This is a genomic window from Micromonospora sp. CA-246542, assembly GCF_050942905.1.
In the GTDB taxonomy this organism is placed as follows: Bacteria; Actinomycetota; Actinomycetes; order Mycobacteriales; family Micromonosporaceae; genus Micromonospora.
Genome location: NZ_CP192040.1, coordinates 3590410 through 3703475 on the forward strand (window position 1 = coordinate 3590410; position 113066 = coordinate 3703475).

102 protein-coding genes, 5 pseudogenes and 1 riboswitch (2 of these 108 only partly in view) are annotated in these 113066 nt (G+C 72.9%); of the genes and pseudogenes, 51 read left to right on the forward strand and 56 right to left on the reverse strand.

Annotated features, from left to right (window positions below; genetic code table 11):
• From ACQP0N_RS16880 to ACQP0N_RS16915, 8 genes are all read left to right on the forward strand, one after another.
• On the forward strand, positions 1 to 1197 hold the 3' portion of the coding sequence (locus ACQP0N_RS16880; RefSeq protein ID WP_433111316.1) for a tetratricopeptide repeat protein. It extends 3 nt beyond the left edge of the window; the window shows 1197 of its 1200 coding nt (coding positions 4–1200); the start codon falls outside the window, past its left edge; the stop codon is at positions 1195 to 1197.
• Between the two features lie 115 nt (positions 1198 to 1312).
• Positions 1313 to 1993, forward strand: a complete 681-nt coding sequence (locus tag ACQP0N_RS16885) for a hypothetical protein (RefSeq protein WP_433111319.1) — start codon at positions 1313 to 1315, stop codon at positions 1991 to 1993.
• 140 nt (positions 1994 to 2133) lie between these two features.
• Positions 2134 to 2628: a sigma-70 family RNA polymerase sigma factor gene (locus ACQP0N_RS16890; protein ID WP_433111322.1), complete on the forward strand. Its 495-nt coding sequence runs from the start codon at positions 2134 to 2136 to the stop codon at positions 2626 to 2628.
• Positions 2625 to 3320 (forward strand): hypothetical protein, encoded by a 696-nt coding sequence (locus ACQP0N_RS16895; protein WP_433111325.1) that lies wholly within the window; start codon positions 2625 to 2627, stop codon positions 3318 to 3320. The genes ACQP0N_RS16890 and ACQP0N_RS16895 overlap by 4 nt, the downstream gene beginning before the upstream one ends.
• Positions 3321 to 3589: 269 nt before the next feature.
• On the forward strand, positions 3590 to 3919 hold the full coding sequence (locus ACQP0N_RS16900; RefSeq protein ID WP_433111328.1) for an endonuclease VII domain-containing protein: 330 nt from the start codon (positions 3590 to 3592) through the stop codon (positions 3917 to 3919).
• 251 nt (positions 3920 to 4170) lie between these two features.
• On the forward strand, positions 4171 to 4485 hold the full coding sequence (locus ACQP0N_RS16905; RefSeq protein ID WP_433111331.1) for an NAD(P)H-binding protein: 315 nt from the start codon (positions 4171 to 4173) through the stop codon (positions 4483 to 4485).
• 92 nt (positions 4486 to 4577) lie between these two features.
• Positions 4578 to 5291: a helix-turn-helix domain-containing protein gene (locus tag ACQP0N_RS16910; RefSeq protein WP_433111334.1), complete on the forward strand. Its 714-nt coding sequence runs from the start codon at positions 4578 to 4580 to the stop codon at positions 5289 to 5291.
• 57 nt (positions 5292 to 5348) lie between these two features.
• Positions 5349 to 6008 (forward strand): dihydrofolate reductase family protein, encoded by a 660-nt coding sequence (locus ACQP0N_RS16915; RefSeq protein WP_433111337.1) that lies wholly within the window; start codon positions 5349 to 5351, stop codon positions 6006 to 6008.
• 59 nt (positions 6009 to 6067) lie between these two features.
• Here the strand turns inward: ACQP0N_RS16915 and ACQP0N_RS16920 are convergent, their stop codons facing one another.
• The 6 genes from ACQP0N_RS16920 to ACQP0N_RS16945 all read right to left on the reverse strand — a co-directional run bounded on the left by ACQP0N_RS16920 (position 6068) and on the right by ACQP0N_RS16945 (position 12774).
• Complete coding sequence (locus ACQP0N_RS16920) at positions 6068 to 9265, reverse strand: tetratricopeptide repeat protein (RefSeq protein WP_433111340.1); 3198 nt, start codon at positions 9263 to 9265, stop codon at positions 6068 to 6070.
• A gap of 10 nt (positions 9266 to 9275) precedes the next feature.
• A complete protein-coding gene (locus ACQP0N_RS16925; protein ID WP_433111343.1) occupies positions 9276 to 9713 on the reverse strand; it encodes a hypothetical protein in 438 nt (145 codons plus the stop codon).
• Between the two features lie 205 nt (positions 9714 to 9918).
• Entirely contained in the window at positions 9919 to 10515 is a 597-nt protein-coding gene (locus ACQP0N_RS16930; RefSeq protein WP_433111346.1) for a maleylpyruvate isomerase family mycothiol-dependent enzyme, read from the reverse strand.
• The gene (locus ACQP0N_RS16935) at positions 10512 to 10952 is read right to left on the reverse strand and encodes an SRPBCC family protein (protein WP_433111349.1); all 441 of its coding nucleotides are present in this window, start codon (positions 10950 to 10952) and stop codon (positions 10512 to 10514) included. The genes ACQP0N_RS16930 and ACQP0N_RS16935 overlap by 4 nt, the downstream gene beginning before the upstream one ends.
• 5 nt (positions 10953 to 10957) lie before the next feature.
• Entirely contained in the window at positions 10958 to 11296 is a 339-nt protein-coding gene (locus ACQP0N_RS16940) for an ArsR/SmtB family transcription factor (protein ID WP_433111352.1), read from the reverse strand.
• 53 nt (positions 11297 to 11349) lie between these two features.
• A complete protein-coding gene (locus ACQP0N_RS16945; protein ID WP_433121667.1) occupies positions 11350 to 12774 on the reverse strand; it encodes an FAD-dependent monooxygenase in 1425 nt (474 codons plus the stop codon).
• A gap of 293 nt (positions 12775 to 13067) precedes the next feature.
• Here ACQP0N_RS16945 and ACQP0N_RS16950 point away from each other — a divergent pair, with 293 nt between their 5' ends.
• Positions 13068 to 13547 carry a hypothetical protein gene (locus ACQP0N_RS16950; RefSeq protein WP_433111355.1) on the forward strand — a complete coding sequence of 160 codons (480 nt, stop codon included), beginning with the start codon at positions 13068 to 13070 and terminating at the stop codon, positions 13545 to 13547.
• A gap of 11 nt (positions 13548 to 13558) precedes the next feature.
• On the opposite strand, the gene ACQP0N_RS16955 is transcribed toward ACQP0N_RS16950, so the two are convergent.
• Complete coding sequence (locus ACQP0N_RS16955; protein ID WP_433111358.1) at positions 13559 to 14545, reverse strand: helix-turn-helix domain-containing protein; 987 nt, start codon at positions 14543 to 14545, stop codon at positions 13559 to 13561.
• 64 nt (positions 14546 to 14609) lie between these two features.
• Here ACQP0N_RS16955 and ACQP0N_RS16960 point away from each other — a divergent pair, with 64 nt between their 5' ends.
• A complete protein-coding gene (locus ACQP0N_RS16960) occupies positions 14610 to 15176 on the forward strand; it encodes a maleylpyruvate isomerase N-terminal domain-containing protein (protein WP_433111361.1) in 567 nt (188 codons plus the stop codon).
• Positions 15177 to 15389: 213 nt separating this feature from the next.
• Here ACQP0N_RS16960 and ACQP0N_RS16965 read toward each other — a convergent pair whose 3' ends face one another.
• Together ACQP0N_RS16965 and ACQP0N_RS16970 are read right to left on the reverse strand one after the other, a co-directional pair.
• A complete protein-coding gene (locus ACQP0N_RS16965) occupies positions 15390 to 16673 on the reverse strand; it encodes an MFS transporter (protein ID WP_433111364.1) in 1284 nt (427 codons plus the stop codon).
• Between the two features lie 121 nt (positions 16674 to 16794).
• Complete coding sequence (locus tag ACQP0N_RS16970) at positions 16795 to 17280, reverse strand: DUF1992 domain-containing protein (RefSeq protein WP_433111367.1); 486 nt, start codon at positions 17278 to 17280, stop codon at positions 16795 to 16797.
• Between the two features lie 186 nt (positions 17281 to 17466).
• On the opposite strand from ACQP0N_RS16970, the gene ACQP0N_RS16975 reads away from it, so the two are divergent.
• Positions 17467 to 18117: a LysE family translocator gene (locus ACQP0N_RS16975; protein ID WP_433121669.1), complete on the forward strand. Its 651-nt coding sequence runs from the start codon at positions 17467 to 17469 to the stop codon at positions 18115 to 18117.
• Positions 18118 to 18125: 8 nt separating this feature from the next.
• On the opposite strand, the gene ACQP0N_RS16980 is transcribed toward ACQP0N_RS16975, so the two are convergent.
• Genes ACQP0N_RS16980 through ACQP0N_RS16990 form a run of 3 tightly spaced genes read right to left on the reverse strand, consistent with a single transcriptional unit; the run spans position 18126 to position 20945 of the window.
• The gene (locus tag ACQP0N_RS16980) at positions 18126 to 18944 is read right to left on the reverse strand and encodes an SDR family NAD(P)-dependent oxidoreductase (RefSeq protein WP_433111370.1); all 819 of its coding nucleotides are present in this window, start codon (positions 18942 to 18944) and stop codon (positions 18126 to 18128) included.
• Entirely contained in the window at positions 18941 to 20242 is a 1302-nt protein-coding gene (locus tag ACQP0N_RS16985) for a flavin-containing monooxygenase (protein WP_433111373.1), read from the reverse strand. The genes ACQP0N_RS16980 and ACQP0N_RS16985 overlap by 4 nt, the downstream gene beginning before the upstream one ends.
• A gap of 58 nt (positions 20243 to 20300) precedes the next feature.
• On the reverse strand, positions 20301 to 20945 hold the full coding sequence (locus ACQP0N_RS16990) for a TetR/AcrR family transcriptional regulator (protein ID WP_355051118.1): 645 nt from the start codon (positions 20943 to 20945) through the stop codon (positions 20301 to 20303).
• A gap of 57 nt (positions 20946 to 21002) precedes the next feature.
• Between ACQP0N_RS16990 and ACQP0N_RS16995 the strand changes: the two genes are divergently transcribed.
• The 3 genes from ACQP0N_RS16995 (at position 21003) to ACQP0N_RS17005 (ending at position 24125) form a co-directional block, all read left to right on the forward strand.
• A complete protein-coding gene (locus ACQP0N_RS16995; RefSeq protein WP_433111377.1) occupies positions 21003 to 22352 on the forward strand; it encodes an MFS transporter in 1350 nt (449 codons plus the stop codon).
• A 25-nt stretch (positions 22353 to 22377) separates the two neighbouring features.
• Positions 22378 to 23565: a hypothetical protein gene (locus ACQP0N_RS17000; RefSeq protein ID WP_433121671.1), complete on the forward strand. Its 1188-nt coding sequence runs from the start codon at positions 22378 to 22380 to the stop codon at positions 23563 to 23565.
• Between the two features lie 218 nt (positions 23566 to 23783).
• Positions 23784 to 24125, forward strand: a complete 342-nt coding sequence (locus ACQP0N_RS17005) for an RNA polymerase-binding protein RbpA (protein WP_046564157.1) — start codon at positions 23784 to 23786, stop codon at positions 24123 to 24125.
• A gap of 61 nt (positions 24126 to 24186) precedes the next feature.
• Here ACQP0N_RS17005 and ACQP0N_RS17010 read toward each other — a convergent pair whose 3' ends face one another.
• The 9 genes from ACQP0N_RS17010 to ACQP0N_RS17050 all read right to left on the reverse strand — a co-directional run bounded on the left by ACQP0N_RS17010 (position 24187) and on the right by ACQP0N_RS17050 (position 34462).
• Positions 24187 to 24711 carry an FxsA family protein gene (locus ACQP0N_RS17010; RefSeq protein WP_355051121.1) on the reverse strand — a complete coding sequence of 175 codons (525 nt, stop codon included), beginning with the start codon at positions 24709 to 24711 and terminating at the stop codon, positions 24187 to 24189.
• A gap of 62 nt (positions 24712 to 24773) precedes the next feature.
• Positions 24774 to 25583: a polyprenol monophosphomannose synthase gene (locus ACQP0N_RS17015; RefSeq protein ID WP_357118545.1), complete on the reverse strand. Its 810-nt coding sequence runs from the start codon at positions 25581 to 25583 to the stop codon at positions 24774 to 24776.
• A 34-nt stretch (positions 25584 to 25617) separates the two neighbouring features.
• Positions 25618 to 27237 carry an apolipoprotein N-acyltransferase gene (lnt, locus tag ACQP0N_RS17020; RefSeq protein WP_433111382.1) on the reverse strand — a complete coding sequence of 540 codons (1620 nt, stop codon included), beginning with the start codon at positions 27235 to 27237 and terminating at the stop codon, positions 25618 to 25620.
• 558 nt (positions 27238 to 27795) lie between these two features.
• Positions 27796 to 29127: a glutamate mutase L gene (locus ACQP0N_RS17025; protein ID WP_433111385.1), complete on the reverse strand. Its 1332-nt coding sequence runs from the start codon at positions 29125 to 29127 to the stop codon at positions 27796 to 27798.
• Complete coding sequence (locus ACQP0N_RS17030; protein WP_433111388.1) at positions 29124 to 29519, reverse strand: hotdog domain-containing protein; 396 nt, start codon at positions 29517 to 29519, stop codon at positions 29124 to 29126. The genes ACQP0N_RS17025 and ACQP0N_RS17030 overlap by 4 nt, the downstream gene beginning before the upstream one ends.
• The gene (locus ACQP0N_RS17035) at positions 29516 to 30217 is read right to left on the reverse strand and encodes an OAM dimerization domain-containing protein (protein ID WP_433121673.1); all 702 of its coding nucleotides are present in this window, start codon (positions 30215 to 30217) and stop codon (positions 29516 to 29518) included. The genes ACQP0N_RS17030 and ACQP0N_RS17035 overlap by 4 nt, the downstream gene beginning before the upstream one ends.
• Before the next feature lie 40 nt (positions 30218 to 30257).
• Complete coding sequence (locus ACQP0N_RS17040; protein ID WP_433111391.1) at positions 30258 to 31820, reverse strand: lysine 5,6-aminomutase subunit alpha; 1563 nt, start codon at positions 31818 to 31820, stop codon at positions 30258 to 30260.
• Positions 31821 to 31842: 22 nt separating this feature from the next.
• Positions 31843 to 33408, reverse strand: coding sequence for an amidohydrolase (locus ACQP0N_RS17045; RefSeq protein ID WP_433111394.1), 1566 nt, complete (start codon positions 33406 to 33408; stop codon positions 31843 to 31845).
• Positions 33409 to 33412: 4 nt separating this feature from the next.
• Positions 33413 to 34462: a zinc-binding alcohol dehydrogenase gene (locus ACQP0N_RS17050; RefSeq protein ID WP_433121675.1), complete on the reverse strand. Its 1050-nt coding sequence runs from the start codon at positions 34460 to 34462 to the stop codon at positions 33413 to 33415.
• A gap of 153 nt (positions 34463 to 34615) precedes the next feature.
• On the opposite strand from ACQP0N_RS17050, the gene ACQP0N_RS17055 reads away from it, so the two are divergent.
• Positions 34616 to 36007 carry a KamA family radical SAM protein gene (locus ACQP0N_RS17055; RefSeq protein ID WP_433111397.1) on the forward strand — a complete coding sequence of 464 codons (1392 nt, stop codon included), beginning with the start codon at positions 34616 to 34618 and terminating at the stop codon, positions 36005 to 36007.
• Between the two features lie 65 nt (positions 36008 to 36072).
• Here ACQP0N_RS17055 and ACQP0N_RS17060 read toward each other — a convergent pair whose 3' ends face one another.
• Complete coding sequence (locus tag ACQP0N_RS17060; protein WP_433111400.1) at positions 36073 to 36621, reverse strand: TetR/AcrR family transcriptional regulator; 549 nt, start codon at positions 36619 to 36621, stop codon at positions 36073 to 36075.
• Positions 36622 to 36739: 118 nt separating this feature from the next.
• On the opposite strand from ACQP0N_RS17060, the gene ACQP0N_RS17065 reads away from it, so the two are divergent.
• On the forward strand, positions 36740 to 37684 hold the full coding sequence (locus tag ACQP0N_RS17065; protein ID WP_433111403.1) for an NADP-dependent oxidoreductase: 945 nt from the start codon (positions 36740 to 36742) through the stop codon (positions 37682 to 37684).
• A 29-nt stretch (positions 37685 to 37713) separates the two neighbouring features.
• On the opposite strand, the gene ACQP0N_RS17070 is transcribed toward ACQP0N_RS17065, so the two are convergent.
• From ACQP0N_RS17070 to ACQP0N_RS17080, 3 genes are all read right to left on the reverse strand, one after another.
• A complete protein-coding gene (locus ACQP0N_RS17070) occupies positions 37714 to 38394 on the reverse strand; it encodes a polysaccharide deacetylase family protein (protein ID WP_433111406.1) in 681 nt (226 codons plus the stop codon).
• Positions 38395 to 38815: 421 nt separating this feature from the next.
• A complete protein-coding gene (locus tag ACQP0N_RS17075) occupies positions 38816 to 39157 on the reverse strand; it encodes a YnfA family protein (RefSeq protein ID WP_433111409.1) in 342 nt (113 codons plus the stop codon).
• A gap of 74 nt (positions 39158 to 39231) precedes the next feature.
• Positions 39232 to 39426, reverse strand: a complete 195-nt coding sequence (locus ACQP0N_RS17080; RefSeq protein ID WP_355051130.1) for a CsbD family protein — start codon at positions 39424 to 39426, stop codon at positions 39232 to 39234.
• Between the two features lie 156 nt (positions 39427 to 39582).
• Between ACQP0N_RS17080 and ACQP0N_RS17085 the strand changes: the two genes are divergently transcribed.
• Positions 39583 to 40194 carry a histidine phosphatase family protein gene (locus ACQP0N_RS17085; RefSeq protein WP_433111412.1) on the forward strand — a complete coding sequence of 204 codons (612 nt, stop codon included), beginning with the start codon at positions 39583 to 39585 and terminating at the stop codon, positions 40192 to 40194.
• Here ACQP0N_RS17085 and ACQP0N_RS17090 read toward each other — a convergent pair.
• From ACQP0N_RS17090 to ACQP0N_RS17100, 3 genes are all read right to left on the reverse strand, one after another.
• Entirely contained in the window at positions 40124 to 40630 is a 507-nt protein-coding gene (locus ACQP0N_RS17090; RefSeq protein WP_355051132.1) for an Lrp/AsnC family transcriptional regulator, read from the reverse strand. The genes ACQP0N_RS17085 and ACQP0N_RS17090 overlap by 71 nt on opposite strands.
• Positions 40631 to 40698: 68 nt before the next feature.
• Entirely contained in the window at positions 40699 to 41841 is a 1143-nt protein-coding gene (locus tag ACQP0N_RS17095; RefSeq protein WP_433111415.1) for an acyl-CoA dehydrogenase family protein, read from the reverse strand.
• Positions 41838 to 42947, reverse strand: coding sequence for a M24 family metallopeptidase (locus tag ACQP0N_RS17100; RefSeq protein ID WP_433111418.1), 1110 nt, complete (start codon positions 42945 to 42947; stop codon positions 41838 to 41840). Before ACQP0N_RS17100 ends, ACQP0N_RS17095 begins: the two co-directional genes overlap by 4 nt.
• A 202-nt stretch (positions 42948 to 43149) precedes the next feature.
• On the opposite strand from ACQP0N_RS17100, the gene ACQP0N_RS17105 reads away from it, so the two are divergent.
• The gene (locus tag ACQP0N_RS17105; protein ID WP_433111421.1) at positions 43150 to 44520 is read left to right on the forward strand and encodes a glycosyl hydrolase family 18 protein; all 1371 of its coding nucleotides are present in this window, start codon (positions 43150 to 43152) and stop codon (positions 44518 to 44520) included.
• Positions 44521 to 44558: 38 nt separating this feature from the next.
• Here ACQP0N_RS17105 and ACQP0N_RS17110 read toward each other — a convergent pair whose 3' ends face one another.
• The gene (locus ACQP0N_RS17110; protein WP_433111424.1) at positions 44559 to 45446 is read right to left on the reverse strand and encodes a winged helix-turn-helix transcriptional regulator; all 888 of its coding nucleotides are present in this window, start codon (positions 45444 to 45446) and stop codon (positions 44559 to 44561) included.
• A 97-nt stretch (positions 45447 to 45543) separates the two neighbouring features.
• Between ACQP0N_RS17110 and ACQP0N_RS17115 the strand changes: the two genes are divergently transcribed.
• The 4 genes from ACQP0N_RS17115 (at position 45544) to ACQP0N_RS17130 (ending at position 48929) form a co-directional block, all read left to right on the forward strand.
• A complete protein-coding gene (locus tag ACQP0N_RS17115; protein WP_433121677.1) occupies positions 45544 to 46806 on the forward strand; it encodes an MFS transporter in 1263 nt (420 codons plus the stop codon).
• An 85-nt stretch (positions 46807 to 46891) separates the two neighbouring features.
• Positions 46892 to 47119 carry a hypothetical protein gene (locus ACQP0N_RS17120; protein WP_433111427.1) on the forward strand — a complete coding sequence of 76 codons (228 nt, stop codon included), beginning with the start codon at positions 46892 to 46894 and terminating at the stop codon, positions 47117 to 47119.
• 59 nt (positions 47120 to 47178) lie between these two features.
• The gene (locus tag ACQP0N_RS17125) at positions 47179 to 48108 is read left to right on the forward strand and encodes a 5'-3' exonuclease (RefSeq protein ID WP_433111430.1); all 930 of its coding nucleotides are present in this window, start codon (positions 47179 to 47181) and stop codon (positions 48106 to 48108) included.
• A gap of 86 nt (positions 48109 to 48194) precedes the next feature.
• Entirely contained in the window at positions 48195 to 48929 is a 735-nt protein-coding gene (locus ACQP0N_RS17130; protein ID WP_433111433.1) for a DUF1963 domain-containing protein, read from the forward strand.
• Positions 48930 to 48995: 66 nt separating this feature from the next.
• Here ACQP0N_RS17130 and ACQP0N_RS17135 read toward each other — a convergent pair whose 3' ends face one another.
• Complete coding sequence (locus ACQP0N_RS17135) at positions 48996 to 49712, reverse strand: isocitrate lyase/PEP mutase family protein (RefSeq protein WP_433111436.1); 717 nt, start codon at positions 49710 to 49712, stop codon at positions 48996 to 48998.
• Between the two features lie 192 nt (positions 49713 to 49904).
• Between ACQP0N_RS17135 and ACQP0N_RS17140 the strand changes: the two genes are divergently transcribed.
• The 3 genes from ACQP0N_RS17140 to ACQP0N_RS17150 are packed head-to-tail and all read left to right on the forward strand — an operon-like array spanning position 49905 to position 51155.
• On the forward strand, positions 49905 to 50363 hold the full coding sequence (locus ACQP0N_RS17140; RefSeq protein ID WP_433111439.1) for an SRPBCC domain-containing protein: 459 nt from the start codon (positions 49905 to 49907) through the stop codon (positions 50361 to 50363).
• Positions 50360 to 50710, forward strand: coding sequence for an ArsR/SmtB family transcription factor (locus ACQP0N_RS17145; RefSeq protein WP_433111442.1), 351 nt, complete (start codon positions 50360 to 50362; stop codon positions 50708 to 50710). The genes ACQP0N_RS17140 and ACQP0N_RS17145 overlap by 4 nt, the downstream gene beginning before the upstream one ends.
• 1 nt (position 50711) lies before the next feature.
• Positions 50712 to 51155 carry an SRPBCC family protein gene (locus ACQP0N_RS17150; RefSeq protein ID WP_433111445.1) on the forward strand — a complete coding sequence of 148 codons (444 nt, stop codon included), beginning with the start codon at positions 50712 to 50714 and terminating at the stop codon, positions 51153 to 51155.
• 8 nt (positions 51156 to 51163) lie between these two features.
• On the opposite strand, the gene ACQP0N_RS17155 is transcribed toward ACQP0N_RS17150, so the two are convergent.
• The 3 genes from ACQP0N_RS17155 to ACQP0N_RS17165 all read right to left on the reverse strand — a co-directional run bounded on the left by ACQP0N_RS17155 (position 51164) and on the right by ACQP0N_RS17165 (position 53173).
• The gene (locus ACQP0N_RS17155) at positions 51164 to 51466 is read right to left on the reverse strand and encodes a GNAT family N-acetyltransferase (RefSeq protein WP_433111448.1); all 303 of its coding nucleotides are present in this window, start codon (positions 51464 to 51466) and stop codon (positions 51164 to 51166) included.
• A gap of 84 nt (positions 51467 to 51550) precedes the next feature.
• Entirely contained in the window at positions 51551 to 51820 is a 270-nt protein-coding gene (locus tag ACQP0N_RS17160; RefSeq protein ID WP_355051144.1) for a GlsB/YeaQ/YmgE family stress response membrane protein, read from the reverse strand.
• Between the two features lie 180 nt (positions 51821 to 52000).
• Complete coding sequence (locus ACQP0N_RS17165) at positions 52001 to 53173, reverse strand: lactonase family protein (protein ID WP_433111452.1); 1173 nt, start codon at positions 53171 to 53173, stop codon at positions 52001 to 52003.
• Between the two features lie 236 nt (positions 53174 to 53409).
• Here ACQP0N_RS17165 and ACQP0N_RS17170 point away from each other — a divergent pair, with 236 nt between their 5' ends.
• The 13 genes from ACQP0N_RS17170 (at position 53410) to ACQP0N_RS17230 (ending at position 68573) form a co-directional block, all read left to right on the forward strand.
• Positions 53410 to 54129 carry a DUF1223 domain-containing protein gene (locus ACQP0N_RS17170; RefSeq protein WP_433111455.1) on the forward strand — a complete coding sequence of 240 codons (720 nt, stop codon included), beginning with the start codon at positions 53410 to 53412 and terminating at the stop codon, positions 54127 to 54129.
• 63 nt (positions 54130 to 54192) lie between these two features.
• On the forward strand, positions 54193 to 54567 hold the full coding sequence (locus tag ACQP0N_RS17175; RefSeq protein WP_433111458.1) for an MmcQ/YjbR family DNA-binding protein: 375 nt from the start codon (positions 54193 to 54195) through the stop codon (positions 54565 to 54567).
• Positions 54568 to 54739: 172 nt separating this feature from the next.
• Positions 54740 to 57637, forward strand: coding sequence for a glycosyl hydrolase (locus ACQP0N_RS17180; RefSeq protein WP_433111461.1), 2898 nt, complete (start codon positions 54740 to 54742; stop codon positions 57635 to 57637).
• A gap of 338 nt (positions 57638 to 57975) precedes the next feature.
• Entirely contained in the window at positions 57976 to 59268 is a 1293-nt protein-coding gene (locus tag ACQP0N_RS17185; RefSeq protein WP_433111464.1) for a cytochrome P450, read from the forward strand.
• A gap of 251 nt (positions 59269 to 59519) precedes the next feature.
• On the forward strand, positions 59520 to 59999 hold the full coding sequence (locus ACQP0N_RS17190) for a helix-turn-helix transcriptional regulator (protein WP_433111467.1): 480 nt from the start codon (positions 59520 to 59522) through the stop codon (positions 59997 to 59999).
• A 179-nt stretch (positions 60000 to 60178) separates the two neighbouring features.
• Positions 60179 to 62635: a nitrate- and nitrite sensing domain-containing protein gene (locus tag ACQP0N_RS17195; protein ID WP_433111470.1), complete on the forward strand. Its 2457-nt coding sequence runs from the start codon at positions 60179 to 60181 to the stop codon at positions 62633 to 62635.
• A gap of 16 nt (positions 62636 to 62651) precedes the next feature.
• Entirely contained in the window at positions 62652 to 63056 is a 405-nt protein-coding gene (locus ACQP0N_RS17200) for a roadblock/LC7 domain-containing protein (protein WP_355051152.1), read from the forward strand.
• 41 nt (positions 63057 to 63097) lie between these two features.
• Positions 63098 to 64291 carry an ABC transporter substrate-binding protein gene (locus ACQP0N_RS17205; protein WP_433111473.1) on the forward strand — a complete coding sequence of 398 codons (1194 nt, stop codon included), beginning with the start codon at positions 63098 to 63100 and terminating at the stop codon, positions 64289 to 64291.
• Positions 64288 to 65184 (forward strand): branched-chain amino acid ABC transporter permease, encoded by an 897-nt coding sequence (locus ACQP0N_RS17210; protein ID WP_433111476.1) that lies wholly within the window; start codon positions 64288 to 64290, stop codon positions 65182 to 65184. The genes ACQP0N_RS17205 and ACQP0N_RS17210 overlap by 4 nt, the downstream gene beginning before the upstream one ends.
• On the forward strand, positions 65181 to 66191 hold the full coding sequence (locus ACQP0N_RS17215) for a branched-chain amino acid ABC transporter permease (RefSeq protein WP_433111479.1): 1011 nt from the start codon (positions 65181 to 65183) through the stop codon (positions 66189 to 66191). The genes ACQP0N_RS17210 and ACQP0N_RS17215 overlap by 4 nt, the downstream gene beginning before the upstream one ends.
• Entirely contained in the window at positions 66188 to 66931 is a 744-nt protein-coding gene (locus tag ACQP0N_RS17220) for an ABC transporter ATP-binding protein (protein WP_433111481.1), read from the forward strand. The genes ACQP0N_RS17215 and ACQP0N_RS17220 overlap by 4 nt, the downstream gene beginning before the upstream one ends.
• The gene (locus ACQP0N_RS17225; RefSeq protein WP_433111484.1) at positions 66931 to 67701 is read left to right on the forward strand and encodes an ABC transporter ATP-binding protein; all 771 of its coding nucleotides are present in this window, start codon (positions 66931 to 66933) and stop codon (positions 67699 to 67701) included. Before ACQP0N_RS17220 ends, ACQP0N_RS17225 begins: the two co-directional genes overlap by 1 nt.
• Before the next feature lie 53 nt (positions 67702 to 67754).
• Positions 67755 to 68573, forward strand: a complete 819-nt coding sequence (locus ACQP0N_RS17230; RefSeq protein WP_433111487.1) for a class I SAM-dependent methyltransferase — start codon at positions 67755 to 67757, stop codon at positions 68571 to 68573.
• Between the two features lie 162 nt (positions 68574 to 68735).
• Here the strand turns inward: ACQP0N_RS17230 and ACQP0N_RS17235 are convergent, their stop codons facing one another.
• Positions 68736 to 69101 (reverse strand): hypothetical protein, encoded by a 366-nt coding sequence (locus ACQP0N_RS17235; protein ID WP_433111490.1) that lies wholly within the window; start codon positions 69099 to 69101, stop codon positions 68736 to 68738.
• A gap of 408 nt (positions 69102 to 69509) precedes the next feature.
• Between ACQP0N_RS17235 and ACQP0N_RS17240 the strand changes: the two genes are divergently transcribed.
• Positions 69510 to 70469: a TIGR03557 family F420-dependent LLM class oxidoreductase gene (locus tag ACQP0N_RS17240; protein ID WP_433111493.1), complete on the forward strand. Its 960-nt coding sequence runs from the start codon at positions 69510 to 69512 to the stop codon at positions 70467 to 70469.
• Positions 70470 to 70552: 83 nt separating this feature from the next.
• Here the strand turns inward: ACQP0N_RS17240 and ACQP0N_RS17245 are convergent, their stop codons facing one another.
• The 5 genes from ACQP0N_RS17245 to ACQP0N_RS17265 form a co-directional block, all read right to left on the reverse strand.
• Complete coding sequence (locus ACQP0N_RS17245) at positions 70553 to 72067, reverse strand: hypothetical protein (RefSeq protein WP_433111496.1); 1515 nt, start codon at positions 72065 to 72067, stop codon at positions 70553 to 70555.
• A gap of 171 nt (positions 72068 to 72238) precedes the next feature.
• Positions 72239 to 74335 carry an amino acid transporter gene (locus ACQP0N_RS17250; protein ID WP_433111499.1) on the reverse strand — a complete coding sequence of 699 codons (2097 nt, stop codon included), beginning with the start codon at positions 74333 to 74335 and terminating at the stop codon, positions 72239 to 72241.
• An 87-nt stretch (positions 74336 to 74422) separates the two neighbouring features.
• On the reverse strand, positions 74423 to 74824 hold the full coding sequence (locus tag ACQP0N_RS17255) for a hypothetical protein (protein WP_433111502.1): 402 nt from the start codon (positions 74822 to 74824) through the stop codon (positions 74423 to 74425).
• 362 nt (positions 74825 to 75186) lie between these two features.
• Positions 75187 to 75957 (reverse strand): DUF5995 family protein, encoded by a 771-nt coding sequence (locus ACQP0N_RS17260; RefSeq protein ID WP_355051163.1) that lies wholly within the window; start codon positions 75955 to 75957, stop codon positions 75187 to 75189.
• A 136-nt stretch (positions 75958 to 76093) separates the two neighbouring features.
• Positions 76094 to 78994, reverse strand: coding sequence for a helix-turn-helix transcriptional regulator (locus tag ACQP0N_RS17265; RefSeq protein WP_355051164.1), 2901 nt, complete (start codon positions 78992 to 78994; stop codon positions 76094 to 76096).
• A gap of 193 nt (positions 78995 to 79187) precedes the next feature.
• Between ACQP0N_RS17265 and ACQP0N_RS17270 the strand changes: the two genes are divergently transcribed.
• The 4 genes and pseudogenes from ACQP0N_RS17270 (at position 79188) to ACQP0N_RS17285 (ending at position 85363) form a co-directional block, all read left to right on the forward strand.
• Positions 79188 to 81248 carry an AAA family ATPase gene (locus ACQP0N_RS17270; protein WP_433111506.1) on the forward strand — a complete coding sequence of 687 codons (2061 nt, stop codon included), beginning with the start codon at positions 79188 to 79190 and terminating at the stop codon, positions 81246 to 81248.
• Positions 81249 to 81306: 58 nt separating this feature from the next.
• Positions 81307 to 81888: pseudogene (locus ACQP0N_RS17275) on the forward strand (AfsR/SARP family transcriptional regulator); the annotation flags it as partial.
• Between the two features lie 98 nt (positions 81889 to 81986).
• Positions 81987 to 84587 (forward strand): ATP-binding protein, encoded by a 2601-nt coding sequence (locus ACQP0N_RS17280; protein ID WP_433111509.1) that lies wholly within the window; start codon positions 81987 to 81989, stop codon positions 84585 to 84587.
• 83 nt (positions 84588 to 84670) lie between these two features.
• Complete coding sequence (locus ACQP0N_RS17285) at positions 84671 to 85363, forward strand: hemerythrin domain-containing protein (protein ID WP_433111512.1); 693 nt, start codon at positions 84671 to 84673, stop codon at positions 85361 to 85363.
• A 330-nt stretch (positions 85364 to 85693) separates the two neighbouring features.
• Here the strand turns inward: ACQP0N_RS17285 and ACQP0N_RS17290 are convergent, their stop codons facing one another.
• The 4 genes from ACQP0N_RS17290 to ACQP0N_RS17305 all read right to left on the reverse strand — a co-directional run bounded on the left by ACQP0N_RS17290 (position 85694) and on the right by ACQP0N_RS17305 (position 89303).
• On the reverse strand, positions 85694 to 86083 hold the full coding sequence (locus ACQP0N_RS17290; protein WP_433111515.1) for a dienelactone hydrolase family protein: 390 nt from the start codon (positions 86081 to 86083) through the stop codon (positions 85694 to 85696).
• Positions 86084 to 86314: 231 nt separating this feature from the next.
• Positions 86315 to 87424: a nucleotide disphospho-sugar-binding domain-containing protein gene (locus tag ACQP0N_RS17295; protein WP_433111517.1), complete on the reverse strand. Its 1110-nt coding sequence runs from the start codon at positions 87422 to 87424 to the stop codon at positions 86315 to 86317.
• A 54-nt stretch (positions 87425 to 87478) separates the two neighbouring features.
• A complete protein-coding gene (gene paaK / locus ACQP0N_RS17300; protein WP_433111520.1) occupies positions 87479 to 88786 on the reverse strand; it encodes a phenylacetate--CoA ligase PaaK in 1308 nt (435 codons plus the stop codon).
• Between the two features lie 67 nt (positions 88787 to 88853).
• Positions 88854 to 89303 (reverse strand): MarR family winged helix-turn-helix transcriptional regulator, encoded by a 450-nt coding sequence (locus ACQP0N_RS17305; protein WP_355051171.1) that lies wholly within the window; start codon positions 89301 to 89303, stop codon positions 88854 to 88856.
• 136 nt (positions 89304 to 89439) lie between these two features.
• On the opposite strand from ACQP0N_RS17305, the gene ACQP0N_RS17310 reads away from it, so the two are divergent.
• From ACQP0N_RS17310 to ACQP0N_RS17340, 7 genes are all read left to right on the forward strand, one after another.
• Positions 89440 to 90663: an MFS transporter gene (locus ACQP0N_RS17310; protein WP_433111524.1), complete on the forward strand. Its 1224-nt coding sequence runs from the start codon at positions 89440 to 89442 to the stop codon at positions 90661 to 90663.
• 140 nt (positions 90664 to 90803) lie between these two features.
• Positions 90804 to 91562, forward strand: a complete 759-nt coding sequence (locus tag ACQP0N_RS17315; RefSeq protein WP_433111527.1) for a class I SAM-dependent methyltransferase — start codon at positions 90804 to 90806, stop codon at positions 91560 to 91562.
• Between the two features lie 62 nt (positions 91563 to 91624).
• Positions 91625 to 92101 carry a fluoride efflux transporter FluC gene (locus tag ACQP0N_RS17320; RefSeq protein ID WP_433111530.1) on the forward strand — a complete coding sequence of 159 codons (477 nt, stop codon included), beginning with the start codon at positions 91625 to 91627 and terminating at the stop codon, positions 92099 to 92101.
• The gene (gene crcB / locus ACQP0N_RS17325; RefSeq protein WP_433111533.1) at positions 92098 to 92460 is read left to right on the forward strand and encodes a fluoride efflux transporter CrcB; all 363 of its coding nucleotides are present in this window, start codon (positions 92098 to 92100) and stop codon (positions 92458 to 92460) included. Before ACQP0N_RS17320 ends, crcB begins: the two co-directional genes overlap by 4 nt.
• A 134-nt stretch (positions 92461 to 92594) precedes the next feature.
• Positions 92595 to 93119 (forward strand): PadR family transcriptional regulator, encoded by a 525-nt coding sequence (locus tag ACQP0N_RS17330; RefSeq protein WP_433111536.1) that lies wholly within the window; start codon positions 92595 to 92597, stop codon positions 93117 to 93119.
• A complete protein-coding gene (locus ACQP0N_RS17335; protein WP_433111539.1) occupies positions 93116 to 93796 on the forward strand; it encodes an ABC transporter ATP-binding protein in 681 nt (226 codons plus the stop codon). Before ACQP0N_RS17330 ends, ACQP0N_RS17335 begins: the two co-directional genes overlap by 4 nt.
• Positions 93793 to 95949 carry an FtsX-like permease family protein gene (locus tag ACQP0N_RS17340; RefSeq protein WP_433111542.1) on the forward strand — a complete coding sequence of 719 codons (2157 nt, stop codon included), beginning with the start codon at positions 93793 to 93795 and terminating at the stop codon, positions 95947 to 95949. The genes ACQP0N_RS17335 and ACQP0N_RS17340 overlap by 4 nt, the downstream gene beginning before the upstream one ends.
• A gap of 9 nt (positions 95950 to 95958) precedes the next feature.
• On the opposite strand, the pseudogene ACQP0N_RS17345 reads toward ACQP0N_RS17340, so the two are convergent.
• The 13 genes and pseudogenes from ACQP0N_RS17345 to ACQP0N_RS17405 form a co-directional block, all read right to left on the reverse strand.
• Positions 95959 to 96936 (reverse strand): annotated as a pseudogene (locus ACQP0N_RS17345) (sirohydrochlorin chelatase); the annotation flags it as partial.
• Positions 96933 to 97529 carry a precorrin-8X methylmutase gene (locus ACQP0N_RS17350; RefSeq protein ID WP_433111545.1) on the reverse strand — a complete coding sequence of 199 codons (597 nt, stop codon included), beginning with the start codon at positions 97527 to 97529 and terminating at the stop codon, positions 96933 to 96935. The pseudogene ACQP0N_RS17345 and the gene ACQP0N_RS17350, both read right to left, overlap by 4 nt.
• Positions 97526 to 97717: a DUF362 domain-containing protein gene (locus tag ACQP0N_RS17355; RefSeq protein WP_433111548.1), complete on the reverse strand. Its 192-nt coding sequence runs from the start codon at positions 97715 to 97717 to the stop codon at positions 97526 to 97528. Before ACQP0N_RS17355 ends, ACQP0N_RS17350 begins: the two co-directional genes overlap by 4 nt.
• On the reverse strand, positions 97705 to 99429 hold the full coding sequence (gene cobJ, locus ACQP0N_RS17360; RefSeq protein WP_433111551.1) for a precorrin-3B C(17)-methyltransferase: 1725 nt from the start codon (positions 99427 to 99429) through the stop codon (positions 97705 to 97707). The genes ACQP0N_RS17355 and cobJ overlap by 13 nt, the downstream gene beginning before the upstream one ends.
• A pseudogene (gene cbiE / locus ACQP0N_RS17365) lies at positions 99426 to 100756 on the reverse strand (precorrin-6y C5,15-methyltransferase (decarboxylating) subunit CbiE). Before cbiE ends, cobJ begins: the two are co-directional and overlap by 4 nt.
• A gap of 26 nt (positions 100757 to 100782) precedes the next feature.
• On the reverse strand, positions 100783 to 101934 hold the full coding sequence (locus ACQP0N_RS17370) for a cobalt-precorrin-5B (C(1))-methyltransferase (protein WP_433111554.1): 1152 nt from the start codon (positions 101932 to 101934) through the stop codon (positions 100783 to 100785).
• Entirely contained in the window at positions 101931 to 102755 is an 825-nt protein-coding gene (gene cobM, locus ACQP0N_RS17375) for a precorrin-4 C(11)-methyltransferase (protein ID WP_433111557.1), read from the reverse strand. The genes ACQP0N_RS17370 and cobM overlap by 4 nt, the downstream gene beginning before the upstream one ends.
• Positions 102752 to 103525: a precorrin-2 C(20)-methyltransferase gene (gene cobI / locus ACQP0N_RS17380; RefSeq protein ID WP_433111560.1), complete on the reverse strand. Its 774-nt coding sequence runs from the start codon at positions 103523 to 103525 to the stop codon at positions 102752 to 102754. The genes cobM and cobI overlap by 4 nt, the downstream gene beginning before the upstream one ends.
• Positions 103522 to 104879: pseudogene (locus ACQP0N_RS17385) on the reverse strand (cobyrinate a,c-diamide synthase). Before ACQP0N_RS17385 ends, cobI begins: the two are co-directional and overlap by 4 nt.
• The gene (gene cobO / locus ACQP0N_RS17390; protein WP_396798282.1) at positions 104879 to 105490 is read right to left on the reverse strand and encodes a cob(I)yrinic acid a,c-diamide adenosyltransferase; all 612 of its coding nucleotides are present in this window, start codon (positions 105488 to 105490) and stop codon (positions 104879 to 104881) included. The pseudogene ACQP0N_RS17385 and the gene cobO overlap by 1 nt, the downstream one beginning before the upstream one ends.
• Positions 105491 to 105598: 108 nt before the next feature.
• Positions 105599 to 107884, reverse strand: a pseudogene (locus ACQP0N_RS17395) (VWA domain-containing protein); the annotation flags it as partial.
• A 117-nt stretch (positions 107885 to 108001) separates the two neighbouring features.
• Positions 108002 to 111670, reverse strand: a complete 3669-nt coding sequence (cobN, locus tag ACQP0N_RS17400; protein WP_433111563.1) for a cobaltochelatase subunit CobN — start codon at positions 111668 to 111670, stop codon at positions 108002 to 108004.
• A gap of 294 nt (positions 111671 to 111964) precedes the next feature.
• A riboswitch (cobalamin riboswitch) is annotated at positions 111965 to 112141 on the reverse strand.
• A gap of 86 nt (positions 112142 to 112227) precedes the next feature.
• Positions 112228 to 112350 carry a hypothetical protein gene (locus ACQP0N_RS17405; RefSeq protein WP_357118330.1) on the reverse strand — a complete coding sequence of 41 codons (123 nt, stop codon included), beginning with the start codon at positions 112348 to 112350 and terminating at the stop codon, positions 112228 to 112230.
• 306 nt (positions 112351 to 112656) lie between these two features.
• On the opposite strand from ACQP0N_RS17405, the gene ACQP0N_RS17410 reads away from it, so the two are divergent.
• Positions 112657 to 113066: the 5' end (the start) of a DUF5919 domain-containing protein gene (locus tag ACQP0N_RS17410; RefSeq protein ID WP_433111568.1), read on the forward strand. 481 nt of this gene lie beyond the right edge of the window; only the first 410 of its 891 coding nucleotides appear in the window; its start codon is at positions 112657 to 112659; its stop codon lies off the right edge, out of view.

The following is a 113066-nucleotide window of genomic DNA, read 5'->3' on the forward strand; positions in this document are numbered from 1 at the left end:
TTCCGGCTGCTCGGTCTGACTCCCGGCCCCGAGGTCGGCCTGGGGGCCGCGGCGAGCCTCAACGGTCTCTCCCCGCGGCAGACCCGGCCGCTGCTGCACGACCTGCACGAGGCGCACCTGGTCCACCAGCAGACGTCGACGCGGTACCGCCTGCACGATCTGGTCCGCCTGTACGCGGCGGAGCAGGTCGGGCGCGACGCCCCGGATCACCGGCAGGCCGCCCTCGTCCGCATGCTCGACCACTACCTGCACACCGCCCACGCGGCAGCGTGCCTGCTCGACCCGGCCCGCGAGCCGATCACGCTGCCGCCCGCACAGCCCCAACTCACCCTCGATCCGGTAGCCGACCAGGCGCAGGCGCTGGCCTGGTTCCACACCGAACACGCCGTGCTGCTCGGCATCCTGCGGCAGTCCGCGCGCGACGGGCTCGACGCGTACACCTGGCAGTTGGCCTGGACGATGGAGAGTTACCTCGACGAGCAGGGACACTGGCGCGACTGGACCGCGACGCAGCTCGCGGCGCTGCGGGCCGCGAGCCGGCTCGGTGAGCGGCGCTGGCAGGCGTGCTCGCACCGCAGCCTGGGGGTGGCCCACACCCAGCTCGGCGAACTCGACGAGGCCCACCGGCACTACCAGGGGGCGCTCGCGTTGTTCGAGGCCCTGGGCGACCCGGTCAGCCAGGCGCACACCCACCGTGGGCTCGGCTGGGCCTTCAACCAGCAGGACCGCTGGTCCGACGCGCTGCGCCACAACGAGCTGGCCCTTGAGCTCTACCGGCAGGCCGGGCACCGGGCCGGGGAGGCGATGGCCGTCAACAATGTCGGCTGGCTGCACACCCAGCTCAGCGACCACGGCGCGGCCGTGGCGTACTGCGAGCGGGCGGTGGAGCTCAACCAGGAGATCGGCGACCAGCACGCCGAGGCCGGCGCCTGGGACAGCCTCGGTTACGCGTACCACCACCTGGGCCGGCACGCCGAGGCCAACACCTGCTACCAGCGGGCCCTCAAGCTGGTCCGCAACTTCCGGGACCGGTACAACGAGGCGGAGATCCTGACGCATCTGGGGCAGAGCCACTCCGCCGCCGGCGAGGCGGAGCAGGCGCGCGAGTTCCTGCGGCAGGCGGCGACGATCCTTCGCGAACTCGACCATCCGAACGCCGAGACGGTGGCCGACGCGTTACGCGACCTCGACGACTGACCGCCTCCACCACCGTCGTCGAAGAGGAGAGTCAAGACTCCCTCAAGGGCCGCGCAAGCCGGCCCGTCGACGCTTTCTGACGTCCACCTTCGTCAGTCAGAAAGCAGGAGAACCGATGAGACGGATCCGTATGGCGCTGGTCACGGCGGTCGCCCTCGCGGCGTCGACCCTCAGCGTGGCCAGCCCCGCGTACGCCGCGGGCGACACCCAGCTCGGCATCGACGTCGGCAACATCGCGTGGGAGCAGTACACGTCCACCAACGCCGACGTCCAGGCACGGCTGTCCGAGACATCGACCGAGGACTGCAACTTCTACACCGGCTTCTGGGCCGACCCGGCCAACGACCGCTATGACGGCACCGCCTCCACCTACGGCAAGTGCGGCAAGACCACCAACGGCTACATGTACCGCGACGGCACCAAGGCCTGGGGACCGGTGGCGTGGCGCAAGCGGCAATGGTGCGCGGACTTCGCGAAGTTCGCGTTCTACTGGGGCGGCGCGAAGTACAGCGGTCTCACCGCGGCGGCCGGTAGCTTCCGGACGTACGGCATCAACAACGGCACCTGGCACGGGCGCGGCAGCGGCTACGTCCCGCGCAAGGGTGACGCGGCGGTCTACGACTGGGACGGCAACGGCACCTACGATCACGTCGCCATCGTCACGTCGTACTACGACACCAGCACGGACGGCAACCACTACGTGGTCGGCGGCAACCAGTCGGACGGCGTGACCCACCCGCAGTACAGCAACTGGGCCTCGTCCATCGTCGGGTACGCCTCACCGGCCGCGAGGTAGACCGGGCAACGACACCGGCTCCGGGCCTGCGGGTCCGGAGCCGGTGTCGAACGCCGACCAGCGCTCGACCGGGGGCAGCCGTGCAGCGCCCGGCGGCGGCCGATGCGTCTTCCTAGTGGGAAGCACTGACGGGAGCGGGCGTGTCGTTCGAGGATTTCGTGGCGGGGTACGGCCGGTCGCTGGTGCGCCTGGCGTTCGTCCTGAGCGGCGACCGGCAGGTGGCGGAGGATCTCGCGCAGACCGTGCTGGCCGACGTGTACCGGCACTGGAAGCGGGTGCGCGCGGCGACGGACCCGGAGGCCTACGTACGCCGCATGCTGGTGAACGCGCATCTGAGTTGGCGTCGCCGGCGCTGGACGACGGAGCGGCCCACCGACCTGCGCCAGGAGACCGGTGCCACGGTGGCCGACCCGGCCGACGCGGTCGCCGCCCGGGACCAGATGCGGGTGCTGTTGAGCCGGCTCGCCCCGCGCGCCCGCACCGTGCTTGTCCTGCGCTACTACGCCGACCTGGACGACGCGGCGGTCGCCGCGGCCATGGGGGTCAGCGAGAGCTCCGTGCGCGCCACCGCCTCACGTGCCCTGGCGAGCCTGCGCGGGTCAGCGGCCATCGACGCACAGAGGGAGACCCGATGAACCAGTCGACCGAGCGGGAGTTGCGCGACCTCTTCGCCGCCGACGCCGCCGACGCCCCCGACGAACTGGCCGTGGTCGCCGGGGCGGTGCGCAGGGTCCACCGCAGGCGCCGGACCCTGACGGTGGCGGCGGCCACGACCACGGTGATCATCGCGGCGGCTGTGTACGGCGTCCACCGGCCGACCGCGACGCCGCAGGCACAGCCGCCGGTCACTCCCTCGTCCGTACCGGTCACTCCGACGCCTGCGGCCGACCTGCCGGCCGGGGTCAAGCCCGGCGATCCGCTCGCCTTCGGCGCGGCGCAGTGCGTCAAGGCGTACGCACCGCAGACGCTCGCCGAGCAGGCCTTCGCCTTCGACGGCACCGTGACGGGCATCGGGCCGGCCCGAACCGAACGCGACGCGCATCCTCCCCTGGACCTGCGATCGGTGACGTTCCAGGTGCACACCTGGTTCAGGGGCGGATCCGCGGGCACCGCCGTGGTGGACATGTCGCCGCCCGCCGCCGCGACCGGGACGGGCGACGCCACGTCCGAGGGTGGCCCTGCCTATCGGGTCGGCACCCGGTTGCTCGTGTCCGGCATGCCCCGCTGGGGCGGCGCGGCGCTCGCCGACCCGATCGCGTGGGGCTGTGGCTTCACCCGGTACTACAGCCCTTCGACGGCGGCCGAGTGGGCCACCGCGACGAAGTGAACGGCCCTTCGTCCACGCCGACCTTGAACTGCGTACGCCGCTCGAAGGCTCAGCCCGACGCGATTTGGGGCCGGGGCCGCCCTCAAGAATCGGTATTCTCGGGAGTCGTGGACGAGTCCAGGAAGTGCGGGCGGTGCGGACAACCTCGGCCGCCGGAGTCCTTCCTCAGTGCAACCGGTCGTCCCTTGCTCTCCTGCCAGCCATGCCGCGAATACACCCGCCGCATCAATCAGGCCAGTAGAGACGCCCGCCCAGGCTCCAACCGCGCGATGAATCTCTGGAGCAAGTACCGGATCACCGAGGCTTACTACGACGACCTCAGGTCACGGCAAGGGTACCGCTGCGCCATCTGCGGAGTGCATGAGGATGAGATTCCAGCCACTCCGGTGGGTCGGCCCCGCAAGGACGGCATGCCTTCGGCGCAGGCCTTCCGCTTAGTGGTAGATCACTGTCACAGCACCAACGCCATTCGTGGCCTTCTGTGCAACGGGTGCAACTCGGCGCTTGGGCACTTCCGGGACAACGTGGAGGCGTTGCGCCGCGCTATGGACTATCTGCGGTCCGAGCCGCTAACCGTGCCGCCTCGAACTGTCTGCTGAGCCCCACCTACGTTCGGGCTGGCGATGATCCGCACCGCCAACGAAACCCCTCAGTGCTGCGGAATAGGCGCAGTACAACAGTCTAAAACCTTACGCACAGGAACTGTCATTATGGTGCGCGCGCGTTATGTCCCGTTTGTGGGCATGGATTAAAGGATTGTTATTACCGGTAATCCGTTAATTGGTGCGACCCGGTCCCCCGAGGGTTGCGAACGGTTGCGGGCGTGTCGGCGCGGTCAGATGCTGCCCCTGTGGCGCACGACTGGGCCCGGCTCAACCCACTGGTCAAGGCGTTCATCAAGCTGTCGAACATCAAGGCAGGCTTCGAGGACCACACCGGCGTCGACCAGGTCATCCGTGCCTCGTCCGGCATCGACTGGACCCTGGTCCGCGCCGTGACCCTGACCGACGAGCCCACCGGTGGCACCGTGCGGGCGGCCGAGGCCGGCACCGAAAAGCCCGGCGCACGGATCAACCGCGCCGACCTCGCCCGGTTCCTCGTCCAGACGATCGAGGGCGACGCGTGGACCCGCAAAGCGCCCCTGGTCTGGAGCACCCCCGACTGACCCGTCCCGACCAACCTCTCGATCCCTGGTCGCGCGTCCGCCAGCACACGCCCTAGGCTCAGGAGCCGGTATCGGGACAGCTCGGAGGCGTCATGGCGTTGCGGTTCGAGCATCGTCCGACCGACGCGGACGCGGACATCGTCGACCGCGTGTGGCGCACCACCAGCGACGCCGAGGAGACGATGACGTCCGTGGCGCGTACGTGCTGCCACCTGATCGTCACGCGTTCGGCCGGGCGGCTCCTGGTCTCGCTACGCGGGCCGGAGACCAGGGCGACCACGGCACCGGTCCCGCCGGACGCCGAGTTCCTCGGGATCCGGTTGACGCTCGGCGCTCTCTTCCGGCCGCATCCCGCGACCTCGATCGTCGACAGCCACGTGTCCTTCCCGGTGACACGCTCGGGCCGGGTGGTCATCGGCGGCGAGGACTGGGAGACGCCGACGTACGAGAACGTCGAACAGTTCGTACGACGACTGCGCGACGCGGGGCTGCTGGTGCCCTCACGCCTGACGGGCACCGAGGCCGACCGTCACGGGTCCACGCGAACCCACCAGCGGCACCACCGTGCCGTCACCGGTCTGTCGCCGACCGCCGTGACGCAGATCGACCGCGCGAACGCCGCGGCCACCATGCTGCGCGACGGCCTCGACTGGCGCACCGTCGTCGGCGCGCTCGGCTACTTCGACCAGGCCCACCTGGCACACGCGCTGCGGCGCTTCGTCGGACACACCGCGCGAGGGCTGGGCGCCGGTGACGACCCGACGATGTCGTTCCTGTACAAGACCGATCCGCGACCCGGCAGCTAACCTCCGTCGGCCGGCCGCCGGAGGGCGGCGGCCCGACCCACCCAACGGAGGATAACCGTGCTGCTCAGCGTCAACGTCTTCGTGAGCCTCGACGGCGTCATGCAGGGACCGGGCGCCCCGGACGAGGACCGCTCGGACGGCTTCGACCGGGGCGGCTGGCTCGTCCCGCACATGTCCGCGCACACCAATGAGGTCGTCGAGGGCTGGTTCCGGGCGGCCGACGCGTTCCTGTTCGGCCGCACGAGCTACGGCCTGCTCGGCGGCTACTGGCCGAAGGTCACCGCACCCGACGACCTGATCGCCGCCAAGCTCAACACCCTGCCCAAGTACGTCGTCAGCGAGACCCTGACCGACGAGGAGGCCGACTGGAGCCCGACGACGGTGCTGCGCACCGACGTCGTCGACGCGGTCCGCCGGCTCAAGGAACGACCGGGCGGGGAACTCCAGGTGCACGGCAGTTGGCGGCTCGTGCAGACGCTGCACGAGGCCGGACTCGTCGACCTCTACCGGCTGCTGCAGTACCCGGTCGTCGTCGGCGGCGGGAAGCGCCTGTTCCCGGACGGGTCGACGCCCGCGACGTTCGCGGCGTCCGAGGACGGCATCCGCGTGTTGCCCGGCGGCGTCGTGTCGCTGACCCTGACGCCGGCGACCCTCGGCGTCCTCTCGACGGGCGCCTACACGGTTGACGAGGGGCGCTCGGTGCCGGTGCTCGGCTGACGCCGACGAGTGGCGCAGGTCGTGGGGCCCTGACCGTCCCGGAAGGCGAACAGGGGTGCTCAATCCGTGGTTCTGATCGAAATCCTGTCGAGCTGCTGCCGAAGACCGTTCGCTTCGTCCCTGCGGCCGACTCCTTCCAGCACATCGGCCAGAGTCCGGTACGCGGAGAGTGCTTGGCCTGCGAACTTCTGCGGCATACGTTTGGCCAACGATCCGTAGAGCTGAGTCGCCTCGGTGATCGCCTTCAAGGCTTCGGGCAGGTTCTGCTTCGCGTCTGCGCACACCGTGGCGTATGTCCACAACGACATGGCGAGGTCGGGTAGGTGGGCGTCCCGGTTCGTCTCGGCCAGTTGCCGCCGGACGGCCACGATTTCCTCGGCCGGGGCGATGGCCCGTTCGCGGCGGCCCAGCGCGAACAGGATGCTGCCGACGCTGGTCAACGAGGTGGCGAGGTCGGGTAGATAGGCGTCCGGATTTACCTCGGCCAGCCGCCGGTGAATGACGGCGGCGGCCTCAGCAGCAGCCAGCGCCTGCTCATGGCGGCCCACTCGGGACAGGCAGGTGCCGAGGTTGGTCAACGACGCCGCGAGGCGGGGTCGGTAGGCGTCCGGGTTCGTCTCGGCCAGCCGCCGTCCGATGGCCACGGCTTCCTCGGCCGGGGCCAGGGCCGGCTCAGGGCGGCCCAGCGCGGACAGGTAGGCCGCGACGTTGGTCAACGAGTCGGCGAGGTGGGGAAGGTGGACGTCCGGGTTCGTACCGGCCAGCCGCCGCCGGATGGCCACGGCTTCCTCGGCCGGGGCCAGGGCCTGGCCAGGGCGGCCCAGCTCGAACAGGTAGGCGCCGAGGTTGTTCAACGAGTCAGCGAGGTGAGGAAGGTGGACGTCCGGGTTCGTCTCGGCCAGCCGCCGCCGGATGGCCACGGCTTCCTCGGCCGGGGCCAGGGCCGGCTCAGGGCGGCCCAGCGCGGACAGGCGGAGGCCGAGGTTGTTCAGCGACAGGGCGAGGTCGGGTAGGTAGGAGTCCGGATTCGCCTCGGCCAGTACCCGGTACGTGCCGGCAGCCGACTGAGTCGCCTCCAGCGCCTGCTCACGGCGGCCCAGCGCGGACAGGCAGGCGCCGAGGTTGTTCAACGACAGGGCGAAGTCGGACACGTAGAAGCCGAGTTTCGCCTCGGCCAGCCGCCCCAGGATGGCCACGGCTTCCTTGGCTGGGGTCAGGGCCTGCCCGGGGCGACCCAGCTCGGACAGGCAGGCGCCGAGGTTGTTCAACGAGTTGGCGAGGTCGGATAGGTAGGCGTCCGGGTTCGCCTCGGCCAGCCGCCGCCAGGTGGCCACGGCCTCCTCGGCCACGGCCAGAGCCTCCGCCAGGCGGCCCAGCCGGGCTAGGACGGCAGCGACAGTGTTCAGCGACGTGGCAAGAAAGGGTAGGTAGTCGCCCGGGTCTGCCGCGGCCAGCCGACGGAATACGGCGGCAGCCTCCTGGACCGGAGCCACGGCCTGCTCGCCGCGACCCAGCTCGGACAGACGGAGGCCGAAGTCGCTCAACGAGGTGGCGAGGTTTTCTTGGTAGGCGTCCGGGTCTGCCTCGGTCAGCCGCCGCCAGGTGGCCACGGCCTCCTCGGCCACGGCCAGAGCCTCCTCCTGGCGGCCGACACGGGCAAGGCGGAAGACCTGTTTGGACTGCAGAACAGCTTGTTCGGCGGGATCGGTGGTGTGGGCGAGGCGGTGTGCGGTCAGCACGCTCGTGACGGCGGCCGCGGCGATGTCATAGTTTATGTGCCTGTCGATCGGTAGCAGAGGTTCGATGCTCTCCAGCACCTCGATGCTCACGGATCGGCTGGTAGCGAGAGCGGTCAACGCGGTGCCGCCCGCTCTGATCGCGAGATCGGGATAGGTGCGTAATAGCGGGTAGAGGAGAGTGCTGCCCACGTGGGGCCAGCGGTCAGCGGCCGCGGCGAGGAATGTGACCGATCGGGAGAGCACCGAGCTTGTCGAGTCGTCCTGGGAGCGGGCGGTCAGGAGAGCGGTTGCGGTGCGGGGTGCCCAGTTCTGCGCGGGGTAGTCGGTGTCGTGTCCCGGCAGGGTGAGTGCGAGGAAGTCCTCGGTGAGCCGGTCCGGGTAGAGGGGTTCCAGGACGGTTGGCTGGTTGGGTTCGGCAGGTGGATAGCAGACCGTGTGGTCGCGGAGGATCTGTTCGACATCTGGCCCGACACCGAGGTGTTCGAGAAGCTCGGCGCCGGCGGTGCGGTCGAGTGCGCCGGTGAGGGCAGCGGTGAAAACGGCGTGGTTCATCACGTCGCCGGGGGTCCGATAGCCGCTTCCGGTTCCCGTGACGCCGTCGTGGTAGAGCCGTCGCCAGTGCAGTTGTTCCCGATTGAGGAGGTACCGGGTCAGGGCGTCCATGCCTTCGGGAGGCCGCTCGCCGCTGACAGCGGCGTCGACGGCGACCAGGGCGGCCATGTGTACGGCGAGGGTGAGCCCGAACTCGGGACTGTCGAGCTGGACCGAGGGCAGGATCGTGGTAGGGCGGCGATACTGGTAGATGGCGGCGAACCGATCGCGGGCCGCGGTGAACATGGTGGGTCGGGCGTGATCGGTGGGCAGGTCGGGGAGCCGCTGGGCGCTCGTGTGGCCCCGATAGTTGTCGAGGATGGCGCTGATCGCCGGCCACGTGTCCAGGCTGCGGCCGATCATGAGAACTCGGGTGGGGACGCCGTCCTGGTGAAGGAGGGCGTTCTTGAGCAGCCAGGTGAGGTTGCTCAACAGCCACCGGTCGGCGTAGTCAACCACGAGAAGCAACCCGGCGGTCCCGGTCAGGGCGAGGTCGTGGCTGCCGGGCTCGGGCCGGTCGGCGTCGGGGCCGTGGAACGCGGCAACCACTTTCCAGCCGGCGGTGAGCGACTCGGCCGCGAGTTGGGCGGCGAGACGGGTCTTGCCCTGCCCGCCGGGCCCGTGCAGCCAGCGCACGCTCATCCGCGGCGGCCCGCTGTCGCGCCACTGCCGCAGGTCGGCGAGTTCTTGATCGCGGCCGGTGAACGGCACCACGGCGCGTCGGGCGTTGAGCATGCGGCTGGGCATCTGCCGCAGCCAGTCCACGTCGGCGTCCGGTTCGGGTTGCCAGTTGGCCAGCAGGTAGAGCGGTTCGCCGTTGGCGAAGACATGGATGTCGGCGTTGATCACGCCGTAGGCGAACCCGGCGACTGAGGTGACCTGCTGGAAAAGGGGGTGTGGTTCCTCCGCCGTGACCATGCGATCCATCGACTCCCGCTCACGCTTCCGTCGACGGTGACGCCTCGTGGTAGATGATGTTGCCGTTCTGGACGCCGAACGCGACGCCGTGGTCACGGGCCACGATGTTCTGGATCTGCACCTTCTGCTCAGCGGGTAACCGGACGGTGAGCTCGGCGACAAGCGCCCGCAGGTCGTCGATGACGGTCGGGTCGTCTTCGACGAGATCCTGCAACCGGGTCAGCCATTGCGGCTGCTGCTGGGCCCGGACCTCGACCTGCTTGTCCGCCGGTGCCTGCTCCACGGTGGCCGCCAGCGCGTCGAGCCGACGCGCGGCCTTCGCCTCCTGGTCGGCGCGACCGCGTCCGAACAGCCGGATGAACCCCGGGCGAGCCAACCCGTTCCACACGTCCGTAGCGGCGGCGGTCACCAGCGTCGTGGCGCCGATGGCCAGCACCGCCTGAATATCCGGGGTCACGTCGCTCCTCGCCGGTGGTAGGCGCACTCTCGTTCTCTGGCGACCGGGTCGGCGTCACCGTCTCGAATCTGAGAACCGAAGCCGATCGACGCACCGAACGTCCAGATCGACATCCTGGCACCATCATGGAGCGCCGTCGCCACCTGCGTAATTACCCGGACACGACACACAACTTCGCGGTCGGTCATGGTTCGATATCGCGGCGTCAGCCGCGGGGTAGGCTCCGGCCGTCGGGCAGCGTTCGACCGCTCAGCAGCGCCACCAGAGAACCGCTGTCACCACGGACGACCTCACCGCTCCCCCAGCGCCGGTCCGTGTCGGTCGCTTCGAGTCGGACACCGGCCAGGTCGATTCCGAAGATGGTGCCGCTCGCGTTGGTGAGAGTGTCCAGGACGGCGCTGACCGCGCCTGCCGGTGCGACTGCGGGCCGGTCGAGAGCGATCGTCACGTCCAGGGAGTGGATGACGGCGTGACTCACCGCGCCCGCGGCACCGCCGCCCGGCGGCTGCCAGGCGTGCAGTGTCGGCGATCGGAGTTGATCGAGGAGTTCGGTGCGGGGCAGCGCGGCGTCGCGCGCGGCCACGGTGTCGGAGAGCACCGTGAAGTCACCGCCGGCCGCGGCCAGGTCGGCCGCGAACTGTGCGGGGGTCAGCCGCACCGGCATCGTGACGTGCGCGACGACGTGCCGCACCAGCCAGTTCTCGCACAACGTGGGCGCGTCCCAGATGTCGATGGCCGAGGTGGCGAGAAGGTCGGCGAGTCCTCGGTAGGTCGATGCGACCCACGGCTGCGGGTCAGTCATGGTTGATCCTTCCGGGTGAGGTGGGCGAGGCGCTCCGCGAGCTTGTCGAGCGAGGTGGCGAAACCAGCGCGGGCATCGGGCGTACGCATCGCCTCGGGCACGTGCCGCTGGTGGATGACGACCGCGGTTCCGCCGTCGCCGAGATCGTGAAACGTGCTGGTCGTGTGCATCCCGGTCGCCGGCTCGACCCAGGCGAGCAGCTCGGGCGCAACGATCTCGGTGAACGTGGCGACCATCCGGTAGCTGCCCTGGTCTCCGATCATCAGGGTCTCGAACCGACCCCCGGGCCGGAGATCGACGACGATGCCCTCGACCGGTGTCACCGTGCCGTGCGGTCCCCAGAACTGCGCGAGTTCGTCGGGCTCGGTGAGGCACCGCCACACAAGTTCGCGCGGCGCGCGCAAGACCCGCCGGTAGACGAGTTCGTCCTCACCCACGGATTTCAGCCTTCCTGCAGGTGGGCGAGGTGCGTCTCCAGGCGGTCCAGGCGATCCGCCCAGGCCTGGCGGCTGTGCTCGATCCAGGACAGCGCGGCGTCCAACGCCGCGGGTTCGAGGCGACACGGCCGGCTCTGCCGGTGCCGCCCCTGACTGATCAGGCCGGCCCGCTCGAGCACCCGGATGTGCTGCGACACGGCCTGCATGCTCATGGCGTACGGCTCGGCCAACTCCTTGACAGTCGCCTGTCCGGTGGTCAGCCGAGCCACGATGTCCCGCCTGGTGCGGTCGCTGAGTGCGGTGAACAGGGCATCCAGCTGCTGGTCGTCGACGGTCGCGCTCATGACCTTATTCAAGCAGTTGCTTTATCAAGCGTCAACTTGAACAGCGGGCGTACTCAGGGGGTGGGTGCGCCGAACCACCGGGCGAGATGGTCGTCGAGGTTCCGCTGGTCGTCGCCGATCCAGGCGACGTGGCCGTCGGGACGCAGCAGGAGGCACGGGACGTCCACCGCCGCTCCGGCGTCCGCGAGATGATCGACCCGGTCCTCCCAGCCCTCGACGGTCAGTCGCTCGGTGCGGTCCACCAGCAGGCCACGGCCGCGATGCAGCAGCCCGTAGAGGTTGCCCTGTCGCACGTCGACGTCGGGCAGCCGGCGACCGAGCAGGTCCGGGCCCTCGCCCAGGTCGTAGCGGAGGCCGGTTCCGGTGATCTTCTCCAGCAGATGGCGGTTCACCTCGTCGAAGTCCATCAGCTCACTGAGCAGACGGCGTACGGCCCGGGCGCCCGGTTCGTCGGACAGCAGTTGCGTCTGGGCGCGGGTGTTGTCCAGCACGTCGGCGGCGACCGGACGACGTTCGGCCTGGTAGGTGTCCAACAGGGTGTCCGGGGCCGAGCCCCGAACCTGCGCGGCCAGTTTCCAGCCGAGGTTGACCGCGTCCTGCACGCCCAGGTTGAGGCCCTGACCGCCGATGGGCGGATGAATGTGGGCGGCGTCGCCGGCCAGCAGGACCCGACCGACCCGGTACCGCTCGGCGAGCCGGGTGGCGTCGCCGAAGCGGGACATCCAGCGCGGCGAGTGCACGCCGAAGTCGGTTCCGGCGACGGCCCGCAGTTGCTGAGCGAAATCCTCGATGGTGGGCCGCTGGGCGCGATCGCTGACTCCGGCCGCCGGGACGACGACACTGTAGACCCCGACGCCCGCGGGTCGGACCCAGAATCGGTGCCGGGCTCCGCCGATCGCGGCGACGGTGGCGGCGATCTCCTCCGGCGGGACACCCGCTTCCATCTCGCCCATCAGCGTTTCGTTCCGCGTGGGCTCGCCGGGGAAGCCGACGCCGAGGAGCTTGCGCACCGTGCTGCGGCCGCCGTCGCAGCCGACGAGGTAGCGGGTGCGCAGTTGTTCCCCGTCGGACAGCTCGACGGTCACCCCCTCGTCGTCCTGTGCGAGACCGGTGACCGCCCGCCCACGCCGGACCTGCGCCCCCAGGCCGGTCGCGTGTTCCGCGAGCAGACGTTCGATGACCGGCTGTGGGATGCCCAGCAGGTAGGCGTACGGGGAGTCCAGCCCGGTGGGCGCGGGTTTGTCGATGGCGGCGAAGTAGGCACCGGCCGGACGTCGCCGTCCGTGCGCGAGCATGCGGTCCAGGAGTCCGCGCATCGCCAGCACCTCGAGGCTGCGGATGTGCAGACCGACGATGCGGACGGCCGACGGAGGCTGGGTCTCCTTCTCCAGCACGAGGACCCGCACGTCGTGCAGGCGTAGTTCGGCGGCGAGCATGGCGCCGGTCGGCCCGCAGCCGACGATGATCACGTCGAACAGGTGCGGCGGGTGAGCCGCGTCGGGGCTCGGCGAGGAGGAGGGATCAAGGTGAACAGACGACACGGGAGTGCCTTTCGGGAGCGCCTTGGTAGAAGGGCGCTCCCGGCGACACCTACGTCAGTCGCCGAACCTTGACGGCGAGGGGAGCACCCACATCGAACCAGCGTTCATGGGTCTCACCTCCTCGGGCCGGGTCGCGGTCGACTGCACCGTACAAGTCCAAGCAGCGGCTCGTCCACCCCATTGCGTCGCCGGTTGACCCTCGACCTCCTTGAGGCCTGACGATCGGCCACATGAACGACCAGATGGCCCCCGACCCGACCATGACCCGCGTCATCGAGGCGGTGCGGCTCGGCCAGACCGGCGACACCGCCGAGGCCCGCGAACTGCTCACCGCGCTGTGGGACGACCTCGGCCCTACCGGCGACGCGCTGCACCGCTGCACCGTGGCCCACCATCTCGCCGACCTTCAGGACACCCTCGACGCGGAGCTGAGCTGGGACGAACACGCCCTGGTGGCGGTGTCCGAGCTGACCGACGAACGCGTCCGGCGGCAGGTGCCCTCGCTCGAGGTCCGGGCGCTCCTGCCGTCGCTGCACCTCAACCTCGCCGACTGTCACCGGCGACTGGGCAACGCCGGCCCGGCCCGGGAGCACCTCGCCCGGGCCCGGGAACACCTGGATCAGCTACCGGACGACCCGTACGGCGAGATGATCCGCACCGCCGTACGCGACTTCGACGCGGACGACCCGACCGACCGCCGCGGGCGGTAACGGCTGCCGGCTCAGCGGCCCGGTGGCGTGTGGGCGGCCCGGTACGCCTGCGGTGAACGTCCGTAGCGGGCGCGGAAGAGGCGGCTGAAGTGGGCCTTGTCCGGGAAACCCCACCGGGCGGCGATGAGGTGCACCGGCTGTCGCACGTGCAAAGGGTTGCCCAGGTCCCGCCGGCACCGCTCCAGACGCTTGGCCCGGATCAGCTCGGCAGGTGTCGTCGCCTCGCCGTCGAACAGGCGGTGCAGGGAGCGCAGGGAGATGTGGTGGGCGGCGGCGACGCTACGGGGGTTGAGTTCGGCGCTGTCGAGGTGGCGGTCGATGAAGGCGACGACGCGGGCGCGTAACGCGGCGTGCCGTGTCTCCGGCGACAGAACGCCCTCGATGTCGAGGCGCTGGGCGAGCGTGGCGGCGAGCAGGTCCAACGCCATGCCGCCCAGCATCTCGGCCTGGTTCGGCTCGTACTGCTCCGGGTGCGCCGCGATGCTGCGCAGATGGTGGGCCAGGAGCCCGGCGACGCCGGAACCCGACGACATCGGCGTGGCCAGCAGGCGACGCACGCGATCCGGCGGCAACGGCAGCGCCGCGTAGGGGATCTGCACGGTGATCGTCGTGGCGAGACCGGGCTTGTCCGCCCGGTGCCGGGCGATGTGCGGACGGGCCGTGTCCAGCAGGGTGAAGTGGCTGGCGGCGACGAGCGCGGTCTCGGTGCGACCCTGGACCAGGGTGCTACGACCCGTCAGTGGCAGCGTGAGCTGGTAGATGTCCGCCTGGGCTCGGCGGACCAGCCCGGCGGGCCGGGTGGCGAGCAGCGACGGGTACCGCAGCGAGGCCAATCGGATCCGGCCGAGGTCGATGGCCTGGGCGTACGCGACGAAGTCGTCCAGCCGTGCGCTGGTGATGTGCACGGGTCCCGTCTCCTGGGCGATCAGGGCGTACCAGAACTCGAACCGGTCCGCCGGCGGCAGTACCGTCGTGTCCACCACCAGGTTGGGCAACATGGTGTCCGCCTCCCCCCGAGCACGAGGATGGATTCTTGCACGCATCGACCTACGGACGTCCGCGATGACCGGCGCCGACGTACGGGCGGCGGCCGACGAGATGACCCGGGTGCTGCACACGCACCTCGACCGCGACTGGTCGGTGCCCGCCGGCACGTTGAGCTGGAGCTGTTGGACGACCGCCGCGCACGTCGCGCACGACCTGCTCGCGTACGCCGGCCAGGTCACCGGCTTGGCGCAGGACAGCTACCTGCCGTACGACCTGCGGGTCTCCCCCACGGCGAGCCCGGCCCGGGTGCTCGACGTGGTACGGGCCTGTGCCCGGCTGCTCGCGGTCGCCGTCGAGGCCGCCGAACCGACCGAGCGGGCCTGGCACTGGGGGCCCTGCGACCCGGCCGGGTTCGCCGCGATGGGGGTGGCCGAGACGATGCTGCACACCCACGACATCGCCCTCGGCCTCGGCGTGCCGTGGCAGCCGCCGCACGGCCTGAGCGCGCTGGTGCTGCGGCGACTCTTCCCGGACGCCCCGGCCGGCGACGCGCCCGACGTGCTGCTGTGGATGACCGGCCGTGGTGAGCTGCCGGGTCGGGCACGGCGTACCTCCTGGACGTGGCGGGCCGCGGTGGAGTGACCCCGGCAGCCGGTCGGGCGGGTGCCGCGGAGGTCGAGGGACCAACGACCTCCGCGGCACCCGCGCCTGCTCTGCTGAACGCCGTCGGCACCCGCGGGGATGCCGACGCCGTTCCAGGTAGTTCCTCAGGTCCAGCTGATGCCGCGCTCGCGAACGCCACGCATGCGCTTCTCCCTTCCCCCTTCGGGGCGGCCCCGTGTCCGCCCGACGACCTCAGCGTCGACCGCCGCCCACCTCGGCGGTAGGGCTTTCGGCGTTCGGGACCGTTCGGGTCTGTACGACCCGGTGCCCGAACGGCGCGAAACGGGCGGCACGTCTCCACAGCGGACCGAGGGCGAGGACCGCCACCACGCCCGACAGTCCGCTGAACCCGACGACCGTGGTGGCCGGCCACCGGTCGGCGGCCAGACCCGCGAGCACCATCGCCGTCCCCTGCAGGCCACTGAGGCCGGTGACGGCGACCCCGAACGCGCGTCCCCGGTACTCCGCCGGCACCGCCCGGCCGAACAGCGCGTTCAGCGGGACGGCGAAGGCGCTCGCGGCCCCGGCCAGCGCCAACAGCAGGAGCAGCACCCACAGCGGCGGAACGAGCCACGCCGCCGTCAGCACGCCGGTGGACAGCGCGGCCAGGGGCAGGATGAGCCGGGGTCGGGTCGCCGGTGGGCAGAACCGGGTGAGCGCGACCCCGCCGAGCGCCATGCCCGTCGGCGCGGCGGCCAGCAACACACCCACCGTGGCGGCGTCGCCGTCGTACTGCCGCGCCAGTGGCGCCATCAGCCCTTCGGCGGCGTAGGTGCAGGCGCTGGCCGTCCACAGGACGAGCACGTAGGCGCGCAGCCGGGGGTCGGCGACGAGCACCCGCAGGCCGTCCACGCGACCAGCGCGGACCCGACCCGACGGCGCCGGGGGCGCCGGGCGTGCCCGGACGCCGCGCGCGATCAGCAGGGCCGAGACGAGGAAGGTGCCGGCGTCGACCAGCAGCGCGCCGCGCAGCGACAGCAGCGCCACCAGGCTCCCGCCGACGGCGAATCCGAGCACCTGCACGACCTGGGCGCAGATGTTGTCCACGCCGTTGGCCACCGCGTACCGGTCGCCGTCGAGCACGTCGGGCAGCAACGCCGCGCGCGCGGCCACGAACGGCGGCCGCATCAGGTTGACCACGAACAGCATCGCCACCAGGGCCGGCGCGGGGACGACCGGCAGCGCCGCCACCGGCACGAGAACCGCGCGGGCAAGGTCGCACACGATCAGGACACGGCGGCGGGGATACCGGTCGGCCAGGCCGGACAGCAGCGGTCCGCCGACGAGCCAGGCCAGATAGGAGCTGGCGTACGCGGCGGCGGCGAGCGCCGCCGATCCGGTCCCGTGGTAGACGAGGTACGCCACGGTGACGGCCGTGAGCTGGTCGCCCGCCAGGGACAGCAGGTACGCGCCGAAGAGGTGGCGGTACTCGCGTACCGCGAACACCTCGGCGTACGTCGCGGCGCGCTCACTCACGTCGTCCCCGTTCCCCGTGCCTGCCGTCAGGTGGCCCGGTGCCGACCGTAGCGGCGGCGCGGGGAAAGAGGGCGAAAGCGGGTGTTCGGGACTGTTCGGATCTGTTCGGGGCAGCGGGGCGTCAGGCCCGGCGACGCCAGGGCAGCCACCAAGCCCGGCGGGATCGGCGGGCCGGGGCGGCGACGGGGGCCGGCTCGGTGGCGGTGGCGGTCACGTTCCGACGGGCGCGTTCGGCACGCCAGCGGGCGACCACCTCGTCGGCGTTCACCGGCCGGATCGCGACCCGGGGACCGTCGGGGTTACGCAGCCAGGCCACGATCTGCGCGTTGAGCTGCCCCACGAAGGCCCGCACGGCCTGTTCGGTGGGCAGGTCGCGGACCTCGTCGGGGACCTGCTCGACACGTCGACGCAGTTGCAGCGGGGTGGGCAGCAGCAGGTCACTGGGCAGCTTCTCGCGCTCCAGGAAACTCTTGATCCACCACGACTCGTCGTACGGCGTCCCGCGTCCGGGGATCGGCTTTCCCATCCCGGGCAGGTTGTCGAACTCGCCGCGTTGCGCGGCGCCCCGGATCTGCGCCTCCACGGCCGCGTCCCACGCTTCGGTCACCCTGCGGCACCTCCCCCGGCCACCGTAACGCGCCGCCTCCGACCGGCGACACACGCTGCAACAGGTCAGCGCGGTCGGGCCGGTGACCATTCCCGCGCGGCAGGCCACCGCCTCGCAGGTGGCTCTGGGTCACCGGTCGCCGTCCGGCCTACCGTCGGCCGGGGGACGGTGAACGGGGGCGACGTCATGGTCGATGCGGGTGCGCTGCTGGGTATCGCGCTGGTGGCGTTGGGTCTGGTGCTCACGCCCGGCCCGAACATGGTCTATCTGGTCTCCCGGTCGGTGGCGCAGGGCCGCCGGGCCGGCCTGATCTCGCTGCTCGGGGTGGCCGCCGGTTTCGGCGTCTACCTGGCCACGGCGGTCGCCGGCCTGGCCGCCGTGTTCGTCCTGGTACCGGCGCTGTACACGGTGGTGAAACTGGCCGGCGCCGGCTACCTGCTGTGGCTGGCGTGGCGCACGGTGCGCCCGGGTGGTGGGTCACCGTTCACGCCCGCGCTGCTGCCACCGGACCGGCCCCGGCGGCTGTTCACCATGGGCCTGGTCACCAACCTGCTCAACCCGAAGATCGCCATCCTGTACGTGTCGCTGCTACCGCAGTTCGTCGAGCCGGCGCGGGGACAGGTGGCGGCGCAGAGCCTGCTGCTCGGCCTGACCCAGATCGCCGTCGCGCTGAGCGTCAACGCGATGATCGTGCTCAGCGCCGGGGCGCTGGCCGGGTTCTTCGCCCGCCGGCCGACGTGGTTGCGCGTCCAGCGGTGGGTGACCGGTACGGCCCTTGCCGCGTTGGCCGTCCGAATCGCCGCCGACCGTTCCCGCGCGGCTGTCGCCGTACCCTGACCCGGTCCTCACCGGCCACGGTGGCGGCGGACCATCCCGGCGGCCAGCGGCGCGGCGTCCAGGTCGCCGGCGGCGAGCCGGGCTGCGAGGGTACGGCGTACCAGCCGGTCGGCCAGCGCGGGCGCGTGCCGGCCGACGGCCATCTCCAGCCGGCCGCGTCGGGTGGTCGCCACGTCCCGGGGCGCGCGTCGGGCGGTGGCGGCGCGCAGGATCGCCGCGACGACACCCTCGACGGGCTCGGGGCGGGACACTCCGCGCAGGGACAGGCCCGCCTCGGCGGTGCTGTCGTGGATCGGTGAGGCGACCATGCTGGGGTAGACGACGCTCACCCCGACGTGGGTGCCCACCTCGTGGCGCAGCGCGTCGGCGTACGCGACGAGAGCCCGTTTGCTGACCCCGTAGGCGGCGGCGAGGGGCAGCGGCAGCACCGCCATCCGGCTGGCCACGAAGATCACCCGTCCGCGCGTGTCGAGCAGGGCTGGCAGCGCGGCGGCGGTGGTGCGCCAGGCGGCCAGCAGGTTGACCTCCAACTGCTGGCGGACCACCTCGTCCGGTGCCAGCTCCGCCGGGGCGGGACCGCCCACCCCGGCGTTGTTGATCAGCAGGTCGAGCCCTCCGAGCCGGGTGACCGCCTGTTGCACGGCGGCGGGGACGGCGGCCGGGTCGGTCAGGTCGCAGCCGAGCACCGGCAGGTCGTCGTCCTCGCGGGCGCGCAGGTCGAGTCCCACCACCCGGGCGCCGCCGGCGCGCAGCGCGACGCCGAGGTGCCGGCCGAAGGTGCCGCTCGCGCCGGTGACGAGGACCCGCCGGCCGGTCAGCGCCGTCACCGGCGTGCTCCGGTCTTCAACTCCCGGGTCAACTCGGCCAGGTACACGTCGAAGTCCACCCGCATCGCCGGGCGGCGCTGGCCCCAGCGGGCCGTCGCCGCTCGCAGCTCGGCCCGGCAGGCGTCCCGCTGTCGCGCGGGGTCGGGCAGGGCGTACCGGCCGGCGAGCTGCGCGGCGACCAGCTTGGCCTGCGCCTCGACCAGCGGGAAGGCGGATCCGGTGGACTGCATGAGCCCGACGAACATCAGGCCGGGGGCCTCGGGGTGGAACACGTGCCGGTACAACGCCAGGGTGTCGGCCCCGCCGCCCAGCAGCTCGGCCGGCAGGAACCCGATCTCCACCCGGTAGCCGGTGCACCACACGATCAGGTCGACCTGGTCGGCGCGGCCGTCGGTGAACTCGACCCGGTCGCCGTCGAGGGCGGCCACACCGGGGCGGGCCTCGACGTCGCCGTGGGCGAGCCGGGACAGCAGGCCGTCCGAGAGCGTCGGATGGTCCTGCAGGAAGCCGTGCGTCGGCGCGGGCAGCCCGTAGCGGGCGGGGTTGCCGACGGCGGCGGCGAGCATGGTCTGGCTGATGCGCTGGCGCAGCCGCCACGGGAGCCGGCGGGCCAGCGCGCCGTTGAGGGTGTCCGAGGGGCGACCCAGCAGGTGCTTGGGCACCACCCAGACGCCCCGGCGCAGCGACAGCAGCGTCCGCTCGGCGGCGTACGAGGCGTCCACCGCGATGTCCATCGCGGAGTTGCCGCCGCCGACGACCAGGACGCGCCGGCCGGCCAACTGCTCGGGGCCGCGGTAGTCGTGGCTGTGGATCTGCTCGACGGTGCTGGTGCCGGGGTACGACGGCTCGGGCAGCCGGGGGACCCGGTTGTGGCCGTTGGCGACGACCACGGCCTCGACGGTGACCTCGACCGGCCCGTCCGGCCCGCTGGCCGTGACCGTCCACGTGCCGTCCGGTCGGCGCACGACCCGCTCGACGGTGTGCCGCAGGCGGATGGCGTCGCGCAACCCGAACCGGTCGGCGTAGTCGGCCAGGTAGCCGGCGACCCGCGTGTGGTCCGGGTAGTCGGGCCAGTCGGCGGGCATCGGGTGGTCGGCGAACTCGGTACGGCCACGGCTGGTGTTCAGGTGCAGCGTGCGGTACGCGGGTGAGTCGGGCGCCCCGTACACCCAGAGGCCGCCGACCTGGTCGGTGGCCTCGAAGCAGACCACGGCGACGGCGGCGTCGCGCAGCGCCTTGACGGTGGCGAGTCCGGCCGCGCCGGCGCCGATCACCGCAACCCTGGGTTCTGCCCGCATCGCCGCTCCCCCGCGTTATCCAACGTCCGATGGATAATCGTCGGGCGGCGACGGCCCGTCAACCCGTCGGCCCGTACAACGCGGTGAGCAAGCGGTGCACGAACGCCCGGAACTCGCGGCGTTCCCGGGCCGCCGGCACGCCCGCGGCCAACGCCACGACGTGTCCGTGCGTGGCCCAGACCAGGCTGCGTACGGTGATGTGCGGGGTCGGCTCGGCCAGCGCGCCGGCCGCCGCGGCGGCGGTCAGCAGCTCCGCCACCAGCCGGTAGAGCGGTTCGGCGTAGCGCTGGTCCAGCTCGGCGTGCCGCTGCGGCTCCAACCAGCGTCGCAGCCACAACGCGGTGGTCTCCGGGTGGTCCTGCAGGAAGTCCACGAACACGTCGACCAGGTCGTGCAACGCCCGCCGCGCCGCGTCCGGGCCCGTGTCGAGGGCCGCGCGGGCGCGCTCGGCGGCCTCGGTGAGGACCTGCCGCTCGACGTCGAACACCCGCGCGAAGCACGCCTCGTAGAGCGCCGCCTTCGTACCCGTGTGGTGGGCGACCGTGGCGACGTCGACCCCGGCGGCGGCCGCGACCTCCCGCAGCCCGACGGCGTCGAAGCCACGCTCGGCGAACAGCGCGGTCGCGGCGGTGAGCACCACCTCGCGGGTGGGTCGGGCCTGCTCGCGCCGAGGTCGACCCGGACGGCGTCGGGGCATGGTCATGGACGCCATTCTGCCCCTAGAATCCAGCAACCGTTGGATTGCGGAGAGGATGCGGCGATGACCGGGCTCGACCGGCGGCCCGCGGCCGCCACCGACGCGACGCTGCCCCGCGGCCCCCTCGCCGGGTTCGCCGCCGGCTCCCTCGCCATGGGCATCTGGGTGACCGTTCCCGGCCTGCTGCTGCTCTACTTCCTCACCGACGTGCTGGCCGTCGGGCCGTGGCTGGCTGGTCTGGCGCTGCTGCTGCCGAAGATCGCCGACGTGCTGTTGCACCCGTGGGTCGGGCACCGCGCCGACGTCGAACAGGCCCGCCGGGGCGACCGACGACGGCTGCTGCTGCTCGGCTGCGCCCTGCCGGTCGCGTTCGCCGCGCTGTTCGCGGTGCCCGGCGGCCTGACCGGCACGCCGGCCGCCGCCTGGGTGGCCGTGTTCTTCGTCGCCGGCAACCTGCTCTTCGCCGCCTACCAGGTCCCCTACCTGGCCACCCCGGCCGACCTGCGCATCGGCTACGACGAGCGCACCCGGCTGATGGCGTTCCGGATGGTCGTGCTGACCCTCGGCATCCTCGCCTCCGGCCTGCTGGCCCCGCTGCTGACCGACGCCGACGCCGCGACCCGGGGCGGCTACCAGCGGATGGGCCTGGTCCTCGCCGCCGGGATGCTGGTGGCCATGCTGGTCGGCGTGGTCGGCATCGCCCGGCTGCGCGGCGTCGCGTCGGGCGGCACGGCGCCGAGCCACGGCGGGTGGCGGGCGCTGCGCACCGCCCTGCGCGACGAGCAGTTCCGCCCGCTGGTCGCCGCCTACCTGGCCATGTCCACCACCACCCACCTGGTCCTGGCCGGGGTGCCCTACTACGCGGAGTACGAGCTGCGCGCCCCCGCCCTGACCACGGTGCTGGTGGCCGCGTTCGTCGCGCCGGCGCTGCTGGTCACCCCCGCCTGGCTGGTGCTGGCCCGCCGGATCGGCAAGCAGCGGGCCCTGCTCGGCGCGCAGGGCGCGTTCGCGGCCGGGTCGCTGGTGCTGGCGGTGGGCAGACCGGCCGGCCTGCCGGTGCTCGTCGGCGCGGTGGCGGTGCTCGGGGTGGCCTTCGCCGGCATGCAACTGTTGCCGTTCGCGATGCTGCCCGACGTGATCCGGGCCGCCGGCACCACGGGCGCCGGCACCTACACCGGGGTGTGGACGGCCACCGAGGCCACCGGCGCGGCCCTGGGCCCCTACGCGTACGCCCTCTGCCTGGCGGCCGGTGGTTTCGTGGCGTCGACCGCCGGTGAGTCACCGGCCCAGCCGGACGCGGCGCTCGCGGCGGTCCGCTACGGCTTCGGCCTGCTGCCGGCGGCGGCGATGCTCGCCGCGCTGCTGCTGCAGCGCCGCTACACCCTGGACGCGACGGCCCGGGCGGCGACCTGAGCGGCCGCACTAGACTTCGCCCTTGATGGACGCCCCGCTCACCCCCACCGAAACCCGCCCGTGCGCCCACTGTGGAGCGCCGGTGGCGCAGCGTGTCGGCGCGGGCCGGCCGTTCCGCTACTGCCGCGACAACGACGGCGCCTGCCAGCGCGCCTCGCGTAACAGCCGGATGCGCCACCGCAACGCCCCCGGCCTGCCCGGGCAGGTGGCCCGCACCTGGGAGGCGGTGGACCGCCTCGACCAGATCGTCGAGACGTTGACCGAGGCGCTGCACGCCGAACTGTCCCCGGTGGGTGTGCAGCGGCAGCTCGCGCAGGCCCGCGCGGAGGCAGCCACCGAGGTCGCGGCCGCGCAGACCGAACGCGACGAGGCCCGCGACGACGCCGAGACCGCGTCGGCCGACGCGGCGCGCGCCCGCGAGCAGGCGCGCACGGCCCGCGCCGAGGCCGACGACGCCACCCGACGCGCCGAGGCCGCCGTACACCGTGCCGACGCGGCCGACGAACGCGCCCAACAGGCCGAGGCCGCCCGGGACCAGGCCCGCCACGACGTCAGCGCCGCCGAGGCGCTGCGCGCCCAGGCCGAACGCGACCGCGACCAGGCCCGCGCCGAGGTCCGTGACCTGCGGGCCGAGCGCGACACCGAACGGCAGCGCGCGGCCGACCTGACCGTCGAGCGGGACGCGGCGCGCGCCGACGCCGAACGGGCCACCCGGGACGCCGCCGACGCGGGCGAGCGGGCCGCGCGGTGGCAGGCCGAGGCGCAGGACGTACGCCGTCAGATCGACCAGGCCCGCGCCGACGCCGCCCGGACCCGGGCCGAGGCCGCGGACGCCGCCCGGGCCCGGGAGCAGGCCGAACGGGCCCGGGACCGCGCCCAGGCCGTCGCCGCCGAGGCCGACGGCGCCCGGCAGGACGCCGCCGAGCTGGCCGCCCGGCTCCGCGCGGAGCTGACCGCCGTGACCGAGCAGCGCGACACGCTCACCGCCGAGCTGACCGCCGCCCGGCAGGCCGCGGCCACCGCCGAGGGTCGACTCACGGCCCTGACGGTACGGCTCGAGGCCGCCGAGGCCGACCGGGACGTGGCCCAGCGGCGGGTGGCGCAGCTCGGTGACCAGGTCAGCGACCTGGCGCTGGCGTTGGCCCGCCTCGGCGCGGCCGCACCCGTCGGGGCGGGCGCTTCCGACCCGGGTGCGACGTCGCCGCAACCTTGACCGCGTTCGGGCGGTTAGGGCGTGTGGCACAGTCCTCGCACGCCTTAACATCCCCGGTGGCAGTCACGACACGCCACCGCCGTGGCGTCCCGGTCGTGGCCGGCTACCCTTGGTTCCGGCCCGCCCGTGGACGCCTCACGCCCTCGGGCGGGAATGGGGCGACGGGAACGCGCCGTTACACCCAGAAGACCAGCACCACGAACGAGGGGAAGTCGATCATGGGCGAGCGTATGCTGCGCGGAAGCCGGCTGGGCGCGGTCAGCTACGAATCCGACCGCAACACGGAGCTCGCGCCGCGTCAGACCCGCGAGTACCTCTGCGCCAAGGGCCACCAGTTCGAGGTGCCGTTCGCCGTCGACGCCGAGGTCCCGACGACCTGGGAGTGCAAGTTCGACGGCAGCGTCGCCCGACTCGTCGACGGCAGCGAGCCGGAGCAGAAGAAGGCCAAGCCGCCGCGTACCCACTGGGACATGCTGCTGGAGCGGCGTTCGATCGCCGAGCTTGAGGACATCCTCGCCGAGCGGCTCCAGGAGGTTCGTACCCGCCGCGGCCGCGCCTGAGCCGCACCCGCACGACACGGCGCCCCCGGGGTTTCCCGGGGGCGCCGTCGTGTGTGTGGGTTCAGTTGCGGCCCGGCTCGACGATCTCACCCTCGATGGCACGGCCACCGTCGACGACCACCGGCTGCTCCGGCTGCGGACGTGGCGGCGGCTGTGGCGCGCCCTGACGCACCCGGACCGTACGCGGCCCGAACAGGTCACCGGCGACCATCGACGACACCCGCCGCTCGGCGGCGCGTTGCACCCCGACGCGGGCCAACCGGCGCACCGGCGGCACCATCAGCAGCAACCCGACCAGGCCGCTGACCAGGCCGGGTATCGCCAGCAGCAGGGCGCCGGCCAACCCGACGAGCCCGTCGGTCACCTGCCGTCCCGGCGGCTGCCCGGCCTGCGCGGCGGTGCGGAACCCCCGCCAGGCGCGCATTCCCTCGCGGCGCAGCAGCACCAGCCCCAGCAGGGACGCGGCGAACACCAGCAGCACCGCCGCGCCGAACCCGACCGCCCTGCCCACGACGACGAACACCGCCAGCTCCAGCACCACCGTCAGCAGCAGGGCCAGCGGCACGAACCTCAGTCCTCGGCGCATCTCACCTCATCGCCATCCCGCGGCACGACACGAACCGCTCATCCAGCATGACACGGCCGCGCTCACGGCCACCGCACCTGACCGGTGGGGGTGCCGTTCAGGCTGCGGCGTACGGCCTGCCGCCGGTCCTGCACACCCCACGCGGTGATCCGCCACAACGCCTCGGCGACGATGCGCGGACTCATCTTGCTGTCGCCGCGTTCCCGTTCGGCGAACGTGATCGGCACCTCCACGATCCGCACCCCCGCCCGGTGCGCCAGCCGCGACAGCTCCACCTGGAACGAGTACCCCTGCGAGGTCACCGACGCCAGGTCGATGGCGTCCAGGGCGCTGGTCCGGTACACCCGGTAACCGCCGGTGGCGTCCGAGACGGGCATGCCCAGCGCGAGACGCGCGTACAGGTTGCCGCCGCGCGACAGCAGCAGCCGCCGCAGCGGCCAGTTCACCACCCGCGCCCCGCTGGTCCACCGCGACCCGATCACCACATCGGCGTCCCGGGCGGCCTCCAGCAGCGCCGGCAGGTCCTCCGGGGCGTGGGAGCCGTCGGCGTCCATCTCCACCACCGCGTGGTAGCCGCGCTCGCGCGCCCACCCGAACCCGGCCAGGTACGCGGCGCCGAGCCCCTCCTTGCCCCGGCGGTGCAACACCTGCACGTGCGGGTCGCCGTCGGCGAGGGCGTCGGCGATCGCGCCGGTGCCGTCGGGGCTGTTGTCGTCGGCGATGAGGATGCTCACGGTGGGGGCGGCCCGGCGGACCCGCCCCACGATCGCCGCCACGTTGTCGGCCTCGTTGTAGGTGGGGATGACCACGAGGACCCGACCCACGCCGGGCACCTCGTCGGGACGCCGGATCGTATCGGTCGCCTGGACCACGGTTCCTCCGCTCCCGCCGGCGTACCGGCTGCTGCTATCCGGGCACGACCCGCTGGCGGCGCCGCAGCACACCCGCGCCGACCAGGGCGGCCACCGCCAGAGCGGCCAGGGCCAGTTCCGGCCACCAGCCGAGGCGGGTGGCGAGGGTGAGCCCGCTGTCGAGCCGTAGCTGCCGCACCACGACCTCCCGGGTGTTGAACCCGGTGGCATCGCTTACCCGCCCGTCGGGGGCGACGAACCCGGACACGCCGACCGTGGAGGCCATCAACGCCGGGCGGCCGTGCTCGACGGCCCGCAGCCGCACCATGGCCAGCTGTTGGCGGGCCTCCGCCTCGTTGAAGGTGGCGTTGTTGGTCTGCACCACCAGCAGTTGCGCGCCGCCGGTGACCGTGTCGCGGACCACCTCGTCGTAGGCGACCTCGAAGCAGATCACGTCGCCGAGGGTCGCCGGTCCGGCGCGTACCACGCCCGGGGTGCTGCCGGGTACGAAGTCGGTGCGGATCAGGTCGACCTTGTCACTGACCATGCGCGCGATGTCCCGCAACGGCACGTACTCGGCGAACGGCACAGGATGCCGTTTGGTGTAGAGCTGCGCCATGTCGGCCCCGGTGCCGGGTCGCCACAGGATGCCCGCGTTGCGGACCTGTCCGGCGCCGGGCCCGAGCAGCACCGCGCCGACCAGGATGGGCGCGCGGATCGCGTCGGCGGCCTGGGCGATGCGGGCCCCGGCGGTGGGGTTGCGCAGCGGGTCGATGTCGCTGGAGTTCTCCGGCCACACCACCAGGTCGGGCCGTTGCGCGGTGCCGGCGACGACCCGGGCGGCCAGCTCGATGGTGGCGTCGACGTGGTTGTTGAGCACGGCCTGGCGCTGGGCGTTGAAGTCCAGCCCGAGGCGCGGCACGTTGCCCTGCACGATGGCGACGGTCACCGTCTTGCCGCCGCCCTCGGCGGCGACGGGCACCAGCAGGCTCACCGCGCCCACCGCCACGGCGACGGCGGCGGGTACGACCGCCGCCAGCCACCACTCGGGCCGGGCGTCGCGGCGGGCCGCCCAACCCCGCCAGACGGCGGCGGCGAGGAGGCCACCGGCGAGGGCCACGGCGAAGGTGACCAGTGGCGCTCCGCCGAGGGCGGCCAGGCGCAGCAGCGGAGAGTCGTCCTGGCTGAACGCGAGGCGACCCCACGGGAAACCGCCGAACGGGGTACGGTCGCGCACCGCCTCCTGCCCCACCCACAGCAGCCCGGTCAGCGCCGGCCACTGCCAGGGGCCCCGGTCGGCCAGGGGGGACACCCAGGCGGTGGCGGCGCCGAGCAGCGCCAGGTAGCCGGCCTGCAGCAGCGACAGCAGCACCCACGGCAGGTAGCCGGTGTGCAGGTTCGTCCAGGCCAGCATCGGCGCGAACAGCGCCACCCCGGTGAGGAAACCCAGGCCGGCGCCGGCGCGCAACCGCCGTCGGTGGGCGGCGGCGGCCAGCAGGGCCACCCCGACGGGCGCGAGCGGCCACACCCCGTACGGCGGGAACGCCAGCAGCAGGGCCAGCCCGGCGACCACGGCCATCGGCGTGGCCACGCGCAGCGGCAGCGGTCGACCCGCGGCGACCGGCGCACTGGTCACCGTGGGGACGTGACTCTCGTCCCGGTCCAGCGTCGTCACCGCTGCTTCACCTCGATCACCCGCCGAAGGCTACCCGGCCGCCATCCGCGCCCCGCCCCAGCTCCGCGATCTTGCAGTTTCCGCTGCGACAGAAGGGGCGTTGCCGGCCAACTCGACCACAGAAACCGCAAGATCGGCGAGGTGTTGGGGGCGACGTTGGGGGCGCATGAAATCGGGGCGCGGCTTGCGCCGCGCCCCGATGCTCCCAGGCCCTTCCCGGCCGGTGGGGCGAGGATGGGGCACGCCGACCTTCGGACCGACCAGGCGGTTGACTGGCTGCCCCCGCCGGGCCGTTGTCTACTGGCCGTGCACCTCACCCTGCCCGTACACCGGTAACCGCGGCCGGTTCGCGCCGCCCCGCCGACCCCCGCCCGCTGGACCTGGCCGCCGCGACGATGACGCTGAAAACATGTCGCTCGGCCAGCGGACGAAGGGACGAAGCGAACAACAGCCGCTTCCCGTGGTAGGACTCAAAGACGGTACGTGCTGCACCCCGCCTCCTGTCAACCCACCCCGGCCTGTCGTGTGTTGCGCCACGGCGTGTCGGATCGGTGTGTCTCACTGCGGGCACAGATGGTGGCGCAACAGCGCCTGCGCCGCCGTCCGGTGCTCCTCGGCGAGCAGCCCACCGGCGGCCAGCACGTAGTCGACGTCCACCACCGCGCGGGCGGCGCGCGGCACCGCCCACCCACCCGCGTGGTCGGCCAAAACCGACGCCAGCACCCGCCCCGACGCGTCGGCCGGCGCGTGCCGCAGCACCCCGCCGGAGCCCACCAGCAGCCGCACGTCCCGCAGGTCCCGCCCGGCCCGCTCGCCGGTGGCGACACCACGGGCGTGCCGACGCAGGGCCACCGTCGCCGCCAGGGTGGCGATCCGCGCGTCCACGGCCCGCTCGGCGTCGTCGGCGGCCAGGAACGCCGGGTCGGCCGCCCGCCGGTCGGCGGCGACAGTGAGGTCGTCGGCGTCGGTGAGCAGTCGCTCCTCGACGGCGGCGCGCACCACGCCCGGGGCGCTCCACCGCATGCCGAGATCGCCCTCGACGGTGCGGGCACGCCACAGGCTGCCGGCGACCTCCCGGCCCGGGCCGGTGGCCCGCTCGTCGGGGGTGAGCACCGAGTACACGTCGGTGGTGGCCCCACCCACGTCGACGACGGCCAGGTCGCCGCCGATGGTGTCGGCCAGCACCTCCACCCCGGTCAGGACCGCGTCGGGCGTGGCCGCCCGCACCAGCCGCGCGAAACGGGTGCCCCGGGACAGTCGTTTACCACCGATGACGTGTCGCAGGAACACCGCCCGGATCGCCGCCCGCGCCGACGCCGGCGTGAGGACCCCGATGCGCGGCAGCACGTTGTCCGCGCCGCTCACCGGCACCCCGGCATCCCCCAACAGCGCGGTCAGCTCGGCGCGGACATCGGCGTTGCCGGCCAGGACGACAGGCGTGCGCCAGCGGGCGCGAGCCAGCCGGGTCGCGTTGTGGCGGATCGTGTCGGCGTCGCCGCCGTCGGTGCCACCCACCAGCAGCACCACGTCCGGCCGGGCCGCCCGCAGCGCGGCCAGGGCCGCCGCGTCGAGCCGCCCGGCGGCGGTGTGCACCACGTGCGCGCCGGCCGACAACCCGACCCGCCGGCCCGCCTGCGCGGTGACGAGGGCCTCGTAGCCGATGACGGCCAACCGCAGCCCACCGCCGGCGGACGAGCAGACGTACCACGGCACGTCGCGCAGCCCGAGCCCGGCGGTGGCCGCCGTGACCGCGGCGTCCAGGCCGCGCAGCACGTCGCTGCCCACCGTGGTGGGCGCGGCCGCCGCGCCGACGAGGACACCGGCGGCCAGGTCCACCACGGCCGCCTTGGTGTACGTCGAGCCGACGTCCGCGCAGACCGCGAGGGTCATGGGTTTGCGGGTACGACCACGGTGCCGGTCGCGGTCACCGCGACGATCGGCGGGTCGAGGACCTCGGCGGCGGACTCGGAGCGGTCCGGGCGGCCCCGGCACACCACCACGCAGCTCAACTCCAGGGTGCGGCTGCGGGAACCCACCCGCGACACCTGCGCCGTCACCTCGACCACGTCACCGGCCCGGATGGGCGCGGTGAACCGCACGTCGGAGTACCCGGCGAACAGGCCCTCGTCGCCGTCGGTGCGGATGCACACCTCCGTGGCGACGTCACCGAACAGCCCCAGGGCGTACGCCCCGTCGACGAGGTTGCCGGCGTAGTGGGCGTGCGCGTACGGCACGTACCGCCGGTGCGTCACCGTCAACCCGAGTCGCGCGTCGTCGGTCATGCGTTCGCCTTCCGTTGCGTGATCAGGGCGTGCACCAGGTAGCTGGCCACCTCGCCGGGCGTGGTGCCCCGGCCGAAGATCCGGTCGACGCCCAACTCGTCGGTCATCGTCTCGTCGAAGCGGGGACCGCCGACGATCAGCAGCGGTCGCTTGCCCGCCGGCATGGCCTCCCGGAACGCCGCCGACATCTCCCGCGTGTTGTGCAGGTGCGCGTCGCGTTGCGTGACGACCTGCGACACGAGCACCGCGTCGGCCTTCTCCGCCCGCGCGGCCTCCACCAACTCCGGGACGCTGACCTGCGCGCCCAGGTTGGTGACCTTCAGCTCCCGGTAGTACTCCAGGCCCTTCTCCCCCGCGATGCCCTTGACGTTGAGGATCGCGTCGATGCCCACGGTGTGCGCGTCGGTGCCGATGCACGCGCCCACCACGGACAGCTTGCGCCGCAGCCGCTGCTTGATCACCGTGTTGACGTCCTTGGCCGACAGCAGCGCGAAGTCCCGCTCCACGACCTGCACGGCGGCCAGGTCGACGAGGTGGTTGACCCGCCCGTACACGACGAAGAACGTGAACCCGTCCCCCATCGGTTTGGCGTGCACCACCATCGCCGGGTCGATGCCCATCTTGTTGGCCAACTGCACCGCCGCGCCCTCGGCCCGCTTGTCGTGCGGCACGGGCAGGGTGAACGACACCTGCACCATCCCGTCGCCCGTGGTGTCCCCGTAGGGCCGAACGATCGCCTTACTCACGACCCGCCTCCAGGATCTGCGTGGCCGGGTTGTAGTAGTCGCCCTCGTGCGCGGCGACCCCGTCGAGGCCCTTACCCCGGTCCGCGGGCCGCTTCATGATCCCGAAGGTGCCCTCGGCGATCGCGGTGAGCAGCGTCTGCTCCCCGATGCGCTCCAGCAGGTCCAGGGCCTCACCGAGCACCTGGTTGGCACGACGACGGATGAACCCGCCCGCCGCCGGAACGAAGTCCTCGTGCAGCCCGCCGGCCGCGCCGAGGACGTACCGCACGTTCTGCAGGGCGATGTCCCGATCGGACAGCCACGGCGTCACCACCGCTTCGGTCATCATCCCCACCAGCAGGATGCCCTGACCGGTCAGCGCGCCGGCCAGGTTGAAGAACCCGTCGAGCAGGTTGCCCCGGAACACGTCGCCGGTCATGTGCTTCGTCGGCGGCATCCACTTCAGCGGCGCGTCGGGGAACAACTCCCGCGCCAGCAGGGCATGCGCCAACTCCAGACGGAACGACTCCGGCACCTCCGGGTTGATCTCGAACGCGTGCCCCAGGCCCAACTGCCAGTCCGCCAGCCCCGCCTCGTGGGCGAAGAACTCGTTGAGCAACTGCGACACCGTCACCGTGTGCGCCTCGTCGACGGCGTCGGCGGTGGTCAGGTAGTTGTCCTCACCGGTGTTGATGATGATCCCCGCGCGAGCGTGGACCTGCCGGGAGAACCGCTGGTCGACGAACGTGCGCACCGGGTTGATGTCGCGGAACAGGATCCCGTACATCGAGTCGTTGAGCATCATGTCGAGGCGTTCCAGGCCGGCCAGGGTCGCCATCTCCGGCATGCACAGCCCCGACGCGTAGTTCGTCAGCCGCACGTACCGGCCCAACTCCTTCGACGACGCGTCCAACGCCGCCCGCATCAGCCGGAAGTTCTCCTGCGTGGCGTACGTGCCGGCGAACCCCTCCCGCGTCGCGCCCTCGGGCACGTAGTCGAGCAACGATTGACCCGTCGACCGGATCACCGCGATGACGTCCGCGCCCGCCCGCGCCGCCGCCTGCGCCTGCGGGATGTCCTCGTAGATGTCCCCGGTCGCCACGATCAGGTAGATCCACGGCCGTTGCGCCGGGTCACCGTGCCGCTTGACGAGGCGTTCCCGCTCGGCGCGCCGCCGATCGATCCGCCGGATGCCCGCGCCGACCGCCCTGCGGGCCGCCGACCGGGCCGCCGTGGCCGCCCGACCCGACGGCACGCCGAACCGCACCGACCCGGCGGCGGCCTTCTGGGCCAGCAACGTCACGTCGGCGCTGCCCTCGCGCACCAGCGCGTCGAACACCGGCGCCGCCACCCCGTGCCCCAGGCCGACGTCCGCGACGACCGCGTCGACGAGCCGGTTCACCCACGGAATGCCGTCCGGGTCGGCGCCCGTCACCCCGGCGAGGCGCAGCACCGCCCGCTCCACCGACACCGTCGTGTGGCTGCGCGCCAGGTCGACCACCGGCTGCCCGGCCCGCCGCGCCAACTCCCGCGCCCGCGCCACCAACACCGGATCAAGATCAAGCTTCCCGGTCACACCACACCGCTCATCTGCTCGCTCACGACGACCCTTCCTCATAGATGACCTCGCCGCGCAGCACCAGCCGCCGGCACACCGGCAGCGGCGTCGGGTCGTCCGGACCGCGCAGGTCCGGATCCTCGGCCAGCAGCACCGGCAGGCCCCGCTCGACACCGGCCGGCGTCGACCACACCGCGAACGTCGCCGGGGCGCCCAACGCCAGCACACCCTCGACGTCCAGGTGCACCGCCCGCCACCCACCGCGCGTGTGCGCCGCGAACGCCGCCCGCACACTCATCCGCTGCGCCGGGTTGTGATGCGCCGCCGCCGCCCGCACCGACCCCCACGGGTCCAACGGCGTCACCGGCGAGTCCGACCCGAACGCCAACGCCACACCCACCGAGTGCATGGCGCCCATCGGATTCGACTCCAACGACCGGGCCAGGCCCAGGCGCGCCTCGTACATCCGGCCCGCACCACCCCACAGCCGGTCGAACGCCGGCTGCACGCTCGCCACGATCCCGTACTCCACGAACCGCGCGATCATCCGCCGGCTCATGATCTCGGCGTGCTCGATGCGGTGCCGGGCCGCCCGCAGCCGCTCCACGCCCAGCGTCGTCGCCGCCGCCGCGAACCCGTCCAGCACCGTGCCGATCGCCGCGTCACCGATCGCGTGGAACCCGCCCTGTAGACCGTGCGCCGCGCAGTCCACCAGGTGATCACGCACCTGCTCGACCGTCAGGTAGCCGTGCCCACACCCGTCGCCGTCGCCGTACGGCTGCGACACGTGCGCCGTACGCGACCCCAACGCCCCGTCGGCGAACAGATCCCCACCGGCGCCCACCGCGCCCAACTCCCGCGCCCGCGCCGCGCCACCCAACTCACCCCAGTACCCGTACACCTCCGGCACCCCCGCGCCCGAGATGCCCAGCAGCCCCGTGAAGTCCTCCTCGTCGGAGATCTCCGGACCGCCGCACTCGTGCACCGCGGCGATACCCAGCGACGCCGCGTGCCCGAGCGCCACCCGCTGCGCCGCCACCCGCTGCGCCCGCGTCACCGACCCCTGCGCCGCCGCCCGCACCACGTGGTGCGCGTCGCGACGCAGCCAACCCGACGGGTCGTAACCGGCCGCGTCCACCACCTGCGGGCACGCCGCCAGCAACGCCGACGACACCAACGCCGAATGGATCGACGCCTGCGACAGGTACACCCGCCGGCCGCCGGCGGCCCGGTCCAACGCCGCCGCGTCCGGCAACGTCGCGTCCGACCAACCCGACTCGTCCCAGCCGTGCCCCAGCACCACCGCGTCCCCCGGCAGACCCGCCGCGAAGGCCGCCACCGCGTCCAGCAACTGCCCCGCCGAGCGCACGCCAGACAACTCCAGCCCGGACAACGCCAACCCGGTGTCCGTGGCGTGCACGTGCGCGTCCACGAACGCCGGCGTCACCAGCGCCCCACCCAGGTCCACCACCTTCTCGGCCGGCGGAGCGTCACCGTCCGTGCCCAACCAGGTGATCCGCCCACCGGACACCAGCAGCGCGGTCGCGCTCGGATCCGCCGGACAGTGCAACACGCCGCCGCGGTACAACGTCGAGGGGTTCGTCATGACCTCAGTCTGCCGCGATCCGCGCCGCGAAAAGCTGGCGCACCCCCGGCTCGGCACGCAGCAATCCCAACGCCAACTCCGCGTGCCCCGGCACGTACCCGTTGCCCACCAGCATCGTCACGTCCGCCGCCAGCCCCTCCGCGCCCAACGCCGCCGCCGAGAAGCTCGTCGCCATCGAGAAGAAGATCACCGTGCCGCCGTCCGCGGTCGCCAGGACCGCCCCGTGCTCACAACCCGGCACGTCCACGCAGACCACCGTCACATCCGCCGGCGTACCCAACGCCGTGGTCACCGCCGTGGACAGGCCCACCGGATCCCGCGCGTCGGCCACCGCCACCACCGACGCCAGCCCGGCCGCCGTCAGCGCGTCACGCTCCGCCACCACCGGAACCACCCCGACGGTACGGGCGGCACCCGCGCGCCGCGCCGCGGCCAGGGACAGCGACCCGCTCTTGCCCGCCCCACCGATCACGGCCACGCTCACCGGCGTCGGATCGCCGGCACGCCGCCGGTCCTCGACGTGACGCGACACCACCCGCGCCGTCAGCGCCGGCGCCCCACACACGTCCAGCACGGCGAGGGACAACTGCGGATCCTCGTCCTCGGGCAGCACCGCCGCGATCGACCGGGCGAACAGGATCGCCCACCCGTCACACGGCACCTGCTCGCTGCGACCGTCCCAGCGGGCCAACCCGTCGGTGATCACCAGCGGCGTCAGCGTCAACGACACCAGCGAGGCGACCCGCTCGCCGGCCTTGAGTCCCAGCGGGGAACGCCGACCGGCCTCCTCGACGACGCCGATCAACATCCCACCCGAGCCGGTCACCGGGTTCTGCATCTTGCCCCGCGTGGAGATGATCTCCAGCACCTCGGCGCGTACCGCGTCACCGTTCCCGCCGTGCTTCTCCGACAACTGGCGGAAGCTCGCCGCGTCCAGGTTCAGACGCCGCACCCGGATCCGCACCTCGTTCGGCGCGATCTCCCTCGACGCGTCCAGGCGCCACGCCGCCTGCGGCAGCACCCCCGCCGGTTGCACGACGCGGTGCAGTCCCACCGGTGACGTCACGCCAACCTCCCCTGCGCAGCCGCTCGAAGCCCCGGCCAGGGCTCGCGTAACGGGAAAACTTACGGCAGACTAATTTCTTTGCCGAATATTTTCCAGTAGCCTTCGAGCTTCGATGATCCACCGCACCACCGAGGAGGGGCCGTGACCCAGACCATCCCCCAACCCCGTCACGCCCCGGTCGCCACACCGACCGCCGGGCAGCCGTACGAATACCACCGCCGCCCCCTGGTCGAACCCGACTGGACCCGCCTCCCCGGCTGGCGACACGTCACCCGCGACCAGTGGGAAAGCGCCCAGTGGCAACGCGTCAACTGCGTCAAGAACATCAAGCAGCTGCGCGCCGTCCTCGGCGACACCGTCGACGAGACCTTCTACGCCGACCTCGAGGCCGACCAGAAGGCACTGGCCACCATGTCCATGCTGGTGCCCCCACAGATGATCAACACGATGGTGCCGTTCGAGGCGATGAGCACCGAAGCGCTGCTCGCCGACCCGATCCGCCGCTACATGATCCCGGTCGCCTCGGACCGACGCACCGACTGGCCCTCACACCCCTACGCCAGCCGCGACAGCCTCCACGAGCACGACATGTGGGTCGCCGAAGGCCTCACCCACCGCTACCCCACCAAGGTCCTCGCCGAACTGCTCTCCACCTGCCCGCAGTACTGCGGGCACTGCACCCGCATGGACCTCGTCGGCAACTCCACCCCTGCCGTCGAGAAACTCAAACTCACCCTCAAGCCCGTCGACCGCTACGACGCCCACATCGCCTACCTCAAGAACCACCCCGGCGTACGCGACGTCGTCGTCTCCGGCGGCGACGTCGCCAACGTCCCCTGGCGCAACCTCGAGTCGTACCTCATGCGGCTGCTCGACATCGAAACCGTCCGCGACATCCGGCTCGCCACCAAGGCCCTCATGGGCCTCCCCCAACACTGGCTCCAGCCCGACGTCGTCGAAGGCCTCGAACGGGTCGCCCGCACCGCCGCCCGACGCGGCGTCAACCTCGCCATCCACACCCACGTCAACCACGCCCAGTCGCTGACCCCACTGGTCGCCAAGGCCGCCCAGACCGCGCTCGACGTCGGCGTACGCGACGTCCGCAACCAGGGTGTCCTCATGCGCGGCGTCAACGCCACGAACGCCGACCTGCTCGACCTCTGCTTCGCCCTCCAGGGCGAAGCGGGCATCCTGCCGTACTACTTCTACATGTGCGACATGATCCCCAACGCCGAGCACTGGCGGGTCCCCGTCTGGCACGCCCAGCAGCTCCAGCACGACATCATGGGCTACCTGCCCGGCTACGCCACCCCGCGGATCGTCTGCGACGTCCCCTTCGTCGGCAAGCGCTGGGTCCACATGCTCACTGACTACGACCGTGAGCGCGGCATCTCCTACTGGACCAAGAACTACCGCACCTCCATCGAGTCCGCCGACCTGGAGGCGCTCAACAAGCGCTACGCCTACTACGACCCGATCGACACCCTGCCCGAGGGCGGCCAGCAGTGGTGGAGCGACCACCGCGACGACTGACCCGCACCAACGACGACAGCCCCCGGGTGTCCTCACGCCGGGGGCTGTCGCACACCGTCCACTGATCAGGCGCGGAGACCAGCGAGAACCAGGTCCGCGACCCTACCGATCACCCGGGCGCTCGTCGCCTCCGGCAACCTCCGAAGCGACGCGATGGCCAGCAGCCCGGCGCGGACGTCGTCCACGCCGACGCCGTCCCGCAGCACGCCCGCCGCCCGCGCCCGGGACACCAGCACGGTCAACGCCCGCGCGTGCTCCCGGCGCTCCTCCTCGAACGCCGCACCGAACCCACCCGGCCCCAACAGCGCCTCGTTGAGCGCCCGGTCATGGATCTGCCGCTCAGCGAACCCGCGCACCGTAGCGGACAACGCCCGCCACGGGTCAGGATCGTCCAGCGCGCGACGCATCTGCACACCGCAGTCGTCGATGCGCTCGACGAGGACCGTGGTGACCAGATCCGTACGCGTCGGAAAATGCCGGTACAGGGTCGCCACACCGACCCCCGCCCGCCGCGCCACCTCCCGCATGGGCACCTCGAGCCCAGCCGCCGCGAACGCCTCCCGTGCCGCCACCACCACCCGGTCACGGTTGGACCGGGCATCGGCACGCCGCATCTGAGACATCTCCGACCGGCCCCCTTCTCACTTCACCCCACAGCGGAACGGCTGCTCCGTTTCCGGCCTACGGTACGACCACGACCACGACCCACGCCACCAGGCAGAGGAGCCACTGATGTTCGCCGTGCAGTACGACCGATTCGGCGGTCCCGAGGTACTCCACCTCGCCACCACCGACGCGCCACGACCACGGGCCGGCCAGATCCGCATCCGCGTCCACGCCGCCGGAGTCTCCCCCGTCGACGTCGGCCTCCGCTCCGGCCGCACCCCGATGAGCGCCCAACTACCGCTACCGCACATCCCCGGCGTCGACGCGGCCGGCATCGTCGACGAGATCGGCCAGGACGTCGACGGCGTGACCATCGGCGACCACGTCTTCGGCAGCGTCGAGCTGACCACGCTCGGCGGCGCGAGCGCACAGTTCGCCGTCCTGCAGCTCTGGGTGCACAAACCCACCACCATGCCGTGGGCCCAGGCCGGCGCGGCGGGCACCAGCATCGAAACCGCCACCCGAGCCCTCGACCTGCTGAACCTACGGCCCGGAATGACGCTCCTCGTCGACGGCGCCGCCGGAGGCGTCGGCAGCATCGCCGTCCAACTCGCCGCCGCCCGCGGCATCCACGTCATCGGCACCGCCCGCGCCGCCAACCACGACCTCCTCAGCGAACTCGGAGTCGCACCCGTCACTTACGGCCCCGACCTCCCGCACCGCCTCACCGCCCTGGGCGTGACACGCATCGACCGCGCTCTCGACGTCGCCGGCGCCGGCTCCCTGACCGAACTGCTGCACCTCACCGGTGACCCGACAGCCGTCGTCACCCTTGCCGACCTCACCGCCCCCACACACGGCGTCCGCCTCTCCAGGGGGCAACTGTCCGGCGAACCCGACGGCCGCCACGGCCTGCCCGACGCCGCCGAACTCTTCACCCAGGGCCGGTTCACCGTGCCGATCGAAGACGCCTTCCCTCTCGAGAAAGCGGCCGACGCACACCAGACGGCCGAGCACCGACCCCGCCGCGGCAAGATCGTCCTGACCGTCGACGACGCCCCGGAACGCTGACCTGCCACCGCCGCCTGCCGCACCCCGCCTCAGGCGCCGGCCAGCACCTCCGACAACGGCGCCGGCGTCAACCCACGCTCGCGTAACCCGGCCAGGATGTGCGGCAACGCCTCATCCGTCATCGCCGCGTTCGCCTCGGTCACATGCATGATCACCACCGAGCCGGGACGGACGTGGTCCAGCACGGCCCGCACCAGCGGCCTCCACGCCTTCGCGAACGGATCGCCGCTCACCACGTCCCCGTCCACCACCGTCACGCCCAACGGCGCGAGGGCGTCCAACGCCGCCGCGTCGTGGCACAGGCCCGGGAAGCGGAAGTACCGCGTCTGCCGTCCCCCGTACGGCGCGATCACCTCGAACGTCTTCGCCACGTCGGCGGCCAGCTCGTCGACCGGCAGCCGGGGCAGGTCGTAACAGTCCGCCGTGAACGCCGCGTGCCCGTAGGTGTGGTTCGCCACCTCGAAGCGCGGATTGCCGGCGATCCGCCGGGTCACCTCCGGGTACCGCTGCACCCACTTGCCGGTCAGGAAGAACGTCGCCGGCACCTGCTCCCGCTCCAGCAGCTCGAGGATCCGCAGATTCGCGTACGACCGCACCTTGCCACCGCGCAGATTGGCCAGCATCCCGTCGGTCATGTCCGCGTCGAACGTCAGCGCGACCCGGGTGCCAACCCGCGGCCCATGGTCGACCACCGGCGCCCTGGTCCCCACCCTCGACGCCCCCGGGACGCTCGCCACGCCCGGCGTCGGAGTAGCTGTCGATGCGGCGCTGCTGGCCAAGGGCGCGGCCGCCGACACCGAGGGCGCGGCGGAGGATCCAACGAACGTCGGCCGCTCCGGCGGCGGCACCCGAGAAGCCGCGCACCCGCCCACGCCAAGCGAAACCACCACAACCAGCACCCCACACCGGAACGAGCGCAGCCGTGGTCCCATCACGCGCCGCATCATCGCAGAAGCGGATACGTCTCACCGCCCCCCGCCCCGCCCCCCGCCCCGCCCCGCCCACCTCACGCCGATCTTGCACTTTCGGTCGCCGAAATAAGCGAGATGACCCCTTACGCCACCACAGAAAGTGCAAGATCGCCGCAAGCGGGAGCCCCGGGCCTCCTAGCAGGCATGGGCGTGGAGGGGGTTACGGGGTTGGGGTGCGGGGGGCGTACATGATGACGGCTACGCCTAGTAGGCACAGGGCTGCGCCGGTCAGGTCCCAGCGGTCTGGACGGAATCCGTCGACCACCATCGCCCAGCCCAGCGAGCCGGCCACGAACACGCCGCCGTACGCGGCCAGGATGCGGCCGAAGTTCGCGTCCGGCTGGAACGTGGCCGCGAAGCCGTAGCAGCCGAGGGCGACGACACCGGCGGCGATCCACCACAGACCGCGCTGCTCACGCCAACCCTGCCAGACGAGCCAGGCACCGCCGATCTCGGTGAGGGCTGCCAACGCGAACAACACCAGCGAACGAAGCACGGTCACGCCGCCGACCCTAACGGCTCGCACGCGTGGGGTCCCCGAACAGCATCTGCTCGGGGACCCCACGACCGTTCAGGTCACTTGTTGAAGGCGTCCTTCACGTTGCGACCCGCGTCCTTCACGTTCTGACCGGCCTGCTTGGCGCGCGCGTCACTCTGCTCACTGGCGCCCTCGCCACGCATCCGCTCGTTGTTGGTCATGTCGCCGACCCGCTCCTTCGCGGCGCCGGCCATCTGCTCGGCCTTGTTCTTTGCCTTCTCGGTGAAGCTCATCGCGCCTCCTCGGTCTGGCGGTTGTCGCCGCTCGCTTGCCCGGTCCTCCGGTGCTGAAACCGGTGGTGCCGGTCGGCACGCCCGGTAAGGCATCCTAGGAAGATAGGTTGAGGGAGGGTGGCCCGGACCACGCCGCCACGATGGTTAACTGGCCGAATGGGAGAGCTCCTGCTGATCCGGCACGGCGAGACCACCTGGAGCGCCAGCCTGCGGCACACCTCGTACACCGACCTGGAGCTGACCCCCGACGGCGAGCGACAGGCCCGCACCCTCGCGGCGTTCCTCGCCGGCCGGCGCTTCGCCACCGTCCTGTCCAGTCCCCGCTCCCGGGCGCTGCGCACCGCGCAGCTCGCCGGGCTCACCGTCGACGCCGTCGACGAGGACCTCAGCGAGTGGAACTACGGCGAGTACGAGGGCCGCACCACCGTCGACATCCACGAGGACGACCCGCACTGGAACATCTGGACCGACGGCTGCCCCGGCGGGGAGTCACCCGCCCAGGTGGGCGAGCGTCTCGACCGGGTGCTGGCCCGCGTCACCCCGATGCTCGACCGGGGCACCGTGGCCCTGGTCGGCCACGCGCACAGCCTTCGGGTGCTCGGCGCCCGCTGGATCGGGCTACCGCCGTCCGCCGGCGGACGACTGCGCCTGGACACCGCGACAGTGAGCGCGCTCGGTCACGAGCACGGCCGGCAGGTCATCCTGCGGTGGAACCAGCCGGCTCCTCCGGCGCCCGGGACCGCGACCGACCAGGCGCCCCGGCACTGATCTTCGGCGGACGGTTCTCGTACGGCGTGGACAGCACCACCGTCGTCCGGGTCGTCACGTTCGCCGAGGTGCGGATCTCCTGCAACACCCGCTCCAGGTCCGTCGGGCTGGCCACCCGCACCAACAGCAGGTAGAAGTCCTCCCCCGCCACCGAGTAGCACGAGTCGATCTCGGGTAGGTGGGCGAGCCGCTCCGGCGCGTCGTCCGGCTGCGACGGATCGAACGGCCGGATCGCCACGAACGCGGTCAGCGGCAGGTCCAGCGCCTCGAAGGAGACCCGGGCCGCGTACCCCTTGACGACGCCGCGTTGCTCCAGCCGCCGCACGCGCTGGTGCACGGCGGACACCGACAGTCCCACCCGCTCGGCCAGGTCGGTGTACGACAGGCGGCCGTCAGCGGTCAGGGCGGCGACGATGGCGCGGTCGATCTCCTCCACGGCGAGCAACCTACCGGGAAATCGGCGCGACGGCGACGAGGAACCCCGCCGCGCCGCCCCGGGCCTGGTCAGCTCTTCGCGAGCGCCCGGGAGATCACCAACCGCTGGATCTGGTTGGTGCCCTCCACGATCTGCAGCACCTTCGCCTCGCGCAGGTACCGCTCGACCGGATGGTCGGCCACGTAACCGGCGCCGCCGAGCACCTGCACGGCGTCGGTGGTCACCCGCATGGCCATGTCGGTGGCGAACAGCTTCGCCTTCGCCGCCTCGATCGAGTACGGCCGCCCGGCGTCGCGCAGCCGCGCCGCCGCCAGGGTCAACGCGCGGGCGGCGGAGATCTGGGTGGCCGCGTCGGCGAGCAGGAAGCCGAGGCCCTGGAAGTCGATGATGGACCGGCCGAACTGCTGCCGCTCCCGCGCGTAGCCGACGGCGTAGTCCAGCGCCCCCTGGGCGAGCCCCACCGCGCAGGCCGCGATGCCGAGCCGGCCGGAGTCCAGCGCGGACATCGCGATGGTGAACCCGGCCCCCTCGCCACCGACCAGCCGGTCCGCCGGCACCCGTGCCTCCTCGAAGACGATCTGCGCCACCGGCGAGGAGCGCAGCCCCATGGTCCGCTCCGCCGCCTGCGGCGCGATGCCGGCGGTACCCGCGTCGGCCACCAGGCAGGAGATGCCCTTCGGGCCGGGGCCGCCGGTGCGGCAGAAGACGTTGTAGAAGTCGGCGCTGTGGGCGTGCGTGATCCACGCCTTGGTGCCGGAGACGACGTACGCGTCGCCGTCGCGGACCGCCCGGGTGCTCAGTGCCGCCGCGTCCGAGCCACCCTGCGGCTCGGAGAGGCAGTACGCGCCGAGCAGCTCGCCGCCGAGCATGTCCGGCAGCAGCTTGCGCTGCTCGTCGGTGCCGAACGCGGCCACCGGGTAGCAGCTCAGGGTGTGCACGCTGACCGCCTCGGCGACCGCGAGCCAGCGGCTGGCCAGGATCTCCAGCACCTGGAGGTACACCTCGTACGGCTGCGCCGCGCCGCCGTGCTCCTCGGCGTACGGCAGACCGAGCAGGCCGGCGCGGCCGATCGTGCGCAGCACCTCGCGGGGGAACTCGGCGCGTTCCTCGAAGCCGGCGGCCTTGGGCGCCAGCTCACGGTCGGCCAGCTCGGTAGCGAGGTCCAGCAGGTCGTGGGCCTCGTCGGTGGGGAGGATCCGGTCGATGGTCATAGCGCGATGAGCTCCGTGGGGGTGGTGTTGAGCCGTTGCACGCCGTCCGTCGTGCAGACGACGATGTCCTCGATGCGGGCGCCGTGCCGGCCCGCCAGATAGATGCCGGGTTCGATGGAGAACGCCATGCCGGCCTCCAGGGGCCGGTCGTTCCCGGCCACCAGGTAGGGCTCCTCGTGACCGTCCAGGCCGATGCCGTGCCCGGTGCGGTGCAGGAACGCGTCGCCGTAGCCGGCGTCCGCGATGGGCGCGCGGGCCGCCGCGTCGGCCGCCGCCGCGGTGATGCCGGGCCGGACCGCCGCGACGGCCGCGCGCTGGGCCGCGTCCAGCACGGCGTAGTAGTCCACGAAGTCGGCCGGCGCGGGGCCACCCGCCACGTAGGTGCGGGTGCAGTCCGAGCGGTAGCCCGACGGCATCGTGCCGCCGATGTCGACCACCACCGGCTCGCCGACGCCGATCGGCCGGTCCGAGGTGCCGTGGTGCGGGCTTGCCCCGTTCGGGCCCGCGGCGACGATGACGAAGTCGACGGTGGCGTGTCCGGCGGCGCGGATCGCCGTGGCGATGTCGGCGGCCACCTCGGCCTCGGTGCGGCCTGGGCGCAACCACTCGCCCATGCGCAGGTGCACCTCGTCGATCGCCACGCCGGCCTCGGCGAGCGCCGCCACCTCCGCCGGGGACTTGCGGATCCGCAACTCGCGCAGCACCTCGCCGGCGAGCCGCTGCGCGGCGCCGGGCAGCGCCGCGCGCAGGGCGAGGACCTGCTCGGCCCACATCCGGTCGGCCAGCCCCACCGCCGCCGCCGGGCCGTCGAGGGCGGCGACGACAAGGGGGTACGGGTCTGAGCCGTCGGCGTGGTCGACGATGCGCAGACCGGTCGTCGTCGCCGCCTCGGCCGCCGGACGTTCCAACCGGGGCACGACGAGGGTGGGCTCGCCCGTGGCGGGCAGCACCAGACAGGTCAGGCGCTCCCCCGCGTGGGCGTCGTAGCCGGTGAGATACCGCAGGTCGGAGCCAGGGGTGAGCAGCAGCGCGTCCAGGCCGGCGGCGGCGGTGGCGCGCTGCGCGGCGACCAGCCGGTCCGGCGGGTACAGCTCGTCGATTCCCACCCCGTCAGCTTAACGGTCGTTTGGGCATCGTCAGAAGCCGCGTGGACTCGGCGACGGAAATCCATCGGTGTTGATTGACTCGGACAGTTAACACTCTTTAAGATTTGGCCACCTCGAGGCCCACCCGTTCCTGCTCCCCCATGTCCCGCCCGCGACAACCCTGCGCGGGCGGGTGTCGTCCCCCGCCCACGGGAAGGCCCCCATGTCCTCACCACTGCGCCGCGTCCTCAGCGCCGGCCTGCTCGCCCTGGCCACCGCCGCCACCACCGTCGCCCTGGTGCCCACCGCCGCGCAGGCCGTGGTGCTGCCGAACGGGTTCAAGAGCGTCGGCTACATGCCCTCGTGGGCCGGCAACGTCAACACGATCCAGTACAACAAGCTCACCCACATCAACTACGCCTTCGTGCTGCCCAACAACGACGGCAGCCTGCGCGCCGTGGAGAACCCGAGCAAACTCTCCTCGCTCGTCTCCCAGGCGCACGCCAACAACGTCAAGGTCTCCATCGCCGTCGGCGGCTGGAACGACGGCAACGACTCGGCCTTCGAAGCCCTCGCGGGCAACTCGGGCAGCCGGACGGCGTTCGTCAACAACCTGGTCAACTTCGTCAACCAGTACAACCTCGACGGCGTCGACATGGACTGGGAGTACCCCGACCCGGGCGCCTCGGCCAACAACTACACCCAGCTCATGACCCAGCTCGGCAGCGCCATGCACAGCCGGGGCAAGCTGCTCACCGCGGCCGTCGTCTCCGAGGGCTACTACCTCGACGGCGTGCCGACGGCCGTGTTCAGCCAGGTCGACTGGCTCAACATCATGGCGTACGACGGCGGTAGCCCGCACTCCAACTACGACTGGTCGATCAACAGCATCAACCTGTGGAAGTCCCGTGGACTGCCGGCCAGCAAGGCCGTCCTCGGCATCCCCTTCTACAGCCGCCCCGGCTACTACACGTACTCGGCGCTCGTCGCCCTGGACCCGGCCAACGCCAACCGGGACTGCACCACGGCCGGCGGCGCGCAGCAGTGCTACAACGGCATCCCGACCGTCAAGCGCAAGACGCAGTGGGCCCTCGCCAACGCCGGCGGCGTGATGAACTGGGAGCTGTCGCAGGACACCACCGGCTCCACCTCGCTGGTGAGCGCCATGTACGACACCATCATGGGCGGCACCACCCCGCCGCCGTCGGGTCGTACCGGCCGGATCACCGGGCTCGGCGGCAAGTGCGTCGACGTGGCGGCCGCGAGCACCGCCAACGGCGCCGCCGTCCAGATCTACACCTGCAACGGCACCACCGCGCAGACCTGGACCGTCGCCACCGACGGCACGCTGCGCGCCCTCGGCAAGTGCGCCGACATCACCAGCGGCTCCACCGCCAACGGCGCGAAGGTGCAGCTGTACGACTGCAACGGCAGCGGCGCGCAGGTGTGGCAGGCACAGTCGAACGGCACGCTGCGCAACCCGCAGTCCAACAAGTGCCTGGACGTCACCGACAACACCTCGGCCGACGGCACCCGCCTGCAGATCTGGGAGTGCTTCGCCGGCGCCAACCAGCGCTGGACGCTCCCGGCCTGACCCGCCCGTACGCCCCGATCCCCGGTTGACGACCCGCGTCAGCCGGGGATCGTCGCGTGGTCGCGGGCCAGGGCCAGCATCTCGTCGACCGAACCGGCCGGATCGGTGACCGGGAACTGCACCGCCCGCACCACCGACGTCGGGTCGACCAGCATCGTCAGTCGCTTGAACCGGGTCACCCCGCCGGCCCGGAACGTGGGCAGCAGCAGGCCCGCGGCGAGCCCGCCGTCCTCGTCGGACAGCAGCGGAAACGGCAACCCGGCGTACGAGGTGAAGTCGGCGAGCTGGTCCGGTCGTTGGGTGCTGATGCCGTACACCCGCACCCCCAGGTCCCGGAACCGCGGATACCGGTCGGCGTAGGTGGTCGACTCCAGGGTGCAGCCCCGCGCGCCCGGGATGTCGGCCCAGCCGGGCGGATAGGCGTTCACGCCCGGCGCGTACGCGCCCGGGAAGAGGTAGAGGACGCTCCAGGCGTCCGGCGTGGCCACCGGGACCCGCCGTCCGTCCGGCCCGGGCAGGACGACCTCGGGCAGTCGCCGCCCGACGAGGTGGTGCACCCGTCGCGCCTCGGCGGAGGCGTCGCCGGCGGTCGCGGTCAGTTCCCCGTCACCCATCAGGTGCCTCGTTCCCCAGTCCTGTAGGGCGACCAGCACCGGTAGCAGGCCCTCGCCCCGCGCGGTCAGCAGGTAGTCGTGCCGGGGCGGGTGCGCGGAGTACGGGCGGCGTTCCAGCACGCCGTGCTCCACCAGCGCGGCCAGACGTTCGGTCAACGCCCGTCGGCTGACGCCCAGCTCGCGCTGGAGCGCGTCGAAGCGGGTCGTGCCGCCGGCGATATCGCGCACGATGAGGAACGTCCACCAGTCCCCCAGCACACCGAGCGCCTGCGCGATGCCGCAGTCCGCGTCGGCGAGATCCTCCCGTCGCACCCGCTTCCTCCTCCGTCCTGACCCGACTATAGTCCGTTCCAGAATGGAACGCACTGACACCGGGAACGCCGCGGCGCGACGAACGGGGGCCGACGACATGCACGTCGACGCACGGGCCGGGGTGTTCTGGCGCTGGTGGACCGCCGGCACGACCAGCATGGTCGGGTCGGCGGTCGGCGCGGTGGCCCTGCCGCTGACCGCGCTGGTCGTCCTGGACGCCTCCGCCTGGCAGATGGGTCTGATCGCGGCGGCCAGCTACGTCGCCTGGATCGTGATCGGCCTACCGGCCGGTGTCATCGTGCAGCGCCTGCCGCTGCGCGGCGCCCAGATCGGTGCGGACGTGGCCCGGGCCCTCGCCGTCGCGTCGATCCCACTGGCCTGGTGGTGGGGGCAGCTCACGGTGACCCACCTGGTGATCACCGCGCTGGTCGTCAGCTTCGCCAACGTGCTGTTCGACGTGGCCAACTCGACCTTCCTGCCCAGCATCGTCGAGCGCGAGCAGTTGCAGTCGCGCAACAGCCTCACCTCGGCCACCCACGCCGCGACCCTGCTCAGCGGCCCGTCCCTCGGTGGGCTCGCCGTGCAGGCGCTCGGCGCGGTGCCCACCCTGCTCGTCGACTCGGCCAGCTACCTCGTCTCCGCGGCTCTCCTACGTACGCTGCCCGCGCGCCGCGTCGACGCGCCCGAGCACTGGCCGCCGGTCGGTGCGCTGATCCGCGAGGGCTGGCGCTACGCCGCGTACCACCCGGTCATCGGTCCGTGCATGTGGGCCGCGACGGCCATGAACTTCGTCTGCGGCGCCCAGTTCGCGCTGCACCCGCTCTACCTGGTCCGCGACCTGCACGCGCCCCCCGGCCTGGTCGGCGTCCTGCTCGCCGTCGAGGGTGTCGGCGCGCTGGTCGGCGCCGCCCTCACCAACCGGATCACCACGTGGCTCGGCAGCGCCCGCGCGCTGGTCGCCGCCGGATTCACGACGGTCGTCGGCGCGTTCCTGATCCCCGGGGGCACCGGTTGGCCCGCGTACGTGGCCTTCGCCGCCGGCAGCATCGTCTTCTCCCTCGGCACCGTCGTGCTCAGCGTGACCACCCGCACGTACCGGCAGATCGCCAGCCCACCCGAGCTGCTCTCGCGAGTGATGGCGACCGTGCGGTTCGTCTCCTGGGGCGCGATCCCGGTTGGCGGGCTCGTCGCCGGCGCGCTGGCCGGCCCGCTCGGCGCCCGCGCCACCCTGTTCGTCGTCGCGGCGACCCTGATCTGCGCGCCCCTGGCGCTGCTGTTCTCCCCCGTCCGGCACCTGCACGACCTCACCGACCACGACCGTGACGAGACCCGGCGTCCGGCCGTCACCGCTGATCGGTGAGCGGTTTGCCAGGTAGGACCGGGGAGCGGGCCATAGCCTGGGATCGGGCCGCCCGCGCGGGCGGCTCCCGAGCCGGGAGGCGGACGTGGCAGCGAACGACGCGAACCGGGCGGCGACCCGTCGCCGTCGGCAACTGTGGGCCGGAGTCCTCGCGCTCGTCGGCCTGGTCCTGCTCGTGATCGGGCTGACCGCGGCCGACGGCGTGGCCGCCTGGGTCGAGGTGCTGGTCGCGATCCTGCTGCTGGTGACCAGCTACGTGGTGCAGCACCTCGCCCGCCGCGACACCGTCTACCGCCACGACGAGCGGCGCTGACACCGCCGGGCGGCCGGGCGTACCGCTGATCGTCGGGGGGCTGTGCCAGGCTGTCGGGCGTGGCACACCGATCCCCGATCCTGCTGATCGACGCACCCAGCCTCTACTTCCGGGCGTACTTCGGCATTCCGGAGTCCGCCGCGCGCGCCGAGGACGGCACACCCGTCAACGCGGTGCGCGGTTTCCTCGACATGCTCGCCACGCTCATCCGTGGTCGCGGCGCGGACCGGATGGTGTGCGCCCTCGACTACGACTGGCGACCGGCGTGGCGCGTCGAGCTGCTGCCGTCGTACAAGGCGCACCGGGTGGCCCCGCAGGGCGGCGAGGTCGTCCCCGACACGCTCTCCCCCCAGGTGCCGATGATCCTGGAGGTCCTCGACGCGGTCGGCATCACCGCCGTGGGCGCGAACGGCTACGAGGCCGACGACGTGCTCGGCACGCTGTCGGTGACCCAGCCGGGTCCGGTCGAGGTGGTCTCCGGCGACCGGGACCTGTTCCAACTCGTCGACGACTCCCGGGACGTGCGCCTGCTCTACGTCGGACGCGGCGTGGCCAAGCTCGACGACTGCGACGACGCGGCGGTCCGCGCCCGCTACGGGGTGCCCGCCGACCGGTACGCCGACTTCGCCGCCCTGCGCGGCGACCCCAGCGACGGGCTGCCCGGGGTGCCGGGCGTCGGCGAGAAGACCGCCGCGCGGCTGATCGCCCGGTACGGCAGCATCGACGGCGTCCTGGCCGCGCTGGACGACTCCGACTCGTCCTTCGCGCCGGGTCTGCGTACCAAGCTGGCGGGCGCCCGCGACTACCTGGCCGTCGCGCCGACGGTGGTCCGGGTGGCCCTGGACGTGGCCCTGCCGGAGCTGCCCACCGCGTTGCCGACGGCCCCCGCCGACCCGGAGCGGCTGCTCGACCTGGCCGGCCGGTGGAACCTGGCCGGCTCCGCCCGACGACTCGTGGACGCCCTGGCCGCCCGCGTCGACGCCGCCTGAGAAGGCGCAGCCTGGCGGACGGCGTCGAACCCGCGTGGCGGACGCGCCCCGATGTCTGTCGGATCTTTCCGGCACAATGCCCGGCCATGGACGTACGACAGGAGTTCCGGGGCGCGGCCCGGGAAAAGGGCGTGCCGCTGGCCGAGATCGAGCGCTGGGTGCGGCTGGCCCGACCACAGACGGAGCTGGTTCCCAAGGGCGACGGCCTGCCGGTGGTCGGCCGGTTCGGCGGTCTCGCGGCGTTGCCGCCGGGTGTGGAGTGGCCGCCCGGGCAGTGTCTCGTGTTGACGCTCGACCTCGCCGCGATTCCCTCGCACGGGCACGACCTCGACCTGCCGGCCGACGGGTCGCTGCTGTTCTTCGTCGAGCCGCGCTTCACGCCCACCCGGTGTCGGGTCGTCCATGTGCCGGCGGGCGCCGCGGTGACGGAGCGCCCCAACCCCGGAGTGCCGGTCTTCGATCCGGTTCCGCTGCACGCTCGTGCCGGCTGGAGCCTTCCGGAGAACGAGCGCGAGGCGCCGTTCGACCTTCGCCTGGACGACGAGGTCGAGGAGGCGATCGGCGAGGTGATGTGGTACCTCGACGGCAACGACCACGACTTCTCTCTCGGCGGCTACGGCGCCGCCAGCACCGGCGGCGCGGACAATCCCATCCTCGACGCCACCGAGCACACCGTGCTGGCCACCGTCTGGCTGGACGAGGGGCAGGTGGGTGACGCGTTCGGCGAGACGCTGATCGTCGTCAACTTCATGATCAAGCATGCGGACCTGGCCGAGCGCGCCTTCGACCGGATCTGGCTGATGACGGACTTCAACGGCTGACACGGTCAGGACTCGGCATGTTCCCGAGGCCGGATGTGGCAACGCGACGGTCTCGGGGCACCGACCCTAGGGTCGCAGGTTCGCCGCCAGGTCGCCGATCGCGCCCATCGCGTACCGCTGTAGGCCCGGGCCGAAGGTGATGCGGGTGGCGCCGTTGCGGGCCAGCTCGGCAACCGACTCCCGACTCGGCGCGGCGGCCATGTTGATGGGGCCGGTAATGCCCTCGCGCAGCGCCGGAAGCACCTCGATGGGTGCCCGCAACGGGTAGACGCAGTCGACCCCCGCCGCCACGTAGAGCTTCGCGCGGGCGATCGCGTCGGCCGGATCGCCCGTACCGAACAGGAAGGTGTCGACGCGCGCGTTGATGACGAGCGCGTCGCCGGCCGCCGCCCGCACCTCGGCCAACCAGTCCGCGTGCCGCTGCGGGTCCTTGAGGGTGGCGTGCCCCTCGGAGTCCTCCAGGTTGCAGCCGACGGCGCCGGCCTCCAGCAGCCGCTCGACCAGCTCGGCGGGCGTCAGCCCGTACCCGTCCTCGACGTCGGCGGAGACCGGTACGGACACGGCCCGGACGATCCGCGCCACTGCGGCGAACATCTCGGCGGCCGGGGTCGCGCCGTCCTCGTAGCCGAGGGAGGCCGCGACTCCGGCGCTCGGCGTGGCGAGCGCGTCGAAGCCGGCGTCGGCGAAGACCCGGGCGCTGCCGGCGTCCCAGGCGTTCGGCAGGACGAGCGGGTCGCCGACTGGGCGGCCGTGGTGCAGGGCGCGGAGAACGGAGGCAGTCATCGTTCAGGTCTCCCGGGGGTCGTGGAGGGACGACGGTGCGGGCCGGACAGGCCACCCGTCCTGGACCGTACCGCCATCGCACGCTCCGTGCCCGCCTGGGAACGCGCCGCGCGAACGCGCAACAAAAGGTTGCACGTGGCCGCCGGACCGTTGTACCGTGACGCAACCAAAGGTTGCGAGAGGGTGGTACGCATGGAGTACGGAGTGATCGAACGCGACATCGACGTCGACGCCTCACCCGAGGTGGTCTTCGAGGTGATCAGCCAGCCCGAGCACGTACGGGAGTGGTGGCCGGACGACGCCCGGTTCGAACCGGTCGCGGGCGCCCCCGGCGAGTTGGTGTGGCGCGACGCGCAGACGGGCGCGACGACGACCGTCGACCTGGCCGTCGTCGACGTGGACCCGCCGAAGCGCTTCTCCTTCCGGTGGTGCTTCACCGAGCCGGACCGCGGCGGCCAGTCGCTGCTGGTCACCTTCGACCTCGTCCCGACCGCCACGGGAACCCGCGTCCGGATGACGGAGACCGGGTTCCGCGAGATGGGCTGGGAGGTCGCCATGCTGGAGAAGCAGTACCAGGACCACGTCAGCGGGTGGAACCACTACGTCCCGAACCTCGGCGCGTACGTCACCCGGCTGGTCGCCACGTCATGACCACGGCAGTCGACGACGCCCTGTGGTCGGCGATCGGCGATCCCATCCGGCGCAGCATGATCGACCTGCTGCTCACCGGCGGGCCCGGCACGGCCACGTCACTGAGCGAGCGACTTCCCGTCACCCGACAGGCCGTCTCGAAGCACCTGGCCGTCCTGGACCGGGTGGGCCTGATCCATTCGGCTCCCGCCGGTCGGGAGCGTCACTACCAGGTCGACGAGGAGCAACTGGCCCGAGCGGTCGCCCAACTGACCGCCGTCGGGGCGACCTGGGATGCCCGCCTGCGCCGGATCAAGCGGATCGCCGAGACGATCGAACGTCACCGCACCGACAACCACGGAGAATGAGATGGTCGACATTTTGCACCGGGTCGGCGTGGTCGCCCCGCTCGACGACGTCTACCGCGCGGTGGCCACCCCGGAGGGACTCGCCGGCTGGTGGACGACCGACACGGTCGGCACGAGCGAGGTCGGCGGGCAGCTGGCCTTCCGGTTCGGCGACGTCGGTGGCTTCGACATGCGGGTCCTCGACCTGGACCCCGGCGGCCACGTCCGCTGGCGGGTCACCGGGGGCCCCGAGGAATGGGTCGGCACCGAGGTCGACTGGCACCTTGACCAGCGGGGCGACCACACGATCGTCCTGTTCGCCCACGAGGGCTGGCGTGAGCCGGGCGAGTTCATGCACCACTGCAGCACCAAGTGGGCGACGTTCCTGATGAGCCTCAAGGAGCTGGTGGAGACCGGGCAGGGCAGGCCCGCCCCGGACGACGTCGCGATCAGCGACTGGCACTGAGTGCGGGGCTACTTCACCTTGCGGGTGGACCGGACGACGATGTCCTCGTACTCGGGGTGCTTGATCAGCCACTCGGCGAGGAACGGGCAGATCGGCACCACGCTGCGGCCCTTGGCGCGCGCGTCGTCCATGACGGCGCGCGCCAGGGTCGACCCGACGCCCCGACCCTCGTACGCCGGATCGACCTCGGTGTGGGTGTAGGCGATGATGGCGCCGGTCAGCTGGTAGGTGACGATGCCGGCGACCGCGTCCGTCTCGTCGCGCGCCTCGAACCGCTCCCGCGCGGGCACGTCTGTCACGGTGAACTGCACCGGATCATCCAAGCACAACGCCCGTGGCGACCGGTCGTCGCCACGGGCGCGTGGGGGCCGGCGGGCCCCCGAAAGAGCGGGACGTCAGGGGCGTCGCCGACCCAACACGGCGGCGGCGCCGGCCACACCGATCGCGGCGAACACGACCTGCAGGAGCAGCTCGATCCAGTCGATACCGGCGGTGTCGTCGACGCCGAGGGCACCGGCGACGAGCGTGCCGAGGATCGCGGCGAGCACGCCGATCGCGAGGGTGAGCACGATCGAGATGTTCTGCTTGCCGGGAACCACGAGGCGACCGAGGGCGCCGATGACCAGGCCGATGATGATGGCGGTGAAGAAGCCCTGGATTTCCACGGGGGCCGTCCCTTCCGAATGTGTTGTCGTCAGCGACGTCTGGTTGCCCCGCGTCCGGCCCCGCCGAAACCGGCGATCGGCCCACGGGCTGATTTGTCACACAGTTGTCATGTTCGGGCTGGGACGGGGACGCGCGCTGGTCCCGGCCGCAAGCGACCGGGACCAGCGGGGTGTCGACGGTCAGGAGGCGGCGATGCCCTCCATGCCGATGCCGTCGGTGAACTTCGGCAGGCCCTCGACGGTGGTGACGAGACGAAGGGAGCCATCGTCGTTCACCTCGTAGCCCTGCACGTTGCCAGCGGCGGCGTTCTGGACGTAGAGGAAACCGTCGCTGGTGGTCATGTCGATCGACCCGCCGCCGGTGTCGGCGGCAACGGCGTGGACGAGCTGGAGCTTGCCGTCGTCGTCAACCTTGTAGGCGCTGATCGTGGAGCTGCCGGCGTTCGCCACGTAGAAGTAGTCGCCGACCCGCTGGATCCAGCAGGGCGCCTGCTGGCCGTTCGGCACCGACGGCCCGAACTGGTCGAGGGCGCCGTCGTCGTCGATCTCGAAGCGGCTGACCTCGTTGCTGCCGGACTCGGTGACCAGCACCGAGTCCTCGCTGTCGAACGTGAAGCCGAACGGCACGGACCCGGCGTCGCTGATCACCGGGTTGCGGGACAGCTCGCCGTGGCGACCGATCTCGTAGCTGAACATGACGTTCGCGCTCTTGGTCGACACCAGCACGAACTCGCCTTCCGGGTCGATCTTGACCTGGGCGGGAGCGCTCATGAACGCCGGCGGGTTGCCGTTGTGCAGGCCGAGCGACCGGTTGGCGTCGTGGATCGGCGACAGGCGTCCCTTGTCCAGCTCGAAGCCCTGCACCGAGCCTTCGCCACCGGCGTTGAGCACGTAGACGAGGTGGTCGCGGACCGTGACGCTGACCGGGAGCAGACCTCCGGACCAGATCACCTGCCGCTTGTGCAGCCGGGTGCCGTCGACGTCGAAGACAGTCACGGTGTTGCTGCCGGCGTTGACGGCGAACAGCAGCCCACGGTGGTAGATCAACGAACCCTGCGACGCCAGCGCGTCGACCGGCGCACCGATGGTGAAGCCGCCGAGGCCCCCGGTCTCGTACTCCCCCGCCTTGCTGAGCTGGCCGTCGTCGTCGCGCTCGTACACCTTGATCGTGTTGCCCTCGGCCTTGTTGGTCTGGACGAAGACTGCGCCGTCGCTGCCCCGGTGGTGTCCACGTCCCCCGCGGTCATCGTGGCCACCGGCGGGACCGCCGTCCGCGAAGGCGGCCCCGGGAAGGGTTCCGGCGCTGGTCAGACCCACCAGGAGGGCCGCCGCTAGCGCTACGCTGCGCTTCATCACTGATCTCCTTAGCCGCAACTCACGAGGAATGAGAGTTTTTCTCTCCTTCGCAAGCTATCGGAGGAAGATCCCCCTTCGCGGTCGGTTACCCGTAAGTGGCATCGCCGCGCGTAACGGTGGATTTGTGCTACAAGAGGCGCACCAGGAGCCGGAACCGCCTCGCTGCCCAGGCGTCGCCGGCGCGGTAACGGGAATCGCAGAGCGGTCAGCGGTCGCACCGGAGGAGACACACCATGACGAACCCCGCACCGGGTCCACGCTCGTCGGTGAACGGTGGCGGTGTCGCCGTCGTGGAGTTGTTCACCTCCCAGGGCTGTAACAGCTGCCCGCCCGCCGAGGAGCTGCTCACCGAGATCGAGCGCGACGCGCGCACGCGCGGGGAGCCGGTGTTCGCCCTCGGCTTCCACGTGGACTACTGGGACGACCTGGGCTGGCCCGACCAGTTCGCGGACGCGGCACACACCGCACGGCAGGAGGCGTACGCCCGTGCCTTCGGCTCCGGACGTCTCTACACCCCGCAGATGATCGTCAACGGCACCGTGGAGTTCGTCGGCTCCGACCGGGGCCGGGCGGCGAGCGCCATCGCGTCCGCCCTGACGTCGCCCGCCGCCGCGCCCCTGACGGTGTCGGTGCCGCAGGTCGGTGGAGGCGGCACACCGTTGGTCCTGGACTACCGGGTCGAGCGGCCGCCGCCGCGCGCGGTGGTGAACGTGGCGATCGTGCAGCGCGGCCTGGACAGCGCGATCGCCCGTGGTGAGAACGCCGGCCGGACGCTGCGGCAGGACAACGTCGTACGCGCCTTCGCGTCGACACCCCTGCACGGCGAGCGGGGGCAGGTGGAGCTGGCCGTGCCGCAGGACCTCGACCCGGGCCAGGCCACGGTGATCGGTTACGTCCAGCGCGAGGCAGACCGGGTGGTCGTGGGCGCCGCGGCCGTCGACCTGTCCGGCTGAGTCCTGTCGGTCCCGGTGCGTACTCTCGGCTCATGCGGATGGCACGCGACGTGTGGGGTCCCGGTGGCTGACGCCGACGACGTCCGCCGCCTGGCCCTGGCCCTGCCCCAGACGGTCGAGATCGACAGCGAGGGCTTCGACTTCCGGGTTGCCGACAAGGGTTTCGTCTGGTCCTATCCGGAGCGCACGCCCGGCCGGCCACGGGTGATCCGCCTCGACATCGCCGTGCTGTTCGTCGGGGACGAGGCCGAGAAGCAGGCCCTGCTGCTCGGCGAGCCCGACGTCTTCTTCACCACCCCCGGGTACGACGGCCTGCCGCTGGTGCTGCTGCGCCTGGCGGCCGTCGACGTCGACCGGCTCACCGAGCTGGTGACGGACGCCTGGCGGATGCGCGCGCCGGAGGCGCTGCACGCCGAGCTGGACGGAGTCGGCCGGTAACCCCGGTCAGTTCGCGACATCCGCACGCAACCGAACGGACACATTGACGGGAATCTCGACGGTCGATTACCGTGCCGTCTGAGAGAGCGCTCTCTCGATCGACGTTTTCCACAATTCAGACGCAAGGCGCCGGGGCGGCACGATCCGCGCCCGGACGCGCGATGGAGGCACCATGAAACCTCCCGTCCCCCACCGCCGATGGGCGCTGGCAGCCGCCACCGCCCTGGCCCTGGTCGTCGGTGGCCTCACGATCCCCGTCACCCGTGCCGCCGAGGCCGCCCCCGTCGGCGCCGGCAGCTACACCACCACCCCGGTCGGCGCTCTCCCCACCGGCTGCGGGCAGATGTCCAGCAACCCCCGGCAGTTCGCCACCGCCAACGCGCCCGCCGGAGCGGTGCCCACCAACGACTGGTGGTCCTCGCTGCTGTGGAAGCGCACCGACTGCGCCTTCAGCGAGCCCCTGCACGCCCACCCCACCTCGTACGACACGTTCACCGACGGGCTCGGCTTCTCGGCCAACTCCACCCCCGCCATCAGCGGCACCGCCACCGGCGTCGGCGAGTACCACTACCCGTACGTGCAGGACATCCGGGTCGGCGTGGCCGGGCTCGCCGCGCCGCAGGTCAAAGTGGACGGCTGGACCGACTGGACGGTCAGCCCGTACTGGAGCGACGGCGCCCGCACCCTGCGCGCCACCATCGGCCACGGCCTGCCGTTCGCCTACTTCCAGGCCACCGGCGGGGACGCGGTGATCGGCACGTCCGGCACCCCCGAGGTGTGGTCCAACAGCGGGACCACCATCGGCTTCCGGGTCAACGGCCACGACTACGTGGCGTACGCACCGAGCGGCGCGAGCTGGACCGTCAGCGGTAGCCGCATCTCGTCCACCCTGGCCGGTCGCGGCTACTTCTCGGTGGCCCTGCTGCCCCCGACGGGCAGCGCCAGCGAAAGGGCCGACCTGGCCACCACCTACGGCCGGTACGCGCACGCCCACGTCACCGGCACCCGGCTCTCCTACTCCTACGACCCGTCGACCAACGGCCTGAGCACGACGTACACCTTCACCACCACCGCCCGCGAGGGCAGCGCCACGCAGACCGTGGTGAGCCTCTACCCGCACCAGTGGAAGTCCCTGTCGGGCTCGACCCCGATCACGCCGACCTACCCGTCGGCGCGGGGCCGGATGAAGGTCCTCACCGGGATCACCCAGTTCCGCACCGCCATGACGTTCCAGGGCGTCCTGCCGGAGCTGCCGGCCGTCGGTGACGGCAGTGGCAGCGACCTGTCTACGCTGACCGGTCACCTGGCCGCGGCCCGGAGCAACCCGATGGACCAGCGCGGCAACGACACGTACTGGACCGGCAAGGGGCTCGGCCGGGCCGCCCGGATCGCCGAGATCGCCGACCTGGTCAACGACACCACCACCCGCGACAGCGCGCTGAACGCGATCCGCTCCACGCTCACCGACTGGTTCACCGCCTCCACGGGCAAGACCAGCAAGGTCTTCTACTACGACGCCAACTGGGGCACCCTGATCGGCTACCCGGCGTCGTACGGCTCGGACCAGGAGCTCAACGACCACCACTTCCACTACGGCTACTTCATCGCCGCCGCCGCGACGCTGGCCAAGTTCGACCCGTCGTGGGCCGCCAGCAGCCGCTACGGCGGCATGGTGGACCTGCTGATCCGCGACGCCAACAACTACCGCCGGGACGACACCCGCTTCCCGTACCTGCGGGACTTCGACATCTACGCGGGGCACGACTGGGCGTCCGGGCACGGCTCGTTCGGCTCCGGCAACAACCAGGAGTCGTCCTCGGAGGGGATGAACTTCGCCAACGCCCTCATCCAGTGGGGGCAGGTCACCGGCGACACCGCCGTCCGGGACGCCGGCATCTTCCTCTACACGACGCAGGCCGCCGCGATCCAGGAGTACTGGTTCGACGTCAGCGACCAGAACTTCCCGGCCGCCTTCGGGCACTCCACCGTCGGCATGGTCTGGGGCGACGGCGGGGCGTACGCCACCTGGTTCAGCGGCGAGCCGGAGATGATCCAGGGCATCAACCTGCTGCCCATCACGGGCGGCCACCTGTACCTGGGCGCCAACCCGGCGTACGTGCGCACCAACTACGCCGAACTGGTCCGCAACAACGGCGGGCCGCCGACGGTGTGGCAGGACATCCTGTGGCAGTTCCAGGCCCTCGGCGACCCCGAGGCGGCCCTGGCCAACCTGCGCGCCAACCCGGGCTACACCCCGGAGGAGGGCGAGAGTCGGGCACACACCTTCCACTGGATCCGTAACCTCGCGGCGCTGGGCACCGTCGACACCTCGGTGAGCGCCAACCACCCGCTCAGCGCGGTGTTCAACCGTAACGGCGCGCGCACCTACGTGGCATCGAACCCGACCGCGAGCCCCATCACCGTCACCTTCTCCAACGGCACGCGGCTCACCGTCGGGGCCGGACGGACGGCCACCACCGGGGCGTACACCTGGAGCGGTGGCAACGCCTCCGGCGGCGTACCGCCGACGGGCACGCCGACCACCGCACCGCCCACGACGGCGCCACCGACCACGGCCCCGCCGACCACGCCGCCGCCCAGCTCGGGCTCGCCGACGCGGTACCTGCTCGCCGGTGGCGGATTGGGCAACGCGGGCAGCACGGCCACTACCACGGTCGCGGCCGCCAACGGAAACCACGACGGTACGCCGACGAACGCCCAGGTGTTCACGGCGACCGGCCTCAACCTCACCTATTCCGGGGCGCAGACCGCGTTCGACCTGTTCGTGGACGCGGGAACGGCCGTCGGCAACGGCACGCAGGTGCGGGTCTCCTACGACCTGACCGGCAACGGCAGTTGGGACCGGACGGAGACGTGGCGTTACTTCGCCACCGACCCGGTCACCGGCTACGAGCACTACACGCAGAGCGCCGGCCTGGCCTCGGCGACCGGGACGTTGGGCACGTTGAGCAACGGCACGGTCCGGGTGGAGGTCTGGTCGGCCATCGGCAACAACCCCACCACCCTGGGCATCGGCAACCAGTCGGTGCTCCGCCTTCCGTACTCCTGACCGGTCCATCCGCGCCCGCCGTCGGCCGTGCCCCGGCCGACGGCGGGCGCGGTGCCGTCACCCGGGGCCCGGGCGATCGTTGCCCGGAAATGGGGAAGCGCGGGTACGACGGATCAGGGCAAGCACCGGCCTGCAAGGTGCAGCGGGCGAGGGCCGACATGGTCCTGCATTTCACAAATCACGGCACCACTAAATAGATAAACACCAATCTTGACTTACGCATCGGAGCAGCGCACCGTGAGGAGCAGGCGGCGGATGCCCACCATTGTCGGCCCGCCTCGCGCGACGGACGGAATGCGAGCGCCGCTGAATTCGCGCGGCGTGTCAGGAGGCATTCGATGCAGTTGAATCCGTACTCAGGAGCCTATCTCAGCGATCCGGCCGCCACCTGGCGACGCATTCTCGACGATCCCGCTCGGGCGCTGTACGCCGAGGATCTGGGCCTGTGGTTGATCAGTCGGCACGCGGACGTCCGGCGGGCCCTCGCCGACGCCACGACGTTCGGCAACGCCCTCACCCTGGCCCCGGTGTACGAGGTCTGCCCGGCGGCGATGAGCGTCGTCACGCAGCTCGACGCGCCGCCGACCACGGTCGCGGCCGACCCACCGGTACATCCCCGCACCCGCCGCGCCCTCCGGGCGACCTTCGCCAACACCGCCGATCGGGCCGAGGCGGAGTACGGCCCGATCGTCCGCCGCCGCGTCGAGGACCTGGTCTCCCGGCTCGTCGCCCAGCAGGGTCGGCGGGTGGATCTCGTCAGGGAGTTCACCACCGAGCTTCCGCTGCTGGTCATCCTGGACATCCTCGGGGTTCCCGACGCCGACGTCGACCGGATCCGGCGGTGGGCGGACGGCCAGGTGGCCCTCATCTGGGGGCAACCGGACGAGGACGAGCAGGTACGCCTGGCCCGGGGCCTGCTGGACTTCTGGCGCTACTGCCAGGACCTGGTGCGGCAGCGACTCGACACTGGCGCTGACGGCGGCGATTTCATCAGCCGCGCCCTGGCCTACCGCGACGATGACGATGACGTGCTGACGGTGCCGGAGGTGGCGAGCCTCGCCTTCAACCTCCTGGTGGCCGGGCACGAGACGACCGCCGGGCTGCTCGCCCACGCGCTCGACGCGGCCCTGTCCAGCCCGCACCGGTGGCGCGCACTCGTGGGCGACCCGCGATCCGTGCCCGCGTTCGTGGCCGAGACCCTCCGGTTCGCGCCCGCCATCGACGGCTGGCTGCGGGTGACCCGTCGGGACGTCACCCTGGGCGAGGTCACCATTCCGGCGGGCGCACGTTGCCTGCTGATGATCGGGGCGGCCAACCGGGACCCGTTGGTGTTCGCCCGACCGGACCGGTTCGATCCATACCGTACGGACGCCGCCGATCACCTGTCATTCGGCCACGGACCACATTTCTGCATCGGCGCGGCATTGGCGCGACTGGAGGCCGACGTCGCTCTGACCCACCTCGCCGCGACCATTCCCGGCCTGCGCCTCTCCCCCGACCATCGCCGTTCGTTCACACCCAATGTGTCGTTCCGGGCGCACGACGCTCTTCTCGCGACAATCGACATCCACGCGCCCGCCGACGTCCCGGAGGCAACCCCGACCGCTCCGGCCACGGCACAGGCCGCCTGACGGGCAGGCCACGGCGGTGTCGACCGGTGCGGCGGCCGGTGCGCCGGCCGGGTCCGATCGGCAGGACGCTGCCGACACCTGGGGACGAGTCGGGCGCGTGGATCTCTCGCGCATTGCGCGACAATTCATCGCGCACGTCTTCACACCCATCGTGTCATGGGTTAAGAATTGCCCCCTATGAATGTCCGACCCGTCGGTCAATCTCGATCTGACGCCCGTCGCTGATTCGCGGACGCCACGAAGGTGAGCGCATGGAGCACACGCCCCCGCCGAGCGCCGCGTACTCCGCGGCCAGCCAACAGTTCCGGTGGGAGCTGCGCGCCTGCCGGGTACGGCGGGGCCTGACCCAGCGGGCGCTGGCGGACCTGGTGCGGTTCAGCCGGGAGACGGTCGCGGCGGTGGAGTCGGGCCGCCGCTTCGGCAGCCAGGAGTTCGCGGTCCGCTGCGACGACGTGCTCGACACCGGCGGTCTACTGGCCGCACTGTGGCCGCAGGTCGCGGCCGAACAGTTGGCGGCGGACGGACGACGGGGCCCGCGATCGTCGGACCGCGCTCGCCTCGACCCACCCGTGCCGCACCAGCGCGGTCGTCGCGACGCGCGCGACCCGGGCGCCGTGGTGGACGCCATCGACGAGCTGCGCGAGTTGATCGGTCAGGTGCTCAGCAGCCAACCCGAGGCGGACGACGCCGCACCACGGCGCGGGTCCGAGCGCCTCGACGATCAGCGCTGAGCACGTCCCACACCGGCCGGAGGCAGCACGCCACCGGTCGCTGACTCTGGGTACAGATGCTGGTACGGCCAGTTTGTACCACCGCGAGGTCTGGCCTCCGAGCGCGGGTTCCGGCGGAATGGGACTTGCATTCGGCAAGGTGCGTATAGACCGTCATCGACGAGTCGCGGGAGTCAATCTTGGCGTCGAGCACGAGGTCCCACGCGGCCCGACCCTACCCGACCCGCCAGCGCGGCTGGAAGATCGCCGGCCGGATGCGCCTCATCGTGGCGGCGCCACTGGTCGCCGTCATCGGGTTCGCCGGCCTCGCGCTGACCGAGAGCGCCCGCCAGACGAGCCGCGCCAGCGACCTGGAAGTGTTGGCCCGCCTCGGCGCGGAGGCCGGTGACCTGGCGTACCGGCTGCAACGCGAACGGGTCGCGGCCGCCGACCTGCTCACCAACGCCGCCGCCGAACAGCAGGACGCCTTCGGCGCGGAGATGGCCGCCACCGACGCCTCCGTCACGCGCTACCGCCGCCAGCGCGACCGGGTGCCCACCGACGCCAACGCCCCGCTCCTGCGCCGCGTCGACGCCGCGCTCGACGGCCTGGCACCGCTGCGTACCCAGGTCCGTACGGCCGAACACGCCTCGGTGTCCGCGATGACGTTCAGCTACCGCATCGCGATCGCCGACCTCATCACCTTCCGGGACAACGTCTCGCACGGCGTCGTCAACGCGCGGCTCGCCGACGGCATCCGCGCCTCGGCCGCGCTGTCCAAGACCGCCGAGGCGATCGGCCAGCAGCAGGTCGCCGTCCTGCGGGCCGTGGCGGCCGGCGAGCTGACCCCCGCCACCCAGCAGGACATCACCGCGGCCCGCACCAGCTACACCGAGTCCAGCCTGTCGTTCCTGGCCCTCGCCCCGGCCGAGTGGGGCCTCTGGTGGGAACAGGCCGGCACCGGCCCGGAGGCGCTCGCCCTGCAACGGATGCAGGACGAGGTGAACCGCGCCCAACCGGGATCGTCGCTGCGCCTGGCGACCACCGACTGGGTCACCACGACGCAACAGCGCGCCGCCCGCCTGGCCGACCTGCGGGGCCGCGTCGACGTGGCGGTGCTCGACGACGTACGCGCCGCCTACGCCGACCAGCGCCGCCGGGCCGTGGCCGAGGCCGTCGGCGTACTGCTGGCGCTGGTGCTGACCGCCCTGGTGACCTGGGCCGTCGCCCGGCAGATCACCCGCCGGCTGCGACGACTGCGCGACGCGGCCAACGCCGTCGCGTTCGAACAGCTCCCCGCCGTGGTGGCCCGACTGCAACGCCCCGACAGCTCCAGCGTCGACCCCGACGAGCTGGCCCGCCAACAGTCCACGACGGCCCTGGAGGCGTCCAGCGACGACGAGATCGGCGAACTCGGTCAGGCATTCAGCGCCGTGCACCAGGCCGCCGTGCGGACCGCCGCCGAACAGGCTGTGATGCGCGCCAACACCGCCGACATCTTCATCCACCTCAGTCGACGCGAACAGCGGCTCGTCGACGCCGTCCTCGCACAGGTCGACCGGGTCGAACGGGACGAGACCGACCCCGACCGCCTGCACCAGCTCTACGCCCTGGACAACCTGGCCACCCGGATGGGCCGGATCAACGCCAGCCTCCTCGTGCTGGGCGGCGTCGGCGTCGGCCGGGTACGCCAACACGACGTCCCCCTGCAACAGGTGCTCCAGGCCGCCCAGTCCCAGATCGAGCACTACGCGCGGATCCGGCTCGGCATGGTCGACGGCGACGTCGCGGTGGCCGCGAAGTCCGTCGACGAGGTCGTGCACCTGCTCGCCGAACTCATGGACAACGCGACGGCGTACTCACCGCCGGGCAGCGAGACCTGGGTGAGCGGCCGCAGCCTCGGCGACCGGGTCATCGTCCAGATCAGCGACGAGGGCGTAGGCCTGCCCCCGCAACGGTTGCAGCAGCTCAACGAGCTGCTGGCCCGGCCACCCGCCATCGACGTCGCCGCCGTCCGGGCCATGGGCCTGGTCGTCGTGGGTCAGCTCGCCGCCCGCCTCGGCGCGAGCGTCCAACTGCGCCGTGGCCCCCGACGCGGCACCCTCGCCGAGGCGACGCTGCCCGCTGCCATGATCCGGTCGCTGCCGCCGGAGGAGTACCTGCTCGCGCCCGGCCGGCTGTCCCGGCGGTCCGCCCGCACGTCCGTCGCGCCGCCCCCGTACCGACCGGGCGCGGAACCGACCGCCGGGCACGCCCCCGCCACGCGGACGCTGCCGGCGGCGCCCGTGTTCCGCCCGACGCCGCGCGTGGACCCCGCCGACGCCCCCACCGAGGAGCTGCTCATCTTCGAACAGGTCAACCACTGGTTCCACACCGACGTCGTGGACGTCCCGAACGGCCGCCAGTGGTCCAGCCCCGCCGACGACGCGTGGCAGACCGCCGCCCAGGCCCAGACGCCCGAGGTGGCCACGACCACCACCGCCGGCCTGCCCAAACGACAACCGCAGCGGCATCTGGTGCCCGGCGGCGTCACCCCGCCCGCCCCGCAGCAACGCTCCGAGTACCGCGACCCGGCCCAGGTCGCCACCGCGATGGCCGCGTACGCGCGCGGAGTGGCGGCCCGCCGGCGTACCCCGATCAACCTCAGCAACAAGTGACGGGACAGGAGAGCACGTGACCGACCACCAGGACCTCGGCTGGCTGCTGGACAGCTTCGCCGAGCGCGCGACCGAGGTCAGCCATGCGATCGCCATCTCCAGTGACGGCCTGATGGTGGCCGCCACCCGCGACCTGCCGCCGGACCGGGCGGACCAGCTCGCCGCGACCGGCAGTGGCCTGGTCAGCCTCCTGCGGGGCGCGGCGGCCTTCTTCGACGCCGGGGCGGTGATCTCCAACGTCACCCAGCTCGAGGGCGGCTTCATGTTCTCGATGGCCTTCAACGACGGCGCGTCGCTGCTCGTGCTCGCCGCGCCCGACTGCGACGTGGGCAAGGTGTCCTACGAGATGACGGAGCTGGCGAACCGGATCGGCGACGCGCTGACCCCCGCGGCCCGGGCGGCGCTCGCCCGCAGCCGCTGACCCACCGACCGACCCCCTCCTCCCCTTCCCCTGGAGACGACATGTCCCTCACCACCCCTGCGCGCAGCCGTGCCGTCGGCGCCACGCTGCTCGCGCTCGTGCTCACCGTGAGCACGGCCTGCGCGGACAACGAACCGGCCATGAGCGGCGGCGGGTCCATCAAGATCGGACTCCTCGCGTCGCTGTCCGGGACGTACCAGTCCGTCGGCAAGGAGATCCGCGACGGCTTCGAGCTGTACCTGGACACCCACGACGGCAAGCTCGGCGGCCGGCAGGTCGACCTCGTCGTCGCCGACGAGGGCAACGGCGCCGCGACCGCCGTGCCGGCGGCGACCAAGCTCCTCAAGCAGGACCGCGTCGCCGCGCTCACCGGCATCGTCGGCGGCGGCTCGGTCGCCGGCGTCTACCCGCTGCTGCAGGAGACCAAGGTCCCGCTCGTCGGCTCCAACGGCCGGCCGGAGATCAAGGACGTCTCCCGGGTGTGGCACACCTCGTACCTCTCCGACGAGCCGGGCGCCGCGATCGCCCAGCACGTCAAGGACAACGTCAAGGGCTCGGTGTACGCCATCGGCCCGGACTACCAGGGTGGCTGGGACGAGCTGCGGGGCTTCACCGAGGCGTTCGGCAAGGCCGGCGGCGCGCTCGCCAACCCCGACGGCAAGACCACCTTCACGCCGTTCCCGGCCACCACCAACTTCACGCCGTACTTCGCCCGGATCAAGGCCTCCGGCGCGCAGGCCGTCTACACCTTCTACGCCGGCAGCGCCGCCGTCGACTTCGTCAAGCAGTACGCGCAGTCCGAGATCAAGGACATTCCGCTGTACGCGGCCGGATTCCTCACCGAGGGCGGCGTGCTCAACGCCCAGGGCGAGGCGGCCCGGGACATCTACTCCGTCCTCAACTACTCCCCCGACCTCGACAACGCCGAGAACCGCAACTTCGTCGCGGCGTGGAAGGCCAAGCACGACGGGTCGCCGACGACGTACGCCCTGGCCTCGTACGACGCGGCGGCGGTGCTCGACCGCGCCATCGGGGCCGCCGGCAGCGACCCGACACCGGAGGCCATCAACGCGGAGATCGGCAAGCTCGGGCAGATCGCCAGCCCGCGCGGCGCGTGGCAGTTCTCCTCGGTCACCCACTCGCCGGTGCAGAAGTGGTACCTGCGTCAGGTCCGCCAGGACGGTCGGGCGCTGTCCAACACCGTCGTGGGCGACCTCGCGACCGTCGGCCGGTGAACACCGTCGCGGCCGGCACGAACCGGATCGACCCGTACCTCATCCCGGCGCTGGACGGTGTCGCCTACGGGCTGCTCGTGTTCGTCGCCGCGGCGGGCCTGGTCTTCTGCTTCGGCGTCGCCAACATCCTCAACCTGGCACACGGCATGCTCTACGCGATCGGCGGCTACACCGCCGCGGCGGTGCTCGACGGCGGCTGGGCGAGTCTCGCGCTGGCTCTCGGGGTCGGTGTGCTGGCCGCCGCCGCGGCCGGCGTGGTGCTCGCCGGGCTGCTCACGCCGGTCGCCACCGGCAACCACCTCACCCAGGCGTTGCTGACCTTCGGGGTGGCGCTGGCCGGCGGCAGCCTCCTCGTCGCCGGTTTCGGCCCCGACGATCCGCAGGTACGGGTCCCGGCCGCCCTCGACGGGTCGGTGGCGATCGCCGGGCACCGCTACGCCGCGTACCGGCTGGTCTTCATCGTCGTGGCGGCGGCGCTGGCCGCCGGTCTCTACCTGACGGTGCGGCGGACCCGGGCCGGGATGCTGGTCCGCGCCGCCGTGGACGACCCGGAGATGGTCGCCTGCCTGGGCGTGAGCCCGGCACGGATCCGCGTCGGCGTGCTCGCCGCCGGTGGCGCGCTGGCCGGCGCGGCCGGGGTCCTCGGCGCGCCCATCATCGGCCCCGGCGGGGACACCGCCGACACGGTGCTGCTGCTGTCGCTTGTCGTCGTCGTCCTCGGTGGACTCGGGTCCATGGTGGGCACCCTGCTCGCGGCGCTGGCGGTCGGCGAGATCCAGACGCTGGGCGTGGCGCTGCTGCCGTCCGCCGCCCCGTTCCTGCTGTTCGCCGCCATGGCCGCCGTGCTCGCCGTTCGGGCGCGCGGCCTGGCCCTGCGCTGGGCGGCGGCGTGAGGGACGGGGTGCTCCGCCGGGCTCGTGCCGCCGTCGCGGCGCTCGTCGTCGCCGGCCTGATCGTGGCCCCGTGGGTGGTCGACGACTACACCGCGGCGATCCTCGCCCGGACCCTCGCGCTGGGCCTGGTCGGGGTGAGCGTCGCGCTGCTCACCGGCGTCGCCGGCCTGCCCACGCTGGGCCAGACAGCGCCGTACGCCGCCGGCGCGTACGCCAGCGCGGTGCTCGGCAGCCAGGTCTCCGACGTCGGCGTGGTGCAGGTCGCCGTGGCGGCGCTGGCCGGGGCGACCCTCGCCGCGGTGACGCTGCCGCTGGTCGTGCCGGCCCGGGGCGTCATCGTCCTGATGATCACCCTGGCGATCGGCGAGCTCGTCGTGACCGTCCTCGGACGCTGGCGGTCAGTGACCGGCGGCACGGACGGCCTGGCCGGGATCACCCCGGTCCGTCCGCTGTGGGGAATGGCGGTGCTGGCCTCCGACCGGGCCCGGTACGTCTACACCCTCGTCGTCGTGGCGACGCTGGTCGGCGCCGTCCTGCTGCTGGTGCGCACCCGCGGCGGGCTGCTGCTGCGGGCCGCCCGCGACGACGAGGCGCGGCTACGCGCCAGCGGGCACCGGGTGCCGCTCTACCTGTCCGGCGCGCACGTCGCCGCCGGGGCGATCGCCGGCGCGGCCGGCTCCCTGCTCGTCGTCGCCCAGCAGTACATCTCCCCCGCCGACTTCGGCTTCGACACGTCCGCGCTGCTGCTGCTCGGCGTCGTCGTCGGCGGCACCGTGTCGGTCGGAGGCGCGCTGGTGGGCGCGGTTCTCGTCATCGCCGTACGCGACTGGTTGTTCGGGGTGCTGCCCGGTCACGCGCCGCTGGTGCTGGGCGTGCTGTTCGTGGCGACGGTCTACCTGCTGCCCACGGGCGTCACGCGGGTCCGCCGACCTGGGTCGCGGCAACGCGTCCCCACGCTGGACCGCCCGCCCCCGGCAGCGGCCCGCACACCGGAGCTGCGGGTATGACCTGCCTGCTCAGCGCCGAGAAGGTCACCGTTCGGTACGGCTCGCTCGCCGCGCTCACCGACGTCGACCTGTGCGTGCACGACGGCCAGCGCCACGCCCTGATCGGGCCCAACGGGGCCGGCAAGACGACGCTGCTCAACGTGCTCGGCGCGACGACCCGCCCGCAGCGTGGCACGGTGCGTTTCGCCGGGAACGACGTCAGCCGGCTCGGACCGGCGGCACGGGCCCGCCGCGGCATCGACCGGACACACCAGCGGCCCGCCGTCTTCGCGACCCTCACCGTCAGCGAGAACATCGAGGTCGCCGCGCTGCCCCGGACGGTCCGACCACACCGCTGGTGGCCCGGTGGAACCCGGGACGCCGCCCGACGGCGCGTCACCGCGCTGCTCGATCAGCTCGACCTGTCCGACCTCGCGACGGTACCCGCCGGCCAGCTCGCACACGGGCAACGCCGGCAGGTGGAGATCGCGATGGCCCTCGCCGGCCGTCCCCGCCTGCTGCTGCTCGACGAACCGGCGGCCGGACTGTCCGCCACCGAGGTCGGCCGGCTCGCCGAGCTGCTGGCGGCGTTGCCCCGCCAGGTCGCCGTGCTGCTGGTCGAACATCACCTGGACCTGGTGTACGCCCTCTGCGACACCGTCACCGTGCTGCGCGACGGCCGGACGGTGGCCGCCGGCACACCGGACGAGATCCGTACCTCGCCGCTGGTGCGGCGGGCCTACGCCGACGGGGTGTCCTGATGCTGTACGTGGAGCGGCTCTGCGCCGGCTACGCCGGGGGGACCGTGCTGCACGACGTCGACCTGCGGGTGCCCGCAGGGACCATCCAGGCCGTGGTGGGTCGCAACGGCGCCGGCAAGAGCACACTCGTGCACACCATCGCCGGGCTGGTGCGCGCCTCCAGCGGGCGCGTCGAGATCGGCGGCGTCCACGTGGCCGGCCGGCAACCCCACCGGGTCGCCCAGTCCGGCGTCGGCCTCGTACCGCAGGGCCGGCGGGTCTTCTCCCGGTTGACGGTCGCCGAGCACCTCGTCCTGGCGGCCGCGCCGTGGCGGGCCGCGACACCCGGCGGCGAGGGCTGGACGGTGGCCCGGATCCTCGAGCTGCTGCCGCGCCTGGCGGTACGGCTGCGACACCGCGGCTGCGAACTCTCCGGCGGCGAGCAGCAGATGCTGGCCATCGCCCGCGCGCTGCTCGGCCAGCCACGGGTGCTGCTGCTCGACGAACCCTGTGAGGGGCTCGCGCCGGACCTGGCCGCGCGGGTCCGCGACCTCGTCGGTCACCTCGCCGCGAACGGGTTGACCGTGCTGCTCGTCGAGCAGCAACTCCGCCACGCGATCGAGATCGCCGACCGGGTGGCGGTGCTGGAGTACGGCCGGGTGGTCTACGACCGGCCGACGACCGAGGCGCGCAGCGACCCGGGCCGCCTGGAGGCGATGGTCGGCATCACCGCCACCCGCACGCCCCCGGGCACCGGAGCGACCCCACGGCTCTGGGCCGACACCCCGTAGCCCTGCTCTGCACCGACATCCCGCAGTCACCCAATCGGAGAGGCGGACGACGTATGGCGACCCCGATCAGCGACGGGACGTACACCTTCGACAACGGCGCACCGGACGCGGTACCGCAGATGCGGGCGCTGGAGTCCTTCCTGGACCCGATCACGATGCGCCGCCTCGGCCGCCCGGTCCTGCGCCTCGGTTCGACCTGCTGGGAGGTCGGGGCCGGTGGCGGCTCGATGGCCCGGCGGATCGCCCGCGCGGTCGGCGGGGACGGCAGCGTGCTGGCCACCGACATCGACCCCACGCACCTCGTGGCCGACGGCAACCTGCGCGTACGCCGGCACGACGTGCGCGCCGATCCCCCACCCGGGGACGCGTTCGACCTGATCCACGCCCGGCTGGTGCTGCTGCACCTGCCCGAGCGCCGGCGGGTCCTGCGTACCCTCGCCGGAGCGCTGGCCCCCGGCGGCTGGCTGGTCGTCGAGGAGTTCGACTGCACCACGCCGGTACGGGTGCTCACCGCGCCGAGCGACGACGCGGCGAAGCTGTTCGCGCAGGTGATGGACACCATGATGGGGGTGCTCCAGGACCACGGCGCCGACCTGGGGTGGGCGCAGGACGTGCACACCGAGATGACCCTCGCCGGCCTCGCCGACGTCGACACCGTCACCCACTCGCAGAGCTGGGCCGGCGGGTCGACCGGCACGTCGCTCTACGAGACGAACTCCCGCCAGTTGGAGCCGGACCTGCTGGCGGCAGGCCTGTCACCGCAGCAGCTCGGCGCCTTCCGTCGCCTGGTCCGCGATCCGGCGTTCGCCGTGATGAGCTACCACTTCGTCTCCACCCGGGGCCACCTCGGTGCCACCCCCCACACCCCCTAAAGCGTCCTAGGACAATATTCCCGCCGCCCGGCCGGTGCTGTCGATCATGAAGTTCGTGACCCGCCACGCCGCCATACCAGCCCAGGGCTTTGTCAGCGCCCGGGACGACCGCGGGCCCGTTACCCCCGACACCGGGGGTAACGGGCCCATCTGCGAGCTGGTTTACCCGAGACAGGTGACGACGGCAGTCAGGGTTTGAGCCGTGGTTCCCCGGTTGGAGCCTCGTACCGCCCAGCCGTTGCCCGACGCGAACGAGTCAGTGAGGAAGATGTCGAACGCGGATGTCTGTCCGCCTCCTCCGGTGACGATCGTGCCGGCGGGGCAGGTGGCGAAGGAGATGTTGTTCGCGCCCGCCACCACTGTCACGGGAGTCCCTGTCGTTTGCGACAGTGCGGTCATCCCGGACGGCTTCTTGCTCGCGGCGGGACTGGTGTCAGCCGCGTTCGCCCCGCTCAGAGGAACGACCAGCAGAAGTCCGCTGACCGATAGTGCCGCTGCGCTGCTGATAAACAACTTCTTCTTCTGCACGCCTGGTTCTCCCCTCGAGAGACATTCGACCGGACGGTCCGCAGCAGGCTACTAACAGTCAGTGATCGATTGCATCGATACATGCAGATCTAAAGATGGGTCAAAGTTCGTGACACGACCCCGGCCGGCAACAAAGACGTGACCGATCTCGACCTTCCACCCCTCACCGACCTGGGCACCGTCGGCACCGGCACCGACCGCCTCCCACGTGCCGGGAGCACGGAAGACAGCTGAAGTGGCTGCCCGGAAACCTTCAGCTTGCGGACCCGACCCACGTGACGGCCCTAGATCAACTGCCTGGAATGTTTCCGGTGTGTGAAAACTACGGGCGGCCCATGGGGCTGGTTTGTCGGTCTTGCGGTCGGGAACCGACTGCCGTCAGGGCCGGAACGGATCGGGGGCGCGCCCATGCAAATCGGCTACAAGCTGGCCTCGGAGGGATTCGGGCCGCAGGAGATCATCCGCCAGGCCGTCCGGGCCGAGGAGGCCGGTTTCGACTTCGTCGAGATGAGCGACCACTACCACCCCTGGCTGGAGGCGCAGGGCCACTCGTCCTTCACCTGGAGCGTCCTGGGCGCGATCGCGGCACGCACCACCACGCTGCGACTCGCCACCGGCGTCACCTGCCCGACGGTGCGCTACCACCCGGCGATCATCGCGCAGGCGGCGGCCACCATGGGGCTGATCTCCGATGGACGGTTCACCCTCGGCGTCGGGGCCGGTGAACGGCTCAACGAACACGTCGTGGGACAGGGCTTCCCCAGCGTACGGGGACGGCACGAACGGCTGCGCGAGGCACTGGAGATCATCCGACTGCTCTGGCAGGGCGGCTACCGGTCGTACGAGGGGCGGCACCTGCACCTGGAGGACGCCCAGGTCTTCGACCTGCCGGACACCCCGCCGGTAATCGCCGTCGCGGCCAGCGGGGAGGCGTCGGCCCGGCTCGCCGCCGAACTGGGCGACGGACTGTTCGCCACCGATCCGGACGCCTCGGTCGTCGAGCACTACCGGCGCGCCGGCGGATCGGGCCCCTGCTACGCCGAGGTGCCGCTGGCCTGGGCCACCGACGAACAACAGGCGGTACGGGCGGTGTTGCAGAAGAGCCGATGGATGGTCACCGGGTGGAAGGTGATGAGTGAGCTGCCGAACCCGGTGAACTTCGACGCGGCGAGCGCGCACGTCGAGGAGAAGCACGTCCGGGCGCTGTTCGCCGTCGGCCCCGACCCCGAGGCGCACGTGGCGAAGGTCCGGTCGTACGTCGACGCCGGATTCGACCACATCGTGCTGCAGAACGCCGGTCCGGACCCCGATGGCTTCCTCGACTTCTTCGCCACCGACCTGTCCGGGCGGCTGCGCGCGCCGAGTTGACCGGCCGCACCCGCGCACGGGCACGCCCGCCCGGACGACTGTCCGGGCGGGCGTCTGCGCTCAGGATGGAGGACGGGTGGAACTCAGCGGAAGCAGTGTGCGATCGGTACGGCGCTGCCCTCGCAGTTGGTCGGCTCGTTCTCGACGACCACGCTCTCGTCGTCGATCTTGACCTGGGCGTGCTCGGCGAAGATGCCGCCCGGCTTCACCGTGGCCGCGTTGTGGGTGACCTTGCTCGTGTAGAGCGCCACGGCGCCCGCGGTGGCGTAGATGCCGCCACCCTTGGACGTCGCGCCGACCGCCTCGTTGCCGGTGACGTCGCTGCCGCGCACGAGCAGGTTGGACTTCTCGGTGTAGATGCCCGCCCCGATGCCGTGCGTGGTGTTGCCGGCCACCACGCTGTCGTCGAGGGGCAGCAGCCCCTTGACGGTCGAGATGCCGCCGCCGTTGACGGTGGAGGTGTTGCCGCGGATGGTCATCTTGCGCATCACCAGCACCGCGTCGGAGTTGGCGGCGCCGCCGCCGACCTGCGCGGTGTTGTTCAGCAACTCGGTGTCGTACACCTTGGTCCGAGCCGAGAAGCTGGCCAGGCCACCGCCCTGCCCGGCGCTGTTCTGCGCGAAGCTGGTGCTCTCCACGTCAGCCGCGCCCCGGTAGTTGCCGAGCCCGCCGCCGTAGCCGTTGGCGCTGTTGTGGTGGAACTCCGAGCGCTTGAGCGTCAACACTCCGCCGTTGAGCAGGCCCCCGCCCTTGCCCGCGGCGCCGGAGGCGCTGTTGCCGATGAACGTGGAGTCGGTGACCACCATGTTGCCGTCGTTGAAGATCCCACCGCCGCCGCCCTCGGGCGACAGCGACGTGCTCTGGGTGACAGTGACCCGTTCCACCACGGCCGTCGCGCCGTGCACGACGTGCACGCTGCCGCCCTCGATGGCCGAGCGGCCGTTGTGCAGCTCGACGTCGCGCAGGGTCAGCTCACCGCCGTCGCGGACGGTGAAGAACCGGAACGCCTCCGCCTGGACGGCGCGGGCGATCGTCGCGCCGGCGCCGTCGATGGTGATGGGCTGGTAGATCACCGGCAGGCCGGCCGTGTCGTCGGCCGGGTTGTGCGGCGGGGCGTCGGCGTCCCCGGGGGTCTCCGCCGCGTCGGCCTGCTCCCGGGCGTCCCGGATGCCGCCGTCGTACTGGTCGGTCTCGTGGAACGCCTCGGTCAGCGTGTACCGGCACCGGGGCGCGAGCCGCAGCTCGGCGCCGCCCTCCGCGTTGGCCGCCACCAACGCGGCCACCAGCTTCGCCGCGTCGCAGGGCACCTCGACCACGCCGTGCTTGCCGGTGCCCGGCGTCTGCGGCCGGGCCCGCTCGGCGTCGTCCCCGCCGCGCTCGGGGGTGGACCGCTCGCCGGAGCGCCGGTCGTCGTCGCGGTCGGCGGCGGTCAACCGGCCCAGGACGCCGAGGGAGAGGTCACGGTCGGCGGCGGCGGCGACGCCGGCGACCCCGGCCGCGCCCACCACCAGGCTCCCCGCCAGGAGCCCGCCGGCTAAGAACCATCGGGACCGCCGTCGAGGTCGAGCTGGGCGGTCTCCTGGTCGGTACGTGGACATCCGGTTCCTGCCTTCCTGCGTACGTGCCATGACCGTGCCCCACTTCGGGCGCGGGGGGTCGGACGTGCCGCCGACCACCAGAGGTCACGATATGACCGCAATCCGGACAGGGAGGTGTGAACGTGAATAGTGCTGCCATTCATCTTTTTCGGTACCAGACAGCGCGCGTCCTCAGCCGCCGACGTGGATACCCGGGCGGCGCAGCGGGTCCGGCTCGGTCCGGCGGATGATCTCCCGCACCACCGGTGGGGTGTCCCCCCGGCCGAGGATCAGGTACCGCAGCAGGTGCGCGATCGGGCTGCCCTCGGACCACTCGAAGTGCGCGTGCGGGCGTACCCCGGTCGCGTCGCGCAGCGCCAGCAGGATCGCGGCGATCGCGTTCGGCGCGGCCGCGCTGCTGGCCCGCAGGACCCGGAAGCCCCCCACCTCCACCCCGTGCACCCGCAGCACCTGGCTGAACCCCGACGGGTCGACCACCTCGATCTCCAGGAACAGCACGTCGGACGCGCCGGGCACCGGGTTCATGCCGCGCTGCGCCCGCTCCTTGAGCGTGTACTCCTTCAGGGACCCGCCCTGGCGCTTGTTCGCGATCAGGTGCAACTGGCCGTCGTGGGCGAGCGACTCGGTGACGAACCGTCGGGCCGCCTCGTCGAACTCGATCCGTTCGGCGCGCAGCTCCGTGGTCCGGGTGACCCGGGAGACCAGGGACACCGCGATGATGCCGAGGATGAACAGCGCCGAGATGGTGATCCCGTCCGGCTTCTCGATGACGTTCTCGACCAGGGCGTACAGCAGCACCAGCGTCAGCACGGTGAAGCCGATGGCGCCGCCGCGCTGGCGGCTCCGGACCGCCGAGATGGCCACCGCCACCGCGCCGGACACCATCATCGCCAGGATGCCGGTGGCGTACGCGCCGGCCTGGGCGTTGACGTCGGCACGGAAGGCGACCGTGATGGCGACGCTGACGACGGTGTAGACGATCACCACCGGACGTACGGCGCGAGCCCACTCCGGAGCCATGCCGTACGAGGGCAGGTAGCGGGGCACGATGTTGATCAGCCCGGCCATCGCCGACGCGCCCGCGAACCAGAGGATGAGCACGCTGCTCAGGTCGTAGACGGTGCCGAACCCCTCACCGAGGTACGTGTGCGCCAGATACGCCAGCGCCCGTCCGTTCGCCGCCCCACCGGGCCGGAACTCGGCGGCCGGGACGAGCGCGGTGGTCACGAACGTCGTCGAGATGAGGTACACCGACATGATCAGCGCGGCGGTGGTGAGCAACCGCCGGGTGTTCCGGATCCGGGCGGCGAGCCGGGCCTGCCGGTCCGGTCCGTCGGCCGCCACCAGGGGCATCATGCTGACTCCGGTCTCGAAGCCGGACAGGCCCAGCACCAGCAGCGGAAAGGCCAACACGGCGGTGAGCAGCACGTCGGCGGGTCCGTCGCCGCTCGCCGTCAGCGCCGCCGTCCAGTTCGACACGATGGTGGGATCGCCGACGATCCGGGCCACCGCGACCACCACGATCACCGCGTTGAGCACGAGGAACACGGCCACCAACGGGATGGCGACGACCACGGCCTCACGGAAGCCGAGCAGGAACACCCCGCCGAGGACGAGCAGCAGCGCCACGGTGACCAGCACCGGCACCGCCGGGCCGTGCAGGGCGTCCGGCAGGAACGGGTTCTCCAGCAGGTGCACGGTGGCGTCGGCCGAGGACAGGGTGATCGTGATGATCCACGAGGTGGCCACGAACCCGAGCAACACGAGCACGAAGATCTTGCCCCGCCAGAACGGCAGCAGCCGCTCCAGCATCGCCACCGAACCCTGCCCGTGCGGGCTCTCCTGGGCGACCCGCCGGTACATGGGCAACATGCCGAACAGGGTCAACGCGACGATCAGCAGGGTCGCCAGCGGAGACAGCGCGCCGGCGGCCACCGCCGCGATGCCCGGCAGGTACGACAGGGTGGAGAAGTAGTCCACGCCGGTCAGGCACATCACCTGCCACCAGGCGTGCCTGCGGTTCTGTCCCTCGCTCGTCTCCGGGCCCGGCGGCTGCACCTGGTGCTCGAAGAGCCACCGCCGCAGCGGGCTGGCCGGCGGCGTCGAGCGGGCCGGGCTGTCCACCCGCTCCGGCACCACGACCCCCGGCCGACCGCCCGGGTGTGGCCGGGCCGGGTCGCGCGCCGCGCGCAGGGCCGGGTCCGGCCCGGTCGGCGTGTGGCGTCGTCCGCCCCAGCGTCGCGGTCTCGCCCGGTGCTCGTCAGCCATCGCCCGTCCCACCCTCGCAGGTCCTGATCCGACCGTAGGTGCCAGCCCACGGCCCGAGCGGCCGAACGGGGCAGGTAGGTGGGCTGCTCAGGGCAGGTCCGGTCCGCCGAGCAGCCGAGCCAGGGCCGCCGGGTCGGCAACCGTGACCGTGGCCGCCGGGTGCCGGGGCCAGCCCGCGGGCGCCAGGGCCGGCACCGGTACGCCGAAGCGCACGCAGACCCCGGCCTGCGCGCTGCTGCCGAAACTCACGCCGCCGTCGGCCAGCGACAGCCGCGGGCCGATCACCCGCCACCACCGGTACGGCCCGCCGACCTCGGCGCCGAGCACGTTGTCCCGGCCGGTCCGCAGCCGCCACGGCCCGTACCGGATCTCCAGGTCCCGGTCGTCGACGGCGACCCAGGCCGTCGCCGGGCGGACCCCCACCAGCACCAGCGCGGGACGGAACGCCGCGTCGAAGCGGAACGGAAACCGGATCGGCACGTCGGTCATCGGGCACCCGGCCGGGCCGCCGGCCGCGAGACCGGGCCGCCCGGGCGCAGCGGGCCGGGCCGCGCGGGACGAGGTCGGGCAGCGGGACGACGCCGGGCCAGGACGGTCATGGCGCGGGCGTACCCGGAACTCATCGCTCGACACCCCCGGATTCGCCGCACCCGCCGCTCCCCCGTCGCCGGCCGGCACCCCCGGGCCGGCCGACGACGGCGGACGGTCGACACCCCCGGGCCGACCGGCCGACTCCCCGGCCGCCGCCGCCGACGGGCGCCGGCGGACCGCGCGGGGAGGTGGAGCGGGCGGGTGGTTGCGCCCCGCGCTCCGCCGCCCCACGGGCGGAGCGCGGGGACCCCCCGTCCCGGCTACTGCAGGAACGCCCCGAGGGGCGAGAGCAGCAACCGTCCAAGCGCAGCGGCGTTGTCGTCCAGCCGCAGACGCTCGCACTCTCGGGCGTCCGGATCGTGCCGGCACCGCCAGATCTTCTGCGCGTTGCGCCACGCGACATCGCGGGTGTACTCGACCAGTTCCCCCTGGTACCAGTCGTCGATGTCGCCGTTGAGCATGTCGATGAGCAGCTGCCACCGCTCCAGGTAGCCCCGGCGCAGACCGGGGATCTTGTCGGCGAAGATGTTGTTGATCTCGAGGTAGTCGTGGTGCTGGTCGGTGCCGTCGACCGGCTCCGACTCGAGGTGGTCGAACGTCGTCACCAACGCGAACGGCAGGTCGAAGTTGATGTGCGCGTTCACACCGGCCGCCGCCGACGGCAACGGGCGGGCGTCGGGCCCCCGCATCCGCGAGAACAGGCACGACCACGCCTTCGGCGTGCCCGGGCTGGAGTCGGTCCAGAGCCGCAGGGCGTCGAAGTAGCGGGCCGCGAACTCGACGTCCAGCCGGGAGAGGAAGACCGGATCGACGAAACGGTCGTCGTACAGGCCGTCCAGCACACTGCTGGTGATCGTCAGGTACAACCTGTTGAAGTCGGCGAGCGGGCAGCTCGCCTCCAACGGAGGCAACCGCACCAGCAGGTCCTGGAGCTTCGTGAGATGGTCGACCACCGCCGGCACGTCCGCCGGGTGATCGGCGAGCAGGTCGACGATGTCCCGGTGCACGGGCCCCCAGACCGGTTCGGTCATCTCTCCTCCATGATGGTCGTTGCGCCTGCGCGACGCCGCCGACGGGCCACAGCCTCTCAGCCGGCAACCGCCGCCGGGATCAGTAGAACGACGTATCCCCGGCGCACACGGGCGCCGGGGATACGTAGTGCGGTGGTCAGCCGCGCGCGTTACGCAGGTGGATCGCACTGGCCTGTACACGGGTGCGGACCTGCAGTTTGTCGAAGATGTGCGACACGTGCACGCCGATGGTCCGCTCGCTGATGAACAGCCGCTGCCCGATCTCCCGGTTGGTCAGCCCTTCGGCGACGAGCGCGAGCACCTCCCGCTCCCGCGCGGTGAGAGTCGCCAACTCGTCGTCGGCCGGCTCGACCGAGCCGGCCGCGCGTGTGCCGTCGGCGCCGTCCCGCTCCTCAAGGGACACCCGGGCCCGCCCGGCCAACTCCCGGATCTCCGAGGTCAGCGGCACCGCGCCCAACGCCTGCGCCACCCGGTACGCCTCCCGGAGCAACTTGCCCGCAGTGGCCACCCGGCTCCGTCGGGCCAACAGGGCCTCGGCCTGGCGCAGCCGCGAGTACGCCGCCGGATAGGGGTGGTTACGCCGGTCCCACTCGACGACCGAGGCGGCCCACAGCTCCGGGTCACTGCCGTCCAGGCGGCTCACCTCAGCGGCGCACAGCGCCAGGAAGCCGTCCACCACCGACCGCACCGGTCGGGCCGCGGACGCGCTCTTGCGCGCCACCCGCTCGGCCACGTCCCGCAACCGGCGTACCGCCGTCGGGTCCACGTCGACGGTACGGCTGGTGTGTGCCTCCGCCTCGGCGCGCAACCCGTGCCACACCAGCGCGGACAGGATCGTCACGTCGTCCGAACGGCTCTCGGTGAGGCCGCGCTGCACGGCCTGGCGCGCCACGTCGTGCCGGCCCTCCCACATCGACAGCCCGGCGCGCAGCGTGAGCAGCGGGATGACGTGTCGGGCGCCGCCTCCGGCCAGCACCGTCGCCACCGCGTCGAGGTCCCGGTCGGCGGCCGCGATGTCGCCGTAGCCCACCGACAGCCGGCACCGGGCCAGCAGCAGCTCGACGGCGTCCGCCCCGGACGGTCGGTGCCGCAGCGCGGCGGCCACCACCTTCTCCGCCTCGGCCCACTGCCCCACCCGGAACAGCCCGTTGGTGGCGATGGCCAACAGGCGGGTCTCATAGGTACGCCCGAGGCCCAGCTCGGCCACCCGCTCGGCGCCCCGGCGGGCCACCACGACACCCTCTTCGAGGATGTTCAGCGGCCCGGTCATCAACTCCGCGAGGTGCAGGTACGCGCAGGCCACGTCCTCGGGCTGGCCGGAGCGCTCGGCGGTCTCCAGGGCCTGACGCACGACGGCCAGCCCGGCCTCCGGGTCCTCCAGGTACGCGTCGCTGAAGCCGAGCGCCGAGCTGGCGAGCACCACCTCGGTGGTGGACCCCTCCACCTCGGCGGCCAACGCCAGCGCCTCCCGCGCACGCCGGCCCGCGTCGGCGTACCGGCCCAGGTGCAGCAGCAGTTCGGCGAGCCGCGCGGCGGCGGTCGCCCGTTCCCGTGGCGAGCAGTCCGCCGCGTCGAGGGCCCGCTCGTACTCCTTCTCGGCGAGGGCGGAGCGGCCCGCGGCCGCGAGGTATCGCGCGCGGCGGATGTGCAGCGCGCAGCTCGGCGCGCCACCCCGCAGCGCTACCAGCTCCTCCAGCAACGCCAGGGCGCGGGCGTGCTCACCGCAGTGGTGGGCCGCCTCGGCCGCGTTACCGAGCAGCTCGACCCGGTCCACCTCCGGCGAGGCGGAGTCGCCGGCCAACTGCAACGCGACCGTCCAGTGGCGGTGGGCCTCGGCGTAACCGTGCAGCCGTTCGGCCTCCTGCGCGGCGCCCACCGCGGCGGGCAACGCCCGGGCCGGCTCGCCGGCCAGCCGCCAGTGATGCGCCAACCGGGCCTGCCGCAGCTCGCCCGGCGCCGCGGTGAGCGCCTCGGCGTAGCGGCGGTGCAGCCCGGAGCGTTCGGCGGGCAGCAGCTCGTGCGCCAGCACCTCGGCGACGAGTCGGTGCCGTAGCCGGTAGCCGTCGTCGGCGCTGACCAGCAACCGGTGCGCGACCGCGGCCCGGGCGGCCTCGATCAACTCGCCGTCGGGCAGGTGCAGCACCTCGGCCAGCAACCAGTGCTGCACGGGCTCGACGCCGGCCGCCACGGCATGCACCACGGCGTGCGCGTGCTGCGGCAACGCGTCGACCCGGTCGAGGAAGATCTCGCGCAGCGTCTCGGACAGCCCGTCCCGCCCGTCCCGCAGGTCGCGGGCCAGCTCCTCGATGACGAACGGGTTGCCGCCGCTGCGCTGCCAGACCTGCTCGGCCGCCTCGACGGGAAGCGGCCGGCCCACCACCGCGGCGGCGAGCTGTTCGGTGTCGGCACGGTCCAGCGGAGAAAGATCGAGCACCCGTACCGTCCGCAACCGGCGCAACTCGGTCAGCACGCGGCGCAGCGGGTGCGCGCCCTGCAACGATTCGGCGCGTACCGCGGCCAGCACCGACAGTTGCAGGTCACCCAGACCGGCCAACAGGTACAGCAGGAGCTGCCGGGTGCTGCGGTCGACCCACTGCAGGTCGTCGAGGATCAGCACCAGCGGTCGTCCCTCGGCGATCAGGTGCAGACCCCGGGAGACGCGTTCCAGCAGCGTGCCCGCGCCGTCCGGGCCGCCGGTCTCGTCGGCGAACACCTGCAACAGCCCACGTACGGCCGAGGAGGTACGCGCCTGAGCGGCGGTCAGGTCGGCGTCGAAACGCCGCAGCGCCTGGAGCAACGGGTGCAGTGGGGAGGCGTCGCCGATGTCCAGGCAACTGCCGGTCAACACCAACGCGCCCGCCGCACGCAGTCGGACGCCGACCTCGCCGAGGATCCGGGTCTTGCCCACACCGCTCTCGCCGGTGAGGAAGACCGCGGCCGTCTGTCCCTGTGCCACGTCACCGAGAAGCGCCGACCGAACCGTCTGTACCAGCTCGGTCCGGCCCACGAGCGGTGCGGTGTCCACATCGCTGGCCATGGCACGCAGCCTAATCACAGGCCCCCCGACCGTTCTACGGCCATCTGCCGCTTGTGGTACTCCTCGCGTCGACATTGCGACTAAAGGTTGCGGGTGGCCGACATACGTCGTTCTGCCGATCCCCTGTCGGCCCAGGGATGCCAATCTCCGAGGGTCGTCAGCCCATCACCCGGGAAGGTCGGGTGCGCCACCCATGATCACCATCGTCGCCGACACACAGCGGACCGACCGCCCACACTGGCCGGTGCCCGAGGAACGACGGACGGTCAGTGTCCTCTTCGTCGACATCGTCGGTTCCACCGCGCTTGTCGACCAGCTCGACCCCGAGGACGTCCGTGCCCTGCAACGGGCCTACTTCGAACGGGTCGCCGGCGTGCTGAGCCGCTGGCACGGCGTGGTGGAGAAGTACGTCGGCGACGCGGTGATGGCGCTGTTCGGGGCACGGCACTCCGACGGCTTCGACGCGTACCGGGCGGTGCGGGCCGGCCTGGAGATCCAGGCCGCGCTGGACCGCCGTCCCATCCTCGGCGACATCGTCCTGCGGGTGCGTGTCGGCATCGCGACCGGCGAGGTGGTGGTCGACCTGGGCGACGCGGTCAGCGGTGGTCACGGCGTGGCCAGCGGCGCGGTGATCACCACCGCGGCCCGCCTACAGGGTTACGCGGCACCCGGCGGTGTCTCGTTGTGCGCGGTCACCGCGCGGGCCACCGCCGGCCTCATCGCCCAGCGTCAACTCGCGCCGATGCCGGTGGCCGGCCGGTTGGCGCCGATGCCCGTGTGGCACGCCAGCGGTCCCGCCCGTCCCGGCGCCGACCGGCACGACGGCCCGCTCATCGGACGTCGCCGGGAACTCGCCGGCATCGGCGAACAGGTGAGCGAGGCGCTGCGCACGCGCGAACCGCGCTGGATCTCCCTCGTCGGTCCGAGCGGCAGCGGCCGCAGCCGGTTGCTGCACGAGCTGAGCCGGACGCTGCACACGGTGGACGGGCTGCCGGTGCGCTGGTGCGTGGTGAGCTGCCCGCCGTACCCCGATCAGGTGCTCGCGCCGGTCGCCGAGCTGGTCCGCGTCCTGGCCCGCACCCGCCCCGGCGACGGCCCGGCGGCGGTCCGCGAACGCCTGACCGACGCCCTGACGCCGCTGTACCCGCCCGACCGCGTCGCGGCGGCGGTGCCGGCGCTGCACCGGCTGCTGACCACCCCGGACGCCTCGGCCGAGGCGTTCGCCGCCACGGCGATCTGCCGCGACGCCCTCCTGCGGCTGGCCGCCCACCGGCCGCTGGTCGTGGCCGTGGACGATGTGGACCGTGCCGCGCCGGCCGTGAGTCGCTTCCTGCACGACCTGTTCACCGCGGCCACGGCGCGTGGCGTGCCGCTGGCCGTGCTCACCGTGCACCAGCCGCAGTGGGCCGACACCCGACCGGGCCCCGCCCGGCGGGTGCCGATCCGACCGTTGGCCGCCGTCCAGTCCGGCCGCCTCCTGCGCCACCTGCTGACCCGCGCCGGGCAGCCGGTGGCCCTGGTCGACCGGCTGCTGCCGCTGGTCGGCGGCCGGCCCGGGCACGCCGTCGCATACGTCACCTCGATCGCGGCGGGCGCGGACCCGACGACGCTGCCCGAGCCGGTACGTCGCAGCACCGGCGCCGAACTGGACCGGCTCGGCGGTGAGGGCCGGGCGGTGCTGATGGCCGCCGGCACCCTCCCGGGCATGCTCTCCGGCCCGAACGTCGACCGGGCACTCGGTTGGCGGCCGGGACGGTCCGCTCCCCTGCTGGGCGCCCTCGTCTCCGCCGGACTGCTGCGCGCCGACCACGTCCGGGGGTACGCGTTCGTCGCGCCGGCGCTGCGTCAGGTCGCCGCCGAGCGTCTTCCGCACGCCCTGCGCGCCATGCTCACCCGGCGGGCCGCCGAGAATCCGGCATCCGACACCGTCGGCGAACCCGCGGCGCTGCCGTCCACCGGTCAGCAGCGGCGCGGAGCCAACCCGCCGGGGCCGACGGCCGACCGCGCGCCGACTCTCCGACCGCTTCTGACCGCCCCGGAGGCCCGTACGCCCGCCTCGCCGACGCTCCCGGACGACCGCGCGCCGGTCCGCCGCCGACTGCTCGCGGTCACCGGCGGCGACGTGCCGCCGGTTGGGACGAGCGCCCCGACGCCCGTCGGCCGCGCCCGGACGGCGCTTCGCCCCGGCCGCGCCCGGACCGGATTCCGATTACCGGTGACGCCTGCGCCGGGCGACCTGGCCGCCGTGGCCTGACCGTGGCGACCGTGCACGGGCGGGTCGCCCGACGCCGGTGACTAGGATTGGCGCAGTCATGCTGCTACGGGTGCTCGGACCGCTCGAGGTCGAGGTCGACACCGGCGGACCGACCGACCTCGGCGGCCCCCGTCAACGCGCCGTGCTCGCGCTGCTGCTGGCGGCCCGCGGTGAGGTCGTCTCCGTCGGCCGGATGATCGAGTTGCTGTGGCGGGGGGACGCCCCACCACGGGCGATCGTCTCGCTCCAGGCGTACGTCTCGCACCTGCGCCGCGTGGTGGAGCCGACCCGCGAGCGCCGGGCGCCGGCGCGGGTCCTGGTCACCGTGCCACCCGGGTACGCCCTACGGGTGCCGGCCGACGCCGTCGACGCCGGCCGGTTCGAGTCGCTGCTGGCCGAGGCCCGCAGGGTCAGCGCGAACGACCCGGAGCGGGCCCGTCGGCTGCTCCGTGCCGGGCTCGACCTGTGGCGCGGCCCGGCGTACGCCGAGTTCGTCGGTGAGCCGTGGGCGCAGCCGGAGGTGCTGCGGCTGGAGGAGCTGCGACTGGTCGCCCGGGAGCTGCTGGTCGACGTGACCATGCGCGGCGGCGACCCCGCCGAGGCGGTGCCGGAGGCGGAGCTGCTGACCCGCCAGGCGCCACTGCGGGAGGAGGCGTGGCGGCTGCTGGCCCTGGCGTTGTGGCGTACCGGCCGGCAGGGGACGCGCTCGCCGCGCTGCGGCGGGCCCGGGCGACCCTGGTGGACCAGCTCGGCCTGGACCCCGGCCCGGCGCTGGTCGAGGTCGAGGCCGCGATCCTGGGCCAACGCCTGGACCTGCTCCCGCCGGCCGCCGCGACGACGGCCGTCGAGGCCGAGCGGCCGGAGGAGATGTTCGTCGGCCGGGAGGCCGAGCTGGCGGCTCTCGGGCAGGCCGCCGCCGAGGCGCGGGTATGGGGCCCGCGTGTGGCGCTGGTCAGCGGGGAGGCGGGCGCCGGCAAGACCCGTCTGCTCAGCCGGTTCGTCGAGGACCTGAGCGCCACCGGCTGGCTGGTCGCCCTCGGCCGCTGCCCCGAGGTCGAGGGCGCCCCGCCGGCCTGGGCGTGGGTCGAGGCGCTACGGCACCTCGCCCTCCAGGCGCCGCCCGGCGCTCTCGCACCGGCGCTCGCACCGCTGCTCGACGAGGGCGACGGGGAGGTCGGTGGGGACGTCACCGCCGGCCGGTTCCGGCTGCACCGCGCCGTGGCCGCCTGGTTGGACGCGGCGGCCGCCGGCCGACCGGTCGCCGTCGTGCTCGACGACCTGCACGCCGCGGACGCCGAGACGCTGCTGTTGTTGACCAGCGTGGCCGAGACGACGGCGGGAGCGGTGCTGTTCGTCGCGGCGTTACGGCCCGCCGAGAACGCCGAACGGCTCGCCGACACCATGGCCGTCCTGGCCCGCCGGTCGCCGCAGCGGATCGCGCTTGGCGGTCTGGCGACGCCCGAGGTCGAACGGCTGCTCGGCGCGCTGGCCAGGACCACCGTCGATCCGGACACCGTAGCCGCGCTGGCCGAACGCACCGGCGGCAACCCCTTCTACGTCCGCGAGTCGGCCCGGTTGCTCGCCGCCGAGGGCACCCTCGTCGCCACCTCCGACGTGCCCGAGGGCGTACGCGACGTGCTGCGCCGGCGACTCGCCCACCTGCCGTCGGCGGCGGTGTCGGTGCTGCGCCTCACCGCGACCGTGGGCCGGGAGGCGGACGTACGGACACTCGTGGGCGCCTCCGGCGCCGACGAGGGCACCGTCCTGGGCGGGCTGGAGGCCGGGTTGAGCGCCGGTCTGCTCACCGAGCCGGCACCGGGACGGGTCCGCTTCGTCCACGGCCTGGTCTGCGACACCATCTACCGCGACCTGCCGCAGCTCCGGCGCACCCGCCTGCACGCCCGTATCGCCGCCGTCACCCGCCGGCTCGACCCGGACGACTACCCGGCCCTGGCGTACCACTACTCGCGCGCCGCGTCGACCGACACCGCGCCCCTCGCCGTCGAGTACGCCGTCCGCGCCGCCGAGCTGGCCGAGCGTCGGTACGCGTACGACGCCGCCATCGAACTGCTCGGCAACGCCGTCGACGCGGCCGCGTCGGTGCCCGGGGACCGGGACGCGCTCCGGGTCGACCTGCTGGGTCGGCTGCTGCGCGCCCAGGCCCGGGCCGGCGCGGTGGCCGCCGCCCAGCAGACGCGGACGCGGGCCGTCGACATCGCCATCGCGGCCGGCCGCGACGAGCTGCTCATCGCGGCCTTCACCGCGTGGACCGTGCCGAGCCCCTGGCTGCGACACGCGTACGGCGCCGTGGACCACACGGCCGTGGAGCTGCTCACGCGGCTGTTGCGCGCCGACCACCTGGACCCGGTCACCCGGTGCCGGCTGCTCGACGCGCTCGCCACCGAGCTGGACGGTGAAGCGGACCCGCGTGGCGTGGCGGCCGGCCGGGAGGCCGTGGCGGTCTCCCGGCGGCTGGACGATCCCGAGCTGCGCGCCCTCGCGCTGGCCGCCCGCGCCCGCACCATGAACTACGAGTTGGAGGCCTCGCAGCGCCTGGAGTTGGCCGGGGAGCTACGGGACCTCGCCGACGAGCACGGCCTGGTGACCTGGCGCTGGGTCGCCGAGCAGGTGATCGGTCACTGCGCCGCCGCGCTGAACGACCCGGAGCAGCTCCGGGCCAGCGTCACGCGGCAGGGGCAGCTGGCCGAGACGTACCAGCTCAAGGAGGCCCAGGTGCTGCACCTGTGTTCCCTGGCCGTGCTCGCGCACGTCGCCGGTGACTTCGGGACCGCGCGACGACACTACGACGAGGTCGCCGAGCAGATGCGGCGGCAGGGATCGCTGCACGCCGAGGCCTTCCACTACCTCGCCGTGGCGACCCTGCTGATGAGCCAGGGCCGTTTCGGCGAGCACGTGGAGGCGACCCGCCGGATGCGGCCGTCGTTGGGGCCGATCGTGGACGACCTGCTGGCGTTGGCGCTGATCGAGAGCGGCCGGGTGGACGAGGCAGGGGCCATGCCGATCGGCCGGCACACCTACCGCCCCGACTACTTCCAGTCGTCCCTGCTGAGCGTACGGGCGATGGTCATCGTGGCCCTGGGTCGGCGCGACCTGGCGCAGCCGGTGATCGACGCGCTGCTCCCGTTCCGTGATCAACTGGCCGGGCTCTCCACCACGGCGGCCGTGGTACGGCCGGTCGCGCTGACGCTCGGGGAGCTGTTCCGCCTGACGGGTCGTACCGAGGAGGCCGCGGAACACTTCCGGCTGGCGGCGGCCCTGGCGCGGCGGTGGGGGTCGCCGCACTGGTTGGCCCAGGCGACGGCGGCGCTGGCCGACTGACTCCCTCCGGATTCCAAGTGGGTTCCAAGTGGCGGCGCGAATGATCGTCGTGTTCGACCCACCGAATCCTTGGAAAGGGAACCGTGAATCAGACCAACCAGGAAGCGATGGCCGACGTCCGCGACATGTACATGGTGCACATCATGTTCCGTCGCGAGCTCGGCCTGCTCCCGCAACTCGTCCGCGGCGTACGGACGGGCGACGCGAAGCGCGCGGAGGTCGTCGGCGCCCACGCCGCGCTCCTGTGCCAGCAGTTGCACCTGCACCACGAGGGTGAGGACCTCTTCCTGTGGCCGCTGCTCGCCGAGCGCGGTGGCGCGGAGGCGGCCGCCGTCGTCCCCGCGATGCAGGCCCAGCACCACGCGATCGAGCAGGCCTACGAGGCGGTCGTCGCGCTGCTCCCCGCCTGGCGCCGGACCGGACACGACGGCGCGGCGGTGGCCGACGCCGTGGAGCAGCTCCGGGCCGTAGCGGCCGAGCACATGGCCCTGGAGGAGGCCGAGATCCTGCCGATGGCGCAGCGGCACGTCACCGCGGCCGAATGGGCGAAGCTCGGTGAGCACGGGCTCAACGACACCCCGAAGAAGGACCTGCCGCTGATCTTCGGAATGGCGATGTACGAGGGCGACGCCGCGGTGATCAAGGCGGTGCTCGCGCACGCCCCGCTGCCGGCGCGGCTGCTCATGCCGATCGTCGGACCCCGGCTCTACCGCACGTACGCCAAGCGCGTCCACGGCACGGCCACGCCCCCGCGCATCGGCGCGAACGCAAGCTGAACACGTCGCTGGCGGCGAGATCTTGGACAGTTTCCGTTAGCAGCTAACGGAAACTGTCCAAGATCTCGCGGAATCGACCGCGCCGACGAGGGGGCGGCGGGGTCGGCCGCCGCCGGCGGATTGGGGGCACCGGCGACGGACGTCGCCGAGCCGGGCTGGCATGGCGGCAAGGACCCGGGCGGTCATCGGCTCGTACCGGTTCCGCCGCCGCTGCGGCGTCGGCGGGGGCAGGACGCCGCCGCTCCGGGGGTGGGGCGGTAGACGAAGACGCCGCCGAAGCCGGGTGGGGCGAGAGGCAGGGGAGACACCTGACCGCGCGCGGACGCGCGGTCAGGTGTCGGCCAGAAAGGCCAGCACCCGGGGCCACAGCGCCGTGGCGGCGTCCGGGTCGTACTCGGTCAGGGCCGGGTCGGTGAACAGGTGGCCCACGCCGGGGTAGCGGAACACCGTCAGGTCGGCGCCGGCGTCGGCCATCGCCCGTTGCCACTCGTCGATCTCGTCCGGTGCGTCGTACGGGTCCGGGTCGGCGACGTGCAACTGCACCGGCAACCCGGGCCGCACCACGTCCGGCGCACCGCCGGTGCCGTGCAGCAGGAGCAGACCGGCGGCGTCGGGGCGTTCGGCGAGCAGCGCCCCGGCCACTCCCGCGCCCATCGAGAAGCCGGCGAGGACCGTCTGCGGCGGCAGGTCGCGCAGCGCCGCGCGGGCCCGGTCGAGCACCAGCTCGTGGCCGATCTTGTCGAGCAGCGCGAAGCCGTCCTCGACGGTGTCGGCGGCGGGAACGCCGTACAGGTCGGGGTCGTGACCTGGTGCCCGGCGGCGCGCAACCGGTCGGCGGCGGCGCGGACGGCGGGCCGCAGCCCGTACACGGAGTGGAACAGCACGACGTGGCGCATCCGGTCATCCTGCCGCCGCCGCGCCGCCGACCGGCGCGGACACGCGGGGGTGGGCTCAGACCAGCGCCGCCAGCCGGGCGATCAGGGCCGACGGCGGTGGCATCGCGGCGATCTCCTGGCTGACCTGCACGGCGGCGGTCCGCAGGGTCTCGTCGGTGAGGAGCCGGGTCAGCGTGCGCGCGGTGATGTCGGCCGGGCGGGCCGCGAGACCCGCGCCCCGGCGGGCCACCAGCTCCGCGTTGTGCCGCCGGTCTCCCGGGCCGACGGTGGCCAGTTGCGGCAGTCCGGCGGCGAGGGCGCCGAGCGCGCTGCCCGCGCCGCCGTGATGGACCAACGCCGCGCTCGCCGGCAACGCCTCATCGAGCGGGATCCAGTCGACGACGCGGACGTTGTCGGGCAACGGACCGGCCGCCGTACGCCGGTCGGGTCGGACCAGCACGATCTCGGCGTCCACGTCGGGCGCGGCCGCGACCACGGCGGGCATCGGGCCCCGGTCGCCGGGGCCGGTCAGGGTGCTGCGGGTGACCAGGATCCGGGGCCGCTCGGCCGGCTCGCGCAGCCAGTCCGGCAGCTCACCGCCGCCCACGTAGGAGGCGTGGCGCATCGGCCAACCGTCCTGGGTCGCCACGCTGGGCGGCGCGACGGCGAGGGCGGCAGCCGGGGCGGGCAGCTCGGACAGGCCGTGCCGCCGCAGCGCGGCGCCGAGCCGGGCGACGGTGGCGGCGACCAGCTCCCGGCCGTCGAAGAGGCTGTTCTCCTGGCGTACGGCGGGCACGCCCAGCCGTGCGGCGGCCACCGCCGCGGCGACCGCGAACGGCTCGTGGAGCACCAGGTCCGGTCGCCACCGCGTCGCCAGCGTGACGACCGGATCGATGAGCTGGTCGTTGAGCGCGCCGAAGATCAGGCCCGCGCCCCGGGTGCCCGCGATGCCGGCCATCTCGGCGCGGGCGATCAGCGGGTGGCGCAGGAGGACCCGCAGCGCGATCCGGCCGAAGTCGAAACCGGGCGCGATGTCGTGGACGGCCAGACCGGCGTCCGCGGCGGCCAGGGCGCCGCCGCCGGTGGCCAGCAGCACGTCGTGACCGGCGTCGCGCAACGCGACCGCCAGCGGCACCAGCGGGAAGGCGTGCCCGACCAGTGGAGCGGAGACCACCAGCACACGCATGGCGAAATCCTATGTCGACACCGGCGGATCCGTTGCCCCGCTGACCGGGCGGGGTCAGCCGGCCCGTCGCTGGTCGACGATACGGCGCATCTTGCCCATCGACCGCTCCACCGCGTCCGGGGCGAGCACGTCCACGGTCACGCTCACCCCGATCGTGTTCTTCACCAGCTCCACCAACGCGACACCCGCCCGCTCGGCGGCGTCGACGGCCACGTCGGCGCGCCGCTCGACCCGTACGGTGAGGGTGTCCAGCCGGCCCTGCCGATCCAGGACGCACTGGAAGTGCGGCGAGAGCTGGGGCGTCCGCAGGATCAGCTCCTCGATCTGGGTGGGGAAGACGTTCACTCCCCGCACGATCATCATGTCGTCCGTCCGGCCGGTGATCTTCTCGATCCGGCGCATGGGGCGCGCGGTGCCGGGCAACAGCCGGGTGAGGTCGCGGGTGCGGTAGCGCACGACCGGCATCGCCTGTTTGGTCAGTGAGGTGAGCACCAGTTCGCCCTGTTCGCCGTCGGGGAGCACCGCGCCGGTGACCGGATCGATGATCTCCGGGTAGAAGTGGTCCTCCCAGAGGTGCAACCCGTCCTTGGTCTCGACGCACTCGGTGGCCACGCCGGGGCCCATCACCTCGGAGAGCCCGTAGATGTCCAGCGCGTGGATGTCCAGGCGCTGCTCCATCTCACGGCGCATGTCCTCGGTCCACGGCTCCGCGCCGAAGATGCCGACCCGCAGCGAGGTGCCACGCGGGTCGACGCCCTGACGCCGCATCTCGTCGACGATGGCGAGCATGTAGCTGGGTGTCACCATGATGATCTCGGGCTCGAAGTCGCGGATCAGCATGACCTGCCGCTCGGTCATGCCACCGGAGACGGGGATGACCGTGCACCCCAACTCCTCGGCGCCGTAGTGGGCCCCCAGGCCGCCGGTGAAGAGTCCGTAGCCGTACGCGACGTGCACCCGGTCGCCGGGTCGTCCGCCGGAGGCCCGGATGGACCGGGCCATCAACCGGGCCCAGGTGCGCAGGTCGTCGCGGGTGTAGCCGACCACGGTGGGTCGGCCGGTTGTGCCGGAGGAAGCGTGCAGTCGGGCGACCTGCTCCCGGGGCACGGCGAACATGCCGAACGGGTAATTGTCGCGCAGCTCCGCCTTGCCGGTGAACGGGAAACGGGCCAGGTCGGCGAGGTCCCGGCAGTCGTCGGGGTGCGCGCCGACGGCGTCGAAGGCCCGGCGGTAGTGCGGCACGTTGTCGTACGCGTGCCGCAGCGACCAGCGCAGTCGCTCGCGTTGCAGGGCGCGCAGCTCGTCGACGTCGGCGCGCTCGATCGGCTCCAGCTCCTCACGTGCCGGGGTGCGGTCCTGCATCGCGTGCCTCCCTTGGTGCGGCGATCCCGGGTACCGTACGCCCGCCGTCGTCAGGCTCACCCGACGGTCAGCGGACGGCCGGCAGCCGGTGCAGGGCGTCGACCAGTGGCGCCAGCTCGGGGGTGGCGTGCGCCTCGGCGAGCGCGTCGGTGAGTACCCGGTCGTGGGTGGGCCGGGCGCGGGCGAGCAGCTCGGACCCGCCCGGGGTCAGCTCGGTGTAGATGCCGCGCCGGTCGTCGGCGCACAGGATGCGGGTCAGCAGTCCGCGCTGCTCCAGCCGGGTGACGAGACGGGTGGTGGCGCTTCCGGAGAGCGCGGCGGCACGGGCGAGTTGACTCATCCGCATGTGCCAGCCGTGCTGACGCGAGAGCGCGTCGAGCACCGTGTACTCGACGACGGACAGCTCGTGGCCGGCCTGCAACGCCCGTTCCAGGGACGCCTCGATGAGCCCGTGCAGGGCGGCGAGGGTGCGCCAGCCCTGGGCGCGGATCTCGACCGCGTCGTCGGCGATGCCCATGTCGGCCTCCTGGGTGTGATCTGACCGGAGCCCAGACTACCACGCTTGCGCTCATATAAAGCGTGTGCAAGCATCTCGTTGTTAACGCGTGTAGTTGCACACGCTGCACATCCGACCCCTCCCCGATGGGAAGACCATGTCCGCACGCCAACAGTCCCTGCCGCCCGGCCTGATCGCGCTCGCCATCGGCGCCTTCGGTATCGGCCTCACCGAGTTCGTGATCATGGGGTTGCTGCCCGAGGTGGCCGCCGACTTCGCGGTCAGCGAGCCGGTCGCCGGCTGGCTGATCTCCGGCTACGCGCTCAGCGTGGCCGTCGGCGGAGTCGCTCTCACCGCGGCGGTGACCCGACTCCCCCGTAAGCCCGTACTGCTCGGCCTGATGGTGCTCTTCATCGTCGGCAACCTCCTCTCCGCCGTCGCCGGGAACTATCCGGTGATGATGGCCGGGCGCATCGTCGCCGCGCTCTGCCACGGCGCGTTCTTCGGCATCGGCGCCGTGGTGGCCGCCGGCCTGGTCGCGCCGGCCCGTCGCGCGGGCGCCATCGCCATGATGTTCGCCGGACTGACCATCGCGAACGTGCTCGGCGTACCGTTCGGCACCTTCCTCGGGCAGCACTTCGGCTGGCGCTCCACGTTCTGGGCGATCACCGCCATCGGCGTGGTCGCCCTGATCGGGTTGGCCGTGCTCATCCCGGCCCGCGACACCGCCGACGCCGACCGCCCCGCCACCGGGCTGCGCGGCGAACTGGGCGCCTTCACCCACACCCAGGTCTGGCTGTCGCTGGTGATCACCGTCCTCGGCTTCGGCGGAATGTTCGGCGCGTTCACCTACATCGCCTACACCCTCACCGAGGTCAGCGGCTTCGCCAGCGGCACGGTGCCGTGGCTGCTCGTCCTCTTCGGGGTGGGCCTCTTCGCCGGCAACCTGCTCGGTGGCCGGGCGGCCGACCGGTCACTGTCCCGCACGCTGGTCACCGTCCTGGCGGCGCTCACCGTGGTACTCGTCGGCTTCGCGCTGACCGCGACGAACCCGATCCTCACCATCGTCGCGCTGGTGCTGATGGGTGGGTTCGGCTTCGCCACCGTCCCGCCGTTGCAGATGCGGATCATGCACTACGCCCGCCAGGCACCGACCCTGGCGTCCGGCGCGAACATCGCCGCGTTCAATCTCGGCAACGCGCTGGGCGCCTGGATCGGCGGGGTGACCATCGCCGCCGGGTTCGGCTACACCTCGCCGATCTGGGCCGGCGCCGCGCTCACCCTGGCCGGGCTGCTGGTCCTCGTCGGGGCACTGCGGCTGGCCCGGCGAGACGAGCCGGCGCGAACGGCCGACGAGGAGCTGACGAGCGCGGCGGCCTGACCGCCGAGACGACGACGCCGGGTCGGGCGGTCGCCTGACCCGGCGTCACCTCGATCATCGCCCTGCCATCTTCTCGCAGTTGCAAAAGATGTGCAACAAGGTCTGGACAACGCTCCGGTGCTGTAACTAGCCTTCTTCCCATGAGTCCTTACATCACCGATCCGTGGGCGTGGCAGGAGAGCTGGGACCGCCAGCAGGAGGCGTACCTGCCGGACCGGGAGAACCGGTTCACCGCCATGCTCGACACCGTCGACGCGGTCGTCGACGGTCGAGGGCCGCGCGTGCTCGACCTGGCGGGTGGCACCGGGACCATCTCGCTGCGCACGCTGGCCCGCTTCCCCGACGCCGACGTGACCCTGGTGGACCTCGATCCGGCGCTGCTCGCCATCGCCCACGCCTCGCTCGGCGGTCGTGCCACCATCGTCACCGCCGACCTCGGCGCCCCCGACTGGCACGCCGCGCTCCCCCACCGCGACTACGACGCCGTCCTCACCGCCACCGCCCTGCACTGGCTGCCGGCCGACCGGCTCGGGCAGCTCTACGCCGAACTGCGCGACGTGCTGCGCCCGGGCGGCGTCCTCGTCAACGCCGACCACATGCCCGACGACGCGCTGCCGGAGCTGACCAAGCGACTCCTGGATCGGGCACGCGACCGACGCGAAGCCCGCTACGCCGCCGGCTCGACGCTGTCCTGGTCGGACTGGTGGGCCCGGGCCGGCGCCGACCCGGCGCTCGCCCCGCTGGTCGCCCAGCGGCAGACGATCTATCCGAGTGGGCACAGCCCCGAATGGACCCCGCCGATCTCCTGGCACCTGAGCGCCCTCACGGCGGCCGGCTTCGACCAGGTCGGCACCCTCTGGCGAGGCGGCGCGGACGCCGCCGTCGCGGCCGTACGCTGAGGCGGGCATCGTCCGTGAGCCGTACGCGGACCCCGCCGGCGGCGGCAGTACGCTGAGAACCCGTGGCAGAGCCGCTGGACCCGCGCACCGACCCCGACGTCGACCTCCGGGTGCCCGCCGACCGGGGTGAACTCACCGCGCACCCCGCGACGATCATCGCCGCCATCGCGGCGGGCGGCGTGCTCGGCGCGCTGGGCCGGGCCGGCCTGCAACACCTCGCTCCGCACGCGTCGACCGGCTTCCCGTGGGCGACGTTCGCCGTCAACACGTCCGGCTGTCTGCTGATCGGCGTGCTGATGGCGGTGCTCGGGCACCTCGGCGGGGGGCACCCCCTCGCGCGCCCGTTCCTCGGGGTCGGGATTCTCGGCGGCTTCACCACGTTCTCCACCTACGCGGTCGACATCCAGCAGGCGCTGGCCGCGGGCGCCGCAGGCACCGCGCTTGCCTACCTGGCCGCGACGCTGCTCGGGGCGCTCGTCGCGGTCGCGCTGGGCGATGCCGTCACCGCCCGACTGCTGAGCGGCTCGGCGGCCCGATGACCGTCCTGCTCATCGCCCTGGGCGCGGCCGTCGGGGCTCCGCTGCGTTACCTCACCGACCGGGCCGTGCAGTCGCGGCACGCCTCGGCGTTCCCCTGGGGCACGTTGACCGTCAACGTGGTCGGCTCGCTGCTGCTCGGCGCTCTCGTGGGCGTACCGGCGGGTCCGGCGGTCAGCGCACTCGTCGGCACCGGATTCTGTGGGGCGCTCACCACCTACTCGACGTTCAGCTACGAGACGCTGCGGCTGGCCCGGGGCGGCCGCCGGCTGCTCGCGCTGGTCAACGTGGCGGGCAGCGTCGCCGCCGGGCTCGCCGCGGCCAGCGCCGGCTACGCCCTGACCCACGCCCTCACCGGCTGACCCGCAAGGAAGGGGCCGTTACTAACGCATAGCGTTAGTAACGGCCCCTTCCTTGCAAACACCCAGCACACCCGACCAGGGGAACACCCTCAGGGTATATACGCGAGGTATACCCTCGGTGTAGTCTCCTGGGCATGAGCGTGCCACTGACCCTGCTCGGTCTCCTCGAACGAGAGCCCAGCCACGGCTACGACCTGAAGCGCGACTACGACGCCTTCTTCGGCCGGGGCAAGCCACTGCCGTTCGGCCAGGTCTACTCCACCCTGAGCCGGCTGGCCCGGGACGGAAAGGTCGTGATCAGCGACGTCGCGCCCGGCGCCGGCCCGGACCGCAAGCGCTACATCATCACCGACGTCGGCGCGACCGAGGTCGAGCAGTGGTTGACCCAGCCCGTCGACCCGGAGCCGCACCTACAGACGGTGCTCTTCGCCAAGGTCGTCCTCGCGCTGATGCTGGACCGACCGGCCGCCGACTATCTCGACACCCAGCGCAGGGCGCACCTGCACCGGATGCGCGAGCTGACCGAGATCAAGCGCTCCGGCAACCTGGTCGACGCGCTGCTGGCCGACCACGGCCTCTACCACCTGGAGGCCGACCTCCGGTGGATCGAGATGACCGGCGCCCGACTGGACGCCCTGCGCAAGGAGGTACGGCCATGAGCGTCGTCATCGAAGCCCGCGACGTGACGTTCGCCTTCGGACAGACGCCCGCCCTGCGGGGTGCGACCATCAGCGTCGACACCGGCGAGATCGTCGCGATCATGGGGCCCAGCGGCTCGGGCAAGTCCACCCTGCTGCACTGCCTGGCCGGCATCCTGGTGCCCGACTCCGGCGAAATCCTCTTCGACGGGGCACGCGTCGACGCCATGGACGAGAGCCGGCGCAGCGGTCTGCGCCGGGACCGGTTCGGCTTCGTGTTCCAGTTCGGTCAACTCGTCCCCGAGCTGACCGCCGTGGAGAACGTCGCGCTGCCGTTGCTGCTCGGCGGCGTACACCGCAAGCAGGCGCTGCCGAAGGCGAGCGCCTGGTTCACGCGCCTCGGCCTGGACGGCCTGGAGCAGCGCCGCTCCGGCGAGCTCTCCGGCGGGCAGGCGCAACGCGTCGCCTTGGCCCGCGGCCTGGTCGCCGAGCCGCAGGTGCTCTTCGCCGACGAGCCGACCGGCGCGCTCGACTCGCTCACCGGCGAACAGGTGATGGACCTGCTGGTCAGCGCCGCCCGCGAGCAGGGCACCACAGTCATCCTGGTGACCCACGAGGCGAGGATCGCCGCGTACGCCGACCGCGAGGTCATGGTCCGCGACGGGCGTGTGAACGCGCCGGAACGGATCGCCTCATGATCCGCTTCGGTCTCCGCCTCGCCGTGGCCGGTGGCCGGGAGGCACTCACCCGCCTGCTCGTCATCGCCGCCGCCGTCGCGATCGGCAGTGGGCTGCTGCTGACCACCCTCGCCGGAGTCAACGCCGTCGACGCCCAGCTCACCCGGTACGCGTCGATCTATCCCCACGCCTCCACGACCGGTGCTGCCGACAAGCTGTGGTGGTCGACCCGCGACGACTACTTCCACGGCGAGCAGATCATCCGGATCGACGTCGCCGCCACCGGATCGACGGCGCCCGTCCCGGCCGGCGTCCCGACCACTCCCGGCCCCGGCGAGTTCTACGTCTCGCCGGCGCTACGGGACCTGTTCGCGGCACAGCCGGCCGATCAACTCGCGGACCGATACCCGGGGCGTGAGCTCGGCACCGTCGGACCGTCCGGGCTGACCTCACCGGACACCCTGCTCGCCATCGTGGGCGGTACACCGGCGAGTGTCGGCAAGCTGCCCAACGCACGGCAGGTCGACGACATCGGTGACACGCCCGCCCTTCCCGAGACCACGGTGGACCTCATCCTGGGTGTGGTCGCCGGCGGGTTGCTGTTCCCGGTGCTGATCTTCATCGGCACCGCCACCCGGCTCAGCGCCGCCCGCCGGGAGCAGCGCTTCGCCGCGATGCGCCTGGTCGGCGCGACACCCCGGCAGATCTCGCTGGTCGCCGCAGTGGAGGCCGGCCTCGCCGCCGTCGTCGGCACCGCCGTCGGCTTCGGCCTGTTCTACGCCTTCCGCGACCCGCTCGCGGGCATCCCGTTCACCGGCATGCCGTTCTTCCCCGGCGACATGTCCCTCACCGGGTTGGACGTCCTGCTGGTGGCGCTCGGCGTCCCGGCCGGCGCGGCGCTGGCGGCCCAGATCTCGCTGCGCCGGGTACGGATCTCGCCGCTGGGCGTCACCCGACGGGTCACCCCCCGGCCACCGCGCGCGTACCGGCTGATCCCGATGGTGCTCGGCGTCGCCGTGCTGGTCTTCGCCATCAGCTTCCGGCCCGCGACGTCCGACGGCCAGGCGGCGGTGTTCCTGCCCGGCCTGCTGCTCATCATGGCCGGCCTGGTGTTCGCCGGCCCCTGGTTGACGATGGTCGGCGCCCGGGTGATGGCCCGGTACGCCAACCGCCCGGCCACGCTCATCGCCGCCCGTCGCCTCGCCGACAACCCGAAGGCGGGCTTCCGGGCGATCAGCGGCATCATGCTCGCGCTCTTCGTCACCAGCGTCGCCGTCGGTGTGATCACCACGATCGTCGACGAACGTGGCCCGGCCCCGCTCGGCTCGACCGACGCGGGCACGGTCACCACCGTCTTCGACGAGAAGACGACGGCGGCGCCGGACACGCTCCTCGCCGAGCTGCGGGCGATCAGCGGCGTGTCGTCCGCGACCGCGATCCGAGAAGCCCCGGACATCAACACCGGCGGCGAGGGCGGGGTGATCGCGTGCGCCGACCTCCCGGACGCGTACGGTCGGTGCGCCGAGGGCGCGAGCGTCATCGAGGTGCCGTTGGGCCTGAGCCGCTGGGAGGAATCGGCATCACCCGCGACGGTGTGGACAGCGGTGCCGCTCACCCTCGACGAGCTGCGGCGACTGCCGGTGGTGGCGGTCGTGGTCGGCACGGACGGCTCAACCGCCGCCATCGAACGCACCCGTACGCTGCTCGAGATCGCCTACCCGACCTTCTGGGTGGGGCCGAACGTGCCCGGCGACTTCGAGTCCGACTTCGCCAACACGCTGCGCGGCTGGGAACAGTTGGCGAACGTCGTCATCATCGCCAGCCTGGCGCTGGGCGGGTGCAGCCTCGCGGTCAGCGTGATCGGCGGCCTGACCGAACGGCGGCGACCGTTCAGCCTGCTCCGCCTCAGCGGCGCTCCGGTACGGGTGCTGCGCCGGGTCGTCGCTCTGGAGAGCGCCGTACCGATGCTCGCCGTCACCGCCGTCGCCATCGGGATGGGTCTGCTCGCCGCGCACCTCTTCCTGCGGGCGCAGATGGGCTACACGCTCGTCGCGCCGCCGCCGCGCTTCGCCGTGATCGTCGTCGTCGGCCTGGCCGCCTGCCTGGGTGTCATCGCCTCGACCATGCCGCTGCTGGAACGCGTCACCGGCCCGGAGACGGCCCGCAGCGAGTGAGAGTCAGGACCCGGTGGCCACCGCGATCGCCCCGTGCCCATGGTGGTGGTGATGGTGGTGGCCAACCGGGTCGTCCGGGTGGTCGTGCGGTTGCTGCGGGCGGCCCACCTTGTCGGCGAAGCCGGGCATCAGCACCCGGTATGCGCAGGTGTCGCAGTTCATCCGGATGTCCCCGCCCAGCGCCTCGTCGTAACGTTCGCGGACCAGGTCGGCGAGCGCGTCGCAGTCGCCGATCACGTCGGCGACGCGGACGTCCAGGTCAGGGTGGGCGGCGGCGAACTCGGCCGACTGGGCGACGATCCGGTCGGGCAGCACCCCGGCGAACAGAAAGTACGGCGCGACGACGATCCGCCGCGCGCCGAGCCGGCGCAGCCGTTCCAGCACCGCCGGCACGGACGGTTCGGCGAGGGAGATGAACCCCGGCTCGACGCCCGCGTACCCGCGCCCCTCCCAGAGCAGCCGGGCGACCTTGGCGACCTCGGCGTTGGCGTCCGGGTCGGTGGAGCCACGACCGATCAGCGCCACCCAGGTTCCGGCCCGGTCGACGTCCGCCGACACGACGCCGTCCCGGTCGGCGTCCGCCAACGCGATGCCAGCCCGCTCGGCGTCCGCCGACACGGTGCCCGCCAACGCGGCGTCGGTGCGCTCCTCGATGGCCGTGTGCAGCAACGGGTGAGGGCCGAGCGGACGCCCGTAGCGGTACGTCAACCCGGGGTGCCGCTGCTGCTCGCGGGCCATCGCGGCCGGGATGTCGCCCTTGCCGTGCCCGGCGCCGGTGAGCACCAGCGGCAACGCGACGAGGGACCGGTGGCCGCGCGCGACGAGCGCGCCGACCGCGTCGGTCAGCGGCGGACGGGACAGCTCGATGAATCCCCCCTCGACGTCGCCGATGTCCGCACGACGGCGGACCCGCTCGACGAGCGCCGCGAACTGGTCGACCCCGGCCGCGCTGCGCGTGCCGTGCCCGACGATGACCAACCCGGTCATGATTTCTCCTCGCTGTAGAGCAGGGCGTTGAGGGCGGCGGCGGCGACCGCCGAACCACCCTTCTCGCCCACGTTTGACACCCCGGGCAGGCCGCTGGCCCGCAGCGCCGCCTTCGACTCGGCCGCGCCCACGAAGCCGACCGGCAGGCCGACGACCAGCGCCGGGGCGGCGTCCAGGGTGAGTAATTCGACGAGCGCGGTCGGCGCACAGCCGACCACCCAGACCGCGCCGGGGCCGACCCGGTCCAGGGCGATCCGCACGGCCGCCGCCGAGCGGGTGATGCCGGCCGCGCGGCCCAGCTCGGCGGCGGCCGGCTCGGCGACCGGGCAGACCAGTTCCAGGCCGGCCCGGGTGATACCGGCGGCGACCATCGCCACGTCCGTCACCACGGGTACGCCCGCGCGCAGCGCGGCCAGTCCCGCCTCCAGGGCCGCCTCGTCGCAGACCAGGTCGTCGACGTACGCGAGGTCGGCGCTGGCGTGCACCACCCGCTCGGTGACCGCACGGCTCAACGGCGGCAGGTGCGACAGGTCGACGCGCTCGCGCAGGATGCGGTACGACTCGACCTCGATGGGATGCACCATCCGGCTCATCGGGCTCCTTCCCAGGGCTCGGTCACGCGGATCGCGTCGACCGGGCAGATCTCCAGGCACTCCAGGCAGCCGGTGCAGCGGTCGGCCAGTACCGTGAGGCCGCCGGCGACCGGCCTGATCGCGTGCGTGGGGCAGGTCAGCAGGCACGCGCCGCAGCCCTGGCAGGCGTCGATCGTCACGACCGCCACCGGTACCCCCGGGGTGTGACCATCCGCCCGGCGACCAGCCGGGTGTCGCTGTTGCCCACCACCACCACGCTGTACATGTCGACGATGGCCGCGTCGAGCGTGGCCACCGTCGCCAGGTGCACGCGCTCGCCGGGGCGGCTGGCGTTGCGCACCACCCCGACCGGCGTGTCCGGTGGCCGGTGCGCGGCGAGGATGCCGAGCGCCTTGCCGAGCTGCCAGTCGCGGGCGCGGCTGCGCGGGTTGTAGAACACCGTCACGAAGTCACCCTCGGCGGCGGCGGTCACCCGCCGCTCGATGACCTCCCACGGGGTGTGCAGATCGGACAGGCTGACGTAGGCGTGGTCGTGCCCGAGCGGTGCGCCGAGCAGCGCCCCGGCGGCGAGCGCGGCGGTCACCCCGGGAACGCCCACCACGTCGATCCGCTCGTCGGCGTACTCGAGGGCGGGGCTCGCCATCGCGTACACCCCGGCGTCGCCGGACCCGATGAGCGCGACCGCGCGGCCGGCGGCGGCCTCGGCCACGGCGGCCCGGGCCCGCGCCTCCTCCGCGCCGAGTGAGCTGGCGAGTACCCGGGTGCCCGGCCGCAGCACGTCGCGGACCTGGTCGACGTACTGGTCCAGGCCCACCACCACGGCCGCGCGGCGCAGCTCCGCCACCGCCCGGGGAGCGCGCAGGTCGGCCGCGCCCGGCCCGAGGCCGACGACGGCGAGCCGGCCGCGCGGCGCGTGCCGCGCCACCGCCACGGTCGCCATCGCCGACGCGGTCTTGCCCACCAGCAGAGTCGCGTCGTCGGCCCGGCCGTCCGCGCCGAGCAGGGCCGCGGCCTCCGCGACGCTCGGCGTGCCGACCGCCGCCCGGACCACCTCGCTGGGATGCGGCACGTCGACCGCGGCGAGGCGCGTCGCGGGCCAGGTCACCAGGGGTACGCCGAGCGCGTCGGCGGTGCTGCGGATGCCCGCCTCGTCGGCCTTGATGTCGGCGCTGGCCAGGCAGCTCAGGCTCGCCGGGTCGAGGCCGGCCTCGGCCAGCACCCGGTGCAGCAGCTCGGCCACCTCGGCGGCCGGTACGCCCCGACTCGCCCCGACACCGGCGACCAGCGACGGCGGTCGCAGGACGGCGGTCCACGCGTCGATCGGCACCACCCGATCGGTGACCAGCAGCCGGTACCCGCCGTCGGCCGTGTCCCCGCCGGTAGGACCCACGTTGGGTGGCAGGGCGGGCAGTGGCCAATCGGCGTCGGCGACCAGCTCGACCGGCTCACCGTCCAGGATGGCCCGGGACACCGCGGCGACCGCGCCCCGCACGGGCCAGCCGAGGGTGTCCAGCCCGGGCAGCCCGACCGCGTCGGTGGCGGTGGTGACCACCGGTCGGGCGTCCAGCAACGCGCCGACCCGCTCGGCGAGGTCGTTGCCGCCGCCGGCGTGACCGCCCAGCAGCGCCACCGCGTGCCGGGCCGCCTCGTCGACGACCACCACGGCCGGGTCGGTGCGCTTGTCGCCGAGCAGCGGCGCGAGGACGCGTACCACGGCGCCGGTGGCCAGGAACGCGACCACCCCGTCAGATTCCGCCCAGGCGGCGCGTAGCGCGTCGGCGACGCTGTCGCGCTCGACCAGCCGGGCGTGCGGCCAGGCGGCGGCCAGGGTGTCGGCGTGCCGCCGGCCGGCGGCGGTCGCCGCCACCAGGCCGATCCGTGCGGGAGTGTTGTCGTTCACGGGCGCTCCCCGGTGAGGACGACCACCGGGTTGGTGGCCGCGAGACGGATCGACCCGCCGGGCAGGTCGGCGAGACGGGCGGCGGCGAGCTGGCTGCCCTCGACCCGGTAGCCAGCGGCGCGCAGCAGCGCCACCGCCGGCGCGACGCGGTCCAGCGCGGCCAGGGTGAGCACGATCCGCCCGGGGCGGCGGGCCACCACGGCGGCGAGAACGTCGACGCCGCCGCCACCCACGAAGACCGCGTCCGGCTCGGGCAGACCGTCAAGCGCCGCCGGAGCACGCCCGACGACGATCCGGACGTCGACGGCGTGCGTGGCGGCGTTGTCCCGGATCGTCGTGGCGGACGCCGGGTCCTGCTCGACGGCGAGCACGGCCGCGCCGAGCAGCGCGCACTCGATGCCGACGGAGCCGCTGCCCGCGCCGACGTCCCAGACGAGCCGGCCCAGCCGGGGCGCAGCCGCGCGACGACCAGGGCACGCACCTCCGACTTGGTGATCATCGAGTCGCGGTGGGCGTACCGGCTCTCCGGCAGCGCCCAGCCGCCGACCGGTGCGGCGGCCGGCTGGTTGTCGACACGCATCCCACCGACCGCGACGGGTTCGGGCGCGGGCACGGCCCGCGCGGCGGCAGACACCGACGCGGCGGGCACGGGCACGGCGATGCTGAGCAGGACGTGTGGGTCGGGCCAGGTGCCGGCGGCGGCCTGCGCGGGGGTCGTCTCCCGCACCCGTTCGGCGTCGGTGCCGAGGTTCTCGGCGACCAGCAGGCGTCGGGACCAGCCGACCAGGCCGGCGCCCAGTTCGGCGGCCCCGGCCCCCGGCGCGGTGAGGACCGCGACCAGCGGCAGCGCCCGGCAGGCGTTCAGCGCCGGTCGGAGGTCCCGGCCGTGCGCGGTGACCACGGCCGCGCCGTCCCAGGACAGTCCGGCGCGGGCGAACGCGGCGGCCACGCTGGACACCGCCGGCACCACCCGCAGCGGCAGCCCGGCCGCGCGCAGCCGCCGGACGATCCCGAACAGGCCGGGATCGCCGCTGGCCAGCACGACGGCCGGCACCCGGGCGTCGACGGCGTCGGCCAGCCGGTGCAGGGCCGGGGCGAGCGGTCCGAGGACGATGGTCTGCGCGTCCGCCGGTACGGGCACCGCGGCCAGGTGCCGGGCCGCCCCGACCACCAGCCCCGCGCCGGCCAGCGCGGACGCCAGGGCGGGATGCGGCGGCGTTCCGGCGGCGTCCAGCCCGACCACGGTCACCAGCGCGTCCGGGGATGCCACCGTCGCCGTCGCGTCGTCCGATGTCACCCCGTCCACCAGCGCGTCCGGATCGCTCATCGCAGCCACCGGCGCGTCCGGGGCGCTCATCGCGGCCACCGGCCGGACGAGGCGACGACCCGCGCTCCGGCGAAGTCGACCATCGCCACGTCCACGGTGACCGTCGGCCCGGCGAAGCGTCGCAGCACCGCCTGGACCCGTTGGCAGAGCAGGTCTCCGGCCGCACCGAGGAGGCCGGCCGCCTCCCACAGCTCGTACGCGTGCCGCCCGGTGTTGGCCTCGGTCACGGCGGCGGCGAGCGCCGGTTCGCCACCGGCGTCGGCGGTTACCGCGCCGAGCAGGGACAGGTCCACCGTGGAGCGGGTGTAGTGGGTCATGAGGATGCCGGCGGCGAGCTTGGCGAGCTTGCCGGCCATGCCGACGAAGACCACGCCGGTCATCGCGTCCTCGACGGCGGCGGTCACCGCCGCGCCGGTGAAGTCGCCCACCTCGACGAAGCACACCTCGGGCAGGTCGGGCAGCAGCGCGCGGGCGGCCCGCTCGGTACGCCCACCCGTGCACAGCACCACGGTCCGCTCGCCCTGGGCGGCCATGACGTGCACGGCCTGCACCACGCTGGCCCGCCAGGAGGCGGTGGAGAAGGGCCGGACGATTCCGGTGGTGCCCAGGATCGAGATGCCGCCGAGGATGCCGAGCCGCCGGTTGGTGGTCTTGCGGGCCATGATCTCGCCCCGGGGCACGCTGATGACCACGCGCACACCGACCTCGGTGAGGTCGACGACCTCGGCCACCGCCTCGCCGATCATGCGGCGGGGCGTGTCGTTGATGGCCGGGCCGCCGACGGCGAGCCCGAGGCCGGGTTTGGTGACGGTGCCGACGCCGGTGCCGCCGGCCAACCGCAGCCCCGGGGCGTCGGTGAAGTCCACGGTGGCGGTCAGCTCGGCGCCGTGGGTGACGTCCGGGTCGTCCCCGGCGTCCTTCACCACCACCGCCTCGGCGCGCACCGGTGGGCTGCCGGTCACCTCGCAGCGTTCCACCGGGAAGCGCACCCGCCGCCCGGCGGGCAGGCCGATCTCCACCTCAGGTTGGATCTCGCCGGTGACCAGGGCGGTGACCGCCGCCTTGGCCGCCGCCGTCGCGCACGCGCCGGTGGTCCAGCCGGTCCGCAGCGCGGTGGGCCGGACCTTCGCCGTACGCGGCAGGTCCGGCTCGCGCAGCGGCGGTTCGGCGTACGTCATGGGGTTTCTGTCTCTCCGGCGCGGGCGCGGCGCAGCTCGGCGCGGGCGGCCGGTTCGGCGCGACGGAAGGTGTGGAAGTGCCCCGGGTGGTACAGGTGTGAGCGGGTGCCCGTCGCGGCGAGGGCCGGTCCGACCAGGAACAAGGTGTGTTTCCACAGCTTGTGCCGCTTGACTGTGGCCTCCAGGGTGCCGACCGTGCAGGTCACGACCAGCTCATCGGGCCAGGTGGCCTGGTACGCCACGACGGCCGGGGTGTCCGCCGGGTAGCCGCCGGCCAGCAGTTCGGCCTGCACCTGCCCGGAGCGGGCGGCGGAGAGGAACAGCGCCATCGTGGTGCCGTGTCGGGCGAAGTCGCGGACCCGCTCGCCGGGCGGCATGGGGGTCTTGCCGCCTTCGAGGCGGGTGAGGATCACCGACTGGGCGACCTCGGGCACGGTCAGCTCCCGCCCGACGATCGCGGCCACGGCGGTGAACGACGACACCCCGGGGACGATCTCGACGGCCAGGTCGAGCGCCCGGCACAGGTCCAGTTGCTCCTGCACCGCGCCCCAGAGGGCCGGGTCGCCGGAGTGGATGCGCGCCACGGTCAGCCCCTGCGCGGCGGCGCGCTCGTAGAGCGGCAGCACCCCCTCGATGGGCAGTTGCGACGAGTCGACGACCTCCGCGTCGGGGCGGGCATGGTCGAGCACGTCGGCGTGCACCAGGCTGGCCGCCCAGATCACGATGTCCGCCGTGGCGATCACGCGGGCGGCCCGCAGGGTCAGCAGGTCCGCCGCGCCCGGGCCGGCGCCGACGAACCACACCTTGCCGTCGCTGGTCACAGTTTTCCTCCTCGGTGCGCGCGCCGGGCGGGGACCAGCAGCGTGGACAGGTACGGCAGATCCGGCACGGCGTCGTCGACCGGGCCGATCCGTTCGCCGGGTAGGCCCAGTGCTCGCCCGAGCACGGCGTCGGACAGGCGGCCCTGCCGGCGCAGCTCGGCCAGCAGCTCGGGGTGCCGTCGCCAGCCCTTGTAGACGACCACGGTGCCCGGCCCGGCGAGGGCGTCGGCGAACGGCGCGAGGCCGGCGGTGGCCGGCAGCAGCGTGAGCGGTTCGCGTCCCTCGACCAGCGGGACGCCGCTGCGCGCGGCCAACTCCTGCATGGCGGTGACGCCGGGCACCGTCGCCACCCGCACGGCGGGGCGCAGGGCCCGCACGCTCTGCGCGAGGTAGCCGAAGGTGGAGTAGACGTTGGGGTCGCCGATGGTCGCGAAGGCCAGCGACCCCGCGCCCGCGTCGATCGCCTCGACGACCGTCCGGGCGGCCTCGTCCCAGGCCGCCGCGCGACGGGCGGTCACCCCACCCCGGTCGTCGAGGGCGAACGGCAGCCGGCGCAGCCGTTCCGCCGCGACGTACTCCCGGACGGTCGCCTCGGCCCGTCCGGCGTCCGCGCCCGGCGGCGTCGGACCGGTCGTCGCGCTGGTCCCGGCCCGGTCCGCCATCACGGGTACGAAGACCACGTCGGCCTCGCGCAGGACCCGCACCGCCTTGACGGTGAGCAGTTCCGGGTCGCCCGGTCCGACGCCGACGCCGGTCAGCGTGGCGGTCATCGGGCCGCCTCGACCAGCCGACGGGCCGCCGCGGGGTGCCCGGCCCAGTGGGTGTGCAGGTAGGAGGCGTGCACCCGACCGTCGACGAAGCCGTGCTCGGTGTCGTTCCAGCGCCACGCCGGCGCCTTGCCGTGTCCGGGGTCGGTGGTGGTGCGGTGGAACTCGTGGCCGCGTACCGGCTCGCCCGTCCGGGCCACCGGTGAGTCGGTCACGGCCACCGCCCCGCGGTAGCCGAGGGTGAGCCGGCCGGTCATCCGGGCGGTCAGGTCCAGCCGCCCGCACATGGGTACGCCGTCCAGGGACCGCCCGAGGTAGAGCAGCCCGGCGCACTCGGCCACGATCGGCCCGTCGAAATCGGCCAGTTCGGCGCGGAGCGTGCCGTTGCCCGCGAGGGCCTCGGCGTACGCCTCGGGGAAGCCGCCGCCGATGACCACCGCGCGGGTGCCGGCGGGCAGCGAGCGGTCGCGCAGCGGGTCGACGGTGACGACGTCCGCGCCGGCCGCGACGAGCAGTTCGGCGGTCTCGGCGTACGAGAAGGTGAAGGCCGGACCGCCGGCGAGCGCGACCCGTGGCCGCCCGACGCCGGCCGGTCCGCCGACGGCCTGGACCGGGTCCCAGGCCGGGGCGGTCAGCGGCCCGGCGGTGCGGGCCAGGTCGAGGACGGCGTCGAGGTCGACGGTGGCCTCGACCAGTTCGGCGAGGGCGGTGACGATGGCGAGCGATTCGGGGCCCGTTCGGCGACCGGTACCAGCCCCAGGTGCCGGGCCGGCGCGGCGACCTCGGCGGCGCGGGTGACGGCCCCGAGCACCGGTACGCCCACCTCGGCGAGGGCGTCGCGCAGCAGGGTCTCGTGCCTGGGCGAGCCGACCCGGTTGAGGATCACGCCGCCGATCCGCACGGCGGGGTCGAAGGCGGCCATGCCGAGGGTCAGCGCGGCTGCGGAGCGGCCCTGCGCGGTGGTGTCCAGCACCAGCAGCACGGGCGCGTCGACGAGGCGGGCGACGTGCGCGGTGGAGGCGAAGTCGCGGCGGCCCACCGCGCCGTCGTGCAGGCCCATGACGCCCTCGATGACGGCGATGTCGGCGGGCGTGGGGACGCTCGCGCCGTGCCGCAGCAGGCCGGCGATCCGCTCGGGTCCGACCAGGAACGGGTCGAGGTTGCGGCCGGGCCGGCCGGCGGCGAGGGCGTGGTAGCCGGGGTCGATGTAGTCCGGGCCGACCTTGTGCGGGCTGACCGTGAGGCCGCGTCGACGCAGCGCGGCGAGCAGCCCGGTGGCGACTGTCGTCTTGCCGTGGCCGCTGGCCGGCGCGGCGACCACCACCCGGGGCAGCGACAACGGTTCGGCGGGGGCGATCACCACTCGATGCCCTTCTGGCCCTTCTGACCGGCGTCCATCGGGTGCTTGACCTTGGTCAGCTCGGCGACCAGGTCGGCGGCGGCGACCAGGCGCGGGTCGGCGTCGCGACCGGTGATGACGACGTGTTGGAAGCCGGGCCGGTCGGCGAGGGTGGCGACCACCTCGTCGACGTCCACCCAGCCCCACTTCATCGGGTAGGTGAACTCGTCCAGCACGTACAGCCCGTACCGCTCGGCGGCCAGGTCCCGCTGGATCTGCCGCCACCCCTCCAGGGCGTCGGCGGCGTGGTCGGCCTCGCCGCCGCGCTGGATCCAGGACCAGCCCTCACCCATCTTGTGCCAGGCGACCGGCGCGCCCTGGCCGGTACGCTCGTGCACCTCGCCGAGCGCCCGGAAGGCGTTCTCCTCCCCGACCCGCCACTTGGCGCTCTTGACGAACTGGAAGACGCCGATCGGCAGGCCGGCCGTCCAGGCCCGCAGCGCCAGCCCGAAGGCGGCCGTCGACTTCCCCTTCATTTGTCCGGTATGGACGATCAGCAGCGGCCGATTCCGCCGCTGCCGGGTGGTCAACCCGTCGGCGGGCACGTGACTCGGCTGTCCCTGCGGCATCAGAGTTCCCCCCTCATCGTCAAGCCCCACGCGCCCCGCGCGCCCTCCGCGCCCCGCGCGCCTTCCGCGATCTTGCAGTTTCTGTTGTTCATATGCGTATCTCGTCCTTTATGTCGCGACAGAAACTGCAAGATCGCGGGGGTGGGTCAGGGTGGTTAGGGGGTGTAGGGGGGCGGTCAGCTGGGTTGCCAGGCGGGCGGCCAGGTTGAGGCGGATCGGGCCGGTCTCGCAGTCGACGACCACGCAGGGGGCACCCGTCGCCGCGAGGACCGCCGCGGCGCCTGCCGCCCGGTCGAGCGGGCGGGTTCCGGCGGTGGCTCTGCCGTCGGTGACGATGAGGACCAGGGGGCGGCGTTTCGGATCGCGCAGGCGCTCCACGCGCAGCAGATCGGCGGCGGCGAGCAGGCCCTCGGCCAGTGGCGTCCGCCCGCCGGTCGGCAGTTCGGCCAGCCGGGTCGACGCGGCCAGCACCGAGGAGGTGGCCGGCAGCAGCGTCCGCGCACCGGTGCCCCGGAAGGCGATCACCGCGACCTTGTCCCGCCGCTGGTACGCGTCGGTGAGCAGCGCCAACACGGCGTCCTTCACGGCGGTCATCCGCTGCCGGGCGCCCATCGACCCGCTGGCGTCCACCACGAACAGCACCAGGTTGCCCTCACGACCCTCCCGGACCGCCTCCCGCAGGTCCTCCGGGCGCAGCCGCAACGGGCCGGCGAGCCGACCCCGGGCCGCCTGGTGCGGCGCGGCGGCACGGATGGTGGCCGGCAGGTGCAGCGCGCCGACCCGGCCCGCCGGTGCCCGGGCCCCGGTGGTGCGGCCCCGCCCGGTCCGCGCCCGGGAGCGCCGGCCCGGCACCCCGTCACCAACGCCGGGCGCCGTCAGGAGCCGGGCCCGCAAACCACCCCGGGGTACGGCCACCGTTCCGCCGTCCCAGTCCCGATCGTTTCCGGCGTCGCTCGGTTCAGCGCCTCCGGCCCGTCGACGCTGTCTGCCCCTGCTGTCGGCTTGCGAGCGATCGGAAGGCCCCTCTGCGCCCGCGTCGGCGACGTGCGGCTCGGGACCGTCGCCGCGCTCGCCCGCGCTGGCGCCGTTTCCACCGGCGGAGCCGTGACGTTCCGGACCCTCCGGGGTGGTCGGATCGGTCGCAGCACCATCGGCGTCACCGCCACGAGCATCCGGTCCGGACCCATCGGAACGGCGCCCGGCGTCCGGGCCTCCCTCACCGTCCGGGCCACGCGAACCGCCGGCACTGCCGCCTGGGCCGCCACCGTCCGGGCCACCGGCGCCGCCACCCGGGCCGCCACCAGCGGGACCGTCGGGGCGCGGGCCGGCGGAGCCGCCGTCGTCCGGGGCGCCATCGTCGTCCGGGTCATCGGGATGGCTGTCCTGGGCCCGTTGCAGCGCCTCGTCGAGGCGCTTCTCGTCCAGCCCCGGCGTGTCGAACGGGTCGCGGCGACGGCGGTGCGGCAGGGCGAGCCGGGCCGCCACCCGGACGTCGTCGCTGGTGACCCGGTCCCGGCCGTGCCAGGCGGCGTGGGCGAGAGCGGTACGCGCGGTGACGATGTCGGCGCGCATCCCGTCCACGTCGAACGCCGCGCACACCTCGGCGATCTGCCGCAGCGCGGCGTCGGGCAGGCGTACCCCGGGAAGCCGGCGGCGGGCGGCGGCCACCTGGGCGGCGATCTCGGCGTCGGCGTCGGCCCAGCGGGCGGCGAACCCGGCCGGGTCGGCGTCGGCGGCGAGCCGACGGCGCACGACCTCCACCCGGATCTCCGGGTCCCGGCTGGCGTTCACCTCCACGGTCAGCCCGAACCGGTCGAGCAGCTGCGGGCGCAGCTCCCCCTCCTCCGGGTTCATGGTGCCCACCAGCAGGAACCGGGCGGCGTGGCTCACCGACACGCCCTCGCGCTCGACGTGGCTGCGGCCCATCGCCGCCGCGTCCAGCAGCAGGTCGACGAGGTGGTCGTGCAGCAGGTTGACCTCGTCCACGTAGAGCACGCCCCGGTGGGCGGCGGCGAGCAGGCCCGGTTCGAAGGCGCGTACGCCCTCCCCGAGCGCCTTCTCCAGGTCCAGCGACCCGACGACGCGGTCCTCGGCCGCGCCGACGGGCAGTTCCACGAGGCGCGCCGGCCCGGTCTCGGCGGCCACCCCGACCGGGTGCGGCCCGTCCGGGCAGCCCGGGTCGGTTTCGGCCGGATCACAACCGAAGCGGCAGCCGGCGACCCGGCGTACCGGGGGCAGCAGCGCGGCGAGGGCACGGACGGCGGTGGACTTCGCGGTCCCCTTCTCGCCGCGCACCAGGACCCCGCCGATCGCCGGGGAGACGGCGTTGAGCAGCAACGCGAGCCGCATGTCGGCCATGCCGAGCACGGCGCTGAACGGGTACGTGGCACTCATGCTGGGCCTTCTTCCGTTCGCGACTGCGGGGCTCGCAAAACCGGCTCACTCCTCGCGCTCACTGAGCCTCCTTGGATCGCGACTGCGGGGCTCGCAAAACCGGCTCACTCCTCGCGCTCACGCCTTGTCCTCCAGATCGCCCTCGCTGGCCAGGTACTCGTCGCGCAGGCGGTCCAGGGTGGCCGGCTCGGGCTTGGCCCACAGCCCCCGATCGGCGGCCTCCAACAGCCGCTCGGTGATGCCGCGCAGCGCCCACGGGTTGGACCGCGCCAGGAACTCCCGGGTGGTGTCGTCGAACAGGTAGGCGGCGGCCAGGTGCTCGTACATCCAGTCGTCCACCACGCCGGCGGTGGCGTCGTAGCCGAACAGGTAGTCCACCGTGGCGGCCAGCTCGAACGCGCCCTTGTAGCCGTGCCGGCGCATCGCGGCGATCCACTTCGGGTTGACCACCCGGGCCCGGAACACCCGCCGGGTCTCCTCGCCCAGCGTGCGGGTCCGCACGTCGTGCGGCATGGCCGAGTCGCCCACGTACGCGGCCGGGGACGTGCCGGTGAGGTGGCGGACCATCGTCACCATTCCGCCGTGGTACTGGAAGTAGTCGTCGGAGTCGACGATGTCGTGCTCGCGGGTGTCCTGGTTCTTCACCGCGACCGAGATCCGCGCGAACGAGCGTTCCATGTCGGCGCGCGCCTCCCGACCGTCCAGCCCCCGGCCGTACGCGTAGCCACCCCACACCGCGTACACCTCGGCCAGGTCGGCGTCGCTGCGCCACGTCCGGGCGTCGATCAGCGGCAGCAGACCCGCGCCGTACGCGCCGGGTTTGGAGCCGAAGATGCGGGCGGTGGCCCGCCGCTCGTCGCCGTGCTCGGCCACGTCGGCAGTGACGTGCGCCCGCAGGTAGTTCTCCTCGTCCGGCTCGTCGAGGGCGGCGACCTGCCGGACGGCGTCGTCGAGCAGCGCCACCACGTGCGGGAACGCGTCGCGGAAGAACCCGGAGATCCGGACGGTGACGTCGACGCGGGGTCGACCCAGCTCGGCCGTCGGCACGACCTCGACGCCGGTGACGCGCCGGGACCGCTCGTCCCACACCGGCCGGCAGCCCAGCAGCGCGAGCACCTCGGCGATGTCGTCGCCCTGGGTGCGCATCGCGCTGGTGCCCCACACGGTCAACCCCACCGAGCGGGGGTACGCGCCGGTGTCGGCGAGGTGCCGGGCCAGCAGCGAGTCGGCCAGGGCCACGCCGACGTCCCAGGCGTTGCGGCTGGGAATGGCCTTCGGGTCGACGGAGTAGAAGTTCCGGCCGGTGGGCAGCACGTTGACCAGGCCCCGGGTGGGCGAGCCGGACGGGCCGGGCGGCACGAACCGACCGTCGAGCGCGCCGAGGGTGTTGCGAAGCTCGTCGGTGGTGCGCTCCAGCCGGGGCACCAACTCGGTGGCGGCGAAGCGCAGCACCTTGGCGGCGTCCGGGATCGGCTGGCCGGTCACCTCGGCGACGACCGCCTCGGCCGTCTCGGCGGTCCAGCCCAGGGTCTCCATGCCGATGACCAGCCGCCGGGCGAGGGCTTCGATCAGGTCGATGACATCGGCGGCGGTGCCGGCCGGCCCGTCCACCGCGTCGGTCAACGCGACCGGCAGGGCGATCCGCTGGCCCGGCGTCGCGAGCAGTTCCTGTTCGTCGAGGCCGTACGCGGCGGCGAGGGCCTGCCGCAGGCCGGGCAGTGCCTGGGCGCCACCCCAGATCTGCGGGGCGCGCAGCACGGCGAGGACCAGGTTGACGCGGGGCTCTCCGGTGGGCGCGTCGGCGAGGATGTGCAGGCCGTCGCGGATCTGCACGTCCTTGACCTCGCACAGGTAGCCGTCGAGGTGCAGCACGAAGTCGTCGAAGTCGTCCGCGTCGGGCATTGCCTCGGTGTGCAGGTCGTGGTGTAGCTCGGCGGCGCGGACCAGGTCCCAGATCTGCGCCCGCACGGTCGGCACCTTGGCCGGGTCGAGCGCCTGCACGGTGGCGTACTCGTCGAGCAGTTGCTCCAGTTTGGCCAGGTCGCCGTAGGTCTCGGCGCGGGCCATCGGCGGCACCAGGTGGTCGACGACCACGGCGTGTGCCCGCCGCTTGGCCTGGGTGCCCTCGCCGGGGTCGTTGACGATGAACGGGTAGACCAGCGGCAGGTCCGCGAGGACCGCGTCGGGCGCGCAGTCGGCGGCCAGGCCGAGCCCCTTGCCGGGCAGCCACTCCAGGGTGCCGTGCTTGCCCAGGTGCACCACGGCGTCCGCGCCGAAGCCGCCGTCCGCGACCGGCGCGGCGAGCCAGCGGTACGCGGCCAGGTAGTGGTGGCTCGGCGGCAGGTCCGGGTCGTGGTAGATGGCGATCGGGTTCTCCCCGAAACCACGCGGCGGCTGGATCAGCAGCGCCACGTTGCCGAAGCGCAGCCCGGCCAGCACGATGTCCCCGCCGTCGGTGTACAGCTCGCCGGGCGGCTCGCCCCAGTGCTGCCGCATCCGCTCACGCAGCTCGACCGGGACCCCCTCGAACCAGCGCCGGTACGTCTGCCCCGGTATCCGGGCCTCGGCGGCGGCCAACTGCTCCGGGGTGAGCCACTCCACGTCGTGCCCGCCGGCGGCGATCAGCGCGTGGATCAGCGCGTCGCCGTCCGTGGGCGGCGGCGTGCCCCCGAGGTCGTAGCCCGCCTCGGCGAGCGCGGCGAACAGCCGGACCGCCGAGGCCGGGGTGTCCAACCCGACGGCGTTGCCGACCCGGGAGTGCTTGGTGGGGTACGAGCTGAGCATCACGGCGATCCGCTTGTCGGCGTTCGGCACGTCCCGCAGCCGGGCGTGCCGCACCGCGATGCCGGCGACGCGGGCGGCCCGCTCGGGGTCGGCGGCGTACACCGAGAGACCGTCGGCGTCGACCTGCTTGAACGAGAACGGCACCGTGACGATCCGGCCGTCGAACTCGGGGATGGCCACCTGCATCGCCGCGTCCAGCGGGGACAGTCCGGCGTCGCTGCCAGCCCACTGCTCACGTGTGCTGGTGAGGCAGAGCGCCTGGATGACCGGCACGTCCAGGGCGGCGAGCGCGCCGACGTCCCAGGCGTCCTCGTCGCCGCCGGAGGAGGCGTCCGCCGCGACCGCTCCGCCGGCCGCGAGGACGGTGACCAGCAACGCGTCGCAGCGGGCGAACAGCCCGAGCGGGCCGGCGCCGGTGGTCAGCCCGCGCAGCGAGCCGCAGAAGATCGGCAGTGGGTTGCCGCCGGCCGCGCGGACCGCCTCGGCCAGCACGTCGACGAACGCGGTGTTGCCGGCCAGGGCGTGCGCCCGGTAGAAGACGATTCCGATGGTGGGCCGATCCGGGTCGGTGGGGTGCTCGCCGTGCACGCCGTACGCCGGGGTCGGCGCGGGCGGGGCGAATCCCTCCCCGGTGAGCAGGACCGTGTCGGAGAGGAACCGGGCCAGCTCCCCGAGGTTGTCCGGACCACCCTCGACCAGGTACGCCAGGGCCTGGGCGACCACGCCGGACGGCACCGTGGAGACCGCCATCAGCTCCGCGTCCGGCAGCGCCTCGCCGCCGAGGACGACCGTGGGCACGCCGCTGGCGAGCACGGCGGCGAGGCCGTCCGGCCACGCCTGCCGACCGCCGAGCAGGCGTACGACGGCGAGGTCGACCCCGTCGAGCAGGGCGGGCACCTCGTCGGCCGCCACCCGGGCGGGGTTGGCGAGCCGGTAGTCGGCGTCGCTGGCGCGGGCGGCCAGCAGGTCGGTGTCGGCGGTGGAGAGCAGCAGAATGCGCACGGCAGGCTCCGGACGGTAACGTCGGCGCGCTCGCGGAAGCGGTTCGGCGACGACGTGCGGGTGGGCGCGGGGTTCAGCGGGCACCGCGACCCGGACCGCTCACCGGCACGGGGCCGGCGGCGACGGGTGGCGTGGCGCGGAACTCAGCGGGAAACGACGCCCAAGCGAGCGGATGCCGGCGCGGTCGTGCGGCCGGGTCGGGGCGCGGCGGTGCGACCGCCGCTCGGGGTACGACGGTGCTCGTCGGTGCGCAAGACGCCATGCGTCATCGGGTCCTCCTCGGGTGTCCACGCCCTGGGGTACGTCCCGACGGCCGAAGTATCCTGGCTTCCGGATCGACGCTCTCCCCCGGCCTTCCAACCGCAGACACACGGCCGTGACTCGCGAGGGGGGATCACTCCCCGGTGACAGTGGCGGGACCGCGTCGGATTCGCACCGACTTCCTTCACTGCCGTCAGGCCGCGAATGCTGCCACACCCTCGCGCCGCCGGTCAACGCGGACCCCGGTGCCACCCGGTCACGAGCACCACATTGACCTGCGAATATATCGGGGCGAGTCACTCATGGTTGAAGCGACGCGGCCGGCGAGTCAACGACAGCCAGCCGAGGAAACGCGCGTGCATCAGGGCAAGGTCGGGGCGACCGCCGAGACCGTACAAGTCGTGGATGGCCTCGTTCATGCAGGACGTAAGGTAGAGGGCCAGCGCCAGCGAGTGACCGTAGAACTCGGCGACGAGATCGAGTTGGGCGCGGGAGCATGGCCATGCTGCGGCACAGTTGCGGCACAACCAGGCGGGGCGCATGGGCAGGTGGGGGCGGGACCGCAGACTCACACCACGACCCTGCTCACCACAATCGCAGCGATCCATCACAGCGGGTGATTCCTCGATGGATAACCGTCATCCGCCCTCCGGATGTCCTCCCGGTATGCCATCCCACTACTGAATAGGCTGGCCCTCGGCCCTTGAGCAGGAAGGGAGCCAGCCGTGAGCGTCCGCGCAACTGCCACGCTTACCACTGACGACCTGTTGTGGGACACCACTGACATGCTCGACGCCCTGGCCGCTCGCAACATCACTCAGGTATTCCGCCTCGTCCAGCGAGCCACCCGCGCCAGCCAGACCACTCTCGGCGTCGCCACCGGCCTCAGCCAGGCTCAGATCAGCGAGATCACCAGCGGTGCCCGCCGGGTCAGCAGCATCGATGTCCTCACCCGCATCTGCACCGGCCTGTCCATGCCCCGCCACGCACGAATGACGCTTCTCCTCGGCGAACGCGAGCCGGCCCCGGACCTAGCCGGACACCAGCTCAGCACGGCCGTACGGAACCAATGCGCTGATGTCAGCGCGATCTATTCCAGCCGATCAGATTTTATGGCGGAGCTGCCCCCGCAAGC

What these genes read in the sequence shown, in the direction of transcription:
- ACQP0N_RS17405 (WP_357118330.1), bottom strand. Translation starts at nt 112,350, where the DNA reads ATGAACGAGGCCATCCACGACTTGTACGGTCTCGGCGGTCGCCCCGAC.
- ACQP0N_RS17245 (WP_433111496.1), bottom strand. Translation starts at nt 72,067, where the DNA reads ATGTCCACGTACCGACCAGGAGACCGCCCAGCTCGACCTCGACGGCGG.
- cobI (WP_433111560.1), bottom strand. Translation starts at nt 103,525, where the DNA reads ATGACCGCCACGCTGACCGGCGTCGGCGTCGGACCGGGCGACCCGGAA.
- ACQP0N_RS17205 (WP_433111473.1), top strand. Translation starts at nt 63,098, where the DNA reads ATGTCCCTCACCACCCCTGCGCGCAGCCGTGCCGTCGGCGCCACGCTG.
- ACQP0N_RS17250 (WP_433111499.1), bottom strand. Translation starts at nt 74,335, where the DNA reads ATGGCTGACGAGCACCGGGCGAGACCGCGACGCTGGGGCGGACGACGC.
- ACQP0N_RS17135 (WP_433111436.1), bottom strand. Translation starts at nt 49,712, where the DNA reads ATGACTGCCTCCGTTCTCCGCGCCCTGCACCACGGCCGCCCAGTCGGC.
- ACQP0N_RS16920 (WP_433111340.1), bottom strand. Translation starts at nt 9,265, where the DNA reads ATGGATCGCATGGTCACGGCGGAGGAACCACACCCCCTTTTCCAGCAG.
- ACQP0N_RS17370 (WP_433111554.1), bottom strand. Translation starts at nt 101,934, where the DNA reads ATGACGTACGCCGAACCGCCGCTGCGCGAGCCGGACCTGCCGCGTACG.
- ACQP0N_RS17140 (WP_433111439.1), top strand. Translation starts at nt 49,905, where the DNA reads ATGGAGTACGGAGTGATCGAACGCGACATCGACGTCGACGCCTCACCC.
- ACQP0N_RS16990 (WP_355051118.1), bottom strand. Translation starts at nt 20,945, where the DNA reads ATGACCATGCCCCGACGCCGTCCGGGTCGACCTCGGCGCGAGCAGGCC.
- ACQP0N_RS17025 (WP_433111385.1), bottom strand. Translation starts at nt 29,127, where the DNA reads ATGACCCTCGCGGTCTGCGCGGACGTCGGCTCGACGTACACCAAGGCG.
- ACQP0N_RS17010 (WP_355051121.1), bottom strand. Translation starts at nt 24,711, where the DNA reads ATGCGCCGAGGACTGAGGTTCGTGCCGCTGGCCCTGCTGCTGACGGTG.
- ACQP0N_RS16995 (WP_433111377.1), top strand. Translation starts at nt 21,003, where the DNA reads ATGACCGGGCTCGACCGGCGGCCCGCGGCCGCCACCGACGCGACGCTG.
- ACQP0N_RS17335 (WP_433111539.1), top strand. Translation starts at nt 93,116, where the DNA reads ATGAGCGTCGTCATCGAAGCCCGCGACGTGACGTTCGCCTTCGGACAG.
- ACQP0N_RS17180 (WP_433111461.1), top strand. Translation starts at nt 54,740, where the DNA reads ATGAAACCTCCCGTCCCCCACCGCCGATGGGCGCTGGCAGCCGCCACC.
- ACQP0N_RS17150 (WP_433111445.1), top strand. Translation starts at nt 50,712, where the DNA reads ATGGTCGACATTTTGCACCGGGTCGGCGTGGTCGCCCCGCTCGACGAC.
- ACQP0N_RS17310 (WP_433111524.1), top strand. Translation starts at nt 89,440, where the DNA reads ATGTCCGCACGCCAACAGTCCCTGCCGCCCGGCCTGATCGCGCTCGCC.
- ACQP0N_RS17240 (WP_433111493.1), top strand. Translation starts at nt 69,510, where the DNA reads ATGCAAATCGGCTACAAGCTGGCCTCGGAGGGATTCGGGCCGCAGGAG.
- ACQP0N_RS17085 (WP_433111412.1), top strand. Translation starts at nt 39,583, where the DNA reads ATGGGAGAGCTCCTGCTGATCCGGCACGGCGAGACCACCTGGAGCGCC.
- ACQP0N_RS17105 (WP_433111421.1), top strand. Translation starts at nt 43,150, where the DNA reads ATGTCCTCACCACTGCGCCGCGTCCTCAGCGCCGGCCTGCTCGCCCTG.
- cobO (WP_396798282.1), bottom strand. Translation starts at nt 105,490, where the DNA reads ATGCCGCAGGGACAGCCGAGTCACGTGCCCGCCGACGGGTTGACCACC.
- ACQP0N_RS17185 (WP_433111464.1), top strand. Translation starts at nt 57,976, where the DNA reads ATGCAGTTGAATCCGTACTCAGGAGCCTATCTCAGCGATCCGGCCGCC.
- ACQP0N_RS17265 (WP_355051164.1), bottom strand. Translation starts at nt 78,994, where the DNA reads ATGGCCAGCGATGTGGACACCGCACCGCTCGTGGGCCGGACCGAGCTG.
- ACQP0N_RS17255 (WP_433111502.1), bottom strand. Translation starts at nt 74,824, where the DNA reads ATGACCGACGTGCCGATCCGGTTTCCGTTCCGCTTCGACGCGGCGTTC.
- ACQP0N_RS16910 (WP_433111334.1), top strand. Translation starts at nt 4,578, where the DNA reads ATGGCGTTGCGGTTCGAGCATCGTCCGACCGACGCGGACGCGGACATC.
- ACQP0N_RS16985 (WP_433111373.1), bottom strand. Translation starts at nt 20,242, where the DNA reads ATGCGGGCAGAACCCAGGGTTGCGGTGATCGGCGCCGGCGCGGCCGGA.
- ACQP0N_RS17225 (WP_433111484.1), top strand. Translation starts at nt 66,931, where the DNA reads ATGCTGTACGTGGAGCGGCTCTGCGCCGGCTACGCCGGGGGGACCGTG.
- ACQP0N_RS17165 (WP_433111452.1), bottom strand. Translation starts at nt 53,173, where the DNA reads ATGAAGCGCAGCGTAGCGCTAGCGGCGGCCCTCCTGGTGGGTCTGACC.
- ACQP0N_RS17220 (WP_433111481.1), top strand. Translation starts at nt 66,188, where the DNA reads ATGACCTGCCTGCTCAGCGCCGAGAAGGTCACCGTTCGGTACGGCTCG.
- ACQP0N_RS17315 (WP_433111527.1), top strand. Translation starts at nt 90,804, where the DNA reads ATGAGTCCTTACATCACCGATCCGTGGGCGTGGCAGGAGAGCTGGGAC.
- ACQP0N_RS17170 (WP_433111455.1), top strand. Translation starts at nt 53,410, where the DNA reads ATGACGAACCCCGCACCGGGTCCACGCTCGTCGGTGAACGGTGGCGGT.
- ACQP0N_RS17260 (WP_355051163.1), bottom strand. Translation starts at nt 75,957, where the DNA reads ATGACCGAACCGGTCTGGGGGCCCGTGCACCGGGACATCGTCGACCTG.
- ACQP0N_RS17060 (WP_433111400.1), bottom strand. Translation starts at nt 36,621, where the DNA reads ATGCGGCGTGCCGATGCCCGGTCCAACCGTGACCGGGTGGTGGTGGCG.
- ACQP0N_RS16885 (WP_433111319.1), top strand. Translation starts at nt 1,313, where the DNA reads ATGAGACGGATCCGTATGGCGCTGGTCACGGCGGTCGCCCTCGCGGCG.
- ACQP0N_RS17005 (WP_046564157.1), top strand. Translation starts at nt 23,784, where the DNA reads ATGGGCGAGCGTATGCTGCGCGGAAGCCGGCTGGGCGCGGTCAGCTAC.
- ACQP0N_RS17270 (WP_433111506.1), top strand. Translation starts at nt 79,188, where the DNA reads ATGATCACCATCGTCGCCGACACACAGCGGACCGACCGCCCACACTGG.
- ACQP0N_RS17065 (WP_433111403.1), top strand. Translation starts at nt 36,740, where the DNA reads ATGTTCGCCGTGCAGTACGACCGATTCGGCGGTCCCGAGGTACTCCAC.
- ACQP0N_RS17230 (WP_433111487.1), top strand. Translation starts at nt 67,755, where the DNA reads ATGGCGACCCCGATCAGCGACGGGACGTACACCTTCGACAACGGCGCA.
- ACQP0N_RS17030 (WP_433111388.1), bottom strand. Translation starts at nt 29,519, where the DNA reads ATGACCGACGACGCGCGACTCGGGTTGACGGTGACGCACCGGCGGTAC.
- ACQP0N_RS17035 (WP_433121673.1), bottom strand. Translation starts at nt 30,217, where the DNA reads ATGGTGCAGGTGTCGTTCACCCTGCCCGTGCCGCACGACAAGCGGGCC.
- ACQP0N_RS16895 (WP_433111325.1), top strand. Translation starts at nt 2,625, where the DNA reads ATGAACCAGTCGACCGAGCGGGAGTTGCGCGACCTCTTCGCCGCCGAC.
- ACQP0N_RS17350 (WP_433111545.1), bottom strand. Translation starts at nt 97,529, where the DNA reads ATGAGCCGGATGGTGCATCCCATCGAGGTCGAGTCGTACCGCATCCTG.
- ACQP0N_RS17295 (WP_433111517.1), bottom strand. Translation starts at nt 87,424, where the DNA reads ATGCGTGTGCTGGTGGTCTCCGCTCCACTGGTCGGGCACGCCTTCCCG.
- ACQP0N_RS17340 (WP_433111542.1), top strand. Translation starts at nt 93,793, where the DNA reads ATGATCCGCTTCGGTCTCCGCCTCGCCGTGGCCGGTGGCCGGGAGGCA.
- ACQP0N_RS17330 (WP_433111536.1), top strand. Translation starts at nt 92,595, where the DNA reads ATGAGCGTGCCACTGACCCTGCTCGGTCTCCTCGAACGAGAGCCCAGC.
- ACQP0N_RS16960 (WP_433111361.1), top strand. Translation starts at nt 14,610, where the DNA reads ATGACCGGCGCCGACGTACGGGCGGCGGCCGACGAGATGACCCGGGTG.
- ACQP0N_RS17095 (WP_433111415.1), bottom strand. Translation starts at nt 41,841, where the DNA reads ATGACCATCGACCGGATCCTCCCCACCGACGAGGCCCACGACCTGCTG.
- ACQP0N_RS17080 (WP_355051130.1), bottom strand. Translation starts at nt 39,426, where the DNA reads ATGAGCTTCACCGAGAAGGCAAAGAACAAGGCCGAGCAGATGGCCGGC.
- ACQP0N_RS16955 (WP_433111358.1), bottom strand. Translation starts at nt 14,545, where the DNA reads ATGTTGCCCAACCTGGTGGTGGACACGACGGTACTGCCGCCGGCGGAC.
- ACQP0N_RS16930 (WP_433111346.1), bottom strand. Translation starts at nt 10,515, where the DNA reads ATGACTGACCCGCAGCCGTGGGTCGCATCGACCTACCGAGGACTCGCC.
- ACQP0N_RS17305 (WP_355051171.1), bottom strand. Translation starts at nt 89,303, where the DNA reads ATGGGCATCGCCGACGACGCGGTCGAGATCCGCGCCCAGGGCTGGCGC.
- ACQP0N_RS17115 (WP_433121677.1), top strand. Translation starts at nt 45,544, where the DNA reads ATGCACGTCGACGCACGGGCCGGGGTGTTCTGGCGCTGGTGGACCGCC.
- ACQP0N_RS17000 (WP_433121671.1), top strand. Translation starts at nt 22,378, where the DNA reads ATGGACGCCCCGCTCACCCCCACCGAAACCCGCCCGTGCGCCCACTGT.
- crcB (WP_433111533.1), top strand. Translation starts at nt 92,098, where the DNA reads ATGACCGTCCTGCTCATCGCCCTGGGCGCGGCCGTCGGGGCTCCGCTG.
- ACQP0N_RS16950 (WP_433111355.1), top strand. Translation starts at nt 13,068, where the DNA reads ATGAACGACCAGATGGCCCCCGACCCGACCATGACCCGCGTCATCGAG.
- ACQP0N_RS16900 (WP_433111328.1), top strand. Translation starts at nt 3,590, where the DNA reads ATGAATCTCTGGAGCAAGTACCGGATCACCGAGGCTTACTACGACGAC.
- ACQP0N_RS17190 (WP_433111467.1), top strand. Translation starts at nt 59,520, where the DNA reads ATGGAGCACACGCCCCCGCCGAGCGCCGCGTACTCCGCGGCCAGCCAA.
- paaK (WP_433111520.1), bottom strand. Translation starts at nt 88,786, where the DNA reads ATGCAGGACCGCACCCCGGCACGTGAGGAGCTGGAGCCGATCGAGCGC.
- ACQP0N_RS16940 (WP_433111352.1), bottom strand. Translation starts at nt 11,296, where the DNA reads ATGAGCGCGACCGTCGACGACCAGCAGCTGGATGCCCTGTTCACCGCA.
- ACQP0N_RS17145 (WP_433111442.1), top strand. Translation starts at nt 50,360, where the DNA reads ATGACCACGGCAGTCGACGACGCCCTGTGGTCGGCGATCGGCGATCCC.
- ACQP0N_RS17130 (WP_433111433.1), top strand. Translation starts at nt 48,195, where the DNA reads ATGGACGTACGACAGGAGTTCCGGGGCGCGGCCCGGGAAAAGGGCGTG.
- ACQP0N_RS17045 (WP_433111394.1), bottom strand. Translation starts at nt 33,408, where the DNA reads ATGACGAACCCCTCGACGTTGTACCGCGGCGGCGTGTTGCACTGTCCG.
- ACQP0N_RS16975 (WP_433121669.1), top strand. Translation starts at nt 17,467, where the DNA reads ATGGTCGATGCGGGTGCGCTGCTGGGTATCGCGCTGGTGGCGTTGGGT.